Raw genomic sequence first — 115343 nt, forward strand, 5'->3', positions numbered from 1 at the left:
TAACAATGAGCAGGATCTGGCTAAAAATCTCAGCCAACTTATAAAAAATAACCAGATCGAGAAATTTGAGTATCAACTTCCTGATGAATATAGACTTGATGAGCAATTAAAGGCATTTTGTAAGGACATAGATATTCCTTCGGAAGTTTATGATACCGAACATTTTCTCACTTCGCGTAATGATCTGGAAAATTTCTATAAAGGCAAGAAACAGTTCACTATGGAATATTTTTACCGTGATATGCGGAAAAAATATGATATCCTTATGCTCAATGCAAAGGATCCCGAAGGTGGCAAATGGAATTTTGACAAAAGCAACCGCGACAAATGGAAGGGCAAACCTGAAATTCCGCATGAGCGTGGTTTTAGAAAAGACGTATCAGATACTTTAAAAGAGATTGAGGAGGCCGGTATCAAAACCTTTGGTAATATAAATACTAAATCTTTTAACTGGCCCACTTCCAGGGAAGATGCCCTTGCTGTTCTCAACTATTTTTGCAAAAATCTTTTGGTTCATTTTGGGGATTATCAAGACGCGATGGATCCTGAAGAAGCCTATTTATATCATAGCAGGTTAAGTTTTGCCATGAATAGCAAAATGCTTCACCCGCGTGAGGTGATTCATTCGGTAATAGATTATTGGCGCGATCACCAAGACAAAATAGACATTAGTCAGGTGGAAGGTTTTGTACGGCAGATTTTAGGTTGGCGGGAATATATGCGCGGCATTTACTGGATGAAAATGCCGGGGTATGCAGAAAAAAACAGTTTGGACAACCATAATCCCCTACCCGATTTTTACTGGACGGCAGAAACAAAGATGAATTGTCTGCACCACGCCATCAAGCAAAGTCTTGATCATGCCTACGCGCACCACATTCAACGTCTAATGATCACGGGTAACTATGCTCTGCTCACACAAACAGATCCCAAAGAAGTGGACGCCTGGTATCTTGGAATTTATATTGACGCCATAGAATGGGTTGAAATTACAAATACCCGTGGCATGAGCCAATATGCTGATGGGGGTCTGGTAGCGACAAAACCCTACGTTTCAAGCGGCAGCTATATTCATAAAATGAGTAACTATTGTGGGGACTGCACCTATAGCGTTACTAAAAAAGATGGGGAAAACGCTTGTCCATTCAATAGTCTATACTGGAATTTCCTGGATGACAAAAGGGAATATTTTAAAGGTAACCAGCGTATGAAACTTATGATGAGCATACTTGACAAAAAAGACAGAAACCAGTTGGAATCTCTCAAAAACAGGGCATATGATATCATAAATCATCCAGAAAAATATTAATGCTAACGTTAAACCGGTGTTAAGCAACTCTAATAAAATAAACCAATTGCTATCTTTAATAGCGTTAAATGACAATAACATGAAGTGATAAAACCCAGGGAATAAGCATCTGAACCAAAACAATTAGTTTTTAATTAATTATATATAATATTCAGAATTGCGAATTATTTTATTGAAAAATGTATACATTAGTAGTAGTAAACCTGAATCATTTAGGTTATTGTCAAAAATATTTAAAACATTAAATTTTAATTTAACTTAATCATTATGAGAAAATTATTTGTAGCCCTTTTTATGATGGGCCTAGTAAGCACGGCGTTTGTAAGCTGTAGAGAAACCACAGGAGATAAAATTGAAGACGCAGCAGATGATGCAGGAGATGCAGTAGAAGATGCTGTAGATTAGATCACCAATAAATAGTACATTTTAAAAAACCTCACGGATTTTCGTGGGGTTTTTTTATGTATTCCCTAATAAAAGTTTAGTGCAATTTAACAGGGCGAACCCGCCATTGTACCCGAAATTTATAGTGACTTCAATAAACTATTGAAGAGCTGAAAAAATTCGATTTTTAAAAGTTCGAACAGCTTAAATTTTTCAAATTAAACTTTAAAATGGAGAAGAAAATAACGGATATACAAGGAACATGGGAACTTTCAAACGGCGTAAAAATGCCCTATGTAGGATTAGGTGTCTGGCAATCTGACCAGGGTGAAGAAGTAATGAATGCAGTAAAATGGGCCTTAAAAGCAGGTTATAGACATATTGATACCGCTGCAGCCTATAAAAACGAAGAAGGTGTAGGCAAGGCTATTAAAGAAAGTGGTGTAAACCGCGAAGATATTTTTGTAACCAGTAAATTATGGAACGATGATCAGGGTTACGAAGAAACCCTTAAAGCATTTGAAACCACAATGGAGAAGCTCCAGCTGGATGTACTCGATCTTTACCTCATTCACTGGCCGGTAGAAGGTAAATACAAAGATACCTGGCGCGCCATGGAAAAACTCTACAATGATGGCCGTATACGGGCAATAGGCGTAAGTAACTTTCTTAAGCCACAGTTAGAGGATCTTTTAAAAGATGCCAAGGTAAAACCAATGGTAAACCAACTAGAATTCCACCCCTGGCTTGTACAACAGGAACTTCAGGACTTCTGTGAGAAAAATAATATTCAGTATGAAGGTTGGTCACCATTGATGCAGGGCAAGCTTTTTAGTGAAGATATTGTAAATGATATTGCTGAGAAATATGACAAATCCCCCGCACAAATCGTACTGCGATGGGATTTACAGCACGGAGTGATTACCATTCCTAAATCTGTCAATGAAAAGCATATCAAATCCAATATCGAAATATTCGATTTTGAACTTTCTGATGAAGATATGAAAACTATTGATGCGCTGGATAAAAGCGAAAGATTAGGACCAGATCCTGCCAATTTCGACTTCTAAATACAGCTAGAATCAGCTTTTAATATAATATATAATAGGCGTATTTACCAGAATAGACGGTAAGTACGCCTATTTTAATTCAAACAACAATTTATGTGGAATCTTAAAACAAAAACCGCTCTTGTAACTGGAGGAACAAAAGGGATAGGCAAAGCCACCGTACAGGAATTTCTTCAACTTGGAGCCAAAGTAATTTTTACCGCACGCAGTGAAAAGGACGTTAAGGCACTAGAAAAAGAACTTAATATAAACGGCAACGAAGTTTATGGATTTGCCGGTGACGTAGCCAGCGAAGACGATCTAAAGTCCCTTCATGCTTTTGTTACTGAAAAATTCAACAAACTGGATATTCTTGTAAATAATGCGGGAATAAATATCAGAAAACCGGCAGTTGACTATACGACGGAAGAATTTGAAAAAATCATTTCGATAAATCTTGCAGCGCCTTTTCATATTTGCAGGTTGTTTTATGAACAGCTCAAAAAATCTGGGGAAGCGTCGATCATCAATGTAGCATCCGTAGCAGGAACGCAAGATGTAAAAAGTGGCAGCCCGTATGCCATGGCAAAAGCCGGACTGTTACAACAAACGCGCAGCCTGGGATCTGAGTGGGCTCCTGACCACATTCGTGTTAATGCAGTATCGCCCTGGTATACCGAAACTCCACTTACCGCTTCGGTTTTTGAGAATGAAGAACGTTTCAACAAAATCAAGGAACGCACCCCTATGAACCGCGTTGCACAACCCGAAGAAATTGCAGATGCGATTGCATTTCTGGCCATGAACAAATCCTCTTACATTACAGGTCAAAATATTATTGCAGATGGTGGACTGAGTGCAAATGCGCTATAATTTGAACTTTAGGACATTTCCTTATTAGAATATATTTTCTGATAAAAATATAATAGTAGCATAGAAAAGATAATCCCACGGAAAACCCTAATTGTACGTATAAAAAAATTTATAAATTAAGTTATACGTACAATTACTTTATCTTTATACCCTCAAAATGAATAGAATGGATGCGAAACTCACATTAAAACTTGACAAAAAGGTTATCAGCGATCTCAAAAAATATGCAAAGGAACATGAAACCAGTATTTCTAGGCTGCTTGAAAACTATGCGAGGAAACTTACCCGTAAAAAAGAAATTGTTGTAGAAGAGCCTCTCCCGAAATGGCTAGAGGAAATTGCAGAAATCACAAGCAAATATCCTGCTGACACCAGGACCGATGAAGAAATGCAAGCAGATTATGATGCCTATAGAGACAAAAAATACGGAGGATGACTACCATTTTTATTGACACAAATATTGTTCTCAATATCTTATTGAACAGAGCGTTTAAGGCAGAATCCTTAAAAATTCTTGCTCTGGCTACAAAAGAAGGTTATAGTCTTTGCATTTCTGCTTTATCCTATATGAATATCCATTACCAACTGAAAAAGAAATATACAGAGCGCGAATGCCGAGAACTGATAGCGAAATCAAAAAAACATATAACGACTATCGATCTCCATGATCTTCATATTGATAAAGCTTTAATTTCAGAATTCAAAGATTTTGAAGATGCCGTTCAATATAATGCTGCACTTTATGCTCAGGCTGATTGTATCATTACCAGAAATAAAAAAGACTTCAAAAAGAGTGTTATAAAAGTGCTCACACCTACCGAATATCTTGCTCAATTGAGCCAATAATCGCTATAAAATGACGTTTTTCGGGTATAAATCAGATTAAAATCAGCAATTTTTCCTGAAAAATATTTATTTATATCCTTGCGCCTGTAATTCAAAGAGCTCTGCGTAAAGATTTGGGTTTTGCATCAATTGCTCGTGTGTGCCCAGTTCTAATATTTTCCCGTCCTGAAGCACCAGAATACGGTCTGCCATACGCACGGTACTAAACCGGTGCGAAATGATAATACTGGTTTTTCCTTGCGTAAGGTCAATAAAGCGTTCAAAAACCTCGTATTCTGCCCGGGCATCTAGCGCAGACGTGGGCTCATCAAGGATCATAACTTTTGCATCTTTCATATAGGCACGGGCAAGGGCAACTTTTTGCCATTGACCGCCAGAGAGTTCGCTGCCTTTTTTAAAACGTTTCCCCAGTTGGGTGTCATAGCCTTTTTTAAGATCGTTCACCACTTCACTGGCGAGGCTGAGGCTGGCAGCATTGGCAATTTTGGGATCATTGTTGATCTCCTCGATATCACCCACGGCAATATTTTCACGAAGCGTGAACTCATACCTGAAAAAATCCTGAAAAATCACCCCAAACATTTTCTGATATTCTTCCCTTCGATACCGCTGTATATTGACTCCGTCTATTAAAATGCTCCCCTGAGTAGGTTCATAAAAACGCAACAATAATTTTATCAAGGTGGTTTTACCAGCGCCATTTTGCCCTACAAAAGCCATTTTTTCACCAGCTTTGAGTTCGAAGCTAATGCCTTTAATAACTTCTTTTTCGCTCCCGGGATATCCAAAATGGAGATCCTCGATAACGATACCTTGGTGGATCTTTAATGGGATCTCGAGGTAATCGATTTCCGTATCCTCTACCTTAATATCTATAAAATCAAAATAGTCCTTGAGATAAAGCGCACTTTCGGTAATACGGGTAAAGTTTGAAAAGAATTGCTGCAAGCTATTCCGTAACCGGTTAAAAGAAGCCGATAATAATGTAAGTTCACCTATGGTAATATCACCAAAAAGCACACTGCGAATAATCACCACATACGCCCCATAATAACAAATGACACCCAGACTATTAAAAATCGCGCTATAAGTGCTCCGCTTTACGGTAAGTTTTTTATTTATATTGTAATACGTATCGCTAAGCCCCTTAAAGCGGTCAGAAACAAAGTTGGTCAGGCCGAAAAGTTTGATTTCCTTGGCCGTTTTATCATTTGCGCCTATGTACCTTAGGTAATCCAGTTCGCGCCGCTCTGCCGTCCAGCTTCTGGTAAGGGAATATTGCTGGCCGCTAAAGCGAATCTCATTGATAAAAAGCGGAATTATACTTAATGCAAGCAAAATTATCAGCAGGGGTTCAAAATAAATAAGTATCGCGATAAGGGAAATGATCGAAATTATGGCCTGTGCCTGCCCCAGTGCATTACTCATAAGCCCTACCCTGCCCTGTGTTTGCGTACGGGCACGTTCGAGCTTATCATAAAATTCTGAATCTTCCAGCTGCGCCATGCTGATACCACCGGTTTTTTTTATAATCGTAACCGAAGAGCGGTTGTTGTACAAATCACCCAGGAGACCGTCAGTCACACTTGTTAACCTGCTTATCAAGTCTGAAGCGATGGTAATAATAAACTCAAGAATGACATAGCGCCATAATTGCTCATAATCTGGAACATCCGCCGCTATCTGCGCAATAATTTCGTCAATGATCAACTTTCCAACCCAGAGGATTACCACAGGCGCAAAGGCATTGATCAATCTGGAGATCGCATTAACAAGAAACAAAGACGGACTTGTCGCCCAGATTTCCCGAAAAAAACGAGGTATATAGCGCAAAGCCTGAAAGGACGCTTTTATATCGGTTTTCTTCTTCTTGTCATTTATACTATTGAGGCGTGAAGCCATGGGCAGATTTATTGGGAAATTCAGTCAAAAATCGACTATTTAAGGGCATTTTTGAGTCAATAAAAGCAATTTTTCCGAAGAAAGCATCGCTGAATTTATTGAAAAACAAACGGATTTTAGGCATGCACCGGGGTGAATTCAGCCTTCTGCCTATAGATAATTATGAGTGCCAGGCTACAAATCGCACAGCCTACCAGTATATAAAAGAGTGGGATAATGCTTTCTGTTACAAATGTTGAAACAAGCACACTAAAAACAGAACCAAAAAACATGCTCATACTCCCTATAAGTGCCGAAGCACTCCCCGCCTGGATGGTAAATGGATCCAGCGCCAGTGCGGTAACATTGGGATTCTGAAAACCTATAAAAAACAACATAAAAAAGAGTATGGGATAAATCACCCAAAACGAAGGCGCTAAAAACGCGGCGGCCAGACCTCCTATCGTCAATACCGTCAACATGATACTGGTGGAAAAAGTTATACTGAAAAGGGAGAAATGTTTAAGAACCACCCTGTTGATCTGACTACCAAGTATAAGTCCGGCGGCATTTCCACCAAAAACCCAACCAAACTGCTGCTCATCCAGCCCAAAATATTGACTGAACAGAAATGGTGCGCTCGAAACATAAGCGAGCAAAGCACCCAGTGAAAATCCCCTTGCAGTCGCAAATATGAAAAATTCCCTGTTCCTCAAAATAGAAATATATTCCCTGACAACCGCTTTAGGATGAAGACTGGTATTGCGGTTAGGCTTAGCACTTTCCGGCAAAATATAGGTCACATTAAAAAGCATCAGAGCTGCAAAAACGGCAAGGATAAAGAATACTGCCTGCCAGTTGAACGCGGCCACAATGACCCCGCCCACCGTGGGGGCAATAATAGGCGCAACACCCATAATGAGCATAAGCGTTGAAAGTACATCAGCAACCTGATTTTTTTTGAAAAGATCACGTACAATGGCTTTTGAAGCAACCATGCCCGCACAACCACCCAGGGCAAGAAAAAAACGGGAAATGACAAGTGCATATAAATTCCAGCTAAAAGCACAAAGCAAACAAGAAACAATAAAAATACCAAGGCCGATAATAAGTGGCTTGCGACGACCAAAACGGTCCATAAGTGGACCGTAGGCCAATTGACCCAGGGAAATACCAATAAAATAACTTGTTAAGGTAAGTCCCACTCGGCTAATATCTATCCCAAAATCACTTGCCACGTTCTCAAAACCGGGCAGGTACATATCTATGGAAAATGGACCCAATGCAATGAGCGTTCCCAGGATGAGTACGATTCTATTTTTTGATTTTGTGCGCAGGCGTTCGGTCATAAATTTTACTAAGCTGCAAAATTAAATGGAGGTTTGTAGACAATGCAGTAAATAACGTTATTAAAATGATAAATTCAAGGTAACGTTATCGCGCCAAAGCCCATATCATCAGTGTTTTGTTCAATAATTACATGGGAATTTCCATTATTAAAACTTCACTGTCTTTTATAGCATTGATCTTTAAAACGTCAACATCCCAAATACCAAAACCATCCCTTTTATCAAGCGTTTGACCTTCCACTTCGAGTGTGCCTTCAAGTACAAAAATATATACGCCGTTTTGGTTGTTTTTTACCTTATACTCTAAATTCACATCCGTATCAAGGTTACCCAAATGAAACCACGCATCCTGATTGATCCATACCCCGGCATCTGTTTTTTCTGGAGAAATAATTTGCTGAAGTTTGTTTTTTCGATCAGCGGGATTTAAGGTTATTTGCTCATAGCGCGGTGTTATATCAAGATCCCTGGGAAGTACCCAGATTTGCAAAAATTCTACCTTTTCATCCTGGTTTTTATTGCGCTCGCTATGTCTTACGCCCGTACCGGCACTCATGATCTGGACATCGCCGTTCCTAATAACGGTTTTATTGCCCATACTATCTTCATGAACTAAATCCCCCTGTAGCGGTATAGAAACAATTTCCATGTTTTTATGAGGGTGCGTGCCAAAACCCATCCCGCCAGCAACCTTATCATCGTTTAGGACTCGGAGCGCTCCAAACTGCATACGTTCTGGATCATGATAATTTGCAAAACTGAAAGTATGCCTACTATGTAACCAACCGTGGTTTGCATCTCCTCGTGTTTCTGCCTTGTGTAAAATAGCCTTCATTAGAAATATTTTTGGGGTTTCAACTTTAGTGCTGTTTGAATATACTTTATAAATATTCGGAAACTGTTTTTAGGTAGTCGTAAGAACCGGGCAAAAAATACAAATGGTTTTAAAAAAGCTTCTAAACTTTATAAAACACAACTGGGAAATACTGAATAAAGCAAAATATAAACGTAATTTTTACAGTTATCCAACCCAAATAATGAAATAAAAACGTCTTTCGTTTACCATTTTTAATAAAAAAATCTTTCGGATTTTGCCATATAGAATTCCAAATTCGCCTGAGAACCAACTAATCGAAAAAAATAACACAAAAAAAATAACACCAATTGCAATTCATAATTTATCATATATTAAGCACCCAAAAAATCAACAACCAACAATCCAAAGCATGAAGAAATTCTACACGCTGTTCCTATTCTTTCTCATTTCAATAAACCTTCAGGCTCAGGAATCCTACAACCTTGCCATTCCTGTAGATAGATATCAGATAGATCCTACCAATGGAATCATAATTTGCAATATTGACATTTCACAATTTCCAGATCTATCCAGTTTTGAATCGGTTGTACTCGAACTTGAAAACACTTATAAATTTATTTCAAATCCTGGTAAGATCAGCCATCAAACGACATACACTGTAGAAAATGAGGCCAGGACCTATGTGCTTTATTTCAGTAATATACCGCTTATAGCCATTAATGCGGAATCTATAGTGGATGAACCCAAAAAAACCGCAACTTTTGTTTATGCAGATGCTGATGGGGTAAAAAAATCTATCACCGGTATTGAACTGCGGGGAGGTTCCTCACAGCGATTTCCAAAAAAAACCTATGATCTGGAATTTTGGGAGGATGAAGCTGGGGAAGATAATAAGGACATGCAATTTGATAACCTGCGTGAAGACGATGACTGGATTTTAGATGCTTTATACAATGAACCCTTGCGCATGCGCGCTTTTTCAAGTCATAAACTTTGGCTTGATATGCACACGCCCTATTATCTGGACGAAGAAGAAGATGCAAAATCTGGTGCAGATGTCATGTACGTAGATTTATTCCTGAATAATAAATACAATGGTCTTTATATGCTTTCTGAGCAGGTTGACAGTAAACAACTTGAATTAAAAAGTTTTAAAGATGAGGAAATACGAGGTGAGCTCTACAAAGCAGAACTTAAGAAAGATGCAACTTTGTTTTCAAATGCAAATGCTTATGATAATACAAAGGAAAGATGGGACGGTTTTGAACTAAAACATCCAGATGAGGATGAAAAGATAGACTGGTCAAAACTATATGATTTTGTAGATTTTACAGCAAATTCCAGTAAGACTGATTTTGATGCGGGTATAGCAGATCGTTTACATATAGAAAACGCTATAGATTATTATATTTTTCTAAACGTGGTTAGTGCTTACGACAATAGGGGCAAAAACTATTATATAGGTAAATACAATCAGGAAAATCCGTACTTTTTCGCGCCATGGGACCTGGATGGGACTTTTGGTGTTAAATGGGATGGCACTTATCAGGATGTTACCGAAGGTATTTTGACTAACACCCTTTTTTCAAGACTCTTTGGAGATGGCACTACCAAAGAAATGAAACATCAGGTTTATGATCGCTATGTGGAGCTGCGCAAAGGTGTTCTCAGCAACGAGCAATTGTTAGGCAGGCTTTCAGCCAACTACAATACGCTGAGATATAATAAAGTTTACGAGCGCGAAAACCTGATATGGAAAAACTATCCCTACAACACCGCCGCAAAAGAATACACAGATACCTGGACGGCAGAAAGACTCGCGTATCTGGATTCTTATTTTGAGGAATATAATCTGGGGATCAACACGCCAGGTAAAGAACAACAGCAAGCGATCATCTATCCCGTACCCGCCAGTAGCACATTGTACATCAAAACAAAAGTCCTACAACCTCAACCTTTTACCATTTATAACCTTCAGGGACAAACAATTGAAAGTGGTGCGATACAAACTGCGGAAACTTCTATTAATGTTAGTCTTCTTAGTAACGGGATTTACGTCTTGCACTTAGGAAACGATAACATGAAATTTATTGTTCAGCATTAATATTAGGGTTAGTACAAAATTATTTTTACCTATAAACCTCTTAAACAGACTGGTTCCTGCCCTAACTAGCAAGAATAAAGGCGTTTTACTAAAATTAAAATTGGCAATCATTTATAACATCTACAGTTTAAAACATGTATTTTTAAAGGAACCAATTAAAATTTAAAAATGAAATATAGAATTACCACAGTTGCTTTAATGCTAACCCTTATGGCGTGCAAGACCGAAAATAAACCTAACGGAGAGACTGTTCCAGAGAATGAAATGGCGCAGGAAACCAAAGAGAATCTTAGTCCGGCGGAAGAAACCGGTAAGGAGATTGCTATGGCCAGTGGTGCAGACAACTGGGATAATGTAAGCGAAATACAATTTACGTTCAATGTAGATCGTGGGGAAAGCCATATGGAACGCAGCTGGGTATGGAATCCTAAATCGCATGATGTTAAGATGATGAGCGAAAAGGACACGGTAAATTACAACCGCGACGCGGAGATGGATAGTATTGCCACAAACACTGATAAAGCTTTTATTAATGATGCTTACTGGCTTTTGCCCCAGATGCACTTAATCTGGGATAAAGATGCTACCGTAACGGTACAGGATACGGCAACCGCACCCATAAGCAGCGAGAAAATGAAAAAAATCACCTTGACCTACCCAGACCAGGGCGGTTACACACCAGGTGATGCCTATGATTTTTTCTACGGTGACGACAATATGATCAAAGAATGGATCTACCGTAAAGGCAATGCTTCAGAATATTCTATGGTAACGACCTGGGAAGATTATAAAGAGCATGGTGGAATAGACATTTCCACAATGCACAGTTCAAAAGATGGTAAAACGAAATTATTTTTTACCGATGTGGAGGTAAAAACGGAATAAATCAGGTGTTTTTTACCTTAAAAAGGGCTTTTGCATGCGTGCGAAAGCCTTTTTTTTATTTTCGTTTTAGAAAGAAACCGAGAAACGCGGCGATCAAGACGAAACACAGCAAAGCAAAAAAACTACTCTTCAGATTGAAAGATTGTGCTAAAAAACCCAGAAAAACAGGTCCCAGTAAAAGTCCCACAAAGCCAGATCCCGCAATAAAGCTTATACCTTCCGCGGCCTCTATTTCAGTAAGGTTTCCGCTATAGCGAAAAAGTTCTGGCACTACTACAGAAAGTCCCAATCCCACAAAACCAAAACCTGAAATGGCCACCCAGGTCATACCGCTGAGCACCAGTCCAAAACCCAGCGCTGCAAGGATACAACCTGCGATTATAATCTTACGTGAACCGTAATTATTACTTACCGCATCTCCAAAAAAGCGACCAAAAGCCATCATTCCATTAAAAACTGCATAACCAAAACCAAAAAGCCCGGCTGCCGCCAGCGTTACCCGTTCAAGATACAGCGCGCTCCAGTCTACGATAGCGCCTTCTGCCGCCATGACCATAAAGCTGATAATGGCGAGCCCCAGTAATGGCCTTAAATGCTTTAGTTTAAAGCCTTCTTCATTCTTGGCCTTTTCTGCACGAAGATATATGTATGTATTCATACAAATAAAGTTCACAAAAAGTAGCAGGAGGATTACAGCGATCACATGCACGAGAGCAGATGGTACAATGGGGATCAATAAAGTACCCACGCCAGCGCCCAGCATACCCCCCAGGCTAAAAAACGCGTGGGATAGTGACATAAACTGAATTTTATCTTCTTTTTCCATATGGGTGACAAGGGTATTCATAGTAACGTCGGTAAGTCCTGAAAAAGCACCTATAATATATAATGAAGCACAAAGCCAAAAATAGTTGGGAGCTGCAAAGGGACCGGCAAAACTTATGCAAAATGCGGTAATCGCAAATGCCATGACCCTCCCCAGGCCAAAACGAACTAGGAGTTTAGGTACAAACGGAATCATGCTCAAAGTACCCAAGGCCAAAAAAAATACCGCAAAGCCCAATTCCCCTTCCGAAATGTTCAAATTTTCGGTTATACGAGGAATATATATCGCCCAGGTACCAAAGAGCACATTAAGGCTTAAAAACAGGAGTACGGCAGAAAAGTAACGTTTATGGGTTAGGATAAGCTTTAGGGACTTCATGAATTGGTTGTTTTTCGGCAACTAAAAAATAACACAAAAGCTTTTAAGTCATCTATTTTATATTGATAAATTTCAATTGCGATTTGACTCACCACTGCTGTCAAAACTAATTAATAATGATAAGGCCTTAAAATGTGCAATTTAAGGCCGTAAATTGGCGGTTTTTAAACATATTTGGTAGTTTCTTAATACATTTTTCCTTTCAATAATCATTACTTTTGCATTCTATGCTAAAGAAAGAAAACGATACCTATCAAGATTCCCGAACCTATGCTAAAGATAGGGACCTCAATGATCCACTAGGACATTTCAGGGAAAAATTCATTATACCAAAGGATCCCAATGGTGATCCGCTTATTTACCTCTGCGGAAATTCGCTGGGCCTACAGCCTAAAAAAGCAAGGGAGTATATTGAGGAAGAACTTACTAACTGGGGCGAACGCGCGGTTGAAGGTCATTTTGAGGCCAAGGTACCTTGGACAGAATATCATGAAATCCTGGCCAAGCCCATGGCAGATATTCTAGGTGCAAAACCCAGCGAAGTGGTGATAATGAATACCCTTACCACAAACCTGCACCTGATGATGGTTTCGTTTTACCAGCCTACCCAAAAAAGACATAAAATACTTATAGAAAGCGATGCGTTCCCGTCAGACAACTACGCTGTAAAATCCCAGATCGAGCAACGCGGCTTTGATCCTGAAGAATCTTTAATTTTCTGGAAACCCAGAGAAAATGAAGAACTTTGCAGGCTTGAAGACCTTGAACAAATTATAGAAGAACAAGGCGACGAGATCGCACTGCTCATGATAGGGAATTCAAACTATTACACCGGCCAGCGCTATCCTATTAAAGAAATTACCGAAATGGGCCATAAAGCGGGCTGTATGGTAGGTTTTGACCTGGCGCACGGTGCCGGTAACATAGTGGCTGACCTGCATGATAATGGCCCTGACTTTGCCGTTTGGTGTACCTACAAATATTTAAACAGTGGCCCGGGAAGTCTGGGCGGTTGTTTTGTACACGAGCGACATGCAAATAACCGGGATTTACCCAGATTTACGGGCTGGTGGGGCCATAAAATGGATTCCCGTTTTAATATGCGTGTGGATTTTGATCCCATACCAGGCGCAGACGGTTGGCAATTGAGCAATCCTCCCATTCTTAGTATGGCGCCCATCCGCGCTTCGCTGGAAATTTTTGCGGAAGCAGGATTTAAAAATATCAGGAAAAAAGCGATCGCACTTACCGGTTATCTTGAATTCCTGATAGAAAATATAGGTGATGAGCGCATACATATACTTACGCCAAGAGACCCCGAACAGCGGGGCTCCCAACTTTCAATACAGGTAAAAGATGCAGACCGCAGCTTATTTGACGGTTTTATGAATGCAGGTATTATCTGTGATTGGCGCGAACCTGATGTGATACGCGTTGCCCCTGCCCCACTATACAATAGTTTTGAAGACGTTTATGAAATGAGTGTAAGGCTCAGGGAACTCCTCAAAGGATTTTAAAACGACCTGTAGCATTGTAAACAACCCACCAACCAATACAATTTGAAGAAACAAGAACATATACTTATCATAGGAGCGGGACTTTGTGGTTCGCTACTTGCACTGCGAATGGCACAGCGGGGTTATAAGGTTTCCCTTATGGAAAAACGCCCTGACCTTAGGAAAGAATCTGTAGATTCTGGACGTTCCATCAATTTGGCATTTTCAGATCGTGGCATGAAAGGGCTTCGACTGGCGGGGCTCGATAAAAAGGTACTCCCGTTATGTATCCCCATGCGAGGCCGAATGATCCATCCTGAAAACGGTGAGGAGTTTATGAGTCCGTACAGTGGTCGCGACCATGAATATATCAACTCCATCTCAAGGGAAGACCTCAACATTCTGCTTTTGGATGAATGTGATAAAATGCCTGATATTTCCATATTTTTCAATCAGAAATGTACGGGTGTAGAACTTGAGCATGCAAAGGCGAGCTTTGAAGATTACCATACAGGAAAAACCAGCACACATCAGGTAGATGTGATCATGGGGGCTGATGGTGTGGGCTCTGCTTTGCGCAAAAGCATGCTGGAACATAGAAAATTCTTGTTTAGCTACGGTCAGGACTTCCTTACCCATGGTTATAAAGAGCTTTCTTTTCCACCTGCTGAAGACGGGGGATATCTGACCGAAAAAAACGCGTTGCATATCTGGCCGCGAGGCAAAGATATGATGATCGCACTTCCCAATCTTGACGGAAGTTTTACGGTAACGCTTTTTCTCTCCTGGGATGAGGGAAAAGATAGTTTTCAAACGTTAGACAATAGAGAGGCCATTACATCATATTTCAAAAAGGAATTTCCCGATGCGCTAAAGTTGATGCCCAATCTTCAGGAAGAATTCGAGGAGAACCCTACCTCGCCATTGGGAACCATAAAATGCTCTCCCTGGCATGCTTACGGAAACGTACTATTACTGGGCGATGCCGCCCACGGAATCGTCCCCTTTTACGGTCAGGGAATGAATGCGGCCTTTGAGGATATTGTGGTACTCGACAAGGCGATGGATAAGTTTCCAGACGACTGGAATGCCGCTTTTAAAGCATTTCAAACAGAACGAAAAGAAGATACCGATGCGATTGCAGATCTTGCCGTAGATAACTTTCACGAGATGAAGGCACATACCGCAAGTGAGATTTTTCAGGAAAAAAGAAAATTGGAAATTGCCTTTGAAAAAGAATTTCCAGAGGAATATTTTTCAAAATATGCCCTGGTCACCTTTAGGGAAGATCTGCGCTATTCTGAAGCCATGCGCCGTGGAAGAGTACAGGACAAAGCAATCCTTAATCTAATTCACGATAAGAAAATCACTCCAGGGCAATCCCTGAGACAAAAATTGAGCCTTGTGCAAGAAGAGACGCGTAAAATGCTGCATGATGATGCAGTAGTGCAAGGCATGGAAAATGAATAACAGACAGCATGCATTTTATACCTGAAGAACTAGAAGACTACGCTGCAGAACATTCTGAAAAAGAACCTGAACTTCTACAGCAGCTCCGCCGGGAAACCTATCAGAAAATTTTACAACCCAGAATGCTGAGCGGTCACCTGCAAGGGCGTTTGCTAAGCATTGTTTCTAAACTCGTAAATCCTAAAAACATACTTGAAATAGGTACTTATACCGGTTATTCGGCACTTTGTTTGGCGGAAGGACTGCAGCCTGATGGCCTATTGGAAACCATAGATCACAATGAAGAGTTGGCTTATTTGCAGCACAAATATTTCAAAGCATCCTCATACGCAAGTCAAATTAAGACCTATGTAGGTGATGCATTAAAAGTGATCCCCACACTTCAAAACACGTTTGACCTGGTGTTTATTGATGCAGATAAACCGAATTATCCAGCCTATTTTGATCTTATTATCCCTAAACTAAATACTGGGGGATTATTAATTTCAGATAATGTGTTGTGGAACGGAAAGGTATTAGATCCTACAAAGAACACGGATCCCTCTACACAGGCCATCCTAAAGTACAATAGCAGTCTGGCAAATGATGACCGACTGGAAACCGTTCTCCTTCCCATACGTGACGGACTTACACTAAGCCGTAAGAAATAGCTTCAAGCTTCTGTTGAAAAAAATACAGACTATCAGTATATCTGGGCATTAAGATTTTCAGCTTTTAGATTGTATGCTGTACTTTGAAATAGTACTAAAGGAGGATAATAAATAATTTTTGAGGAACAACAAATCAGCTTTGGAATTCACATAAAAAAAGCCCTGCGAATGGCAATCGCAGGGCTTTTCACTAATAAACTAAGTTAGTAGGGTTATCGCAACCGGTCCACAGATTTTACAAGATCCTCATCCCGCTTGATTGCCCTGTTAGCCAGGGCGATAAAAACGATAGAAATGACGGGTATAAGCATCCCAATACCTTTCTCCGAGGCCGCCGCCCCTCCAGATATGATTTGCGACTGGTAAACCAATACTCCTAGTAAAATAAAGTTCAATATTATATTGAGACGGCCCAGAACAAACTGTAGCTGTCTTTTTTTAAACAGAAAAATCGTAAGCAATGATAAGATCGCACTTGATACAAAAAGACTCAAATAAAGAATATTTTCTATTGCCCATACTGTCTCTCCTTCTGGATTAACAAACAGCGGGAAAATAAAAATAAGGCCGGCAGAAACAAGTGCAGCCAGCAAAAGATAAATGGTTTGTATGCGTTGAATCATAATTTTATATGCTGCCGGCAAAAATAACAACTTCTTTTTAACTCTTGACACTAATTTGAAATTAATGTTGTATAATTGCATACATAATATATAACCTTCTCTGTGTATGATGGTTATTTACTTGCCAAAAACCCCTAAAATCTTCTCTCTAGATTTTTTACACGCATTCACACTAAATTCAAAGCAATCCTTATAATTAATGTTTGATATTTCAGAACTTAAAGCTAAAAAGCTTCCTGAACTTCAGGAAATAGCTAAAGGTCTTAGCATCCCTAAATTCAAGACCATAAAAAAATTAGATCTCGTATACAAAATACTTGATGAACAAGCTGCAGATCCCAAAGCGGTCGCAATTGCTGCTCAGGACAATCAATCTTCTTCAAAGACTGACAGCAAACCAGCCCCTAAAAAAAGAGGGCCTAAAAAAGGAAGTACGCGCAAAACCTCTTCTGACAAAGCTGAAAATAAAAGCGCCGAAACCAAAGATCCTGAAAGCAAAACAGAGAAAAAGGCCAGTGCCCCTGATGCAAATGACAATAGCAACAAGCCTGCTAATACCAATAAAGGCCAAAGTCAGAACGATAAGCAGGACAATAAACCTAAGAATAACCGCCCACGTAAGGACAGCAAGGATACTTCTACGAACAATAATAAGAACACAAATAGAAATCCTAAAAAATCCAACACGAACAAAAACAACAACAATAACAGCGGTAATTCCAACAGCAACAACAGCGGTAATTCAAATAACAACAACAACAATAACAACCGCAACAATGGCAATAAAGATAGCCGCAACCGCTATCGTGAGCCTGATTATGAATTTGACGGGATTATTGAAAGTGAGGGCGTTCTTGACATCATGCAGGACGGTTATGGTTTTCTAAGATCTTCAGATTACAATTACCTTTCCTCACCTGATGATATTTACGTATCACAGTCACAAATACGTCTGTTTGGACTAAAAACCGGAGACACTGTACTTGGCGTTATTCGACCACCTAAAGAGGGAGAGAAGTATTTTCCGCTTATAAAGGTTTCAAAAATAAATGGACTGGATCCCAATGTGGTTCGTGATCGCGTATCGTTTGAACACCTGACACCTCTTTTCCCCAAGGAAAAATTTAATTTGGCTGACCGCCAAAGCACGATTTCCACCCGGGTAATGGATATGTTTACCCCTATAGGCAAAGGACAACGGGGTATGATCGTTTCCCAGCCAAAAACGGGTAAGACGATGCTTCTTAAAGATGTAGCAAACGCAATTGCCGCAAACCATCCTGAAGTTTATCAAATGATCTTACTTATTGATGAGCGCCCGGAAGAGGTTACAGATATGCAGCGCAATGTTAAGGGAGAGGTTGTAGCTTCTACTTTTGACAAAGAGGCACATGAGCATGTACGTGTGGCGAATATTGTACTTGAAAAGGCAAAACGCCTTGTAGAGTGTGGTCATGATGTAGTGATCCTGTTGGATTCTATTACCCGCCTTGCACGTGCGTATAATACGGTACAGCCTGCTTCTGGTAAAATATTGAGTGGTGGTGTTGATGCCAATGCATTGCACAAACCCAAGCGCTTCTTTGGAGCTGCCCGAAATATTGAAAATGGAGGTTCGCTTACCATAATTGCCACAGCTCTTACGGAAACCGGCTCTAAAATGGATGAAGTAATCTTTGAGGAATTTAAAGGTACCGGTAATATGGAACTTCAACTGGATCGAAAAATTTCCAACAGAAGAATTTACCCAGCAATGGACCTTACTTCTTCAAGTACGCGTCGTGATGATTTACTGCTCAGCGAAAATGTAATCCAACGTATGTGGGTATTGCGTAAATACCTTGCTGACATGAATCCTGTAGAAGCTATGGAGTTTATAAACGATCGTATCAAGCAAACTAAAAGTAACGAAGAGTTTTTAGTTTCTATGAACGGATAATCAATTTCCTGATAGATAAGTTTAAAACAAAAAAAAGCGGAACTTCAATTGAAGCTCCGCTTTTTTTGTTTTATTAAGTTTGTGAATGAAAGTTTCTCTTTACTGCTTATCATTTTTAGGAGTATCCTTTTTCATCATTTCATATTTGTCGTACTGCACATCTGTAAGTATAGCTTTCATTGCATTATCGCGATGATCGCCGTTATCATCATTTATTTCACAGGTTTGTTTACCATCTAAACTAGATTCATACGATTGTATCTGCTCATCGCTCATTTCTAATTCAGAATAGGTCTGCGACATATCCTGATTCATAAAACCCGCTTGATCCATATCGCCCTGTGAATAGGTTACGATATTATTAGCAGCACTTTTATTTGCAGCACTGGTGACGGTGTCACTGGATGTCGTTCCATTTGCATTATCGCCAGGGGTATCACTGCTGGAGGATTCCCTGCATGCTGTAAACGCCAATAAAATCATCACAAGTACAACGTATTTTCTATTCTTCATGATCGTAAAATTTTGGTTTGAATTTTTATACCGTATCCTGCGTTTAAAGTACTTTAGTTTTAGTCATAATTATGCTTCAAAATTGTTAAAATACTGATACGGTCACTTTTTAAAGAGAATCAATACGAATATCTAGAAGAGCAATCACGCAGTGGACTCCATTTAATCCAAATGGGTTTAGGACAAAAAAAAGACCCTCACGTTACGTGAGGGTCTTAATATTAAATAAGTTTAACTACTACTTAAAGTGCAGCAACGTGTCTGGCTACTTGAGACTTTAAGTGACCTGCTTTATTATCATGAATCACGTTTTTCTTAGCGAGACGATCAATCATAGATATAACTGAAGGTAATAAAGTTTCAGCTTCTTTCTTATCTGATTCTTTCAATTTCTTTATAGCGTTACGGGTGGTACGGCTCTGGTATCTGTTTCTTAGCCTGTTTTTCTCGCTGCTACGTATTCTTTTTAAAGATGACTTATGGTTTGCCATTGTTCTAATTGTAAATTAAAAATTATGAATTCAGGATCATTAATAACTAATACAGTACTGTCTCCTGAATTCAACATTCCGTATTTTAAGTTGTAGCCCGTAGGGGAATCGAACCCCTCTTACCAGGATGAAAACCTGGCGTCCTAACCGATAGACGAACGGGCCATTATGTCAAATATGCTCCGCATTTGATAATTCAATAGGACTTCTAGTAGTCCGTAAGGGAATCGAACCCCTGTTACCAGGAAGAAAACCTGGCGTCCTAACCGCTAGACGAACGGACCAGTTTTCTCTCAAATGCGGATGCAAAAATAAACATATTATTTAATGTTGCAATAGGAATCTCAACTTTTTTTAAAAAAATTAATATGCTTTAGCAAACAAGACTCTTTTTGTGGCCTTTTTGCCACTATAAACACACACGCCTTCCTCTTCTTTCGCATCAATAGGAATACAACGAATCGTAGCTTTGGTCTCCGTTTTGATCTTTTCCTCAGTTTCTGTCGTGCCATCCCAGAAAGCGCTAATAAAACCTCCTTTGTTCTCTAATACGTCCTTAAAGCCTTCGTAATCGTTTACCTCTGTGATATGCTCCTTCTGAAAATTAGATGCCTTAGCAAACAAATCTTTTTGCATTTCCCGAAGCAGTTCACGTACGCGGTCCACTACGTTTTCTTTTGACACAATTTCTTTACTAAGCGTATCCCTACGTGCAACCTCTACCGTGCGTTTCTCTAAATCCCTCGGACCTATAGCTATACGTATGGGCACGCCCTTAAGCTCATATTCGTTAAATTTCCATCCTGGTTTAAACGTATCCCTATCGTCATATTTAACTGATACGCCATGCATTTCAAGTTCACGTTTGACCTCACCGGCAACCTGGGATATGGACTCCAGTTGTTCTTCCCCCCTGTAAATGGGAACGATCACAACCTGTATAGGTGCAAGGTTAGGAGGAAGCACAAGACCGTTATCATCACTATGCGTCATGATCAAAGCCCCCATTAAGCGCGTAGAAACCCCCCAGGATGTTGCCCATACATATTCCTGCGTACCTTCTTTAGTAGCGAATTTGACATCAAATGCCTTTGCAAAATTTTGTCCAAGAAAATGGGACGTTCCTGCCTGTAAAGCTTTACCATCCTGCATAAGCGCTTCGATACAGTAAGTTTCAAGTGCACCCGCAAAACGTTCACTTTCGGTTTTTGTTCCTTTAATCACGGGAACGGCCATAAAATGCTCAACAAAATCTGCATAGACCTTCATCATCAATTGCGCCTCTTTTATAGCCTCTCCCTTTGTTTCATGTGCAGTATGACCTTCCTGCCATAAAAATTCCGAAGTACGTAAAAAGAGACGGGTACGCATTTCCCAGCGCACTACATTTGCCCATTGATTGATAAGCAAAGGCAAATCGCGATAGGACTGAACCCATTTTCTGTAGGTGTCCCAGATTATCGTTTCTGAAGTGGGACGTACAATAAGTTCTTCCTCAAGTTTCGCGTCAGGATCTACGATAATACTTCCATCTTCATCGGTTTTGAGACGGTAATGCGTCACTACGGCGCATTCTTTTGCAAAACCATCCACATGGCTTGCTTCTTTACTGAAATAGGATTTCGGGATAAAAAGCGGGAAATACGCATTCTGATGTCCGGTTTCTTTGAACATACGATCCAATTCTGCCTGCATCTTTTCCCAAATCGCATAACCATAAGGCTTGATAACCATGCACCCTCTAACGCCGGAATTTTCGGCGAGATCTGCCTTGACAACCAGCTCATTGTACCATTTGGAATAATCTTCTTCTCGCGTGGTTAAGTTCTTTCCCATATACTGTATTTTGGCATAACTATTGCTCCTTGTGATAGTAGAATACCTAGTTATTGTTTATCTTTATTATCTAAAATATGTAAGCGGCAAAACTAATTAAATTTACTATCTACAACAATTAAATACATACGTATATGCGACATATAGAAAGAATAAAAAAAATAGGCGTAAGGCCGGGATTGCTCCTAATAGGTTTATTTACACTAGCCTCCTGCGGTTCTTTTCAATATGCATCGTACGATGATGGCATATATGGAAGCAGGAGTACAAGGATTGCTTCAGCAGAACAACCTCAGGGCGGAAGGCAACAACAAACTTCTACGGAAAGAACAGGATATTATTCCAATTATTTCAGTCAGGGGGCGGAACAGGTACAGCAGGCAAACGAAGACATAATCTTTACTGATGTTGATTCTTATACCTCAACCGGTGAGTACACGGAAGAAGATATCGTTCAGGAAGAACGTATGGGATACAATGGCCAGCCAGCCTGGGGATCCACGTACGATGAAGTTATTGTAAATGTATATCCTTCCAATATGGGATGGGGTTATGGTGGTTTTGGTTATGGCTTCAATAACTTTGGCTATGGTGGCTTTTATGGCGGATTCCCATTTAGGGGTGGTTACGGCTATGGCTACAATAATTTCGGTTATGGTGGTTTCTACGGCGGTTATCCATTCGTAGGAGGTTTTGGCTATCCTTATGGCGGGTATGGTTATGGTTACGGCTTTGCCGGAATAAACCCATACTATGGAGGTTATTATGGCTATAACAATGGATATTATAATAGAAACAGATATTATAATAACTATAACAATTATGCTTACAACAGGGGAGCACGTTCTGATGAACGCAGAAGCAGAAGAAGTTCTGATATCAACGCATCTAACAGTATACGAAGGGGAAATACGAACTACTCCAATAGAAGATCTTCAAGGAGCGCAACGGCCAGTTCTGCCGATTCCAGATCCAGTAGAAGAACGTATAGCAGGAATAATGTAGGTGTAGATACACGCCGCACTTCAAGAAGCAATACTGCATCCAGTGGCCGCAACAGCGTTTACAATTCCAACGCATCGAGCAGAAGAACTTCCTCGCAAAACAATTCATACACACCCAGCCGTTCTACCCGGAGTTCAAATTCCTATTCTAGAAGCAATAGCACCAGGACAAGTGCACCAGCACGATCTTCGTATTCTGGCAGTAGCAGTTCTAGAAGTAGTGGCGCCACAAGAAGTTCTGGATCATCTTCCAGAAGTTCAGGAGGGTCATCGCGAAGTTCAGGCGGATCTTCCAGAAGCAGCAGAGGCGGTGGAAGATAATTTGTAAAATTCAGTGGTTCTAAGTGCAGGTTTAAAAATCTCGTTTAGAACCATTTTTTTGTTCTTTTGCATAATAATGATTCAAGAACACCTCTAAATAAGGTGTTTTTCAGCTTAATAAACCAGTTTTCTTTCCATAAACGACTGTTTTTCAATGAAAAAATCAATTTTCCTACTTTTAATCGCTTATTGCTTAACCCCTTTCACATCCAGTGCCCAGACTGTAGTGGATGCGGTACGTTATACACAACAGAATATAATAGGTACTGCTCGATATAATGGGGTTAGCGGAGCTTTTGGCGCTCTTGGCGGTGATCTTTCCGCACTTAACAATAACCCTGCAAGTTCTGCAATATTTACCGTAAGTTTTGCCAGTTTTACGGGCTCACTCAATGCCTACGACAATGATGGCTATTATTTTGACGGTATAAATAGCAGGGATGATAGTGCTATTAATTTTAATCAGTTGGGCGGTGTTTTTGTACTGAACAATTCCAGAATAGAATCCCCGTGGAAAAAATTAAGCTTTGCTGTAAATTATGACCGTATCCAGAATTTTGACGACAGCTATTTCGCTTCAGGAATTAGTAATTCTTCCATTTCAGATTATTTTCTGGGGAATGCACAGGGCTTTCGGCTAGCAGATTTAAGTGTACTTTCTGGTGAAACCAGCGATGATGCTTATTTTAACATAGGTCAGGACCTGGGATTTCAAGCTCAACAAGGATTTCTAGGATATCAGGCATTTATCATAGACCCCGTGGAAGATACTGACGATAATACCGCCTATGTTTCTAATATTGCGAATGGGAATTTTAGCCAGGAATATGACTATACTTCTACCGGTTATAATGGCAAGATCAATTTTAATGTAGCTACACAATATGGCGAACGTTTGTATTTAGGTCTTAACCTGAATTCTCATTTTATAGATTTTGAGAAGCAGACGGTATTTTTTGAAGACAACGATAATAACGGCAGCAGAATCAACAGTTTGAGGTTTGGCAATAACCTGGAAGCTTTGGGTAATGGTTTTAGTTTTCAATTGGGCGGTATTTATCAACTTGCCCAAAACTGGAGACTCGGCGCCAGCTATGACTCTCCTACATGGTTTACGATTGAAGAGAAAACCACCCAGAGTTTATTCAGCAACGGTGCTGATGGCTCCAATACGCTTTCCCCCAATGTTGTCAATGTTTTTGAACGTTATGATTTAAAAACACCCGCAAAAGCCAACGCAAGTATCGCTTATATTTTTGAAAATATCGGATTTCTTAGCTTTGACTATAGTTTTCAGGATTTTTCAAAAATTGAGTATAAAAGTAATGCTGTTTCAGACTTCAATGGTCAAAATCAAAACATTTCCAACCAGCTTTCAGGTGTTTCCACATATCGCTTAGGTGGCGAATATAGAGCAGATGCCTGGAGTTTCCGTGGAGGTTATCGCTTTGAAACAAGTCCTTATGAAGATGCATTCGCCCAGAGTGATATTACCGGTTTTTCTGTAGGTTTAGGATATTCTTTCGGCGCTGCGCGTTTGGACTTTGCATATTCAAGATCTTCCCAGGAAATAAACACCCGTTTTTATGAAGGTGATTTCACGAACACTGCCCTAATTGATAAAGCGAACAATACATTCATGACAACCCTTAGTTTCCAACTATAAATCCCCTAATCCTGCAAGTTTTAGGAATAGGGAACGATACTATTATAGTGCTACGCTCAACCTAATGCCTTAAGGATATTATAGACCTTGTTTATTAGCTTAAAACCTTACCTTTGCAGGCCTTAAAAGAATCAGATATTATTAAGTCACAATGAGTACATCCACAAATAAGCGGGCACTTGAAAAAGAAGATGCCCTAGGCGACAGCCATCAAGCAACGGCAGCGCAAACACCTATGCGTGAAGATGCTTTTATACAAAGCGATAGTGAAAAGATAGAGAGCATCAAGAAAAATGTGTCTGAAATAATGCACACGTTAGGCCTTGACCTTACTGATGATAGTCTTGCCGGAACGCCTAACAGGGTAGCAAAAATGTTTGTAAATGAAATTTTTGGCGGATTGAATCCGCAAAAAAAACCCAGGGCATCCACCTTTAATAATCCCTATCAATACGGGGAAATGCTGGTTGAAAAAAACATCACGCTTTATTCCACTTGTGAACATCATCTTTTGCCCATAGTGGGTCGCGCGCATGTTGCCTACATATCTAATGGAAGTGTTGTTGGCCTTTCTAAAATGAACCGCATCGTAGATTATTATGCAAAGCGCCCACAGGTACAGGAGCGTCTTACCATGCAAATAGTTCAGGAACTGCAACACATTCTCAATACAGATGATGTGGCCTGCGTCATAGATGCAAAACACCTTTGTGTGAACAGCCGTGGTATACGCGATATAGACAGCAGCACCGTAACCAGTGAATTTGGCGGTAAATTCAAGGAAGAAGCGCTGAGACGCGATTTTCTGGATTATATCAAACTGGATACGAGGTACTAAATCTTCTTCTAAAAAACTACATTTACAGCTTACCATCTAATTTTAGCGATTATGTCCCCTTTGTATCAAAAGCAGCAGTTAAGTATTTATAATTCGCTTTCTGGCACTAAAGAGGTTTTTAAACCTATTCTGGAAGGAAACATAGGCATGTATGTTTGCGGCCCTACCGTTTACAGCAACGTGCACCTGGGCAATGTGCGCACATTCATGTCTTTTGACATGGTTTTTCGCTATTTGAAACATCTGGGCTATAAAGTACGCTACGTACGCAATATTACAGACGCAGGCCATCTGGAAGATGACGCAGATCAGGGTGAGGACAAAATTGCAAAGAAAGCCCGTCTAGAGCAGATAGAACCTATGGAAGTGGTACAGCAATACACCATTGACTTCCACAATATCCTACAAAAATTCAACTGCCTGCCCCCCAGCATAGAGCCTACGGCCACAGGTCACATTATTGAACAGATAGAGATCGTCAAGGAAATTATTGAAAATGGTTTTGCCTACGAAAAAAATGGTTCAGTATATTTTGATGTCCTCAAATTCAACGAAAGTCACGAGTACGGTCGCCTAAGCGGTAGAAAGCTGGAAGATATGATCGCCAACACGCGAGAACTGGCAGCACAGAGTGAAAAAAAGAACCCGCAGGATTTTGCCCTTTGGAAAAAAGCCGAACCCCAGCATATCATGCGCTGGCCATCGCCATGGGGCGAAGGTTTCCCGGGGTGGCATCTGGAATGCACAACGATGAGTACCAAATATCTTGGCGAACAGTTTGACATTCACGGTGGCGGTATGGACCTTAAATTTCCGCATCATGAATGTGAGATCGCGCAAAGCGAAGCTTCCTGCGGAAAAAATCCTGTAAACTACTGGCTACACGCAAATATGCTTACTTTAAACGGTAAGAAAATGTCTAAAAGTACCGGGAATTACATCAACCCCGGGCAGATTTTTACAGGGGAAAACGAATTTTTGAGCAAAGGTTATGCACCAGGTGTCGCCCGCTTTTTTATAATGCAGGCACATTACCGCAGTGTCCTTGACTTTAGCGATGATGCTTTGCAGGCGAGTGAGAAAGGATTTTACCGACTCATGGAAGGGGTAAACCTTTTAAAGTCCATTACTGCGTCTTCAACGAGCAGTATTGATATTCAAAAATGGATAGCTAGTTGCTACGCTGCGATGAACGATGATTTTAATTCACCTATTCTTATCGCCCAGTTATTTGAGGCGGTCAAATACATTCATCAACTTAAAGAGGGCAAAGAAACCTTATCGAGCGACGATCTTGAAGCATTTATTAATACGATTCACGCTTTTGTTTTTGAAGTACTTGCATTAGAAGACAGCACGACAACGGCAGATGCGAATACAGATAAACTTTCCGGCGCACTTGATTTGCTTATTAAACTGCGCAACGAAGCGCGGGCAAATAAAGATTTTGCGACAAGTGATCAGATTCGGGATACCCTGCTTGATATGGGCATTCAGCTCAAAGATGGACGGGAAGGGACAACCTATACCATAGGTCAATGACCGGCAAGCAGCTCGCAACCGCTCCATTTATATTTTTAGTGCGCATATATCAACGTGCAATTTCACCCATTTTACCCTCTTCTTGCCGCTACCAGCCCACCTGTTCTCAATACACGGTAGAAGCGCTACAAAAACATGGCCTTTTAAAAGGAAGCTGGCTCTCCATAAAACGTATTGCCAGTTGCAATCCCTGGGGTGGTTCTGGTCCAGATCCCGTTCCACCAAAAAAAAAGTAGACTAGAAAGATAATTTATCACAAGATTTATGCTCCCCTTACCTACAGTTATTTTCATACCTAAAAACTTAAAATCGCGGGGTGCTTTTATATCTTTACGCTTTATTTTAAATACGACCTATGCACGCACTTAAGATGACATGGAACCCTTCTACGGGTTTTGACCTTGGTTTTATGACCATCCACTTTTACAGCCTTATGTTTGTTGTAGCTTTTATGCTGGGCTGGTTTCTTATGAAACGCATCTATAAGTATGAGAATGTTGATGAAGAAAAACTAGATCCCCTGTTTATTTATTCCGTATTGGCCATTTTGCTTGGCGCCAGGCTAGGTCATGTTTTCTTTTACCAGACGGAGTTGTTGTGGGAAGATCCCCTCTCGGTCCTTCTCCCTTTTCGGTTTGTACCAGAAATAGAATATACAGGTTTTCAAGGACTCGCCAGTCATGGCGCCGCCATTGGGATGATCATTGCGATGTACCTCTACAACAAGAAAATATTACATAAAAGTGCATTGTGGCTCCTGGATCGAGTAATCCTTCCGGTGTGTCTTGGCGGAATATTTGTACGTATCGGGAATTTTTTCAATTCAGAAATGGTGGGAAAAGTTACCGAAACCAGCAATATTGCCATAAAATTTGTACAAGATCAATACAATAAATATGAGGTGCAGCGCATTACGGGAATCAACAATCCCAGAAAAGCCTACCAGGCCCTTACCGATGACCCACAGTTTGCAAGTTATATTGATGCCATCCCCTACCGTTATCCTGGCCAACTCATGGAATCTGCCGGTTATATTATCGTTTTTGCCATCCTTATGGCGATTTACTGGAAAACAGATCTACGGAAAAAAGAAGGATTTATTTTTGGAACGTTCCTGGTTTTACTCTGGTCTGTACGTTTTATCGTGGAGTTCTTTAAACGCGCACAAGTGGAAGGCAGGGAGAACTGGATTTTTGATCTAAATACAGGTCAGATCCTTAGTATTCCATTTATTTTACTGGGTCTGTTCTTTATCTTCCGCGGTCTTAATCAAAAAGGTGAAAAAGTCTATTAATATGAAATACTTCTTTTTATTCCTCTTTGGCAGTGTGTTGCTCTCCTGCAATAATTCAAATGGGAACGCTTCCGAAGAACTCGTTACCGAAGAAATTACTTTTACTAAGGAGGGAACATTGCAGATCCATAAAGCTGACAGCACAACAATACCGCTGGATATCGAATTTGCTGAAACGGACTATGAAACCGCCACCGGACTCATGTACCGTGATGCGATAGAAGAAAACCAGGGCATGCTTTTCCTGTTCAGCTCGCCTTCCATACATACTTTTTACATGAAAAATACCGAGTTTCCGCTTGATATTATCTACATCACCGCAGATAAAAAGATAGCCACCATCGCCGCAGATGCAAAACCCTTCAATGAAGAAAGTCTTTCTTCTGAAGTTCCTGTTCAGTATGTATTAGAAGTAAACGGAGGTCTTGCTAAAACCTGGAACGTAAAAGTGGGCGACTCCATAAGCTGGGCGCGAAATAAATAAAAATGAGAGATTGAAGCTGAAAATCGCTTTACCAGATACATTAAGTATTAAGGATTGCAGACAGAACAAAACAGAAAAACCCGCTAAAACATCAAATAATTGACTGTTTTAGCGGGTTTTTTAATGCTTTATAAGCGTTATTTTATGCCCATTAATTCAACATCAAAGATCAATGTCGCATCTGGAGGTATCACTCCGCCTGCGCCACGGGAACCGTAACCCAAATCAGATGGTATTACAAAACGCGCCTTGTCGCCTATTTGCAACATGGCCACGCCTTCATCCCACCCAGAAATCACCTGGCCAGATCCCAGTTGAAAATCTATAGGTTCGTTTCTCTTATAAGAAGAGTCAAAAACGGTCCCATCAGCCAGTTGGCCTTTATAATGCACGGAAACGGTCTTTCCTTTTTCAGCTTTTTTACCATCACCTTTCTGGATGATCTTATAGCGCAAACCGCTATCTGTTTTATCAAAACCCGCAGCTATTTTATCAAGTGCAGCTTCAGATTTTTGTTTCTCTTCTGCAAGTCGCTTTTCGCGAGAACCTTCAAAAGTCCTAAAAGCTTCTACCGCGTTAAAGTTTTCGGCTTCATCTCCCTGACGGATGATTTCCACCTGATCCATTGTGTCGCCCTGCTTGATCGCATCAACAACATCCTGACCTTCTACCACTTTACCAAAAACGGTATGCTTGTTATCTAACCATGGCGTAGCACCGTGCGTGATGAAAAACTGGCTCCCATTTGTTCCCGGGCCTGCATTTGCCATGGATAAGGTACCCGCAGTATCATGCTTTAGCTCTGGATGAAACTCATCATCAAATTTGTAACCGGGACCGCCGCTACCGCTTCCTTGAGGATCTCCCCCCTGTACCATAAAATCTGGAATCACACGGTGAAATTTGAGTCCGTCGTAATATGGATTGCCCTGATCTTTTGCTTTATTTTCCAGGTTTCCCTCAGCGAGAGCCACAAAGTTACCAACTGTACCAGGAGTTTTTTTATAGGTGAGCTGTACCAGAATTTCGCCTTTTGGCGTATGAAATTTGGCATAAATACCGTCTTGCATGTCTAAGTTTTAAAAATGAGGTACAAAGGTAATATAATTGGCCTATTCAAGCCTAAAATTGGCCGTTTATAGGTTGTTTTCCAAAGAATTTAAGGCTTTTTTAAATATTCAAATAAGATCACAGAACCAGAAAATACTTTCCCAGGATTTATTTTTATCAGTAGAAGTACTCAAATCGCGCTTTATAATTTTTCCCAACTCAAATGAAACCGGTTTTTTGAAAATGGGACCATCATGAACAAAGGTGTGAAACTCCCCGTTCTCGCCGCAGGGATCAACACCTGCTGGCAAATTGTTTAGAAAATCCTGGTCGTACGCTCTACCGCAATATTCTTTGCCCAGTGCTTTATCACTAACCGCTACCGTTACCGCTTTGAAACCCAAAGCAATAATCTGTTTTGCGAGTTTTGAAGTATCCTTTTTCCAAAGTGGATATACACCCTGCAAACCTATATTCCGTAAAGTTTTCTCGCGATATTCCCGTAAATCCTCTAAAAATATATCTCCGTAAATAGTATGGGAATAACCAGCTTTTAAAAATTTGCGGAACTCTTGTGCAATGGTTTCGGTATAGGTTTCCATGGAAATATCTTCCGGAAGTACGATTTCTTTTAAGGGCAAACCTATAGCTTCAGCTTGTTTATGGAGCAGCGCTCTACGCAGGCCATGCATAGAAACGCGGTCTGCTTGCACATTTACGGTGGTCACAAGGGAATTTATTGCGTATTCTTCTTCAGAAAGAGCAATAAATAATGCCAGCGCACTGTCTTTACCACTGCTCCAGTTTAGAAAAGCTTTAGGCTTCAAGCAGAAAAGAATGGATGGCAAGCTCATAACTTTTTAGGCCGAAGCCCAAAATTACGCCTGCCGCATGTTTTGAAATATAAGAATGGTGCCGAAATTCCTCACGTGCAAAGACATTTGAAATATGCACCTCAATTACCGGAGTTTCTATAGCGGCAATCGCATCCCCTATGCCCACGGAAGTATGGGTATATGCCGCTGCATTCAATACAATACCGTCAAAAATGGGATCAGCTTGCTGTAGTTTTGTAATCAAATCCCCCTCGCAATTGGACTGAAAATAAGAAAGTTCAGTCTCTTTGAATTTAAACTGCAGGGCAGAAAAATAATCCTCAAAAGAGCGGTTACCGTACACATCTGGTTCACGTTTGCCCAGCATGTTGAGATTGGGACCGTTCATTATGAGTATTTTAAGTTCTTTTGCCATAAATGTGTTACACGTTAGAGGTTGAACGTTTCAGGTTTTTTGATCTGTGCAGTCAAGTATTCCTTAAACTTTCAAACTATTTAAAGTTTCAAATATAATTGAATTTCAGGCGTAAAAAAAACGGCATAGAATGCCGTTTTTTTCAATGATTTGGGGATTTTTCAGTAGAACCTTTTATATTTTCAATTAAATACTTAGCTCAACTTTCTATTAATTAAATAGTGCTTTATTCATTTTTCATGAATTTTATGGTATTTCCGGTATCAAGTGAGAAAAAATAAATTCCCTTATTTAAAGACTGTAAGTCCACTTCTTTATTCTTTACTATAGAACCGTTCATAACCTGCCTGCCCAAAAGATTATATATTTTATACTGCGCTGCTTTTTCCAATCCTGAAACCTGGATTGAATTTGTGGCTGGATTGGGGAATAAGTGCAATTCAATATTCTTATTAACAGTTGGGAGGCCCAGAACTTCTTTGGTTCCATAAAAAATACCGCTATTACTTCCTGTACAGCTTGCCACCTCATCAAGGTTGTCTAAAGGTTGCGTATTGTCAAATTTGTATTGCAAAACTAATTCAGTATTATCACAATCAACCTCGATATCCTTGTTTGCAGCTATCTCAATAGCACTTTTCTCAACATCCCAAATCCTAAAGTAATCTAGCGTTAAATCATTGTACTCACCCCAAAAATCTGAGGACCCCATACTAATATTGTCGTTAACGTTCGGTTTATACGTGCCGGCAATTTCTTTGCTGCCCACTAACTCTCCGTTTACATATAATTTAAACGATTCAGTAGCTACCTCATAACTTAGAGCTGCATGGTAAAATACATCTGCAACTAACTCTTCACCTGTAATGGTTGTATAAAGTCCAGAACCCATACCAGAATGGATTTTTCCATTTTGTATTTCAATAAAAAAACCATTGGACGGAGATCTGTGTTTTGAAACAATCGTACCCTTAGGTGTACTATTGAATTTAAATTTGACCTCTATCGTAAAATCGTGCGGAGCACTAAAATCATTTAATACTCCACTTCCGTTTTTAGGTACACTGACCTTATTATCTGTCCCATTTAAGGTGATTGTTTGTGCGTTGAGATTTAATAAGCATAGCGACAACAATAGTATTAACGTGTAGATTTTTTTCATTTTCTCGATTTTTGACTTGGGGTTTATCTTCAAACTAACATGAATTTCATAACAGTATATCCATAATTCTCACTTATCTGGAAAACAAATTTAATAAATTATTATGAATAATATGCACTTAATCTACAAAATATGTATTTTAACTTATTTATTCAAGTGGTTAGCTCTTTTTAGTAAGAATGAGTAATACGATGTAGGATCAAAATAGATGCTTTAATTTTTGGTTTGAACTTAATTCATCTTATTTTCACTTTAATTGAGTTAAAACTACCTATGAACTGGACGCAAGCGGTAAAAGAATATTTTAATTATCTAAAACTTGAGCGCGGCCTTGCCGAAAACAGTTTGGCCAATTACCATTTTGACCTGAAAAAACTGCAAAACTGGTTGCTTGAGGTAGATAGTAATGCAAAACCAATTACTATTGATCAGGAAACTGTACAGCAGTTCATTTATGAAATGGCTAAAAATCTAAATGCGCGCTCCCAGGCACGGCTTATTTCTGGCCTTAAAGGTTTTTTTGGGTATTTGTTAGATGAAGATTACCGTATGGATAACCCTATGGATCTCATAGAATCGCCAAAACTGGGCAGAAAACTTCCCGATACGCTTTCCACAGGGGAAATCGACCAACTTATTGCGACCGTTGACCTTAGCAAAAATGAAGGCTCACGCAATCAGGCGATCCTGGAAACTTTATATGGCTGCGGTCTGCGTGTTTCTGAATTGCTTGATCTTAAACTTTCAGATCTTTTTTTTGAGGAAGGTTTTATTCTGGTAACCGGGAAAGGAGACAAACAACGCTTTGTCCCCATTGCCCAGGACACGATAAAATATATCAATACGTACAGGGAAGAAACACGCGATGCACAGATAGCTAAACCGAAGTTCAAGGATACCTTATTTCTTAACCGGAGGGGATCCCGACTCACACGCGCCATGATATTCACCATCGTAAAAAACGCGGCCGCCTTTGCAGGAATACAGAAAAAAATAAGTCCGCATACCTTTAGGCATTCTTTTGCGACGCATTTATTGCAAAATGGGGCAGATTTACGTGCGATACAGCAGATGCTGGGACATGAAAGTATCACCACCACAGAAATCTATATGCATGTTGATAGAACGCATTTGAGAAAAGTAATGGATGAGTTTCATCCCAGAACGAATAAAAATCAATCCGCTAAAAAGACTAAAGCTTAATACGTAGCGTCGTTCACTTCAATCCAGTAACCATCTGGATCCTGTACATAAATTTGACGCACATTGTCAGGGCGTATGCTTATGGCTTTTTCGGTAGTGGGCCAGTTTGTGTACTTTACCCCTTTTTTTTCTAAGAATGCGATGTAAGCATCCAGGTCATTGATACTTAAAGAAAAATGTGTAGCCACATCATTTTGCACCATTTTGCGGTCTTCGCGTATCAAGTGAAGTTGGTAATTACCGCCAAGGGAGAACCATTTGCGATCTGGGCCGTCCAGTGGACTTTTCATCTCGTTAAGCAATAGCACATCACGATAAAAGTCGGCACTTTTTTGCATATCAGAGACTAAAAGGGACTCATGATCAAATTTTAACTTTAAAGAATCCTGAGCATGCTGGGCCTGTAAAAACTGAAGTTGGAAAGCGCAGAAGAGTATTGCTAATATATATTTCATTGTTGTTTATTTAGTATTCAATATCGGTATTATGTTGTTCAAGGTACGTATTAATCAGGATTAAAATATATCGAAAAAAGGGAAATAAACGAAGTGAAAATTGCCTGTTTTCAGTCAATTTTCGACTAAAATCAGCGTTTTATTAGTCTACAAATGCTTTCCGGTACCATGCTACCTGCTTTTTCAGCCCTTCTTTTAAAGTGGTGTTTGGGTTATAGTTCAGTAATTTTCGGGCTTTATCTATATTCGCTTTGGTAAACATCTGGTCACCCTGGCGTTTTGGGGTCGTATTTTTTCGTATTTGAGTATCCAATAGTTCTTCGACAATAGCGATCCCCTCACCTGTTGTATGTTCGTTCTCGCTGCCCATATTGATGATCTGGCCATCTACCTTCTCCTCATTACCTATAACACTAACCACGCCATCTATGATATCGCCCACATAAGTAAAGCTGCGCACATGTTCTTCGCTACCTTTAAAAAGTGGAAACTCCTGATTGAAAAAACCGCAACCTATGAGTTTAGTATATAATTTCTCTGGTCGCTCTCTGGGACCATAAACCGAAAATAACCTCAGTGAACAGGTTTTTATTCTTTTTTCCCTTGATTTTGACAAGACAAGTTGTTCCCCGGCAAGTTTAGTCACTCCATAAAAAGATGCCGGCGCCGGTGCGGATTCTTCGCTAAGCGTGGCGTGCAAACCGTATATGGAGGATGTGGAAATATTTATAAAAAGCTTTAACTGTGTGCAGGTAAGTGCAAAATCAATAAGGTTTTTTGTCGCTACGAGATTGTTCCAGAGGTAATCCTCAAAACTTGATGTAGCGGCAATGCCCGGTTGACCGGCAAAGTGAAAGATATAATCAAAATCATCCTTTAGTTTACTAAAATCCCCTGGTTCCCGAAGATCAATACGGGTAATTGGGATGCCTGCATCTTTCAGGTCTTTGGCATTTTTATGTTTAAGGTTCTGATCGTAATAGGGTGAGAAGTTATCTGCACCCACAACTTCATGTCCCATGTGATGCAAACGTTCTGCGCAGTGCGAACCTATAAATCCGGCAGCACCGGTTACTAAAATTTTCATTCGAATGTATTTTTAAATCTCACTTCTCAAAGCAAGCCTTTTCTTCTTCCTTATTTTGTAAAAGTAGTGTTCAGTTTTAACTTGGCAGTAGCAAAACCAAAAAGCCGATAAAAAAGATATCCTATCAAACCTCCTATAACAATACCCGTGAGTACATCACCGGGATAATGTACGCCCACATAAATCCTACTATACCCAATTATAAAGGCCCAGATAATCAACACAGGCAGCAAAAAACGCAACTTTTTACGCAATACCGATCCCAAAAAAATAGCAAGACTCATAGAACTCGCGGCATGTGCTGAGAAATAACCAAAACTGCCGCAGCGGCCAGCGATAAAACGTGCGCGGTCAACAAGCAATTCTGCCCGGCAGGGGCGCAACCGTTCAAAACCGTGTTTAAAAAGATTTGCAAGTTGATCTGTACAGGTTATCAATAAAGCAACGAACAGCAGAACGAGTCCGGTTTTTTTTAAACCCAGGTTTTTGTAGACCAGGATAAGCAGCACAATATAAATAGGAATAGAATTCCATTTATAGGTTATCCCAAGCCACAGCCCGTCCCACCTTACGCTACCCAGGTTATTCAGGTATATGAATAATTCGGTATCAAGTTGTTGTAGGGTTTCCATTACTCCGTATCATAACGGGCAACTTCCCGGTCATAGAAGTCGGTCGCTTCTTTGATAAGGGATTCCACCTCTTCGGCAAGGTCTTTTTCATCATCGGCATCAAAATCTTCGAGCCATTCTACTTCGTCGTTCTGCAGGTTGATGATGAACCGTGGATATTCTGTATGTACCACAAAAATAGCATCAGAATAATCAGTGTTGTCACCAAGCAAAAATTTAGGAAATTCCATAGTTAGAGAATCAGCGCCTCACAGAAGCAGTGCAACTTAACCATGCACATGCAAGAGGCAAGAATTATATATGTTTAAAACAGCACCTCAACATGATCATGAGGGCATACATTAATCCCATTACCGGAATTAAGTAGAGGTAAAGATAAATGGAATGTGCTAAAAATACTATAGATGCAGCTAAATATGCCAAAACAGATGTTTTTTGGCTATTCAGTACTATTTTTTACTCGTGAATTACTATGATTCAAGCAATATCTTTTACATATCTTCGTGCATTATTTTTAAACTGAACTATGCAAGCGTCCCTGATCCTATCTCTAATAGCTGCCTATTTTGGCGTTCTCGTACTCATTTCGTTCCTTACTGGAGGAAAAGGAAGCAATGCAGATTTCTTTAAGGCCGGGAAAGAATCGCCATGGTACCTTGTGGCCTTTGGGATGATAGGTGCTTCCTTGTCTGGTGTAACCTTTATCTCAGTACCGGGATGGGTAGAAGCCTCAAAATTTAGTTATTTTCAAGTGATACTGGGCTATACGGTAGGTTACGCAGTAATAGGGCTGGTGCTCCTTCCACTTTATTACAGGCTCAACCTCACCTCAATTTATACGTATCTCGAGGGCCGTTTTGGAACCTACGCCTATAAAACCGGAGCTTCCTTTTTTCTGCTCAGCAGGGCCATAGGTTCCAGTTTTAGGCTTTATCTGGTGGCAAATGTGCTCCAATTGCTTGTTTTTGACAGTATGGGAATACCCTTTTGGGTTACGGTAACGCTTACTATTCTTTTGATCTGGTTGTACACATTTAGGGCGGGGATCAAAACCATTGTATGGACTGATACGCTACAGACGCTCTTTATGCTTGTTGCCGTAGGCGTTGCGATATATTATATCTCCAGTGATCTGGGATTGAACGCCGGTAACTTCTTTAATTTTCTGGCCGAAAGCGACCTTTCTAAAATGTTTTTCTTTGAAGACTGGAAGAGCAGCGACTTCTTTTTCAAACAGTTTCTTTCAGGGGCATTTATAGCTATTGTAATGACGGGTCTGGATCAGGATATGATGCAGAAAAACCTAACCTGCCGTACGCTGGGTGATGCGCAAAAAAACGTATTCTGGTTTACTATCGTACTCAGTGTAGTGAACTTTGTCTTCCTGGCACTTGGCCTCCTACTTACCGTTTATGCAGAAAAACACGGGATTTCTGCGAGCAAAGATGATCTTTTCCCATTTATCGCCACAAAGGCAAACTTAGGGATTGCCATAGGAACCTGCTTTATACTGGGCCTTATAGCAGCAGCGTACTCCAGTGCAGACAGTGCGCTGACCGCATTGACAACTTCCTTTAGTATTGATATACTTGAAATAGAGAAAAAATACGACGAAAAAAAGCAGGTACGCATGCGCAAGATTATTCATATGCTCGTATCCCTTGTTCTCGTACTTATTATAATTATTTTCAAATATGTCATTGCAAACGAGAGTGTGATCGCCCGTCTCTTTGTATTTGCGGGTTATACCTATGGACCTTTATTGGGTCTTTACGCTTTTGGTCTTTTCAGTAAATGGCAGGTAAAGGACAAATTTATTCCGGTGGTAGCTATTGCATCACCGGTGCTGGCCTTTATGATAAGTAGTCTATGCGAAACCTTTCTAAATTTTGAGTTCGGTTTTTTTATACTTATCCTCAATGGGGCACTTACTTATCTGGGACTAGTATTGCTTAGACGCAAGTAAGACTAAAGTACAGGCCGGATCTGCGATAATTCCGTTTTTCTCTAAAATAGTGTAGAATTCAGGATTTTCAGTTCCTGGATTAAAGATGATACGGGAAGGTTTTAAGCTCAGTAGGTAATCGTAGTATTCTGGTTGACGTTTCGCATTTATATACATCGTAACGGTATGCACCTCTTCAAAAGCCGGTTTTCCTATCTGAATTTCAATTCCTGATACTTCACCAGAACGCAGACCAATGGCACAAACCGGTTGCTTGTGTTCTACCAATCTTTTGATCGCAATGTTAGAATAGCGTGATACATTTGTAGATGCACCCAGCACCAAAGTCTTTTTCATATTAAAATTTTATAATATAACAATTGCTAACTAATAGATAACCTGTTGGTTTTGAATGGTAAAGCAATCCTGGATTTATTCCGTAAAAGTAAATTTTGCATACCGGCAACTTACAAATCATATCCATTAATGCGCTTTTTTACCCACTGCTGTAGGTATGCCAGCCTCCTTACCAATAACTACATTATCAAAAATAACATTTTCTGTATTGGTTATTGACAGCCCATTGTAAGCTTTAGCTATATTAATATTTTTCAATAGTACATTTTTTACCTTACTTTCAGAAAATCCCTGTATAACGATTCCGGTTCCGGTCGCTTCTTTGCATGTTACCTTATCTATTAAAATATTGGAAACATTAGAGTTGAACCCTGAACCTTCGCCATGATAATTTGAAGTAATGTAAAAGGCATCCTCGACTTTGCCCAACGCCAAATTGCTTATATAAATATCCTTTATATACCCCCCACGATCTGGATTAGTCTTGAAGTATATACCGCGTTTAAGATAACCATGCGCCTTGTTGTTTTGAACAAATACATTGCGTACACCGGCACTCATCTCACTACCTATAACAAAGGCATGAAGACCTTTCATAAAGCAGTTGCGTACAATTATATTCTCTGAAGGTGTTTTTTATTTAACCATCCCTCATGATCCCGTCCTGCTTTTATGGCTATATTATCATCACTATTGTCAAAAGTCACATTCTCAATAAGTACATCGCTGGTATACTCCAGATCTATACCATCGTTATTGCTGTTATGTGAATCATACGACAGTCCGCGCAATGTGGCACCTTTACATTTTAATAAGTGCAAGCACCAAAAAGGGGCATTTTTTATGTGGATACCTTCAATTAAAATAGTTGAAGAATTTACTAATTGAATTAATTGAGGCCGTAGAAAATTATTTTCACCAAATTTTCGGTCTTCCACAGGAATACTACCATGATTCATTTCCCTGCTTTTTTGCTTTGCGGGTCCTTCCTTTTCTTTCCAACCTTCCCAAAATTGGTCCCCAGAGCCATTTAGTGTTCCACTGCCTGTAATTGCAACGTTCTGTAAATCCTTGCCATAAATTAACGGACTGTAATTATAGAGCATCGTTCCTTCCCAGGACGTGAGCACGAGTGGGTAATCATCTGGATTAGTACCAAAAGTGAGCATGCAACCCTCCTCTAAATGTAGGTTCATGTTACTGATCAGATGCAAAGGGCCATTTACAATATATTCCCCTTTCGGGACATTCAATGTACCACCACCTTTTTTCTTTAAGTCTTGGATTGCTTTGTCAAAAGCACGTTTACTTTCCCTACCCGTATTCGGTCTTGCGCCAAAATCAATTACGGAAATACTATACTCCGGCGTTTCGGGTACTTGAATCCGCTCTATAATTTTAGCTATGTATGTGCTCTGCTCTTCAGTAGAAAGCTGTGCCAGGCAGATAAAGGGAAGAAAACAGCAAATGAAAAAACAACATTTAATTTTCATTCAAAAAGTCTTTTCTTTTCGGATTAAAAACATCAATCAAAACACCAGCTTCCAGACATTCAGCACCGTGGCTCAAATCTGGAGATACAAAAAATCCATCCCCTGCTTCTAAAATTTCATTTTTTCCATCTATGGTGATCTTAAATCTGCCCGAAGCCACATAAGATCCTTGTGTATGTACGTGATTATGCACAGTGCCAATGGCACCTTTTTCAAATTTTACCTTAACCGCCATCAACTGATCATTATACCCTATGAATTTTCGGGTAATTCCCTCTGCGGCGTATTCCCATTCACTCTCCGAATCTTTAAAAAATGCTTTGTTATCTATCATTCGTATTTTATTGAATTATTCTGATTTAAAATTATCCGGAAATTGGTATTAGTTGGTCGTCAGGTGTTTTCTTTTCCAATTGGGATAATCCTTTTCCAAAAGCTTTTCAGCATAATTGGATAAATAACTATATCCCACCCTGCGCTCATGTTCGATCTCACTTAATTCGTTTTTAACGATGCCATCACGACCTACAAACATAGGCCTGTTTGTACCTATTTCATTAAATCTTGCCCATAAAGCATTCCCGGTGGTATCGTCAACCACAATGCGATCCCTGCCTTCTGGTAATGAAGTATCCTCAATCCACATTACTTTTTTCCCGGTGATCTTATTTTCCTGAAACCATAGCACTGCGCTTTGTATCGCCATCTTTACTTCTGCATTGGGGTGGGGCAACTGCATTAAATACCTAACGATCCCCACACTTTCTGAACCGCTTAAAGAAGGGAGCTCGTAGGCTCTGGCTTTCGCCGGACTTAAATATTCCCTGTCATATTGCGCGCACCACACGGTAAGTTTACCGTCAATTCTTATTTGGGTTTTTAAAAGGATCTCGAGTCCCTTTTCAATGGCAAGTTGCGCTTTTTCCCTGCGCTCTTTTGTTACAAAACCGTAGGGAAGGTCACCTTCTGCAATTGCTTTTAACAAAAACATCACGCTTATCATGGCGTTGTCATTATAGGTTATATGCTCGTAATACCCTTCTTTTTTAGGATAAAACTGTGGCCATCCCCCGTTAGGATATTGGGCGGCAAGAAGATAATCGAGACCTTTAAAAAATGCATTTTGATATACTGGATCTGCCTGAATAGCATTTACCTTAGCAAGGAACATCATCTGGGTATGTGTGGCGCCATTATCAATTGTTGTACCGGCATCTAGCTTTTTTTCTTCAGTTAAATTCTTTACTTCAGCATCTGAAAGCTGCTTTGCCATCTTGATGTTTTTAAGCCATCCACCATTATTGTGCTGATAAAGTACTACGTTATCAGCAATGGATTTTGCCTCTTGCGAACCATACCATTCTTTATTTTGATGTTGCGCTTCTCTCCAGCTAGGTCTATTTTTTTGCCCAAACATCGTAAAATTGACGAAAATCAGTATCAAAATGGGCTTAAAAAACAGTTTTTCGAGTAATAATGCTCGCATATACGATCTATTTTAAAATGTTCTCCTGAAGCACTTTATCCTTGATAAAGGAAGCCAGCGGCAACTTATCCCTTGCAATTTGCTGCAATGCTAAACTCGCTACTAATCTTGCCCCCATGGCTGACAAATGTGTGTTGTCTTCTTTACCCTCAGGATAGTAAGAATCTTCACCCGGTTTATAGTGTAAGTGAAGTTTTTCTGATGCAATGGGACCATATTGCACTTCGAGCTGTTCTGTAAGCCATTGCATATCAATAAAGGGTACATCCAGATCGTTGGCGACCATTCTAACAGTTAGTGGATAGATGCCATGCGTGTCTTCAAGAACACCGGCCGAATTAAAATTCCTTCGTACAATGGAACTCATCAAAATAGGTGTTGCCCCGTGATCACGCGCCTCTTTTACAAATTTTTCTAAGTTGTATCTATATTCCGTTAACGGATTTGTAAACCGAGTGGAATCCTCAAATTTCTGATCATTATGACCAAACTGAATAATCAAAAAATCACCCTTTTTCAGCTTGTTTTTAATCGTTTTCCACCGGTTTTCGGCAATAAAACTCTTACTGCTCCTACCATTTACCGCGTGATTTTCAATATAAATTTCATCACTCATCAACTCAGGCAACATCTGCCCCCAGCCATGTTCCGGGTTTATTTCGGGATTTTTTTTATCAGACATTGTAGAATCGCCAATCAGGTACAAAGTTGGTTTTTCTTGTCCCATCAGCATAATACTAAAAAATAAAAGACTTCCTAAAATTATGGATTTCATAGTTATCATTTTGGATTCCAGGGATCACTTTCCGCAGAAAATATACTGTTTACGGTATATTTTTCAATTTCCGTTTCAGTGAGTTGATGAGACCACTTAACCCGTTTTTTTGGCGATGCGCCGGCTCCTTTGCTGTTGTATTCAGCATAATACGTAGTCTTTTCTTTTTCGGGAAACATTTTATCGCCTGTCCATGGATCCCATCCATCAGCAACAATATGGTTGCCCAGCGTACTGTTTATGAATACGGTTTGTGCGTAAGGTCGCCATGGTCTTCCCAGATAAACATGATCAACATTGTCTGCGGCTATCAATTCAGCATTAAAAAACACATATCCAAATTCCTGATTTTCTGGAGTTGCAGCAGCGGTAACATACGAATTGGCCAAGCTTTTTATGGTGCAATCCTCAAAAACAACCGTGGCTTCGCCAAAAATGAAATCCGTCGTGCCTTCTATATAACAGCTTTTATAGTACTGCCTACTTCCCTCCGTGGCAGTATATAAAGTGTCCTGACAGCCCAATAATCGGCAGTTTTCGGCAATAAATCGGTCGCCTTCCACATGAAGGGCCACCGCCTGGCCTTTATCGCACCAGGTGTTTTGTATGGTCAGGTTTTCTAAATGAATATCATCTCCCTGGATCAATAGCGTAAAAGAAGTGAACGTACTGAGTTCTTTTTTTGTGACCGGGTCGATCATTCCAGAATAATCGCTGTTTTGAATAATGGTTTTCTCATTGTCCTCACCTATCAACGTAAGCTGGTGCTTCCAGGACGGAATCTCGATTTTCTCCTTATAAATACCGTTTTTGATGAAAATTTCGACTTCTCCCGGTCCTAAATCCCGTGTAGAATTGATCGCTTCCTGAATGCTCGCGAAATCGCCATTCCCGTCCTGGGAAACGATCAATTTCAAATAAGGCTTCTGAGCATTTACCGAAAAGGAAAGGAGGATTATTGACAGTAAGAGGAGTATATTTTTCATTTTACTATTTTTCTGAATTCTTAAAAACCTTATCTAAAAAAGATACCGTATACTCAAGGGTTGTTTCAAACCAGGGATGCAACAACCAGAAGGAATGTGGTGAATCTTCAAGCGTGTGCACTTCGGAATAGATTCCATTTTCATTTAAAATCTTAACCATATCGTCCCGCCCGGCATGAAATCTGGGCTGCGCACTATTAATAAACAAAGTGGGCGGAGTTTCATTGTTTACATATTCTAAAGGTGAAGCTTCTTTCCAGTTTTTAGGATTTATATCTCGATTTCCGTCTAGCCAGAAACCAGCCATCTCACCTTCCGCACTGGCTTCCGGATGAATAAATGACACGATCCCATCTATATTTACAATCGCCTGTACTGCTGATGTAATCGTTTTATTTTTTTCATTATATAATTTTGAATCTGCAGTTACCCCAATCAAAGTTGCTAATTGTGCGCCTGCGGAAGTCCCTAAAATGGCAATCTTGTTTGGATTCAATTTATAGGTTTCGGCATTTTTTCGCATCCAGCGTAAAGCATCTTTTAAGTCGATTACCGCTGCCGGATATTTTGTTTCCAGACTTAATCTATAAGAAGCTGCTACCGCTACAAACCCATAATCGGCCAAATGTTGTGCCATGATGCGCTGATTTTCCTTACTGCCGGAGATCCATCCACCTCCATGAACGAGTAAGACTGCCGGACGCTTTTTCTCTGTTTTGACCGAAGGATAATACACATCTAACTTTAATACTGAAGTTTCCGTTTCTTTATATGCAATATCTTCTACCGCTAAAAAACTATCAGAGGTCAAAGGATTGATAGGTTTGATAAACGGATAGTCTTTTTTAAGTTTCTCTACTGTTGTCGCGATGGTATAGGGGCGCACTTCCACTTTTTCCTGAGCAAACGAGCTAATCCCTATCATCAAAATTGCAAGTATAACAATGATGTTTTTAATGCTTTTTTTATACATTATTTTACTCTAATTTTCTTTAATTCGTTAAAGACCAATTGTGCAACTGCTTCTGCACCTTCTGGCTGAAAATGAGTGTTATCATCCTGACCGTCAGGATAGGCTTCATATTTACCCGCAGGTAGATTCATAAAGTAATTTTTAGTTATAAAATCTTTGCCTTTTTTTGAAAAATAATCCATAGAAAGCTGATTTAGATCTATCAATTCTACCTTCATTTCTTCAGCAATATCTTTTGGCGCCTGATCATATTCTCCATGTACATTTTGTAGATGTCCATCTTCCCATGGGTAATTTCTAGCTACCGGGGTTAAGATAATGGGCATAGCTCCCTTTTCTCGAGACTGATTTACAAAAAGTCTTAAAAATTCTTTATAACCTTCAATATCTACATAGCGTTCGGTTTTGTCTTTGGCAGCATCATTATGACCAAATTGCATAATTACTATATCGTTTTCTTTTAAATCTTCAAAAACTCCACGCCATCTTCCTTCTTGAAAAAAGGTACGCGTACTTCTTCCTCCACGAGCACGATCATCTACAATAATAGAATCGGTCTGAATGATTTTCTTTACTTCAGCTAAACTATCTTCTACAAAAAACTGCTGAAAAACTTGTCCCCAGCCGGTCACTGGATACCGTGTTGCCATATAATCTTTCCCAGGTTCGTAATCATCGGCATAATTTGCCATGGTAGAGTCTCCAATTAAAAATATAGTTTGAGCGGTTTGTTGAGAAGTTTCCTCTGTTGATTCTTTAGAAGATTCCTCCTTTTTTTCTGCACAACTTTGAACTAAAAAAACTGCAGAAACAACAATTATAATTTTTTTAAACTGATTCATTTTATTTTATTTCGTGATTCTAAAATAGTCAACATCAGCATACCCTCCTCTTTTGGCACTTGCCGGACTAGTACTGAAAAGACCTACTTTAGCTCCAATCCATTTTCCTACCCGCGCTTGAAAAGGATCTCCTATTTTTTTATATTTTTTTCCGTTTTCGCTATATAAAAACTGACACCTGGCATCTGGACCAGAAACTTTAAGTTTTACATATACTGTATTGGATGTTAACTTTTTCTCTTCCAAGACTTTTTCTTTGGAACCCTTATCGGCATTTATTGCTTCGGTTTGTTGCAAATAAAATGCTCCATCTCTTTCTGTGATTGTTAATGTAAAGTAGTCTCTACCCATTACCACAAAACCTGCTTTACGTTGCATCTCTGCATCTTCCAGAATCAACGTAATTTTAGAACTTGCCGTAAATTCTGGTGCGGGGAATTTTTGAAGTAATAAGTTGGGGACATCCCATAAATTTTTAGCACCGTTAGGCTGCGCTATACAGAATAATCTTAAGTAATCATTACCTGGTAGTTTTGCGTGCCATAACACGTTTGGATTGGCATTCCATTGCCATTGAATCCCTAGACTATCGCTGGTAAATTCATCAGTTTCCTTGGGAGTGACTTTCGCAAAAGATTTTCCTACATTAGGTTTTTTATGCTGAAGAACTGGCTCCCCAATTCCGTTGCCATCTTGATCTTGACCCATTACCGGCCAGTCATTTTCCCAACGCATTGGTTGTAAATGCACAATTCTTCCGTAAGCATCTTTATCCTGAAAATGGTAAAACCAATCTTCTCCGTTTGGAGTTTCTACCCACGCGCCCTGATGTGGCCCATTAATTTCAGTTTTTCCTTGTTCTAAAGCAATTTTTTCTTCATAAGGACCGTAAATATTTTTTGATCGAAGTATCAATTGCCAACCGTTTGAAACCCCGCCAGCGGGAGCAAAAATATAATAATAGCCGTTTCTCTTATAAAACTTAGAACCTTCTACCGTGTCATGATCTTCGTGACCATCAAAAACATGTCTTCCTTCATCCAAAACTTTAGTTCCGTCGGGCGAGATTTTGTGAACGGTCAATAAACTTTTCACACCGGCACGACTTCCTGCCCAGGCGTGAACTAAATACGCTTTACCATCGTCGTCCCAAAGCGGACAGGGATCGATAGCGCCTTTGGCTTCCATGACCAGTACTGGTTCTGACCATTCGCCGGCAGGATTATCGGTTTTTACCATATAAATCCCAAAATCTGGATCTCCCCAATAAATATAAAATTCGTTATTGTGATATCTAATTGCTGGTGCCCAAACGCCATTACCGTGTTGCGGGGTATTAAAATGTTCTAACGGAATTTGTTTGGGGAGGGCATAATTAATGAGCTTCCAATTCAACATATCTTTAGAATGCAGAATAGGTAAACCTGGTGCTGCGTTAAAGCTAGAGGCCGTCATATAATAATCGTCTCCTGATCTAGTTACATCTGGATCTGAATAATCTGCGTGTAAAATAGGATTGGTATAGGTGCCATCCCCTTGATCGGCTACCCAAACTTCAGACACATAATTTTCCTGATTCTGGGCAAAAGCGAAATTTATGACCATTAAAAATAAACACAGTCTACCCTTCATAAATTTTATTATCTGTTCAATTCAAGACTTGCCATAATAAATGGTCCGGTTCCCTTGGGATCGTTAGAGCGAATCTCTTCATTTATATAATATTCATAGCTGGCATCACGATAAGGATCACCTCCCAGACCAGCAACTGCACAACACTGTGTGAGATTTACAGTGCCATCGTCTTCAACTTTGATAAGATTGTCAATAAGTCCATCGTAAGCTTTCTGAGCTACATCTTTGTATTTCTTATCTAAATATCCTTTATTGGCACCTTTTGCAAAAGCATAGGCAAACATAGACGACCCGGTAGCTTCAAGATAATTACCATCGCGGTCTCCCTGATCAAGGACTTGATACCACAGACCCGTTTCCTCATCCTGAACCTTTGTTACCGCTTCTGCATATTGATTTAAGTATTCAATCAACTTATCACGCCCAGAATGCTCTTTAGGCAAATAGTCAAGCACGTCTACGATTGCCATACCATACCAACCCATGGCCCGTGACCAGAAATTAGGGGAAGTCCCAGTTTCCTTATCTGCCCATTTTTGTTCTTTACTTGAATCCCAGCCGTGATAGAGCAAACCTGTTTTAGCATCTAAGGTATGCTCCTGAATTAAATCAAATTGATGCACAATATCATCGTAAGCTTTTCTTGCCGTATCTTCCTCATCAAACATTTTGGTATAGTGTGCATAAAAAGGTTCAGCCATATAAAGTCCATCAAGCCACATTTGCTGTGTGTAGCGTTCTTTGTGCCAGAAACCCCCATCAGCTGTGCGTGGTTGAGACTCCAGCTGACTTCTTAACGCTTTTAGCGCTGTTAGAAAACGTTCCTCCTTGGTTTTTGGGTATAGGTACAACAAAACATCACCAGATTTTATCATATCAAGGTTTTGCTTCTTTAAATCATACGTCCTTATGTCGCCCTCACTTGTGATCATAGTATCTGCATACGCATAGATGTAATCATAATACTCCTGCTTATTAGTCTGCTCATAAACGCGTTTTGCGGCAGTAAGTACCAGTCCATTAGTATAACTCCAACGTGGGGCGTCTGTAAAATCCAGTTTTGAAGCTTCGGGGAAACGCTTGATTTCTGAAAGCATCATACGCTCAGACCATTTCAAATTTTCAGAAATGGCCACTTCTTGTTTTTCCTCTACACTTTCAGCCTTATTATTCGAATTTTCAGCATTTTTACATGCATTTATGGTCAAAAAAACCATAAAAACTGCACCAAACTTTATCAAAAACTTTCCGTTTTTATAGTTCATATTATTCCAATTTTCCGTTTGTTGCAAGCGTAGCTAGATTTTCATCAATGCTTGCAATAAAATCTTCTTCTGTTTTAATACCATCATGTTCTTGTTCCCAAGCGCCAGAAAAATAATAGGTAATCGTTTCGTTGGAAGGTTTAAAAACAACTAGATGGTCATCATTGCCTTTTAGGATATTACCAACTTGAGCGGTTTTATAAAAAATCACCATGCCCAGTTTATCAGTATCATTAACTAAGGTCTGGGTTCCATAAGTTGCAATATAACCCCAGGAACCATCCTTACTCTTCTTCTGGATTGCGGGAACGTCATCAAATTTTACGATGCCCGTACAAAGACCTTCTAAGGCTGCGGATGGGATCAATGTTGCTTTAGTAAATCTCCCCGAGGGAAAAATCTCCAATTGAGCATCAAGATCTATTGATTTATCTCCGGTTTTCCATCCATCATAATTAATTTTTACCTTAGACACATTCGCATCATTCTCTACATATGCGACTGTTTTTTTTACATTTCTAAAATGTGCTACGGTATCATTCATAAACCGGCCAAAACCACCAATCCCCAAACTTTTACCAGCTTTGAGAATATCCTGCCCCCAGGGTGACTCGTGATGGTAAGCCTCGTAATCATCCTGCCCTACGTAAGGTAAAACCAGAGTATCTACTTTCTTACCATAAATATCAATGGCATTGCGCCAATCAAGATACATCCGATAGCCTACCTGCGCATTTTCCCAACCTGGGCCCTCATAGCGGATATAATAGGCGTGATCCTTATGTCCTTCCGGCAATTGCAGGGAATCCACATTCATAAATTCCCCTCCCCCAAATTTCTCGGGTTTCCAGTCATCGCCTTTCCTGATTGCCAATTCTGCGTACGTTTTAGAATTTTTATCAGGTTTTTCGGTAGTTTTTGCCTGCTTTTGAGGTGTTTTTGATTCCTTTTTTTGTTCCTGCCTGCAGCTTATTGCCGTTAAAACTGCCAGGAATAGTATGAAGTTAATTTTTTTCATTGCTTTTTATTTTTATAAAATAAGCATATTAACCCTATGGGAAAAACGGATAAAGTTTATACACTCGGGTTAATTCATTTTAGAATCAACGCTATTGATAGATAAGGTTTAAATTACTCGTAAGACACACCATTAATAGTGGTGTTTTTATAATTAATTTTATTGGCGTGTTCAATTAAAACGGGTGTTTTTGTACTTTTTATGATGACATTAGTCAGGTTTATGTTTTCAACAGGGGCTTCTGCCCTACCCTGAATTAAGAGGCCGTATTCCCCTCCATTTTCCACGGTTATATTTTCGAGATAAATATTTCTGATTTCAGGGATAAATTCCCCTTCTTGATTTTCATAAATTCCATAATGTGTATTTATTTTTAAAACCGCTTCTTTCACCTGCCCTATTTGTATATCTTTTACATAAACACCTTCAACAAAACCACCACGTAACGTATTGGTTTTTATACGAATGGCACGTTCCAAATTAGGGCTATCCATTTTGCAATTTCGTACAAAAACATTGCGAACACCAGCTGAGATTTCACTCCCCATGACAACACCGCCATGACCGTCCTTCATTTCACAATTTTGAACAACGATATTCTCGCTGGGGATCGCAACCCTTCTGCCGTCGTTATTCCTACCTGATTTAATAGCAATACAGTCGTCACCGGTGTCAAATAAGCAATCTTTAATCAAAACATTTCTAGAATACTCTGGATCGCAACCATCATTATTGGGCCCCTGGCTCCTAGCGGTCACTCCATCTACAGTAACACTTTTACATTTAATGGGGTGCATGATCCAAAAGGGAGCATTGGTAAAAGTTACACCCTGAACGAGAACGTTTTCGCATTCAAAGGGTTCAAAAAAGCTAGGTCTGAGTTGATGCCCTGCTCCAAAATTGCGCTGTTCAACAGAGGTTCCTTCTTCATTCATTTTTCTGAGACGCGGTAAATTATGTGCATCCCTTTGTTGAGGCTTACCTTCCTGATATCCGTAACGTTCTGCACCAGACCACGGCCACCAATTTTCGTTATTGGCCTGACCGTTAAAAACACCTTTTCCGGTCACCGCTATATTCTTCTGATCATAAGCATAAATCAATGGGGAGTAATTCATCAGTTCCACACCCTCATAAGAGGTATGTACCACGGGTAAATAATCTTTCTTATTCTTACTGAATAAAATTTCCGCTCCTTCCTCAGTATATAAATTCACATTACTTTTTAAATGGATGGGACCGGTGAGGAACTTCCCCTCGGGAACGATCACCTTACCACCACCCGCCTCATTGCAGGCTGAGATCGCCTCCTTAATAGCCTCGGAATTATTGGTAGTACCGTCTGCTACGGCACCATAATCAACTATATTAAACGTTTTATCCAGAAATTGCGGGACCGTGATCGCATCGATAATTTTATCGGCCTGGTTCCAAATGGAGTCATTTTTTGATAAGGCCGTATCACCCGAACTTTGCTGATTTTTGCTTTTGCAGTTCACAAACAACAGCAGCATTGCACAGGAGGATAAAATTATCAGGTTTGCAGTATACTTCATAGTTAAAAATATTTAATTGTAATCGATTGCACCAATTTATAAACCTTTTATAAAATGCCCTAATATTTTCTCTTAAAACCCGAAAAATTAACCAAAACAGCTAATATTTAATTAGATTTCTTAGCGAACATTGGTGTAAGTATAAACAATGTAAGATAAATATGACTGCCGGGTATCTTATTATATCCTGTAGATGTAGCGTATACTGGATTTACAAAAAGTATTAGTCTAGAAAAGCATTTATCGCCCGCTGAACGATTTAAAAATACGCCGAAGCATAGGCGGCCACTACATAATCTCAAATTATTCATTTACATAGGCCACTGAGATCATTTTCTACCAAGCTATTCATATAAACTTCCAGATTTGTATAATTCCTATCCAGAGAATTTTTGGCAGAATCATCTGAATTCACATCCAGTTTTTTCTTTTTTTCCCAGCTATCAGACATCCCGTCCTGATCTGAATCTTTAGGTGCCGGTTCCGAATTTAATTTTGGCCATCCGCCTACGTCATTTTGTGAATCAATAATTCCATCACCAAATTTAGGCTCGCCCGTTTTTACACTTTCTACTATCCGCCTATCTACACTATCCCTTTTTCTACTGGCACCGGCATTTGCCAATACCAGTTTATAAGCAGTTTTTGCATCTTGAGTATTAACATTCCCTTCAATAGTAAAAGCGGTATCCATTTTGGCTTCCAAAGGTTGATCACACTGTACGCCACCATCCCAGTTATTTTTGGTAACTTTTTCTGAACCCTTCATATAATTTCCTGAAATAAAGAAATTACCATAAGGTTTATAAGGCTCAACAATTCTATCACTTTTTGAATGTGAAGTAGCAGGACCCGGTTTAAAATAGTTATTCACCAGATTATAAGTTCCTTTTTCCCCGCCATAGATACTGTTATTCCCCCAATTATAGATTACATTATTTCTGAAATCCACATATTCCCCTTGAGGATTTTTGGTAGTTTGTGAGCCACTAAATCGTGGATTTCTACTTTTATTGCTGGCAATAAGATTATGGTGAAAAGATGCATTTTCGCCTCCCCAAATCCCACCATAACCATGTGCCCCTTTGTGGTGGATAGAATTATTTAAGGCTTCGGAAATGATGCACCATTGCATCGTATAATTCTTATTCCAGTAAAAAGATGCGTTTTCATCGGTTGCCCAACTGATAGAGCAGTGGTCCAAAATAATATTTTGCTGATCCCTCCCACCAAAGGCGTCATCTTCCACTCTGTCTACATCGCCCATGCGGAAGCGCATATATCGAATGATGACGTTATCAGCTTTCACCTTCATCGGATAATTTTTAATGCAGATCCCGTCGCCCGGTGCTGATTGACCAGCAATAGTTAAATTGCCACGATTAATATCAAGATTAGATTTTAGCTCAATTGTGCCCGACACTGCGAAAACAATAGTTCTGGGCCCATGCTTTAAAACGCAATCGCGTAAACTCCCATCTCCACTATCATTCAAATTTGTAACTATACAAACCTGCCCGCCACGACCTCCAGTAGTATATCTTCCAAAACCTTCAGCAGTTGGAAAAGCCAGTTGTTGAGCCTGGATTCCATAACCTGATAATAGAATGGTTAAAAAAAAAAGATATTTTATTCTGGATATTTTCATAACAGTGTTTAGGTAAAAAAGGAAAGCGATGCCTAATCACCGAACTTCCCTGTGTTTTTAATTTATTTATTAAACTACCATAAAGCCTTTATATTCATCCTAAGCAATTTAACATCATTCACTGAAGGATTACTTCCCCGAACCATTTTTACAGATCTTAATTTGAATACTAATATTCAAAGGCTCCCAAGTCTGGCGCAGAACCATTGTACGGTAAGCCCACATCCACTCCTTTGTCTATCAAATCACTATCTGACGTTAGATGGAAAAAACTGACATCCGGGAGGCTTCCATCTGCTTTTCTAGATCCTGTCAACTCAGCATAATCTATACTTTCAAAATCATCGACAGTGGTTTCAATACCATCCATCCAGCTGTTGTTTGTAATATCAAGCGTAGTTTCGTTGATACTTCCTACATCACCTAGCACGTTACTGTTTTTGATAATTAAATTTTCAAGAGGATTGGTATTGCTAAAAGCATAATTTCTACCATTATCATAAGCAGATGCGTTATAAATTGTCACCTCGCCCCTGTTACTATTATGGTCAAAACCATCAGATGCATTACCTACTGCCATACAACTTGTGTAAACCGCATTATGCTTTAAATCCTTATTATCACTTCCTCCAGTTTTAAAGCCGTTGCCATCGCCACCACTAATAGAGCCATCTTCTAAATAACCGTTTTTTATGGCCCAACAATTTTCGTACGTGGTCGTAATATTATCAGCTCCTCTTAAATACCCATCCCAGCCATCATCCAGGTTTTGCCATGCTCTACAACCAACAAATTTATTACCTGTACCTACATTTAGCTTCACTGCAAAACCATCAGCATTTTCAAGTGATGAATCGGCATTGAAATAAGAATCGCAATTCAGGACGGTATTGTTCGCAGCACCATTATCTATTTGAAGACCGGTATCTGAGCATTCAGAAAAAGTACAGAACTCAATAATATTGTTGTTCCCTTTTACCTGCATACCGTTATCTCCTGCTTTATAGATATCAATCCCTTTTACATGCCAGTAACTAGCTTCTAATTCTACCCCCCTATTAGATGAATTTTCTGTCATTGAAGAAAAATCAAATCTTGGCCTGGTATCATCATCAGGATATGCTAATAATGAGATCATATTGCTTGCACTGCCACTAGTATTGATTTCTATTGTGGAATCAAAAGTATAATCTCCGCCACGTATATAGATATTCTCACCTGGAAGGGCCGCTGCAATTGCATCTAAAACCTCCTGAGAAGTACTTACCACCTTACCTACAATAGAAGAGGTGTCATCTCCAGTCTTGAAAGAATAGGTATTACTTATGGCTGTGTTTTTTCCATCGCTGGTTTCCACATGCCAAAAGTATATGGCGTTAGGATCAACCTCAATTTCTATAGAAGTCTCTGTGAGGCCTTTCCATTCTTGCGGGGGTTCCTCGTTGCCATCTACAGTATCTGCAAACAATGTAAATGTCAATGGGTCTTCATCTGTATCAGTTAATGCTCCTTCCCATTCAAGTGTAACTTTACCATCAACGGGCGATACCGTAGCTCCTGAGGCAGGTGATACTAGCGTAGCGGGAAAAGGAACATTGTTAGCCCCAGGCTCACCCGCCACATAAAATCTGAACGATTCAGAAGCTGTAGTATCTTCCACAGCATTTTTTGAGATAACCTTCCAGGTATATGGATTCCCCCTTTCGAGCCTAACGGCGATAGAGGTAGTAGTAAGGTTTGGTCTTTGGGTTAACTCTTGAGACGCTAAATTTGTGATCACAAGATCGTACCTTTCTGCATCGGTCGCTTCATTCCATTCAAAAGCTACAGAGGCCATATTTGCAACGACATCTCCCACTTCGCATTCTGTATTGTTCTGTGGAAGAACTAAACTAGCCATATCTGGAATAGCGTCAACACCTTCAGCATCGTCGTCATTGTTGGAGCATGACAGCGTTACAACTCCCATAAGAAAAATCAGGAACAATTTGGAACAAAGTATATTTAAAAAACTTTTCATGATTTAATAACTTTTAGTGATTTACTTACCGAGGCTGATTTCAATTGAAGCAAATACGCTCCATTACTATAATTAGTAAGGTCAAGATTAATGACCCTATCTAAGGGAATATCTATCTTCTTTGATATATATTTTCTTCCCTTGATATCCATAAGCGCCATATCTATCTTGGTGTCATCTCCACTGATATATACCTTGACATCCCCATTGGTAGGGTTGGGGAATAAGACCACGTCTTCTGACATTAAAACGTCTTTATAAACTGTACCCTGACAATCTGAATCTGTAGAGATACTAAACCTGTTATTGCCCGTTTCCAGATCTAATACTAAATGTGACTGTTTTGTAGTAGTAACCTTTCCATTGTGATCTATGCTATAGTGGCTAGCTCCGGAAAGTGTAAATGTTATCGTATTGTCAGTATAATTTACAGAGGAATACGTTTCCAGAGGAGTTGGTCCTTCTATGGTTACTTTAAAACACTGCTCATACCCATCCTTTTCATCTACGGTAACACATATATCGTAAATACCTGCAGCAAGATTTTCGATATTTGCCGAAAAAGCATTAGATGGTGATAAAGTTGCAGATCCGTTACCTGTACCAGACACTAATACATTGTACGAATAATTAGTGTCTTCTGCACTGATGCTTATGAAACCGTCACCGTTTCCATTACAACTCACATCGTGAACCGTTATGTTATAATTATCTGCTGCCGTATTAAAAACCTCACAACCGTAAACATCCACGATTGCCCCCTCCGGCGAATTGGGACATCTATCCTCGCTATCCACCAGTCCATCACCATCACTGTCGTCACACACATCTCCAATACCATCTCCATCCATATCTGCCTGATCGGGATTTGATGTATAATCGCAATTATCATCTACATCGAGAATTCCATCATTATCGCTATCATCAGTAGCAATAAGATTTGGAAGCGGATCCCATCCATCATTCCCCTTGGTGAAATTGAATGTTGTAATTTCAGTTTCATCATTTAATATAGGCTCATCCAGAACCGTTGACCATTCTACACGATCATCCATATGATTTTCACCGGAAGCCTCTGTAGTTCCATATTCATACATTTTCTCTGATTCTCCTCCCAGAGTATTTTTCCATCCTTCCGGATCGATCAAAGATTTCTCTTCAAATCCTGGGTAAGTTGAAGTATTTATAGAAGTATTGTAGAATACAACTTCACTGGTGTTCGCCTGCCACGGCCTACCAAAAAAGCCTGGTTTTGCACCCTGAGTTGAAGCTGTGTTTATACCGGGCTCCGTTGAGGTTATATTGCATTCATACATTAGGAATCCTCTACCTTCGCTTTGCTGTGCAGCGGTTATGTAAGCGGCATCACCACTTACATCACTGGTATTTAATACAAGATCCGTTTTATAAAAGACGGCTGTCATTCCCCCGAAAATATAATCTACCGCACCCATCATGGCTCCTTTATACGCTACAAGCCGGGCGTCCGAACCTCCATAAAAAGAATCCTGCCTGCCCACTATTCGGCATTTATCCAGAAGGACTTTATCTGATCCATTGGCAATTCCAATAGCTGCGGCACGTTCTACAAAGCTACGGTCCTGCACACTCGTGTTACCATAATCTGTAGGACGCTCACCCTTGTTACCACTCCCCAGCACCACGGTATCTTCAGATTCCTTCTTGGATATATACTGGTTGTAAGAGTTCTCGATAATCAGGTCTTCAGCAACAAAACCGTTTGCAGAAACCACCAGGGTAGCATTCCAATAAGATGCATTCGTAGTACCGGATACATTGGTATAAGGTTGGGTTCCATTGGCCTTATTGACTTCAAGCACGTCTTCATGCCATTTATTATCGGTGCCCTGACTAAAATAATTGTAACCATACCCGTAGTACGAAGTAATACGAACCGCATTAGACGCTATATCCACTCCTTGATTTGTCAATTCTATACTTGGTATGGGAGCTGCGTTTTTCAGAGTAATATTATTTTCATTGATCACAACCATTTCCTCATAATTTCCGGGATCAATCAGAACCGTAACACGCTCATCATTTGGCCTGTCCATACTTGAAATCGCGTAAAGTGCATCATTAATCGTTTGATGATCTTTATCCTCACCCACTGTTATTTCCGCTGAATACAAAACGACATCAATAATTTCAATATTGGTAATATAAGTAGTTGCATTTACCGTAATTACCGCAATTCCAGCTTCTGTACCCGGATATTTATACGTGTAATATTCCAGTTGTGAAGTACTAGCACTATTAGTAGTTATAGCATCTCCACCGTCAATACTGAAATCTGCAGCATAGTAATAGGTTACTACTATTTTTTGTCCAGGCTCTAGCGGTACGGCAATAGTCGCCCCATTATCTCCAACCAGATGGCCTTTGGCCTTTTCGTTCTTTATGTTTCCATTAAATACTAACCCTTTATAAAATTCTGTATCGGCGGTGATATCTGCATCATCAAAGGCCCAGTTTGTAACATTCTCAAAATCTAACGTTTTAGAGACCGCCTCCCCTTCGACTTTCAAGTTTGAAGTAAAAGCAAGTTCTAAGGGGTATTGATCAAGACCGCTTGCGCTTAATTCATAAATTCCATCTCTCAATGCAATAGCATCGACACCTGTAAACGTATAGGAATATCCAGGCTCATTAATATTAGAAAACGAAAGCGTTAAATCATCTTTTTGAGCATCGGATAATCCATCCGCTATAATCGTGATATCCTGAACCGGTTTAGGTTCAAAAACTATATCGTTTGCGGTATCAGCAGTTATTTCCAGCGAATTTTCCGGAATATAGAAATCATTCACACCTTCTGCTTCGATAGTATATTCTATATTTGGCTCCAATTGAACCGAATACGTAGCCGCGTCAGTATCCAATACCGGATTTGGCACATAAATACTATTAGCATCAGGATCTGGAGTAAATGTTAAGGTTAAATTCCCAATATTTTCTCCAAGACCGGTAACTGAGCCACCTATGGCAAAAATCTCCACTTTTTTAATAATGATATCATAACTCGTCGTACTTGCTGTAACCTCGAGAGTAGTTCCATTTGAAATGATATATCCATTTGCTCCTTCCAGCGAAATGCTGTATTGATATCCTGTTGGCAAGTCTAGCTGATAAGAGCCATCTCTTACTACGGAGCTCCATGTTTTTCCAGCTTCATTCTCAAATACAATGGAAAAATCATCGGGTATCCCTACTGTTTCGGTTAGGTCTGCAGTTCCATTTAGCGAAGCATAAATAGCATTTTTACGTACAATTCTAAAATAGCTAGGTTTATCAGTATCGTCATAGATGTGATAGGTACCCGCAGCTTTAGCAACAAAATTTAATTCGCTAAGTTCTCCTCCTAAGGCTACAACATCGTTCTGCACTTCCGTATCGGCTACATTTTCAAAATGAATATTACCGCCACCATTCTGTGTAAGCCCCAAAACAGTTACCTCATCGTCCTCATTTAATTCAAGGCTCATATATCTATCTGTAGCTCCTCCAGCATTCACATAAATCTTACCTTTAAAATTTTCATATTCTGAAATGTTTTCATCGTAACGGGTCAGATTTGTATTTGAAGTCCGTAAACGGTCATTTCCACCACCTGTCCAACTCAAATCACCTACCGAAAAATTGGGCAGCAAATTTCCTGCGCTTCCCGGGGCAATAGATTCTTCATAAAAGGAATTGATAATTTCTTCGGTTAGTTTATTATTAAATTGAGATGCATCCAATTGTGCTGCTCCAAAGTCCCAAACATCAGCAAGACCATTACTTCCACCGCCTCCTACTTTATCAATTGTTATGTCATAAGATGAAGTGTCCTCATCCACGTTTAATGTAGCACCGTTAGATATTACATAGCCATCAGCCCCTTGCAGGGAAATAGTATACTGAAATCCCGCAGGTAAATCGACCTGATACGTATCATTATTGACGCCTGAACTCCATATTTTGCCGGCTTCATTGGTAAATACTATAGAATAATTATCAGATAATTCCGACGCATCTGAAACCTCTACATTTCCTGATAGCGAAGCGTAAGTCGTACTTTTACGTGCAATTCTAAAATAACTTGGTTTCCCGGTATCGTCATAAACATGATAAATACCACTTTCTTTTGCGGTAAAATTCAATTCAGCAGGCTCTTCTCCTAAAGCAATCGTATCATCCTGTAATGTTGGATCGGCTACATATTCAAAATGAAGGTTACCGTCAGCATCCTGAGAAAGAGCCCATATAGTTAACACGTCATCTTCCTGAAGATTCAGGCTAAAATAACGATCTATAGCACCTCCTGAATTCACATAAACCTTACCCTTGAATTCTGGGTAATCAGAAATATTTTCATCCCATCGTGTGAGGTTTGCATTTGAAGTACGTAAGCGGTCATTTCCACCGCCAGTCCAACTCAAATCACCTACCGTAAAATCGGGCAATACATTATCTGCGCTACCCGGGGTGATAGTCTCGTCGTACCAGGAATTAATAACATCTTCCGTTAATTGATTATTGTATTGCGAATTGTCAAGCTGCGTTGCACCGAAATCCCAAACATCTTCAATGCCATTTGAGGGTTCTTGTGAATAAGCCTGTAGAATTCCCATCAAGAGTAATAGACCTAAGAAATGTAATTTTTTCATCATTCCATAAAGATTTAATTTGATTAAAAAATATATTAATACGAAGATTCATAATCCCCTATTTAGCTTTCAAATGACTTTGATTCAATAAATTATTAAAATCTTAATCAGATTGCTTCTACCGATTCTACAGATAATAATCTGGCAATATACCTTCATAAATGCCCTATTTTGGTATGCTTTCAAGCCATTTATTACCACAATTGAAAACTCTGATAATCAGAATCTTCAATTAATCTTAAATATCTACACTACATCTGCGAACAATAAAATCAATAACTGTTGTGCATAACAATACATTCCCTTTATCTATTTCGGTATCAAAATCATATTATCTCCAACGGGGATCGCCTATCTGTTTATCTATTAAAGTTTGATTTTTAATTGTAAAATCGCCCGAGGATGGGTCACCAAATTCTGGATCGAGTGTAAAGTAAGTGCTAGAATCATCATAGATAGTCTCGGCTGCATCATAGAACCTCAGAGCATTGAAATAATTATTATTGTTAAAATCTGGATTAGGATCTGTCCTACTTTGATCTGAATAATAACCCCCAGTCTCAGCAATGATCGTATTGTTGACGGTTATCTCATTAGCCTGAAACCTTACATATAAAATCCTTTTGTCGTCATCTGAACAGGCATAAAGAGTACAACTGTCAATCGTAATATTAGATGTTAAACCTGTTTGTGTTGATGTTCCTGCATCGTCAATTCTTAAAAAGTCTCGAGCAGGAGCACAATTATAAAAAGTACTCGTATTAATATTAATATTAAATACATCAGAATTTCTAAAATCTATAAAATCCCCTCCACCAGTAAAAATATTGTACACCACAGAATTCTCTATCGTAAGACTTTGCAAAATCGCGTCAGTTTCATTACCGGCCACAAATGAACGGGCGTATTCATGAATATTACATCCACTGATCAATAGGGAGTTATAATTTCCAGGTCCTGTGTACCTTACAAAATCTGTAAGTGTTTCTGACCCCACGCCATCTCCTTGTAAATCAAGGTCTATCAATTCAACATCCTCTGCACCTGCGACAAGTTCAAAATTCAACTTTACCAAAGGTTTGTCAAAACTTCTCAACCCTCTTATGGTAATCGATTTATCCAGGGTTATACTTCCAGTTTGATCTGTATAATCACCCGCTTCAAGAACAAGGATATCACCTGCATTGGCATCACCGATCACTTGTAATAAGTCATCGTCAACCGTTACCAATATTCCTGCACCTATATCGATTCCGGTGGTAAATTGTTTAACACCCCTTATTTGGTTGCCATTAAGTAATGTTGCGGTGTAATCTGTTTCTGGAGTGAGATCGGTCACGGTTGCCATACCACTGGTTTCTTCCTCTGGAGTTATTGTGTGCGAAATATCACCCGGGCTTATATTTATTTCAGTGACATCGCTATCAGGCACCCATCTAAAAAGAGCCTCTCTAGCTTTGATGTCACTAGGGTCGCCCTCCAGAAAAAGCTGCTCAGTCAATGTTTGCGCTCTTGCATTGGCCCAAGAGGAATCATCAAGGCCTCTGTCACTTATAGCTTTTACTCTTATAGAATAAAAAGTTTCACTTTCTAGAGGTACCAGAACCGGCACTTCATCTGGATTAACCTCAACTGTTTTTACAATATTGTCGAAGCTTATTGAATCATTGGCAAACTCAACGATATAGCTATTAGCATTTTCATTAATCGTCCAGTTTAGCTCTACATTAACCTGATTTCTAACGAAAGCCGTTAAGTTTACAGGAGCAAATTCTCTGTTTACGGGAAGCTCTTCAATAAGTTCCTTATCATAATCGCAACCTGTAACCGTAGCCGCAAGTACAATAGCTATCAGTAAACCTTTAAAGATGTATCGTGCTTTCATAATATTATAAATTAATTCTGTTTTTTATTTCTAGTATCCATAATCATTTACCAACTGTCCATTACTTGCATCAATAAAAACTTGCCAAATTGGCCAATACTGTCTGTTATCTGGATCGGCTCCCGGTTTATAAATTGTGGTTATTGTTTCATCAAGTGGCTGATTCCAATCGAATGTAGAATATTCAGGTCCCGGATTTGAGGTTTCACCCTTATTGAGACCATAAATGTCTAAAGTAAAACCGTCTTCTTCATATTTAAAATAAAGGGTGGAGGGTACATTAGCATATTCACCGGCTCTATTCTCCAGATTAGCCAACTTTTCCTTTTCTTCATTAAGATTGGTGCTTAGGAGATTCCAGCGAATAAGATCTTGCTTGCGATCCATTTCCCCGGTATATTCATACTTATATTCATCTACAATGGCATTGAACATAGCTTCTTTTGAAGTGAGTGCATCTACATAAGTCTCTACTTTTTGCGCTTGTTGATCTGACGGAAACGCCCTACTCCTGATTTCTTTAAGATAGGCTGCTGCTGCGCCAGGCCCTTCCAGTTCATTCGCTGCTTCAGCAGCAGTTAGCAGGATTTCAGCATATCGCATGACAATAAGATTAACGCCATCATCATTTGTTGAGGTTACATAACGATCCATCCATTCGTAACGGTATTTACCGAAATACCAAGTGTCAATACCCACAAGTTCTTGCTGGGCAATATCATCTATTGCAGTGCCCCATTGGTAAGGTACACAGGTTACATCCCTTCGTGTATCCTCTTCATCGTAATCATAGAAAACAGTGGGTGTAGGACCAGCAGTCCCCCCTCTCGGCTGTCCGGTAAATTGATCTACACTGCGATGACGTACGGCAAAAGAGAACAATACCCTTCCTCGGCCATCAGCAAAGGGAATTTCCCACAAAGACTCACCGCCGGCTGCCAGGTTTTCTTCGTTATACTCCCTCCAAAAAGTTTCGAAGGTAGGTGTTAGGGAAGCATAACCGCTATTGATTATATCTTCACATTCATCCAGAGCCAATTGATACATATTTTGAACAGAAAGATCAGGATCATTACTTCTCCTCACCCCATCAGGATATTGCTGAAAGCCGCTTGCGGCCATTGCCAATCTGGCCCTTAGACCTTTAACAAATGCTTTATTGATACGTTCCACTGTAGCCGTAGCAGCAGTTTCATTGGGCCAGGCAACCAATGTGGATGCCTCTCCCAGATCATTGATGAGTCTTTTGTATATAGTATCGCGGCTCGTTTTTGGTAAATAGAGTGTTTCTGATGTAATGGGTTCAAAACGGGCGGGAACATCACCCCAAGTTTTAATAAGATCACCATAATAAAAGGCCCTATAAGTTAACGCGGCACCTAAAAGTTGACCAAATTCGCTTCTTGGTTCAGGGTTACCATAAGTACGCAGACCACGAATGGCCACATTAGCACGCTCTATACCCTGATAGATCAATGCCCAAGCATTATTATCGGTATTCATCCTTGAGTTGTTGGGTTTAGCGTCGTAATACACCAAGTCGGCATCGCTTCCTTCATCCCCAGCACTGTAATTGTATTCAACATCCGTATTAAAACCATAATAGGGAATAAAACGCCCTCTATACGAATTTGTTTGCCCTATAGGCTCCAGAATACCATCCACGGCACCCCTGGCCAATCCAACCGTTGAAAAAATAGTGGACTCATCCAACGTTGACTTAGCCGGGGCATCTAAAAATTCCCCATCCAAATCCTCGTCACAGGAAACCAATAGCCCTGTAATAAATACTATTGAAAAGAATTTTATAAAATTTTTCATTTTCATTTTTTAAAAATTAAGGTTTAGACCAAATACCACTTGTCTATTTCTGGGAAACGGCGAATAATCAACCCCAGGGGTAAGCGGTGTGTTCCTTCTGGTGGAAACTTCAGGATCAAGACCTGAATAATTGGTAAGGACAAATACATTATTTGCAGTTGCATAAAACCGCAGTTGTGAAATGCCGGTCTTAGACATTATTGAATCAGGCAGCGTATAGCCCAGAGTGAGTGTATTCAACCTAAGAAACGAACCATCTTCTACCGCCCAGTCACTAAATACGTAATTCTGCATATAAGGGGACCATAAGGTGGTATTCTCATTTGCCGCCGCAAGCGCATCTGGATCGGTGATCAACTGACCGGTAACCGGATCAAGATTTGTCCAACGGTCACCATCCCCCACGATTGCGCTTAAATTTCTATATTGACTATTTTCATTAGCCGTGGTGTACTGAATCTTGTTTGCATTATAAATATCATTCCCTATACTCCAGTTGAATGCGGCAGAAAGATCAAAACCGTGAGCCCTACCATTGATTGTAAAACCTCCCGTGTTCTTTGCATTTGAATCACCGATGATCGTATTATCATTTACATCCACCACACCATCACCATTAACATCCCTCAACTTTAAAGTACCTGGCCTTACTTCACCAACTATTTCACTGTTATTTACTACACCTTCCTTTAATGTATAAGTGCTTGTTGTGGGATCATAATCAAAATCTGATACTTCGTAGCGTCCATCATTTTGAAAACCATACATAGAACCTAAAGATTCGCCAACCGCAATGGCATAATCACCAACTATTTGCGAAGAAGCCCATCCCGAAGGTTCATAATAATCTTCTAATGATCCCAGTGAATTAATTTTGTTTCTGTTTGCTGAAATATTGAACGAAAAACTTAAACTATAATCCGGTGTGGTTATCGCATTGTAGTTCAATGAAAATTCCAAACCTTTGTTCTCGATCTCACCCAAATTTCTATATTGAAATTCAAATCCAGAGCCCGGTGTACGAAAGGCAAGCAATAAGTCTGTAGTAAGATTTTTGTAAGCCTCTACACTACCGCTTAAACGACCATTAAAAAGCCCAAAATCTAAACCTATATTATTGGTAACTGTAGTTTCCCATTTTAAATCTGGATTTGCCAATACATTAGAAGCGGCCCAGTAGGACGGGATGTCATTCAAATACGTTGTCGTGCTGGACTGAAAGCTTTGAACGGTTTGCCCAGGAGGGATATTATTATTACCTGCTTTACCATAACTCAATCTCAACTTAAATGCATCAAGCCAATCTTTATCATTTAGAAATTCCTCTTCATTTATTTTCCAGGCTACTGCTGCAGACGGAAAATATCCCCAGCGATTGTCTCCCAGAAATTTACTGGAGCCGTCAGCACGAAAAGTGGCCGTTAATAAATAACGGTTTTTAAAGTCATAATTGGCACGTCCAAAAAACGATAGTAGCTTATCATCAGGACTATAGAAATTATCCACGCTCTGCGGAGTTCCCTGAGTCGTTAGCTTTCTGCTCGTCTCAAAATCGAAATCTTTGGGAAAGCCCTGTATTTCGGTAGTTTCTTCATTATTCTGGATTATGATCAATTCTTCGCCTAAAAGTAATTTCAGGTTATGGTCTTCATCAAGAAATTTATTGAAGTCGTAGTTAAGGGTATTGGCATTTCTGAAACTTTCCCGCTTTCGGTCACTATAAACCAATGAAGGTAATCCCTGATTTTCTGCAGCAGGCTGGTTACTTGAATAATAGGTGGAGCGCCCATAATAGCGATAGTCCAGACTGGTACTGTTATCCAGTCCAAAATCAGATCGGAATGTAAGATTTTCTACAATGTTCCATGAAAAGCTGCCCAGCATATTAAGATTTTTTCTTAATTGCTGTCTTTGATTATCAGCGTTAGCCACAAAAGGGTTCACTAAATAACCAGTCAAAGCGGCATCTGTATTTGTTGTTGTTAAGCCCGATATGGGAATTGGAGAATATTGAACGCTATATTTTAATCTTGAATCAGCAGAAGATACCTCATTTTGCTCATTTGCACCCCCACCGTTGACTTCTGTATCAGCATACCGAACGGTAAATGATAAATCCACTTTGTCACCAGCCTTACTATTAACAGCCAAGGATAAATTGTCCCTTTTAAAATCAGAACCCAGCGCTATCGTACTTACATCAAAATGCGAATAATTAAAATTAAAATTGATCTTTTCAGACCCTCCCCTTACAGATAAATCCTCTCGCTGCACTTCGCCCATGTTTCCATAAATCTGTTTTTGCCAGTTATTTCCTTCCTGACCGCTATATTGATCGTAGTCTTGCCACAATCCAAAATATCTTTCGTAAGAATCCAGATTATCAGGGTCACTGAGCAATGCATATTCATACTGCCATTTAACATAATCTTCCGATGGAAGGACATCTAATGTATTTGCAATTTTTTGAAATCCGAAAAAAGTATTGAAATTTACCGTTAGTTTACCATCCTTTCCGCTCTTAGTTGTAATTATAATAACCCCGTTTGCACCTCTTGAACCGTAAATAGCGGTAGATGAAGCATCTTTTAATACCGAAATGCTTTCAATATTAGTAGGGCTAATGTCGCTCATCCTATCTACAGGAAAACCATCCACGATGATCAGCGGGGAACTATCTTGAGTCAATGAACCACCACCGCGAACTCTAATATTTATTTCAGCATCGGGAGAACCTTCTGTAGAAGTCACTTGAACCCCGGGGAGTCTTCCTGTCAAGGTTTCAGCCACACTCGATTTAGCCTGTTCTGCCAGATCATTACCAGAAATAGAAACCACGGAGCCTGTCAAATCAGATTTTTTTGTGGTTCCGTACCCTACAACAACTACCTCATCCAGCGCATTGGAGTCTGTTTCAAGCGAAGCATCAACAGTACTCCTTCCGTTTACATTAACTTCAAGAGTCTTAAACCCGACATAGCTGATTACCAGTACTGCATCAGCACTTGAAACCTGCAGGGAATACTCACCATCAAAGTTGGTTACCGTACCATTTGAAGTTCCTTGCTCTATCACATTTACACCAGGCAGGGGGCTGTTATCATCACCACTAATAATTGTACCCAAAACGGTAATAGTTTCCTGAGCCCATACTTTATCGGAGATCATGAAACTAAAAACCAACAACATCCAGAGGAACATTGATCTTCTTCGTAGTATTACTTTATCATTCATGGTTCAATTAAAAAGTTAGTTAATATTTATTTTCTAATTCAAATGCCGCTTCATCGAGTTGTATATCATCATAAACCCTGTGGGATTTTTCGAAATTTCGAAAACAAGCGTCAGATTGAAAAGCTGTATATTTATAATTAACGAAATCGTATTCGTATAAAGATAAAATTTCAGTCCCCTGTCCGTTTGGCAATGTATTTATAGTTCCCTTCACAATTAGTAACAATTATATTATAATTACCGAAAACTGCTGATAATTTCAACCATTTGCGCAAAGGCAAAATTTATTGAAATAAAAAACCAATCCAGAAACGTTATTAATAAAGCACTCTCCATATTCTAAATATTTCATTAACAACGCAATCGTTTAAGTACAATTTTTGTATTTAAATAATCCTTGTTGTTTTAAAAAGACACTTCTAATTAAATTATCAGCCTATTCATGATTAAATCAAAGCTATATTTCGACGTTTCACTTCTTCTATATTACTCTAAACTCTTAAAACCAATACTTTACATTAACAGCTAAAACTTATGACACTTTGTAATCGATTGCACTAAAGTATATATAAATTATTAAATCACAAAAAAAAACTTAATTATTTTATAGTAAAGTTAATTTACTACTAATAAAATCTCTCTTCTTCTAATTCAAACCCATCTTTTTAGAAATTAATAATAGGAATATGCGAATAATCATTATTATTGTAATAAAATCAATAAAAGTACAATCGATTGCATTAAAATTATATTTTAACTTTGTTTTATGAACGAAAACGATAAGGTCACTATTTATGACATTTCTGAGCGACTGAATATTAGTGCAGCTACTGTATCCAGAGCTTTAAACAATAATCCTAAAATAAGTCTAAAAACTAAGGAATTGGTAATTAAGACCGCCAAGGAAATGAATTATATTCAAAACCGCTTGGCGCAATCTTTAAAAAGTGGAAAAACTTTTAATGTTGGGGTCATCGTACCTTATATCAATCGCAACTTTTTTTCCTCTGTAATTCGCGGTATTGAAGAAGAGCTTTCCCCCCGAGGTTATCATGTCATTATCTGTCAAACACATGAGAAATTTGAAAATGAAGTCAGAAATATCGATGCTTTATTGAACACCCAAATAGACGGTATTTTTATTTCTATTTCCAAAACCACTAAAGATAATGGGCATATACAGAAAGTGCTTAACTCAAAAACACCGCTTATATTTTTTGATCGCAAACAGGATTCCCCGGTATTCAGTTCTGTTACCATAGATGATTTTCAGGGAGCCTACCTAGCAACTGAGCACCTTATCAACCAAGGTTGCAGAAAAATAGTTCACTTTAAGGGAGATTCAAACCTTGAAATCTACACCAAGCGCTATGAAGGATATGAAGCCGCTTTAAAAAAATACAACCTCCCAATTAAAAAGAAATTTGTCATACCCGTAGATAGTACTGTAGAAGCTGGTCAGTACGCGGTCTCCCAACTTTGGAAACTAAAGGAAAAACCAGATGCCATTTTTTCCGCTGGAGACTATTCAGCTTTGGGTGCCATACAAGAACTTAAAAAATTAGGTGTTAAAATCCCCAGCGAAGTCTGTGTTATTGGATTTAGCAATGAACCTTTTACCCAACATATGGAACTAGGAATCTCATCGGTAGATCAAACTCCTCTAGAAATGGGTAAAATCGCAGCAAAGGTTTTTTTAGAACAACTACTGGAAGACAAAAAATTGACTATCCAGAAAAAGGTAATATTAGCTCCAGAACTCTATATTCGGGATTCCTCTAATAAAAGTCAGGCTGAAAACAGTAAAAGAAAAGTTAGAATTTAAAAATTGTAAAAAGTCTATAAATCGATGGGAACTTCCTCTCCTTTACAGGATGCTGAAAGATAGGCTGAATAAATAGTTACAATCACATCTGCAGCAAGAAGACTATTACTCTCTGCTGATATCCTTGAAATATGACACTTATAAAATGCATCCAGTTCGTGTTGATAACCATTAAACCAACTTTCATCCGGAGATATATTGAACCATCCCTGTTTAGTACCTAATTTTTCAGAAACATAAATATCTGTAAAATTAGTATCTACTGGATTATAAGTCTGCATAGCATTGTTAGGGGTAAGATTGCAAATGGTTCTATGATTATTTGCATGAACTTCCAGGTAATTCTTTACTCCGCCATGCACCAGCTCACTTGCAACAATGTCTGCGATAGTACCATCTTCAAAAACCAGGTGCAATGATGCATAATCTTCTACATCTGTATAAGAATCTTTTAAATGTCCCTGATTCTTAAAACCAGGAAGGCGGGTAATTGAATGCGTTTTGCATGAAACCGTTTTAGGACGTATGGGCTTCCCATTTAAAACTTTACCTTCAACACCTTTTAAATAAATAGCAGCCGAAAGCGGGTGGCATCCCTTCCCCATTAAAGAACCTCCACCAGAAAATTTCCACTTTCCGTAATCTAAAGAATGAGAACCCGAATGACCTTGCTGCGCCTGAATCCAAAGTATCTGAGCGTTTGTTTTTTCAACAACCTCCCTTTCTTTCTGTATAGCGGGGGCGTAAATCCAGTTTTCGGCATACATAATCATGCCTTTGCTGCTGTTTTCTGCTTCCAACATTCGCTTTACACTGGCAACAGCGTAATCTAGACCTGTTTTTCTCGAAAAAGTGTCTCCGTTAAAATTTTTACCCGAGCCAAAATATCCAGTTAAAGGCTTTTCTATAATGACATCTTTATCTTTTTTCAAAACCTGTATGGTAATTTCTTCATGTGAGACCGGAGAAGTACAAACATGGAGAACATCACAGCTATCAATGAGTTCTTCTAAGGAATAAAAAGAAGTTAAACCATTTTTTAATGCAAAATTTTCTGCGTTTTGAGGGTTTCTCGAATAAACGCCTACTACATGAATTAAAGCGACGCTTACCTGTTGAAGTGCCTCCAAATGAAACTGGGCAGCAAAACCTGATCCTATAATTCCTGCACGAACAGTCTTTTTCATCACCTTTTGTCTTTTATAGGGAAACGCCCCTTTTCCAGGGTATAAAATCTTCTTGCCCCAGAGCATCTGCTTTCGCTATGATCTCACCGCTTGCGACTTTGATAACATATTCTAAGATTTCCTCGCCCATTTCAGCAATACTTTTTTCCCCATTAACAACACCACCACTGTCAATATCTATAATATCAGGCATTCTCCGGGCTAGTATCGTATTTGTTGCAACCTTTATTATAGGTGTAATGGGATTTCCGGTAGGAGTTCCAAGACCGGTTGTAAAAACAACCACATTTGCGCCAGCCCCCACCATTGCTGTGGTACTTTCTACGTCATTCCCGGGAGTGCATAAAAGGTTCAGGCCTGGTTTTGTAACATATTCCCCATAGTCAAGTACGTCAACAATAGGGGATGTACCTCCTTTTTTTGCAGCGCCAGCTGATTTTATGGCATCCGTAATCAATCCATCCTTAATGTTTCCGGGAGATGGGTTCATATCAAAACCTGATCCTGAAGCCTGGGCTGCACTTTCGTAGGCTGACATAAGTTGGATAAATTTTTCTGAAATTTCACTATCAACACAGCGGTTCACAAGTTCTTGTTCCACACCGCAAAGCTCTGGAAATTCTGATAATATGGGAGAACCACCCAACGCCGCCAGAAGATCTGAGGCGTAACCAAGGGCAGGGTTTGCAGAAATACCAGAAAACCCGTCAGATCCACCACACTCCAGTCCTAATTTCAGTTTAGATAGCGGCGCGGGCCTTCGCTTGATCGTATCGGCTTTTTTTATTTGCGCAAAAGTTTCCCTTATAATCTTATTTAACATCTCGTCAATGGTGCCTTCTTGCTGCTGCTCATAGATAAGCACAGGCTTTTTGATATCCTTGTTCAGATTGTTTAGCGCGTTTGTCAGAATATCAACTTGCAGGTTCTGGCAACCCAGACTCAATACAGTCGCCCCCGCAACATTAGGGTTGTTTATATAACCTGCCAAGAGGCGCGACAAGGCTACTGAATCGTGCCGTGTACCACCGCAACCGCCCTGGTGGGTAAGAAAACGCACTTTAATGTTCTTAAAAACCTGATCTTCTTGTGCTACATCCTCCAGAAGTGTTTCTTCTGGTTTATTGTTTATAAGATTGCGCAACAACTGGCGCTGTTTACTACCCTGTTGTACTGAAAGTTCTTTTTCAAAAATATCTTTGAGCAGTTCAACATTTCTATTCTCACAGAAAACCAGTGGAAAAAACAACCAGACATTTGCTGTTCCTACCTGACCGTCCTCCCTGTGATATCCTGCAAAAGTCTTTTTCTGCCATTTTGAGATATCCGGTTTTTCCCAAGAAAATTCTTTAGTTTTTCCTGTTGTCGTAGCTGCCTGATGCTTTACATTTTCTACGGTAAGCACGCCACCCCTATCTACATCAACTACTACTTTGCCTACGAGAACACCATACATATAAATGGGCGCACCGGCTTTTAGATTCACTAAGGTAATCTTGTGCTTTGCACGAACATCGTTAATGATTATAACTTCAGCGCCCTCAAAACTGATGCGATCTCCTTGCCAGAGATCTACTAGTGCAATAGCTACATTGTCTTCAGGATGTACTTTTATTAATTTGGTACTCATATCTTTTTTAATTATTCCGTAGGAAATTCAGCAGTGAATTTTTTAAATCCATTTTCAATCCCTTCCGTTTCTATTAATTGCAATGCCAGAGCAATTTTTAATGCTAATTGATCAATTTTAGTAAGGTCCTGACCCCAAAAGCCCATGTTTTGCAAAGCTTGCTGTGCCACCTCTTGAAGCTGTTCTGCTTGCCAAATTTCGTTCATTTTTTTGATAATATTTTCCTCATCGTTCAAGGGTAAGTCTGTGCCTTTCCATTCTCCTTTATAAAACCGAATCAAACAAGCCAGACCAAAAGTAAGGTGCACGGGCAACCTATTAAATTTCTGCTGATACTCCACTAAACTGGGCAACACCCTTACTTTAAATTTTGAAATTGAATTTAAGGCGATGCTTGACAGTTTATGTTTAATAAATGGATTGATAAAACGATCAAATACAGCATCTGCAAATTCATCCAGTTCTTTTTTTGGAAGATCCAGCGATCCATTAATCTCATCGTAAACTGCCTTTTTTATAAATGTACCGGTAAAATCATTATCAATGGTTCCTTTAACGGTTTCATTCCCATAGAGTAAGGAAAAAGGCACCATTGTGGTATGCGCCCCATTTAAAATCCTAACCTTACGCGTTCTGAAAGGTTGAAGATCTGTAACGATCTGAATGTTTTCTTCCAGCTTATGAAAAGGGATTTTCTCCATTAACTTCTTGTCCCCTTCAATGGCCCAAAGCAGAAATTTTTCAGCGGAAACGATCAATTTATCTTCAAATTCCAGCTTTTGCTGATAAGCATCTATTGAATCCTGCGGGAACCCGGGCACGATACGGTCTACGAGTGTATTGTGAAAACTGTTGCTTTCCTGGAGCCACTTTTTAAAATCTTCCCCAAGTGACCATAAATCCGTATATTTAAGGATTATTTCCTTTAATTCCCCTGCATTATTGTTGATCAATTCACAGGGAATAATAGTGAGCCCTTTATCTTCACCGCCTTTAAAATGCGTAAATCGCTTATACAAAAGTGCAGTTACCTTAGCCGGAAAACTTTTATGGGGATGCTTATTTGATGCATCATTTTCATCAAAGGCAATACCAGCTTCGGTAGTATTTGAGATTAAGAACTCTAAAGTATCTATTTTTGCCAAATCCAAATAAGCATCATAATCACTATGTGGAACTACACATTTCTGAATACAGGAAATCAATTGGTTTTGATCTACAATATGCCCTTTTTCAACACCCCGAGTAAATAAGTTATATAAGCCATCTTGCTTTTCAAGTTGGTCTAAATTACCCTTGCGTGGTTTTACAACCACCACACCCGCGTTCAAATTGGCCTTCTTGTTAAGCTCTTCAATAATATAATCGGCAAACCCACGTAAAAAATTCCCCTCACCATATTGTATGATCTTGAGCGGTAATTGATCTGTAAGTCCTGTGTTTATTCTATTTAGTAATTTCATTTAGGGAAGTAGTAATTTTTATAAAGTTATTCAAACAAGCTGGGCAGCCAGAGGCTTATTGCCGGGATAAAAGTCACCAGTAATAGTACAATGGCCATTACAACATAAAGTGGAAGCAAAGGCTTCATTATTTTTTGAATACTGGTTTTTGCCACACTCACCCCTATAAACAGCACAGCACCCACTGGTGGCGTACAAAGTCCCACGCATAAGTTCATTACCATCATAATCCCAAACTGCACCGGCTCTATCCCCAGATTCACCACAACCGGTAAAAAAATAGGAGTAAATATGAGCACTGCAGGGGTCATATCCATGAATGTACCCACAAAGAGCAATAAAAGGTTTATGATAAGGAGAATAACAAATTTATTATCGCTCAGCCCCAGAAGCGCCTCACTGATCGTCTGTGGCAAACTTTCATAAGACATAACCCATGACATGCTCATGGATGTTGCGATGAGCAACATAACTATTGCTGTTGTCCCTACGGAATTTAAAAAAACGCTGTACAGTTTTGGCATGTCAAGTTCTCTATAAATAAAGGAGAGGATCAATGTATAAAGTACCGCAATACCTGAAGCTTCGGTAGCGGTAAAAATACCGGAAACAATACCGCCTATTACAACTACTAACAACAATAAACTGGGAAGGGCATCCAGAAATGTTTTAGCGATTTTCTTAAGTCCGCTGCGTTCTCCCGGCGGATATTTTTTCTTTTTGATCCAGAATGCAGCGGTAAGCATAAGGGCTAATCCCATCAAAATCCCTGGAATATATCCTGCCAAAAACAAGGAGGCGATTGAAACACCCCCGCTCGCCAGGGAATACACGATAAGTACGTTAGACGGTGGTATGATCAAACCGGTAGTTGATGAGGTTATATTGATTGCCGCACCAAATTCTTTTGAATAATTATCCTTTTCCATATAAGGGCCCAGTATACCTCCTATTGCAGAAGTCGCAGCTACCGCAGAACCTGAAATGGCACCAAAGAGCATTGCTGCAATTACATTGACATAAATAAGGCCACCGGGCAATGCTCCCATGAGGGATTTTGCCAAAGCGATAAGCCGGTGGGCAATCCCACCCTGATTCATAATCTGGCCTGCCAAGATAAATAAGGGTATGGCCAACAAGGAAAAACTGTCAAGGCCGGTAGCCATTCGCTGCGCGATAGTGGTAAAAGAGGCCAGGGAATCTATAGAAACCATGATAGTACTTAAACATGCAATACCAATAGACCAGGCGACGGGTACCCCAATGGCCAGCAATACAAAAAAAACGATCACCAATATTAAAACCTCTACAATCATATCAGGTATTTTTTAGGATTGCGTAATTCAATGAGCTTGTAGGTCACTATCAACAAACCGCTTAAGGGCACTACCGCATATACAAAACCCAGTGGTATATTGAGTGATGCAGAATATTGTCCCAATAAATAATTTACATATACCAGGTTTCCACCGCCTATGATAAGTACGACGATGCTAAAAAGGATAATGAGGATATTTATTACGATACGTAGGCGCATCTTATTTTGATCTCTAAGATAACCCTGCAGGATATCTATAGAAAGGTGAGCCTGTTGACCCACGGCATAAGCCGCTCCCAGAATGCCTATCCATATAAGAAGATATCTCGCCACTTCTTCTGTAAATGAACTTGGGGCATTAAGGGCATATCTGGAAAATACCTGCCAGAGTACCGAGCATACCATGAGCGCCATGAGAAAAACGAGAAATCCTCCCAGAATTTTGTCTAGTTTTAATTTCATATTATTTAGTTAACCGCTTGAATCTGTTCTATTAATTTTTTCATTTCGGGAACCTGCTTATATTCTTCATATAAAGGCTGCACACGTTCCCTGAAAATTTCTTTATTTGGGATGATAACCTGTACTCCGGCTTCCTTTATTTTTTCCAGCGCTTCCATTTCAGCTTCATGCCAAATTTCTTTTTCGTAAACACGAGACTCTACCGCAGCTTCCTTTACCCACTTTTGTTCGTTCTCACTTAGTTTATCCCATAGTAAAGAACTGATCAATAATTCATCTGGGACTGCCGTGTGCTCGTCCATCGTATAGTATTTACAGACTTCATAATGACGTGATAAATAGAAGCTTGGAAGGTTATTTTCTGCACCATCCACTATTCCCTGTTGCAGTGCCGTATACAATTCCCCCCAGGCGATAGGTGTGGGCGAACCACCAAATACCTTCACCATATTGATAGCGGTCTGGCTTTCCATCACTCGCATTTTCTCACCGTCCAGGTCATCTGGGGTATTAATAGGGGTTTTACTGTAAAAACTGCGACTTCCAGCATCATAAAAGGTTAGTCCTTTCAGCCTTTTGGGAAGGCTTGCATTGAGCAATTCTTCACCAACCTCACCTTCTAAAACGTTGTAGCGATGCTGACTATCGCGGAATAAAAAAGGCAAACCCATAACTTTTAATTCCGGGACAAAATTCTCCAGTACCCCGGTAGATACTTTAGTCATTCCCAGGCTGCCTATCTGTAATAACTCCAGGCATTCCCGCTCTGAACCTAATTGTTGATTGGGATAAATATCAAGCACTAAGGTACCGTTTGATTTTTCTTCTAGACGTTCAGCCATAAAGACCATGGCTTTGTGAACGGGATGGGTCATATCAAGACCGTGACCCAGTTTAATTGTACGAACATCATTATCTGCCTGACAGCTACTAAAAATCATCGAAAACGACCCAAAAATGGCTAAAATCAGTAAAAATTTACTCGTTTTTAGCCTCATGACCTCAATTCTTTTACCACTGCGAGCGCTTCTTTCAGGTTTTGGGTTATTGCTTCATAATCATAAGCGCCATTTTCTTTTTTTATAAAAAGTTTAGAGCCTATACCTACACAATGTACCTCTGCTTCAAACCAGGTTTGAAGATTTTCCCTTGTGGGTGATACACCGCCGGTAGGCATAATGCTGCTCCACGGTTGCGGGCCTTTGACCGCTTTTACAAAAGGTGGGCCGCCCACCTGCATACCGGGAAATATCTTGACCACTTCTGCTCCCAGCTCTTCAGCATAATTAATTTCTGATACGGTACCACAACCCGGCATCCAACCCACTTTACGGCGGTTACAGGTTTTAGCCATTTCTGCATTGATCAAAGGAGAAACGATAAAATTTGCACCTAGCTGAAGATATAACGATGTCGTCCCAGGATCTATGACAGAGCCTATACCTAAAATCATCCCCTCGAGGTTTTGGGATACATATTTATTGAGTTCACCAAAAACTTCATGTGCAAAATCACCGCGATTGGTAAATTCAAAAACCCTGGCGCCAGCTTCATAGCAAGCTTTAACTATTTGCTTGCAGACTTGGATATCCTTGTGATAAAAAACAGGAACGATTCCTGTTTCTTTCATCATTTGTACAGCTTCAATGCGCGTGTATTTTGCCATTTATTTGTATTTTTTGGTTTCTTATTTTGCTATTGACACTATGGAATAAATATACATTCCCTATGGCTATTCTTAAAAAATAAAAGGTTTTTATAAATTTAGATCATAGATCCTAAACTACCTTTTAATTCGCCCACCTGTATTGCCCTGCATAATTTCCAGAACCTCATCTACACTTACTAAATTAGCATCACCTAAAACGGTATGCTTTAATGCACATGCCGCATTGGCAAATTCAAGTGCGTTCTTATCATCATAGCGTTTTAAGCCATAGATCAAACCTGCTGCATATGCATCACCGGTACCTATACGATCTATTACATCTGTAATTTCCAGTTCACTGGTTTCAAGATAAGTTGTTCCCGTCCATACACGGCCATACACCCGTTGCCAAGATGCGCTGAGTCCTGTGCGCACCTTATCAAACACTTTTTTGATTGAAGGGCATTCTTCCATTAATTTTTTACTGGCCTCCACAAATCCTTCTTTAGAAAAATCAAATTCGGTTTTCAAAATCTCATTAATCTCATTTACCCCACCTATGAATATTGTTGAAAGCCCCACAAGTTCCAGTAAAATTTCGTGTCCATCCTTTCCATACTTCCAGAGATTACTGCGGTATGCGGGATCAGAAGTAACGGTAACACCCAATTTCTGTGCTACTTTAAGTCCATTTTTTAAAGAGATATAGGCATTCTCTGAAATTGCAGGAGTGATCCCCGTCCAGTGAAAGAAATCTGCTCCTTTTAAAATATTTTCCCAATCTACCTGGTTTGGTTCAATATGAGCAAAAGCACCATGCAAACGGTTATAGGCAATTTTACTTGCCCTTAGGCCAGCGCCCACTTCCAGAAAATAAAGCCCCATAGGGTGGTCTACTTTATTAATCGCAGAAACATCAATATTCAATTTTCGCATCGCTGCCAGCGCGGCATCACCTACTAAATCATTTGACACGTTAGTGATATGTTGCGTTTTTTCACCAAAGGCGGCAAGTGATGCCGCTACATTCATCTCTGTACCCCCAAAATAAAATTCCAAACTATTGGCCTGGGTCATTTTCAAGCTTCCGTGGGGTGATAAGCGCAGGATTACCTCTCCAAAAGTGACAATTTTCATAGGTTTTTCATCTTTTTCCATTAGAAATTGAAGTATTGCTTAGCATTTGAATAGCAAATATTGCTAATGGTCTGACCTACCAGTTCCATATCACCTGGCAACTCTCCGCTAGCCATATCCCTACCAAATAAATTACAAAGAACCCTACGGAAATATTCATGCCTTGGGAAAGAAAGAAAACTTCTGGAATCTGTGAGCATACCTACAAAACAGCTTATGATCCCCATACTTGAAAGCGTATTAAGTTGGTTTTCCATACCATTTTTCTGATCTAAAAACCACCATCCAGAACCCCACTGTACTTTACCTTTTATGCTACCATCATTAAAATTACCTATCATGGTCGCGAAGATGGCATTATCTGCCGGGTTTAAGTTGTATAATATGGTTTTGGGGAGTTTATCTTTTACGTCTAATGCGTTTAAGAATGCAGATAATGATTCTGCCTGCGGGTAATCTGCGATAGAATCCCAGCCTGTATCTGGGCCTATTTTAGCAAGCATTCTCTTGTTATTGTTACGCAAAGCACCGAGATGAAACTGCTGCACCCACTCTCTTTTATGGTAGTTTTCTCCTAAAAATAACAATATAGCCGTTTTGAATTGGTCAATCTCTTTTATGGAAAGGGGATTATTGTTCCTCCTTTTTTCAAAAATTGCATTTATATCAGCATCATTGAATTCTTCAAAAGAAATAGAATTTAGACCATGATCACACAATTTACAGCCATTGTCATCAAAGTAATCGATACGTTTTACCAAAGCGTCCTTGAGCCGTTGAAAAGAATCGATACTTAGTCCTGCTGCATCTCCCAACGCATTCAGGTAATCCAAATAGTTTTCAGCTTCAATCAAAATCGCTTTATCTGGTCTAAACGCCGTACTTACTTTTACACCAAAATCCATTGAACTCATTTGCTTGTGATATTTGAGCGCATCAGTAGGATCTTCCGTTGTGCAGAGTGTCTTGACGTTCATTTTGGTCAATAAGCCCCGGCATGAATTTTCTGGTTGCTGTAGCTGTGCGTTCACATTCTCATAGATACCAGGTGCGGACTTCTCCGTCAACAACTCATCAATACCAAAATAACGTTTGAGCTCCAGGTGGGTCCAGTGGAATAGCGGGTTGCGCAACGTATGGGGTACCGTTTTTGCCCAGGCCTCAAATTTTTCTTTGTCACTTGCGTCTCCAGTTATAAACTTTTCATTTACACCCATTGTGCGCATGGCGCGCCATTTGTAATGATCTCCCGCAATCCAAACCTGTGAAATATTATCAAAAACGCGGTCTTCCGCTATTTCCTTAGGGGGTAAATGATTGTGATAGTCAATTATAGGCTGTTCTTTTGCATAGGTATGATACAATTCTTCCGCGAAATTATTCTGCAGTAAAAAGTTATCAGTTATAAAACTCGTCTTACTCATTCTGTATTTTTTTCGTTTAAGGTTGCTGATCTTCTCCTTAGAGGTACATATAACATTTCATGAAAAATACCGATAATTACTATCAGTGCAAAGTGCATTATAATATTTACATATATTATCTGCCCATCCAGCCACCGTCCACAGTCATAACCGTACCGCTCATATAGTCACTTGCCGCGGAAGCTAAAAAGACAATAGGCCCTTTAAAATCATTCGGCTCACCCCATCTACCAGCTGGGATGCGTTCTAAAATAGCCTCGCTGCGCTCCGGATTATCCTGTAACGCCTGCGTATTATCTGTTGCAATATAACCGGGAGCAATGGCATTAACCTGAACTCCCTTAGCGGCCCATTCATTAGAAAGCGCCATTGTCAACTGGCCTATGGCACCTTTTGATGCGGCATAACCAGGTACGGTGACACCTCCTTGGAAAGTAAGTAAAGATGCGGTAAAAATCACCTTACCACTGCCACGTTTAAGCATCTCTTTACCAAATTCCCTACTTAGGATGAACTGCGCATTTTGATTGACCTCAATAACTTTGTCCCAATATTCATCAGAATGTTCTGCCGCAGGTTGGCGTAAGATAGTGCCTGCATTATTAACCAGGATATCAATCCTTGGGTTTTCTTCCTTCACCTTTTTTATAAAGGCATAAAGCCCTTTACGGTCTGAGAAATCACAAGAATACCCTTTAAATTTCCCCCCTGCCTTTTGAACACTTTTTTCTATATCGGACCCCTCTGATTCTAAGGTAGCCGAAACGCCTATAATATTAGCACCAGCCTCTGCCAGCGCCTCTGCCATTGCAAAGCCTATACCTCGCTTACAACCAGAAACCAATGCTGTTTTTCCTTGTAAACTAAATAAATTACCTGACATAATACTTTATTTAAGTTCGTGAGGTTGTACGCCATCCATATCTCCATAATCAAGATTTTCACCCGCCATACCCCAAATAAAGGTGTAATTAGAAGTCCCGGCACCTGAGTGTATTGACCATTCCGGTGAGATTACCGCCTGATGATTTTGCATAAAAATATGTCGCGTTTCATCGGGCTGTCCCATAAAATGGCTAATAGTTTGCCCATCTTCAAGATCAAAGTAGAAGTATACTTCCATACGGCGGCTGTGTGTGTGCGGGGGCATTGTGTTCCATACATTGCCATCTTTTAATTCAGTCATGCCCATTTGCAATTGACATGTATCAATAACGCTGTTGACCAGTAATTTATTAATGGTACGTTTGTTTGAAAACTTACTATCACCAAGCTCAACAACCTCAGCCTCATTCTTGGTTACTTTTTTCGTATCATACTCTTTATGGGCCGGGGCAGAGTTTATATAAAAATATGGTTGCTCCCCATCTGTCGCTTCAAAGAACACTTCTCTTTTGCCCCTGCCTACATACAATGCCTCTTTGCGACCCAATTCATACGTTTCTCCATCTACGGTAACCTTGCCTCTACCTCCTACATTGATAATGCCCAATTCACGACGCTGAAGAAAGTAGTCTGCTTTAAAAGCATCAATAGGCTCCAACTTCAATTTTTTATCTACCGGAAAAGCACCACCAGCAATGTACCTATCATACATTGTATAAGTAAAGTTGATTTCGTCTTTTTTAAATAGTTCCGGTATCAAGAAATGATCACGCAATTCCTGTGTATTATAACTCTTGACATCGTTAGGATGGTGTGCATATCTAAATTCTGAATGTGTCATATTAAATTAAAATTTACGGTTTTGATCGATTGAGTGTAATCGATTACACGAATATAGTGGAATTTGTCTAAAAAGCCAATATTTAGGTATGAAATTGGCTTTTTGAAGAAATAAAAAATAGAAATTAATATGCTGTTTTATAACATCATTGTTCAATAGTCTTATATAGCAAGAACTATTGAAGCACTACCCGCCCATCTAATGAATGGCTTTGATTTAAATAAATGTAAAAGCACTGAGATAACAGAAAAGAAGTGTTATTGATCGTTGTTTTCTTTTTTCACTGGAACTATCAGTAGTGGAATTTTTGTATGTTTCACAATGTTTACCGCAGTATTTCCCATTAACATATTTTCTAAAAAACCACGACCATGCGTTCCCAGCACCAGTAGATCAGCCCCCCATGCTTCCGCATATTCAAGTATCGCTTCAGAAACTTCGCCTTCAATCACGCTACTTTCCACATTTGGATCCCCCAGATCTGAAACCACTGTATCAAGATATTTTTGAGATGTTTCCCTTAGATCCTCTAAAACATTCACATTCGTGATCGTATTAAAACCATCATAGCCCATCATAGAATCGTGAGCATCCATATAATAAACCGCATCAGATACTACATGTATAATAGACACTTTAGCTCCAAGAGCCAGAGAATACTCGTAACCTGTTTTTAAAACCTGTTCTGAAGTGGGACTGTAATCTAACGCAATACATATTTTTCTCATAATTGAATTATTAGGATTTGGAAATGCATTAATAATATCATTCCTATTAATACAGTTTTTAAAAATTTGAACTTAATAGCGATAATTAAAACCATTGCTAAAATCAATACATTGAAGTTTCTAAATTACTAAAGGAAACCCATAAAAAAATCGGAATTAGATAAAAATCATCCAATCCCGACTATAGTTTATAGTTAATACTCTTTTGTATTAATTGCCTTTAAAGTTAATGGCTAATACGGCATAAGAAGGTGATTTTACAGCTTCCGTTGTAGGAAGATAAGTGAAATACAATTTATGAAACTCTTCTCCATCAATTTTTTCTAAAGGAATATCAATACTACCGTTGGTCTGAGCTGTTCCTGGTTTTTTCATCGTTCCCATTCCTATAACTTTTCCATTCTCTGAATCCAAATGCACCTCGTAACGCAAAGAGGAGTTCATTTCCTCTCGCCAGGAGACGTTCAATGAAACATTGCGCACACCGGTTAAATCTATATCGGGCAATGCAAACCACCCCTGCTTTTGTGGTGCAATAAGCATTTTATTCCCGTTATATTCTATTTGTGAAAAACCATCCTTCTCCATATCTTCATTGATCTTTAACATGCTACCAGGCAGAACCTTCTGCGCGGTACCAGTCAAAGGTCTACTTGAGGATGAGCCCTTATCTGTATAGCTGGCAACTAAGACCATTGTTTTACCTGCATCAGCATCCTTGGGAGTTATTGTTCCTGTACGCGGTAAAGACTTTTTCTTTACTGTATTATCTGACAATGAAACTATATAAGAAACAATCTGTTTAGTTTCAGCATCTGTAAGGGTAGGATGTGCAGGCATCATAACTTCGCCCCAGGCACCGGCGCCACCAGCCATAATCTTTTTGGTCAAATAGCTAAATACATTTTCATCGTTCTTGTATCTTTCTGCAACCTGATTGTAAGAAGGTCCTATAGATTTCTCACCAACCTTATGACAGCTACGGCAATCTAATGTTTCTGTAAGCGTTTTGCCCATGATTGAGGCATCTCCTTCTTGGTGGCCGCGCGCTATGGAAGCACCATCCATTCCCTCCATGTAATCTACAGATACAAATATATTTTCTTCATTTATCGCTGTACCGTCTTCTACATCCTCGACCAATATTTCATAGTCTAATGGTACGCCTGGCATAAAGAAAGCCTTGTTGCCCCTATTGATTTTAATAGATACTTCAGGACGTGTATTGCCAGCAACCACTGAAACCGTTTCGCTGATGGCATTAGCTTTTTTATCATCCCTAACCTCTACGGAAACAGTATAGCTACCAGCATCTTTGAAAGTATATTCAATCTGAGGTTCTGTTGTTTCCTTTGTTTCATTTTCACCTAAATGCCAAACATACGTAAGAGCATCTTTCTCCCTATCCCTTGCTGTCACACTGGCTTTGATTTGAAGGGGAAGACCACCTGAGGTCTTATCAACTTTAAGATCACTTACCAATGGAGGTCTGTTACCCCCGTTATATTCTATGCGCGCAAGACCAGAATCATCATTTTTTGAAAACCATCCGCTACCATATTCGAGAAGATAAATCCTTCCATCTGGCGCTACTTCCATATCTATTAGAGAATTCAGTTTTACATTCGCCGCAAATGGCTCCATCTTATTAAAATCGCCATTAGGGAAAAAGCTTGCCGCCATCATCCAACCCCGCATCCAATCGTAAATGATAACCTTACCATCAAAATAGGACGGAAGTGCGTTTTCCTTTGGAAACATATCAGAATAATACACAGGTCCTGCCATGGCATTTCTTCCTCCCTGTCCTACCTGTGGAAATTCGCCTGTCGCATCATAGGGATAAAATACATAAGCAGGCTGAGCAGGTGGTAATTCCGTTAACCCTGTATTGTTCTTGGAATTGTTCATGGGATGCTCTGGATCATAAAGTTCACCGCTTTCACCAGTAGCATAATCATATTCGCGATAAGGCTTGTTATCTGCAATCACCAGTGGCCATCCAAAATTACCGGCTTTTTGCGCCTGGTTCATCTCATCATAACCTTTGGGACCACGTGTAGCCAAACTATCTTCATTAGCATCTGGTCCTACTTCCCCCCAGTATAAATTGCTATTCTTCTGATCTACAGAAATACGGTATGGATTACGGTGTCCCATTGTGTAAATTTCGGGCCTTGTTTTCTCAGTACCTTTCTTGAAGAGGTTACCCTCTGGAATATCGTAACTGCCATCTTCATTAATTTTTAACCTAAGGATTTTACCGCGCAAATCATTTGTATTTGCAGAAGACCTTCTGGCATCAAATTGCTTGTGATCTGGTGTATCATTCAGTGGCGCAAAACCATTGTTAACGTAATCTGCTTCTTTTTCATTAAAAGGAGTGGAGTTATCACCTGTTGATAGATACAATAGCCCATCTGGTCCAAAAGCTATAGAGCCTCCGGTATGGCAACAAATTTCACGCTGCGTATCAATTTCAATAATTATCTGTTCTGTTTCTTTCTTGAGTTCATCATTTTCAAATTTAAAACGGGAAAGCCTATTGATCCATTGATCACCAGTAGGCGCATAATACATGTATATCCAGTGGTTTTTTTCAAAATCAGGGTCTTTTTGAAGCCCCATGATCCCCTCTTCAGCATTTACACCTGGAGTATTTAGCGTTTTATGGTAAACATCAAGAAAACCTACCTGGCTGATCTTTTTTGTCTCATCTTTATACAACATCAACTCTCCCCTACGCTGCGCTACAAGCACATCATAATTAGGAAGTATAGTCATTTCAGTTGGTTCAAAGAATTCACCTTGCGAAAGTTGATTCTTAGTAAATCGATCTGCATCTGGCGGGATTTGAGTTACAGCCTTATCATAATTAAGCTTTTCATTATCGCCCATTGCATATTTTATACCACCCATAAGGTGCTTGAGGTAATTGGGATCTACAAAACTCTCATCAGTATGACCTAGTTCTGTATAAAAGGACCTTCCACCGTCATATTCATGATACCAGCTCATGGGATGATAAGCACCATTTGTACCTCCATCATAGGATTTCTCATCAATTTCCAACAAAACATTAATATCTGGATTGATTTTTTTAAAATTATAGAGTTCATCTGTTCTTTGCCAGATAGAATCCTTGAGAAATTCCGTTGCGGGGAAATCAGTGTTTTTTACTTTGAAATCAGCCTTTTGTATTGCAGGATGACTCGTGAAATATGCCCCCACTAGTTTACCATACCAGTTCCAGTCATATTCTGTATCTGTAGCTGCATGAACACCTACAAAACCACCACCAGCTTGAATATAACGTTCAAAACCAGCTTCTTCGCTGGCATCCAGTACATTTCCAGTAGTGCTTAAGAAAATGATCGCAGCATACTTATTAAGGCTATCTGATGAAAAAACAGCTGCATTTTCTGTTGCATCTACCTTAAAATTATTTTCTGCACCTAATTTCTGAATGGCTGCAATACCTTTAGGGATCGAAGCGTGACGAAAACCTGCAGTTTTAGAGAATACTAATACCTGGGGATCGCCCTCCCTTTTATCACTTCCGCACCCGAAAAAAACGAGCAGGGAAATAAGGGTAATAAGTAAAAAACTTCTTTTCATATGATGTTACTAAAAATTAACTATTTCGTTATAAGTGTCGAAAATACGATTTATTTAAAAATCGATTCCTCTTTTAACCAGTATATTTATTTAATATGGACTTTTATTAACAAATATCAACAAATGAGTCAGACTGAATAACAATTTCTTAATTATACTTATTTATGAGAACGAAACGGTCTAACAAAAACTACACTAAATTCAGTTGTAGTTTAAAGATTCGAGCAATTATTGCTGTAAGGTCTTTATATAATTCATTAATTCCTGTTCTGTAAATTCCCTTCCGCCATTTGGCTGCAGCTTCCGAAGCTTTTCAATTTCAACGGGCGCTACATATTTTGAATTTTTCGTAAATGCATTGGTCACATAAGAGATCACGTCAGATATATCTCCATTGGATAAAGATTCATTCCCTGCCATTCCAGGCATAACCTGATTTAATTCGTAACGCTTTCCATTGATATGTACCGGTCCCTGTAGACCATGGAGAATAATGAGCCCCACCCGTTCTGGCGGACCTGTAAGATATTCAGAATTTAAAAAGGGGGGCGCAATTCCCTCTATCCCCGTACCATCAATACCGTGACAAGCTGCACAGATCTGCCGAAAAAGTTTTGCCCCATTGGTACGGTTATCCATTTTACGCTCATTATTAACGTAAATAGGGTTTAAATTGTTCTCTTTTTGGCGTTTTAAGTTTTCGTTTAAATGGCTCGCTAACTGACTGTTCGCGAAACCGGGATACTTCTGCAGATAAGGCATCAACACTTTAACAGATTCGCCACTACCACTTACAAAAGCTTCTGTAAATCGTTTATTATCTTTATATCTGACAGACAAATCATATATGAGCGCTGCAAAAGTTTCAGGAGCTTCCTTTGCCCACGTTCCTAATGTGGTGGCAAGGTAGAAATCTGTTGCCGTATCTTGTTTTTCCATTAGTTCCTTGAACAAAGGCAGGACCAGTGGTAGGTTTTCTGAAGAAACAAATGCTTCCATCAGGACGACAGCATGCGAAGTTACCTCAGCGTTACTATTTTGTGCAACTTCTGTTAATACGTTTAAAGATAAAGCATCTAATCCTTCTAAGGTGTACAATGCATGTGCCTGAGCAATAGGGTTAGTGGTATTTACCGCGAGTTTTTTCAAGTCTGCCAAAACCTCTTTATCGTTTTTCAGAATCAAATACTGCTGCGCATGATCGCGAATCCAGCCGTTTTTATCGCTTAGCAGCCGAACCATATCCCCTGGAGAAGCTTGAGCAACATCAGGAATTTCCTCAATTTTAGCGTCTTTGTTCTGAATTTTTAAAATTCTCCCGAATCCAACTAAAGTATCCAATTGCTCCCTTTTTGACTTGTTTTTTAGATATGGACTCAAAAATGCATAATGCTGAATCACACCACGATGCATATCTGCTACATACATAGCGCCATCAGGACCATTAGCCAGGGTTACCGGCCGAAAACCTTCATCTATAGATGCTAAAAATTCCTTTCCCTGCCAGGCCTGTTCTGCGCTGATGCTATCCCCATGAAAGGAAAGGATATTACGTTTAATCAGATTTGCTTCTGGAATACACACAAATGCATTCTGGTCATAACCCGATGGAAAACTTCCTCCCCGGTAAATCACAGGACCACAAGCAGCAGTTACATTTATGAGGAGACTGTCTTTGTCAAGAACACCATCTGCATAACCCCTGTTGACCGCCGTAGGATGCAGAGGATATACTCGCTGATCTTCCGTCAGGAGTCGGTTTGTACCATATTGAGGGATATAAAACCGGTTGCGTATAAGGCGGTTTGGCACTACATAATCCCCTAAAAGTTGTTGTGAATTGTGATTAAAATACAACCTACCGAAGTTATCATGAGAAATACCCCACTGCCCCCTGTTAACAGCAGGCTCTTTTAACCACTTACCGTTTTTGCGCTGATACCTAAAATTAGTTTTCGCACTATAGATCCAGTTGTCAATATTAAGTTCCAGGCCATTGGGCTGATATTCTGGATTGCCTTCTGGTGCATACAAAGAGTCAACCAGGGTACTTTTACCCGGAGAATCCCCATCTATTTCCACAAACCATAAATTTGGCGGTTCAACATATAACAACCCACCATATAGTAATTTGAGCGCACGCGGCATCACGAGACTATCCAGGAAAATATGCGCCTGATCTGTGGCACCGTCACCGTCCAGATCTTCCAGTATTTTTATACTTCCTGTTGGTTCCTCCTGACCCTGACCCTGAAGGTTTTCCATAAAGCCAGGCATTTCCGCAACCCATATTCTTCCTTTGGTATCAAAATCTATAGCCACCGGTGCGTCCAGAAATGGCTCCGAAGCGATTACTTCAAGATCAAAACCTTTTTCAATTTTATAACCTTCAAGGGAGATTTGAGGTGTTTTTAGTGGAGATTCGCAAGCCGCTGCTAAAATACAAATAAGCAGAAAACCGATTATTATTCTCATTTATTGGTGTTTTCGAGTATAAAACGGCTTAAAACTATCCATTTTTGATCAAAAGAGCGGCCTTTTCTTTCTGGAACGCCTGTGCAATATTTTACATCCTTTTTAAACTTCAAATCATTTATACATTAAAGCTTAGGTTCCCACCCATTTTCGTACTTACGCCCCCAAAATTTCATAGCGTCACGATCATAGACTTTGCCCGTTTTCTGATCAATATCAAAACCTTTTCCAGAACGGTAGGCCATATTGGTATAGTGCACCATAGCCATACTCACCGCGGCATCATCAATTGGCGCCTGTAACTCTTCTGTACCCCTTATGGTGTTGAAAAAATTGACTACGTGGGCCGTAGAAGTATCGCCACCACCGCCCAGTGCGGTACCTGCTTCGTTACTTTCTGCCTTAACTTCTTTGACAACTTTACCGCTTAGGTCTGTAAGTTCATAACGACCACGATCAACAAATACCGAGCCTTCGCTACCATAAATTATTGTTCCCCTTCCCGCTCCATAGGTATTATACCCATTCCTGCTTTTACCATCCCACTCAATGATCTTATTATCGTCAAAATTAAAAGTGGCTTCCATACTATCGTACATTTCCCATCCATCATTTTCAAACTGCCTCTTGCCAGCTTCTACCTGCGCATGATTGGGATAATCCACTTGTAAAGCCCAGCGTGCCACATCAAGTTCATGAGTGGCATTATTTCCCGCCTCGGCGGTGCCATAATCCCAACCATACCAGTGCCAGTTGTAGTCCCACGTATTGTCAGTATATTCTCGACGAGGTGCAGGACCCTGAAAAAGTTCCCAATCCAGTCCCTGAGGTGGCGCAGCTTTCTTCTGTACGGGAACTTCGCCCCTGGAATTTACATAAAAGGCGACTGCTTTGTAGGGCTTGCCAATAGCACCGTCATGAATGGCTTTTATTATTTCAATGGTATGATTTGACGATCGCTGCTGATTGCCCATCTGTACCACCTTATCATATTTTTTTGCAGCCGCAACCAGCATTTCATTTTCATTCATATCATGGCTGCAAGGTTTTTCGACATATACATTTTTACCGGCTTTAAGAGCCATAATGGAACCCGGGGTGTGCCAGTGGTCTGGAGTTGCATTAAGCAAAACATCGAGGTCTTTATCTTCAAGCACTTTGCGAATGTCGTTTGCCAGTTTGGGGGAATAGTCTATATGCTGACTAAAATTTTTAAGAGCACTTGTACGCTGGCTTTCCATCACATCACAGAGGTACAAAAGCTGCACGTTACTTTCTTTTCTTGCAATAGGATCAACGTAGGCTCCATAGCGTCTTCCCAAACCGGCAATGGCTACATTTAAGCGCTCATTAGAGCCTATAATACGCCGGTAACTACTTGCCGGCATCCCCATTGCAGAATTAGCTATTACAATACCCGCACCGCCTAATGTTGCTTTTCTTATAAATCCTCTTCGTGTAGTCATGTCTTTAGTTTAAGGGTTTAATTTTTATGTTTTTAAAAGAAACGCGATCTCCGTGATCCTGAAGCAGGATGGGACCTTCTTCCCATTCGCCAAAATTTGGCCATTTTTCATACTTACTTTCTGCAACCAGTTTACGATACTCCGGACTTTTCCGTTCATATTCCAGTACTTTAACTCCATTTAGCCAATGCTCTAGGTGGTTGTTTTTGGAAACGATTCTGGCGGTATTCCATTCTCCCACAGGATTTATGGGTTTATCGGCATCAGCTTTAATAAGGTCGTAAAGCGATGCTACCGTTCGACTTCCTTCATGATTACCCAATTTTGCGTCAGGATGATTCTCATCATCCAGAATCTGATATTCCAGACCTATGGCAGAACCTGCTCCTTTGTTAAGGTCTGGATCAACATAATACTTGATTCCACTATTGCCGCCTTTGGTTAATTTGAAGTCGGTTTTCAGTTCAAAATCCCCATAATTTTCTGTTGTTACAATATCACCACCGGCAGCAGATTCTTCCCCGCCTGTAGATTTTACCGTTAGCACACCATCTTCAATGACCCAACCTTTATCGGGAAATTCATCAAGCTTAGCGCCGCGCCAGCCTTCTGTAGTTTTTCCGTCCCAGAGCAATTTCCAGCCCTCTTCTTTTTCTGCTTCTGTAAGTTGGTTTTTGGTATTAAATACCGGTGCGTCACTCTTTTTATTATACTGGTCGAGGCTGTCCGTTATAATCCGTACATTTTTCCAGATAATCTGTTTACCCGGTTGCTCATCGCCCCCAATGGCATGCACCTGAAGGGCAATAAAACCTTCTTTGGTTTTATCATCCACAAGATTAGCGGCTGCAACACCATTTACCCAGGTCTGTAACGTATCGCCAATGGCCTCTACCCGATAATGATTCCAATCATCTTTTCTATAGGCACTTTGCGCAGCGGGGTTATTCGTTAATGGATATAACCACCCCCGGCGGGCTTCATCATAAATACCGCCACTCCAGGCGCGGTCTGAAGGATCTATCTCGATCTGATACCCATGTACGCGGCTATTTTGATAATTGGGCTTGCTTTCACTGCGTATCTGAATGCCGGAATTCATACTGGGATCTGCTTTAAAATCCAGCTCCATTATAAAATCCTCGTATTTTTTATCTGTGGTAAGGAAGGAATTCGGCGTTCCGGCAACAGTGGTACCTACAATAGTTTCATCATTCACCTCGTATGTTGCCTTACCGTTTTTTTGAGTCCAGCCAGAAAGATCCTTGCCATTAAAGAGCGCCTCCCCTACTTCTTTATCATCAGACTTCTGGGCACAGCTGGCCAAACTGATAAAAAGGGAAAATAGCATACATTTATGTACGCCGTTTTTAAATCGTGTTTTCATATTTTAGAGAATTGGGTTATCGCATTATATTTCAGTAAATTATAGTCTAATAGCGTATTGTAATATTATAATTTTAAGTCTTGAGATGGAGATCCCGTCAGGGTACTTAGCAATATAACATCCGTTTTATTAAAAATTTAATTATTGTGGCAAAAAAAGTTCACAAGCACATTTTATTGGGTTTTAATTAATTGCTTTCTCAGTCAACAGTGATAATTATTAAAAACCAAGAAGTCGCTCTCTATAATCATCTGTACCTTAATAACCGGGATTTTGAGCAAATTCGGTCGAGGTTCTGTCTATTTGAGTCAATGGGATTGGCCTTAATTTATGGAATTCCTGTACATTAGATGCTGCCTGGGGATTATGCTCCCGAACGCGCTGTACAAAGGTATCGGTGCGCACCAGATCAAACCATCGTTTTCCTTCCTGAGCTAATTCTTTGGCACGTTCCTCAAGAATGACACTAAGGTCTACCTGAGTAATGACTGGAAGTTCTGAAACATCATCCACACCGTAAGCTCGCATTCGTACCTCATTTAAATATTGCAGTGCTTTATCCTGTTCTGGCGCAGCTTTTAAGGCATTAGCCTCTGCCGCGATTAAATAAATTTCCGCCAGGCGATATGTTACAAAATCCTTGTCACCAGACTCCTGATTAACTGAAATCCTCTCGGGTTGTAGCCATTTTATAGTTGATGGATAGATCTTTTCGGTATATTCATCCCGATTAAAGATATTGACCGCATAGGGTTTACTGCTTTTTTCTTCCGGGGTCATGGGCACTCGGGGTAGATAAACTGCCGTATCACCAACCTTAACACCTTCTGGCGCCGAATCTGGATTGTTAGCATACCAGACGGTCTTAAAAGTCCCATCAAAGCGTGTATCCTGCATATCGTAAAGGTTTAAAAGATAATCTGTGGGACGAAACCGCTTCCAGGGCCTTCCATTTTCGATATCTCGCTGCATTCCGGGAAGTACATCATACTGCATCAGGAAAAACATATGAGCAGCATTGCCACCATTGTCGTATTGAAGGTCGTCTGCAAATTGTATAGACCAGATAACTTCGTTGTTTTGCTCATTTTCTGTATCCCACAAAGCTGCAAATGGGCGAACCAGTTCAAAAGGACCATTATCAATGATATCTTCTGCGTAAGTTGCAGCTTCCGTATAGTTTTTCCGAAATAGATGCACATCGGCCAAAACGGCTTTTGCTGCCCAGGAAGTAGCTTTTCCGTACTCGTCCTGCACAGGTGGCAAATGCTCTTCGGCAAATTGCAGATCTTCTATTATTTTAGGGTACAATTCATCCAGCGGCATTCTATACGCTTCTGTCTGTGGCCCCTGCGTTTCCTGATCTGTATAATGTACCGGACCCCAAACCCTTGAAAGCCAGAAATACATATAAGCCCTTAAAAATCGAGCCTGCGCAACCACATTTTCCAACTTTTCAGGATTATTGTTCAGTACTTCCGGAGCTCTGTTCAGTACCGTATTGGCAGAATTGATCCCCAGGTAAAAAGCATCCCAGGATTCAGTTACCACAGTAGAACTGGCGTTAAGATCTGAATTATAGGTGTTGAAGTATTTAAAACCTCCGTCTGATCCATTGGTATATGTATCTGTACCAAAAGCTATTAAATTCCATCCAGTCTCAATATTGCCATTAGCTCCTATAAATGTACCCAGCGATGCGTAGGTACCATTAAGGGCAAAATCTATTCCTTCTTCATCTATAAATACACCATCGCCGGTGAGGTCACCGGTTAGTTCTTCTTCCAGAAATTCGCTACAGGAAAAAGAAGAGGTTAACAGGCTTACTATAAATAGGATCTTTATTGACTTTATTAATTTCATAATTCTAAATTTTTAAAATGTTACATCAAGACCCAGCATCAATGTTCTGGGCGCAGAAATAAAGTCATCACCCACACCCAGTTCGGGATCAAAGCCTTCAATATCTGTAGCGGTAAATAAAAATGCATTTTGCGCACTCGCGTACAAACGTAGTTTTTGAATTCCTAAAACATCGGTAACTTCTTTCTCCAGATTGTACCCCAGGGTAATATTTCGAATTCTTACAAAAGAACCATCTCTGTAATTTAAAGTAGCATTATCTAAAGGCCGCTCCCTATTTTCGTTCGGCCTGGGAAATGCGTTAGTGGGGTTCTCCGGCGTCCAGTAATCAAGGTCTAAATCATTAAAGCGACCAAATAATGTGGTTATATCAATAGGCTCTGCATTTACAAGAAAATCCTGATGGGTGTAGGCAGAAACTGTAAAATCAAAACCTTTATAGGTCATTCTGCTGGTTAACCCCCCAATCCATTTGGGGTCCTGCTGCCCCAGTATTCTTCGGTCAGAATCATTGAGCACCCTATCATTATTTATATCTGCCAATTTGATATCGCCGGGTCTTCTGCCATAACTATTTGCAACTTCAGCTTCATCGATCTGCCAGATGCCAGAAAACACACGGTCGTAATAAACGCTTAGGGGCTGACCAATAAACCAGCCATTACCTACATCATCATTTTCACTATCCAGCAATTTGACAATTTCGTTCCTATTTCTCGAGAAATTGAAATCTGTGCTCCAGGTGAAATTTTCAGATTTTATATTTAACGTTGACAGCACCACTTCAAAACCTTCATTTTCGGTAATCCCTACATTTTGCAGAATCGAATTAAACCCGGAAGTGGACGGAAGAACCCGATTTAACAATAAATCTTCTGTACGCCCGCGGTAATAATCTACTGAACCACTGATTCTATTATCTAAAACAGCAAAATCAATCCCTGCGTTAAAGGTTTTGGTAGTTTCCCATTTAAGATCTGGATTGGCAATATCTTGGGGCCTGAAACCAAATGCAGGGTTATTCCCAAAGCTATTTTCTACGCGTGCAATACCACCAAAAGTGGAGTAAGGCGCTATAGGATTACGCCCCACTTCACCGTACCCGGCCCGTACTTTTAAATCACCAAAGAGGTGTTGCTTTTTCATAAAACCTTCTTCTATAACCCTCCAGGCTACCGAAGCCGAAGGGAAAAAACCATATTTATGATCCTGTGAGAGTTTAGACGACCCGTCGTATCTTCCGGTTAAGGTGAGGAGGTATCGGTCTTTAAAACCGTAATTAAATCGCGCCATATAGGAAACCCAGGATTCTGTCTCCAGACTGCTGTCTCTGGCATCAATTTGAGAGGCATCACCTAGGTTATTAAAGGTCTGACTGTCTGCCGCCGGCCCCAGCACACTCAGCTGCAAAAAATCCCGCTTTGTTTTTTGAAAACTATAGAGCAAGGTCGCATCCAGAGTGTGAATATCCTTAAAAGCGGTAGAATAATTCACGATATTTTCAATAGTATAAGCGGTTATGATGCGTTGCTCTTTACTGGCCTGAGAGAGGCCGCCGGTTTGACTGTCAGACTGAGAAGCCCTAAAGTCGTTATCTGTGATCGCTTCAAACTGCGGCTGAACATTCAAGGTGTATTTTAAATCATCGCTAAAACGATAGCTCCCAAAAAAATTGGCGAAGTAATTGTAGTTGATGGTTTCATTTATGTAATTTCCGGGAGCTTCATTGCTTAAAGGGTTCCAAACAAGCCCATCAGCCAGCGGATCTAAAGTTGGCGTGCCGTCTGCATTAAAGGGCCTCACCAGCGGCGGCTGCCTGATCAGATCGAGAAGAGGGTTGTAATTATTGGCTTTGCCATAATTGGCTTGCTGGGAGAGACCGATTTTAATTTTGTCTGTCGCATTAATATCCAGATTCACCCGCGAACTGATCCGTTCATAATCTGCCAGATTAAAAACACCTTCCTGACTAAAATAATTGAGGGACACATTATACCTGATGCGTTCTGAACCTCCGGAAATACCAAAACTGTGGTTGAGCTGATTACCCACACGTGTTCCCAAATCCAGAAAATCGGTATTAACCCCATCTCTGTAAGCAGCTAACTGAAGCGGGGTGAGCACATCTTCAACCGCAGGAATGGACAGGCTGCCCGGCAGTAACCCTTGCTCTTCTTCCGCACCGGCCCGTGTTGCTTCCTGGCGAAGCCTTACATATTCATCTGCATTTAAAAGATCAAAATTATTTACAACTTTTGAATTTCCGTAATACGTCTCATACGTTATAGTGGCTTTACCCAGTTTACCCCGTTTGGTGGTAACCAGGATCACACCATTAGCTCCCCTGGCGCCATAAATTGCTGCCGAAGAGGCGTCTTTTAGCACTTCAATAGATGCGATATCACTAGAGTTGATGTCATTGAGATCCCCTTCTATGGGAATACCATCAACAACCAGCAAGGGCTCATTAGAAAAATTTAATGAACTTCTGCCCCGCACCAATACGCTGGGGGATGACCCCGGCGAACTACTAACACCCACATCAAGACCGGCGACTTTTCCCGAAAGTGCGTTTATAGGATTGCTCTCTTTTGTTATATTTATATCTTCGTCTGAAATTGAACTAATAGCACCGGTTACATCCCGTTTGCGCTGAGTACCATAACCCACTACCACAACTTCACTCAGTGCGGCAGCATCTTCTTCGAGGGTAATTTCAATAGTAGAACGGCCGCCTACACTTACCTCCTGCTGGGCAAAACCCACATAAGAAACAAGCAATACCGCATCTTCACCACTTACATTGAGGGAGAAATTTCCATCAAAATCAGACTGTACGCCATTACTGGTCCCCTTTTCTAAAATATTGGCGCCTGGCAAAGGCATACCTTCACTATCTAAAATTTTCCCTTCAACCGGAAAACCCTGGAAACCGAAATAATTTATGCCTGTTGTCGATCTTCCTTTTTCCCAACTAAAGATTAAGAATAAAGCGATAAGAATCTTAACCGAATTTAAGGAACATGTTGTAAAGTAGTTTTTAATCATATTGTCAGGTTTTAAACAAAACAACAATGTGCACGTACACATTATTGAAATAAATTTATTAAGAAATAACTATTTTTTATCACTACAACGATTTATTAATTTTAATTAGGGATGCTAAGTTATGATATTTTAATACTTATTAAAATATTTTATGTTAAAATTACCTACGTGCACATTTTTTGAAAAAATCTAATTGTAATTCATTAAAGTATCATCATAATAATCCAGGTTTTCCTGGGCCACAATATCTAGGGGAAGATATCTTTCCTTCTGAATCATCTGCTTTAGAACTAATGCTTTATAAAAATCATCTAAAGCTATATACCCCTGTTTTTCAGGTTGTTGGCAAATAAGGCTATTAATAATACCTTTTTTAAGGTACATTCTGTTTTTCTCAATTAGATCATAACCTACCAGCCTTATATCTAATTTCAGGTCTTTAAGTACTTCAGCCACATAATGCACTTTAGAGCTGGGAACAAATATACCGTCTGTGCCCTGCAGCTTACAGGCTTCTACTAATATTTCTTTCCAGTCCTTATTACGCTGATGAATGTCAAATTCACGCAAACTGATTTTATTTAAAACATCACTACCAAGAAAGTAATCTTTAAATCCCTCAATTCTTTTTTGAAGGGTTTTATTATGATTTTCATTATTTTTTAAAGATATGATAGAAATTGCACCACTTCCCATTATTTCGAGTTTGAGTAATTTTGCTGCAAGTTTTCCGCTCTGGTAAGCATCCTGCCCTATAAATGAAAGCGCCCCGCTGTTTGCAATGTTAGAGTCTATAAGTGTAAACGGGATTTTTAAATCTTTTAATTTCAGGGTGAATTTAACCGCTTCAAAATTGATCACCGGCGCCAGTATGACCCCATCTGGCCTCAACTCCAACACCTTGCTGGCCTGATCAATAAATGATTCCGGGGAATTCTGGTCAAATTCAAAAATTTTTACCTGCATGCCAAATTGCTGCAGATCCTCTGTTCCTTTTCTTATACCCTGCTGGGGTATTTCCCAATACTCCCCCGGTTCAAAAGCGGGAACAAGCGCAGCAATAGTAAATGATTTATTCAGTACAAGTCCGCGTGCATAAATATTGGGGCGGTAATTAACCCGTTCCAGAATTTCTAGAACTCTCTTTTTAGTGTTGGGTGCAACCTTTCCGCGATTATGAATAACCCGGTCTACCGTACCTAAGGATACATTAGCGAGTTTTGCTATTTCTTTTGTCGTCATGGGGCAAATTTTTCTTTACAAAATCGAAAATACAAAAAACCTTCGGTAAAAGCCCCAATTGGCATAAAGCGCAGAACAATCTCCTTTAAGATTTTGTAACAATCCTGTATCTATTTTTGTTAGTATATTGCGCATTGATTTAATAGTGAAAAGTCAGATTTCCGTTTTTAAAATTCTCCAAATAACCTCTCCAATGAACGGAAAATTTATTTATAAAAAATAGCATAAGTTATTAGGTCTTTTAACAACGTAAACTAAGTATGGTACTTTACTCCCTGACCAGGGGTAATGTACTACATCGCAATAAGCCTTCTTGTTTTGATATCTCTGCATAAGAAACCTCTTCCACTTTAATACCCTGAGTGCGCAGCCATGTATTTAACCGAGTAAATCTTTTTTCTGAAATAACCACTTCCGGAGATATAGAAAATACATTTGAGTTCATATGATACATTTCTTCCGCAGTAATTTCAAAAATATTTTCAGGCCCGAAAAAATTTACCAGCCACTCGTATTCTTCAACCTCAAGAAAACCATTTTTATGCAGGATAGCTTTATCATTACCAATGGGTTGAAAACAACAATCCAAATGGAGAGCGTTCGCATACGCGTCAGTATTCGACTTTCTAAGATTAAAAGAAACGACTTTCTTTTCAGGAAAGGCTTCTTCTAAACATTTGACAGCTTTCATGTTAGTCCGTGCGATCACATAATCTGGATAATCGGTTTCCCTATATGTTCCCACAAATAGATAATCACCGTATGGCATTACATCGCCACCCTCAATATGCGCATCTTCCGGAAACCGGATAACCTTATCAATCGCCATCTGATCTAGTACATGCTGTATCGCATCTATCTCCCGCTCACGATCTGGTAAAATATTTGCCTTTATGAAATAATCATCTATCACAAAACCTATGTCCCGGGCAAAAATCTGGTTATAAGCATGAAGCAACTTAGGTCTAAAAACCTGTATGGCATACTTGTCAAAAACTGCAGCTACAGCATCCATTTCCTGAATCATATCTTCTTCCATTGGGTATGTTCCCGCAGCTATATGCAATCGCGATTTGGGATCGTATGCCTCTTCAAGCGGAGGAGTCCCTCCCATTTCTAATGCGGTTCCCAGCACTACAGAACGCAGTCTGGAAGTTTCATCTTTTACATTTAATTTTATCATATACGATTACTTGCTTTTTATCTAACTATTTGATTCTTGTGGGATTTTTATAAATTTTCAAATTAGATAACCTAACATCTCTAATTGAAGAGCCAAAGCTCATTGCATTCCGCTTTAGTCAAAGACTGATAGCGTAAAAGCCAAACCAATAAGAATCCCTTTAAATTTAAATATTTCCCCATTACAACATAGAAAAATTTATCCTCGTCAGAAAAAAAACGGGCCTTCAAATAATTTGAAGGCCCGTTAACAATAAATTCAAATTGGTTTACCTCTCCTTGATTTCTTTAAATTCACGATGTGTCTCCCCTATATATACCTGACGAGGTCTGCCTATAGGCTCTTTGCGCTGACGCATCTCGCGCCATTGTGCGATCCAACCAGGCACACGGCCCATTGCAAACATTACGGTAAACATTTCAACGGGTATACCTAATGCACGATAAATTATACCTGAGTAGAAATCAACGTTAGGATATAACTTCCGGTCAACGAAATAACTATCTTCCAGAGCTTCTTTCTCTAAGCCTTTTGCAATATCCAGCACCTCATCCTCAACACCCATCAATTCAAGCACATCATCTGCTGCTTTCTTGATAATCTTAGCGCGAGGGTCAAAATTCTTATAAACACGGTGACCAAAGCCCATTAAACGGAAAGGATCTTCTTTATCCTTCGCTTTGGCCATATATTTTTTAGTATCACCACCATCAGTCTTGATAGCCTCAAGCATGTCAATTACGGCTTGATTGGCACCACCATGCAAAGGCCCCCAAAGTGCAGAGATACCTGCGGAAATGGAAGCAAAAAGTCCGGCTTGTGAAGAACCCACCATTCGTACGGTAGATGTTGAACAGTTTTGCTCGTGGTCTGCATGTAAAATAAGCAATTTATCAAGTGCTTCTATTACCTGTGGATCTACATTGTAATCTTTATTGGGACGGGAGAACATCATTTTATGAAGATTTTCCACATATCCCAGATTGTTACTTCCATAGTCCAATGGTTGACTCATCTTGGTACGCATAGTCCATGCTACCAGAACTGGGAATTTACCCAGAAGCTTAATTATAGCATTATACATATCTTCTTCAGAATCCACATTTACAGCAGTAGGATTAAATGCGGTCAATGCCGAAGTGAGTGAAGAAAGAACGCCCATGGGATGTGCCGATTTTGGAAAACCTCCAAGAATCTTTTTTACGTCTTCATCTACATGGCTCTCATCTTTAATATCACTGTGGAACTTATCCAACTCATCTACTGTAGGTAGTTCTCCAAAGATTAGCAAATAAACAACTTCCAGAAAACTTGCTTTATCCGCTAAATCTTCAATAGCATAACCACGGTATCTTAAAATACCTTCTTCCCCATCCAGAAATGTTATAGCACTTTCACAGCTCGCTGTGTTTTTAAATCCAGGATCTAAAGTCGTGACCCCTTTGGTAACACCACGCAAAGAGCCTATATCGATTGCAATTTCTTTTTCAGTTCCAGTTATTAATGGAAACTCATAATCAGCTCCATCTATCTTAAGTTTAGCATCCTCTGCCATCAGTTATTGTTTTATACTGTTTAAAATCGTTATTGTTAAAAATACAAAAAAGCCTGCAATTTATTGACCTGACTAGGTAAAGCACAGGTTAAATAAACCTTAAAAGAAAAAAAGGGGCAGCGACTTAAAGTCACATGCCCCTTACCCAACTTCAAACCTAGTCTTGAATATCTTGGGGATTTTAAGAAGAACGGATTTTACTCTCTTTCGATTTCAAATCCATTCTTTCACCCAACTTAAAATTTTCAAAATTTTCGATAAAGCTGGGTGCTTTAATATCCTTGACTAGATTACAGATGCTAAACTAAAAAAAATCTTACAAAACAAAAAATAATTTTTTATTTTTATTTGTAAGATTAATACTACCTTCGTTTAAGTATTTGATTTTAAATTTATTAAATCTAAGATTTTAATAAAAATGAACCTAGATTTTTTAAATAAGTTTCGAAATAAGAGATTTTATATAGATTACACACGTCAAAATGCAATAAAAACCCTACCAAATATAAATTTTACAATCATTAGAACATAGAAAAACACCCGTACAGGGTGTTTTTTAGCGTTAAAATGCTATTTATTTCAGTTTAAAAGCATTTTCTTGTGGAAAATAGGCAGTATCCCCCAGTTCCTCTTCAATGCGCAATAGTTGGTTGTATTTAGCCATCCTATCGCTTCGAGAAGCAGAACCTGTTTTTATTTGACCTGTGTTCAATGCTACAGCAAGGTCAGCAATGGTATTATCCTCCGTTTCTCCAGAGCGATGTGACATCACACAAGTATAACCTGCATTATGGGCCATATTTACAGCTGCGATGGTTTCGGTAAGAGTTCCTATTTGATTTACTTTAATAAGGATAGAGTTGGCAATTTTCTCATTGATACCTCTGCTAAGTCGTTCCACATTGGTAACAAAAAGATCATCCCCTACTAACTGAACTTTGTCTCCAATTTTATCTGTAAGTGATTTCCAGCCTTCCCAATCATTTTCATCCATACCATCTTCAATAGATATAATAGGATATTTACCTGCAAGTTCAGCAAGATATTCCGCTTGTTCTTCACTAGAGCGTACAATACCTTTATCCCCTTCAAATTTTGTATAATCGTATTTACCATCTACATAAAATTCAGCAGCGGCGCAATCCAATGCTACCATTACATCATCACCCAGCTTGTAACCAGCTTTATCAACAGCAGTTTTAATACTTTCAAGCGCATCCTCGGTACCTTCAAGCGTGGGTGCGAAACCTCCTTCATCCCCTACTGAAGTGGTAAGGCCGCGATCATGCAATACCTTTTTCAGATTGTGAAATATTTCTGTTCCCATTTGCATAGCATGTGTAAAGCTCTTCGCTTTTACAGGCATGATCATAAACTCCTGAAATGCAATAGGGGCATCACTGTGGGAACCTCCATTGATAATATTCATCATAGGTACTGGCAACGTATTTGCACTTACCCCGCCAATGTAGCGATAAAGGGGCATATTCAATTCGTTTGCGGCCGCTTTGGCACATGCCAGGGAAACGCCTAAAATGGCGTTAGCGCCCAGTTTTGATTTATTTTTGGTGCCGTCCAGGTCAAGCATCAGTTGATCAATCTCATTCTGCTCAAATACCGAAGTACCTATAAGCTCCTGTGCAATCACATTATTCACGTTATCCACAGCTTTCTGTACACCTTTGCCCATGTAGTCTTTACCACCATCGCGAAGTTCTACCGCTTCATGTTCTCCAGTAGATGCTCCTGAAGGAACAGCAGCGCGTCCCATGGCTCCAAATTCTGTGATAACATCAACTTCTACAGTAGGATTACCCCGAGAATCGAAAATCTGACGGGCGTGGATATTAATTATAATGCTCATTTTATTTTTGGTTTAGATTAATTTTATAATATTAACAATATAAGGATTATGGTCGAGTTTTGCCCATATAGTAGGCGCTTTAAACAATATTTAATACAGGCTTAAACTTGAATTTATATTATACTTTGAATACCAAAAACCAAGGTTTAAGACTGTATACGATTAAGCCCCAATTTTTCCTTCAGGTCTCATTCTTTTAATAAATTCATCAAAAAGATAGGTAGCGTCATTAGGCCCGGGACCTGCTTCTGGATGATATTGAACTGAGAAACAATTTTTATCTTTCATTTCCAGACCCATTACGGTCTTATCATTGAGATGAAAATGTGTCACGGAAATATCTTTATTAGTTATCGCCTGATCATAGTCTACTGAAAAACCATGGTTTTGTGAAGTTATTTCACCTTTGCCGGTAACTTTATTGATTACGGGATGGTTGATTCCCCTGTGGCCATGGTGCATTTTGAATGTACCTATGCCATTAGCCAAAGCAATGATCTGATGACCGAGACATATTCCAAATAGCGGCAGGTTTTCATTGATTATTTCTTTGGCCACTTCAATTACCCCATGCAAAGGTTCCGGATCTCCGGGACCATTGGAGAGAAAAAAGCCATCAGGCTCAAATTCCTTCATTACCTCTAATGAAGTATCGTAGGGAAATACCTTGACATACATATCCCGCTTGGCCATATTTCTTAGGATGTTCTTCTTAATCCCCAGGTCTAGTGCCGCAACCTTAATGGGTGCATTTTCATCTCCAAAGGTATAGGCTTCTTTAGTAGAGACTTTACTTGCAAGTTCAAGTCCGTTCATATTTGGAACGGCTTCCAGCTGCTTCTGTAAATCAGGGATATTATCAACATCTGTTGAGATAATCGCATTCATTGCACCCTGATCACGTATATAGGCCACGAGTGCACGCGTATCAACATCTGAAATTGCGAAGAGGTTGTTGTTTTTAAGGAAAGCTTCCAGGGATTCATCCACACGCGTTCGTGAGTATGTGTAGCTGAAATTTTTACAGATAAGCCCTGATATTTTAACGGTATCAGATTCTGTTTCCCCATTATTTCCACCATAATTACCTATATGGGCATTAGTGGTAACCATAAGCTGACCGTAGTACGACGGGTCTGTAAATATTTCCTGATAACCGGTCATTCCCGTGTTAAAACATACTTCTCCTATTGCTGTACCTTCCTGATCACCCACGGCTTTTCCATAAAATATGGTGCCGTCAGCCAATAAAATAAGTGCTTTTCTTTTGGTTTGATATTTCATAATAAGCTTTTTCTTTTCCGTTGGAGTTATAAAAAACTGTTTAATTGGGTAAAAAAACCTCTTTTAACAGCTAAAATTTGACAAAAATAATCATAAAAAAAGGGATAAACCCAGTGGGTTATCCCTTTTCTAAATTATTAGAATTGAATTTTATTCTTTTGAATCATTCTCTTCTTTTCCTTCAGATTTATCTTCCTTTTTTTCTTCCGCTTTAGCTCCCTCTTTAGGTGCTTCAGCTTTAGTTTTTGTATCTTCAGAAGTTACTGTTTTCGTATCCTGTGCATTTTCTTCTTCACTAGTTCCGGTTTTCTTACCAGCTCTACGTGTAGACTTCTTTTTGGCACTCTTCGCAGTATTGTAAACTTCATTATAGTCTACTAGCTCGATCATAGCCATATCTGCATTATCACCTAGACGGCTGCCTAATTTGATGATACGCGTATAACCACCGGGACGATCCCCTACTTTAACAGCAACATCTCTAAAAAGCTCGGTTACCGCTTCTTTTTGACGCAATTTACTCATAACAAGACGACGGTTATGTGTTGTATCTTCCTTAGATTTTGTGATCACAGGTTCAACGAAAACACGCAGCGCTTTAGCCTTCGCTATGGTGGTATTGATTCGTTTATGCTCAATTAGGGAACAAGCCATATTGGCAAGCATAGACTTTCTATGTGCAGTCTTTCTTCCTAAATGATTAAATTTCTTACGATGTCTCATGAAATTTTATTTTAGCGGTCATCTTGCTCAACCCGTTCTGAGGAGCAAAATATGACAGCGTTACTAGTCTTTATCTAATTTATATTTTGTTAGGTCCATTCCGAAGTTAAGGCCCTTAACATTTACAAGCTCTTCAAGCTCAGTCAATGATTTTTTACCGAAATTTCTAAATTTCATCAAATCATTCTTATTATAGGAAACAAGGTCACCCAACGTTTCGACTTCAGCAGCTTTAAGACAATTCAATGCACGTACGGAAAGATCCATATCTACAAGTTTTGTTTTCAAAAGCTGGCGCATATGTAAGGATTCCTCATCATAGGTCTCCGTCTGTGCGATCTCATCAGCCTCAAGGGTAATGCGCTCGTCAGAAAAGAGCATGAAATGGTGAATCAGGGTTTTTGCAGCTTCGGTCAATGCATCTTTGGGATGAATAGAACCATCAGTCATGATTTCAAAAACCAGCTTTTCATAATCTGTCTTTTGCTCAACACGATAATTTTCTATACTGTACTTCACATTTTTAATGGGAGTATAGATAGAATCTGTGAAAATGGTACCAATAGGTGCATTCTGCTTTTTATTATCTTCGGCAGGAACATAACCACGGCCCTTTTCAATAGTGATCTCCATATTGAAGTTCACACTTTTTTCCATATTGGCAAGAACAAGATCAGGATTTAAAACCTGAAAGCCTGAAATAAATTTCTGAAAATCGCCAGCAACTAATTGTTCCTTGTCAGTTAATGAAACGGTAACGGTTTCATTATCAATTTCATCAATTTGTCTCTTGAATCGTACTTGTTTAAGGTTGAGGATAATTTCGGTAACATCTTCAACAACTCCTGCAATGGTTGAAAACTCGTGGTCTACCCCTTCAATACGTATAGAAGTGATAGCAAAACCTTCAAGGGAAGAAAGAAGCACCCTACGTAGCGCATTGCCCACGGTCAATCCGTAGCCAGGCTCCAAAGGTCTGAATTCAAACTTACCTTCAAAGTCAGTAGAATCAATCATTATGACTTTATCGGGCTTCTGGAAATTAAGTAATGCCATATTTAGTTTTCTAAGAGTTGTTATTATTATTTAGAGTACAATTCAACGATGAATTGCTCATTGATGTTCTCAGGAATTTGAATCCTTGTAGGAACAGCAACAAAAGTGCCTTCCCTGCTATCGTTATTCCACGTGATCCACTCATAAACGTGATTAGCATTCGCTAAAGCGTTCTGAATAGCATCAAGAGATTTCGATTTTTGGCGCACGGCGATTTTATCACCAGGCTGCACATTATAGGAAGGAATATTAACAAGCTCTCCATTAACAGTGATATGTCTGTGACCTACCAGTTGACGTGCAGATCGTCTAGAAGGGGCAATGCCCATTCTGAAAACCACGTTATCTAAACGAGATTCACATAGTTGTAAAAGAACTTCACCGGTGATCCCAGTGGATCGTGTAGCCTTTTCAAACATATTACGGAATTGACGCTCTAATACACCATAGGTATATTTTGCTTTTTGTTTTTCCTGCAACTGGATAGCGTACTCTGACTTTTTGCCACGACGTCTAGTATTTCCATGTTGTCCTGGAGGATAATTTCTTTTTTCAAAAGATTTATCATCTCCAAATATCGCCTCACCAAATTTACGGGCGATTTTTGTCTTGGGACCGGTATATCTTGCCATTCTTAGTTGTTATTAGTGGGGTGGTTAAGGAATTAAGGTCTAGTCCTTCGCAAAACCAATAGCTCCCCTATTGATATATAATTAAAATTTACGTTAATAGCCCGGCCCTAGAATATAGGACCGGGTATAATTTGTAGGATTATACCAGCGAAAAATCGCAAAGTATTATACGCGACGTCTTTTAGGTGCGCGACATCCATTGTGAGGTAAAGGAGTAACGTCTATGATTTCTGAAACCTCAATACCACTATTGTGGATAGAACGTATAGCAGACTCACGACCATTTCCAGGTCCTTTTACATAAACCTTTACTTTGCGAAGACCAGCATCATGTGCAACTTTACTTGCATCTTCTGAAGCTAATTGTGCTGCATAAGGTGTATTTTTCTTAGAACCTCTAAAACCCATTTTTCCAGCTGAAGACCATGAGATTACATCACCCTTCTTGTTCGTTAAAGAAACTAATATATTGTTGAAAGAAGCTGAAATGTGTGCTTCTCCCACAGATTCAACAACAACTTTACGTTTTTTGGTACCCTTATTACTTTTAGAGCCTTTCGCTCCTTTAGCAGCACCTTTTGTATTTTGCTTTGCCATTGGTTACTTATTATTTGGTTACTTTCTTCTTATTAGCAACCGTTTTACGCTTACCTTTTCTCGTTCTAGAGTTGTTTTTAGTTCGCTGACCACGTAAGGGTAGTCCAGATCTATGACGAATACCTCTATAGCAACCTATATCCATCAAACGCTTGATGCTGGTGGATACTTCGCTTCTTAACTCTCCTTCAATTTTATAAGATCCTACAGCCTCACGAATACGACCTATCTGGTCATCATCCCACTCAGAAACTTTAGTATCTTCGCTCACTTCTGCCTGAGCTAATATTTTTTGTGCTCTGCTTTTACCTATTCCAAAAATATAGGTCAATGCAATTACACCTCTTTTTTGTTTTGGGATATCTATCCCTGCAATTCTAGCCATAATTTAACCTTGTCTTTGTTTGAACTTAGGGTTCTTTTTATTAATCACATACAGTCTGCCCTTTCTTCTAACAATCTTGCAGTCTGCACTTCTTTTCTTTACTGATGCTTTTACTTTCATCTTTTTAGTATCTGTAGGTTATGCGAGCCTTACTTAAATCATACGGGCTCATTTCCAATTTCACTTTATCACCAGGCAATAATTTTATGTAATGCATACGCATTTTGCCTGAAATATGCGCTGTAACGATATGTCCATTTTCAAGTTCTACCCTAAACATAGCATTTGATAATGCTTCTATAATAGAACCGTCTTGTTCAATTGCTTGCTGTTTTGCCATTATGCTACTGCTTTTCTATTTTTACCTGTTTTCATAAGTCCATCATAATGTTTGTTCAATAAATATGAATTGACTTGTTGCATTGTGTCTATCGCCACACCCACCATAATAAGTAGCGATGTACCTCCATAAAACAATGCCCAACCCTGTTGCATACCAAGAACACTTACGGCCACAGCTGGAAAAATAGCAATCAAAGCTAAAAATATTGATCCAGGCAATGTGATTTGAGACATAATACGATCTAAATATTCACCTGTTTCTGTACCCGGTCTAATGCCCGCAATAAATCCACCACTTCTTTTTAGATCATCAGCCATCTTATTCGTAGGAACTGTTATCGCCGTATAGAAATAAGTAAAGACTATGATTAATAAAGCGAATACCAAATTATACCAAAATCCAAAAATATTATTGAATTCACCAGCAATGCTTTTTGCAGTTGAAGATTCTGATAAACCAATGACCGCAGCAGGAATAAACATGATAGCCTGAGCAAATATTATAGGCATTACCCCAGAGGCATTTAACTTTAAGGGAATATATTGACGGTTACCAAAAACATTCCTTTCATAACTACCGCTGGCTGTTCTTCTAGCATACTGTACTGGTATTTGACGTACAGCCATTACTAACATTACACACAATAATATAATTACAAACCATATCACCAATTCAATTAAGATCATGATAAGACCTCCGTTGGATTCTGTTACGCGAGAAACCCATTCTTGAATGAACGATAATGGTAAACGAGCGATAATACCTACCATAATTAGTAGGGATATACCGTTACCAATTCCTTTATCCGTAATCTTTTCACCTAGCCACATTGCAAAAATACAGCCCGTTGTCAAAATGATCACAGAAGATATTATAAAGGTCAAATGACTTTCCATTACAAAAGCTTCGGCAGGTAATATACTATATAGACTAGTAATATAACCAGGACCCTGGACCAATGTAATAGCAATAGTGAGCCATCTTGTAATTTGATTGATCTTGCGTCTTCCACTTTCCCCTTCTTTTTGAAGTTTCTGGAGATAAGGAACTGCTATACCCATAAGCTGGACAACGATGGAAGCAGAAATGTAAGGCATTATACCTAATGCAAAAACTGAAGCATTAGAAAGCGCCCCACCTGTGAATGCATTTAGCAGACCCAAAAGTCCACCGTCAAGCTTTTCTGACAAACTACCTAATTGAGAAGCGTCTATACCAGGAAGAACGATCTGAGCGCCAAAACGGTAAACGAGTAATAACCCTAATGTAAGTAGGATTCTATTTTTTAACTCGTCGATCTTCCAGATATTCTTTATTGTGTCTATAGCACCCATGCTCGCTTAGTTTTATAGTGTTACCGCTTCACCACCGGCCGCTTCAATAGCTTCTTTAGCAGAAGCTGTGAATTTATGTGCAGTTACTTTAAGTTTTGCCTTAAGCTCTCCACGTCCAAGGATCTTAACGAGATCATTTTTAGTGGTCAGCCTATTTTCAATAAGAGATTCCAATGTGATCTCATCACCAAAACGGCCTGCATCAACATATTCCTGAATAGTATCAATATTGATTCCGGCATATTCCTTACGGTTGATATTTGTAAAACCGAATTTAGGGACACGACGCTGCAATGGCATCTGACCCCCTTCAAATCCTACTTTCTTAGAATAACCAGAACGTGACTTCGCACCTTTGTGCCCACGGCCTGCGGTACCACCATTTCCTGTAGCTTCACCGCGACCTCGCCTACTATCGTTCTTTCTTACCGAGCCTGCTGCCGGTTTTAGATTGTTTAAACCCATTTTATATATTATTTAAGCTTCTTCTACAGAAACCAAATGATTCACTTTACTTACCATTCCTAATATGCTGGAACTGTCGTCGTGTTCGACAACTTGGTTCATTTTCTTAAGACCTAAGGACTCAAGAATTCTTTTTTGGTTTTTAGAACGTTTGATCGCACTTTTAACCTTTGTGATTTTAATTCTTGCCATGGTTGTATATTATTATCCGTTGAAGACTTTATCAATGGAAATTCCACGCTGTTTTGCAATGGTTTCCGCATTACGTAATTGCAATAGGGCGTCAAAGGTAGCCTTTACAACGTTATGAGGGTTAGAAGAACCTTGATTTTTTGATAATACATCATGAACTCCTACCGCCTCTAATACAGAACGGATCGCACCACCGGCAATAACACCGGTACCAGCAGCTGCAGGCATTAACAATACCCTTGCACCACCATACTTTCCTTTCTGCTCGTGTGGTATACTACCTTTTTGAAGTGGAATACGTACTAGGTTCTTTTTAGCATCGTCCACCGCCTTGGCGATAGCACTTGCAACGTCCTTAGATTTCCCAAGTCCCTGTCCTACAACGCCTTGCTCATCACCTACAACAACAATAGCAGAAAAACCGAAAGCTCTACCACCTTTTGTTACTTTAGTAACACGCTGCACACCAACTAGACGATCTTTTAGATCCAATCCACCTGGCTTAACTAGTTCTACATTTTTATAATCTTGATACATAACTTTCTAGAATTTTAGTCCGCCTTCTCGGGCTCCTTCTGCTAATTGTTTTACTCTACCGTGATATAGATAACCTCCTCTATCAAAAGAGACAAGTTCAATACCAGCTTGAACCGCCTTTTCTGCGACAGACTTACCTACAAGTTTAGCCACATCAGCTTTGTTTTCCGCCTTCGCGGAAGCTATTGATTCGTCTCTGGATGATGCTGCACTGATTGTTTTACCAGTTACATCATCTATAATCTGAGCGTAGATCTCCTTATTGCTTCTATATACAGAAAGTCTTGGACGTTGTGCGGTACCAGACAAAGTCTTGCGTATCCTTCCACGAATTTTCTTTCTGCGTGCTTCTTTTGAAAATGCCATACTATTCTATAATTATGCAGATTTACCTGCTTTTCTTCTAATTTGTTCACCAACAAAACGTATACCTTTTCCTTTGTAAGGCTCTGGCTTGCGGAAAGCTCTAATTTTTGCGGCTACTTGACCTACAAGCTGCTTATCAGAGGAAGTAAGTATAATTTGAGGGTTTTTACCTTTTTCGGCAACCGCCTCAACCTTCACTTCTGAAGCAATTTCCATAACTATATTATGTGAAAAGCCTAAAGCCAATTCTAATTTTTGACCTTGATTGCTGGCACGATAACCTACACCAACTAATTCAAGTTTCTTTGTATAACCGTTGGAAACTCCATCTATCATATTTGCAACTAAAGCTCGGTATAAACCGTGCTTTGCTCTATCTTCCTTACGATCTGTGGGCCTATCAAACTTAATTTTACCATCTTCAATATCAATAGTTATTGAAGAAAATTGTTGTTTAAGTTCGCCCAGTTTTCCTTTCACAGTTACTATATCATCGCTAACATCTACTGTGACACCTTCAGGTATTGTAATGGGATTTTTACCTATTCTTGACATGGTTTTACTTTTTATATGTTAGTAAACGTAGCAAAGTACTTCACCACCTACATTTTCGTTCTGAGCCTGCTTTCCGGTCATTACACCTTTAGAAGTTGAAACAATTGAAATTCCAAGTCCATTAAGGATTCTTGGCACCTCATTAGCCCCTACATACTTACGTAAACCAGGAGTACTGATACGTTGAATCTTTTTAATAACAGATTCTTTAGTATCCTTATCATATTTTAGGGCTATTTTAATAGTTCCCTGTGCCGTTTCATCTTCAAACTTGTAGCTGAGGATATAACCCTGATCAAAAAGAATCTTAGTAATTTCTTTTTTAAGGTTAGAGGCTGGTATTTCTACCACCCTGTGATTTGCAGCAGCTGCATTTCTAACTCGCGTTAAAAAGTCTGCTATAGTATCTGTATACATATATAATTGGTTTTGGTTTTGGTTTTCGAAATATCAATAGATAATCAAACCTTAAACCAGTTAATTGTTGTTACCAGCTAGCTTTCTTAACGCCTGGGATCAATCCCTGGTTAGCCAATTCACGGAACATAACACGAGAAACTCCAAAAGTTCTCATATATCCCCGAGGTCTACCTGTTAATTTGCATCTGTTGTGTTGACGAACGGGAGAAGAGTTTTTAGGAAGTTTTTGCAAACCTTCATAATCTCCAGCTTCTTTAAGAGCTTTTCGTTTATCAGCGTATTTGGCCACCATTCTCTCGCGCTTTCGCTCGCGGGCCTTCATTGATTCTTTAGCCATATCTTAGTTCTTTTTAAAAGGCAAACCTAATTCGGTAAGCAAAGATTTTGCTTCTTTATCAGTTTCTGCCGAAGTTTCAAAGGTAATATTCATGCCCTCAATTTTACGTACTTTGTCGATATTGATTTCAGGAAATATAATCTGCTCGGTTATACCAAGGCTATAGTTCCCACGACCATCAAAACCTGTCGCTTTAATACCGTTAAAGTCACGTACCCGGGGCAATGCTGATGTAATGAGTCTATCTAAAAACTCATACATACGCTCACCACGCAAGGTAACCATTGCACCGATGGGCATTCCCTTTCTTAGTTTAAATGCAGCAACATCCTTTTTTGAAACCGTTGCCACAGCACGTTGACCAGCTATAGTAGAAAGTTCTTCCACAGAATAGTCAATTAGTTTCTTATCAGCAACTGCAGCACCTACCCCTCTAGAGATAACTATCTTAAGTAGTTTAGGAACCTGCATCTTGTTCTCGTAACCAAACTCTTCTGTAAGAGATGGAAGTACGCGTTCCTTATATTCTTGCTTTAATCTTGAAGTGTATTCCATAATTATAGAACTTCATTGTTTTTTTTACCAAAACGCACTTTTTTTCCTTCTTCCATACGATAACCTACCCTGGTAGTGTCACCATTTTTATCAACAAGTGATAAATTTGAAATATGCAAAGCCGCTTCTTTTTCTACAATACCACCTTGAGGGTTTGAAGCACTCGGCTTCTCATGTTTTGAAATCATGTTTACCCCTTCTACTATGGCTTTGTTTTTTACTTTGATAACTGTTTTAACTTTACCCTCCTGACCTTTATGGTCACCAGCGTTTACCCTAACAGTATCCCCTACTTTTATATTAAGCTTAGTCATTTTAATTTATATTACAGCACCTCAGGCGCTAATGATACAATCTTCATAAACTGCTTATCACGAAGTTCTCTGGCAACCGGTCCAAAAACACGGGTTCCCCTCATCTCACCTTGTGGACCTAATAGAACACAAGCGTTGTCGTCAAATCGAATATAAGAACCATCAGGGCGTCTTACTTCTTTCTTGGTTCGAACAACAACAGCTGTAGAAACAGAACCTTTTTTAACCTGGCCATTAGGTGTTGCATCTTTAACAGAAACAACAATTTTATCACCTACGGAAGCATATCTACGCTTAGTTCCACCTAGGACACGGATAGTCAAAACTTCCTTTGCCCCAGTATTATCCGCTACTCTTAATCTTGATTCTTGTTGTACCATTTTTACTTAGCTCTTTCAATAATTTCTACAAGCCTCCAACATTTTGATTTACTCAAAGGACGAGTTTCCATAATCCTAACAGTATCCCCTTCGTTGCAGTCGTTTTGTTCATCATGAGCCACGTACTTTTTCGTTTTTAAAACGAACTTACCATACATGGGGTGTTTTACTTTTTTCACCTCGGCCACAACGATAGACTTTTGCATCTTGTTGCTGGTTACGACTCCTATACGTTCTTTTCTTAAATTTCTTTTTTCCATCTTAAGCAGCATTATTGTAATTCGCGTTTTGTAAGCTCCGTGGCTATTCTTGCCACTGTCTTTCTTTGACCTCTAAGCTGAATAGGATTTTCTAAGGGAGAAATCGCGTGGGCCATCTTGAGATCTGTATAAGATCTTTGCGCTTTTATAAGTTCCTCCTGCAATTCTGCTACAGATTTTTCTTTTACTTCAGATTGTTTCATTTTCTTTAGAATTTAGTCTGCTTGATAATCTCTAGCGACAATATATTTTGTCCTTACCGGAAGTTTTTGAGCAGCTAGTCTAAGTGCTTCTTTAGCCAAAGGCTCATCAACACCACCTATTTCAAAAAGCATTCTGCCCGGTTTAACGACCGCAGCCCAATACTCTACCGCTCCTTTTCCTTTACCCATACGAACCTCTAATGGTTTTTTGGTAATCGGTTTATCTGGAAAGATCCTGATCCATAAAGAACCCTCTCTTTTCATATATCTAGTAGCCGCAATACGGGCAGCTTCTATTTGTCTGGCAGTAATAAAGGCAGAATCCATTGATTTTATACCAAAGGCTCCATTCGCAAGAAGGTATCCCCTTCCAGCATTGCCCTTCATACGCCCCTTTTGCTGCTTACGAAATTTTGTTTTTTTAGGCTGTAACATTTTTTCTTTACTTTAAAAATTACTTTCTACGACGTGGTTTTGCACCGCCTCTACTGCCTTTTCCACCTTGATTCTTAGCCATACCGACTAATGGTGAAAGTTCTCTTTTACCGTAGACCTCTCCTTTCATTATCCATACTTTGATACCCAACCTACCATAAGTAGTATGAGCTTCAACCAAAGCATAATCTATATCTGCCCTGAATGTTGAAAGAGGAATACGACCTTCTTTATAAGATTCGTTACGCGCCATTTCAGCACCGTTCAACCTACCAGATATCTGTATTTTAATACCCTCTGCGTTCATACGCATAGCGGCCTGGATAGCCATCTTAATAGCCCTACGGTAAGAAATACGGTTCTCTACTTGTCGAGCCACAGAAGAACCTACAAGAAATGCATCAAGTTCAGGTCTTTTTATCTCAAAAATATTAATCTGTACTTCCTTATCAGTAATTTGCTTAAGTTCCTCTTTAAGTTTATCTACTTCCTGACCGCCTTTTCCAATAATGATACCTGGACGGGCAGTTGTTATAGTTACAGTAACAAGCTTAAGTGTACGTTCTATAATAATTCTAGAAACACTGGCTTTTGATAAACGAGCATGTATATACTTTCTTATTTTATCATCTTCGGCAAGCTTATCGCCATAATCATTACCACCATACCAGTTGGATTCCCATCCTCTGATTATACCTAAGCGATTCCCGATTGGATTTGTTTTTTGTCCCATTTACTAAGCGCTTTGTGTGTTATCTTTTGCGGCAAGCACAACTGTTACATGATTGCTACGTTTTCTAATTCTATGTGCACGACCTTGTGGCGCCGGGCGTAGTCTTTTTAACATACTACCTCCATCAACCTTGATCTCCTGAACAAATAAGTCAGCATCTTCAATACTTGCATCCTCATTCTTTTCTTGCCAGTTTGCTATAGCAGACAATAATAGTTTCTCCAGTTTACGTGAAGACTCCTTACTACTGAACTTGCATACCTGAAGTGCCTTCTCCACTTTCTGACCTCGAATTAAATCCGCCATAAGACGCATTTTTCTTGGCGAAGTGGGGCAGTTGTTCAGTTTGGCAAAAGCCACATTTTTTCTGGCTTCTTTAAGCTGTTCTGCTCTTTCTCTTTTACGAACTCCCATAACTTCAGTTATTTTTTACCTTTATTTTTTGCACCCATGTGACCTCTAAAGGAACGTGTGGGTGAAAATTCTCCTAACTTATGACCTACCATATTTTCAGTAACATAAACAGGGACAAATTGTCTACCGTTATGAACTGCAATAGTCTGACCAACGAAATCTGGAGTAATCATTGATGCCCGTGACCAGGTCTTGATTACCGTTTTCTTATTGGCCTCAACATTTGAAGCAACTTTTTGCTCCAATTTATAATGAACGAAAGGTCCTTTTTTTAATGAACGTGCCATATCTTATTTCTTTCTAGTCTTTCTACGTTCTACAATATATTTATTACTTGCCTTAGTCCTGCTACGGGTTCTAAATCCTTTCGCTGGAATTCCATTTCTAGAACGTGGATGACCTCCAGAAGCACGGCCTTCACCACCACCCATTGGGTGATCAACAGGGTTCATAACTACCGGTCTTGTACGTGGTCTTCTACCCAACCATCTACTTCTACCTGCTTTACCAGAAACCTGAAGCTGATGATCACTATTTGAAACCGCACCTATAGTGGCAAGGCATTTTACAAGTATCAATCTAGTTTCACCTGAAGGCAATTTTATACTTGCAAATTTACCATCACGCGCCATAAGCTGTGCAAAAGAGCCTGCACTTCTAGCCATTACGGCACCTTGTCCTGGTCGCAATTCCAAACAGGAAATGATAGTACCCAGAGGTATTTCGGAAAGCATCATCGCATTACCGATCTCAGGAGTCGCACCTGAACCGGAAACAACGTTCTGACCCACTTGCAACCCACTAGGGGCAACCATGTAGCGTTTTTCGCCATCTTGATAATTAAGAAGAGCAATAAAAGCAGTCCTGTTAGGATCATACTCTATAGTAGCTACCGTTGCCGGCACACCATCTTTATTTCTCTTAAAATCAATTATACGATATCTTCTCTTATGACCACCACCCTTATAGCGCATGGTCATTTTTCCTTGACTGTTTCTACCTCCAGATTTTTTTATCGGAGCCAATAGGCTTTTTTCCGGCTTATCAGCAGTAATGGCGTCGTATCCATTAACTACTCTAAATCGCTGTCCTGGAGTGATAGGTTTTAACTTTCTTACTGACATAATTTGTCTTAAATGTTACTGTAAAAATCTATTGTATCACCTTCCGCCACCTGTACAATTGCTTTTTTATAAGCTTTTGTTTTACCAGTGATCATACCAGATTTAGTGAATCTGGATTTACGATCTGCGCGAACGTTCATTGTTCTAACTGCTAGTACTGAAACTCCATAAGCAGCTTCAACAGCACCTTTTATCTCAACTTTATTTGAACCGGAATTCACTTCGAAAGTATATCGGTTATTTACCTCACTTTCCATAGTGGCTTTTTCGGTAATTATAGGTTTAATTAAAATACTCATAGTGCTTATTTGCTTAGGTTTTCCTCAATTCCTTCTAGCGAGCTCTCTAAAAGTATTACATTATTAGCATGTAATATTTTGTAAGTGTTTAACTCTGAAGAGCTTACGACCTGAGCGGCCTTAAAATTGCGTGAGGACAAATATACATTTTTATTCGTGTCTCCCAACACAATCAGGGATTTTTTATCACCAATACCCAAAGCGCTCAGCACTTTAAGGAATTCTTTTGTCTTTGGTACATCAAAATCAAAATCCTCAACAACCATAATAGCATTCTCTTGCGCTTTCATAGTTAAGGCAGATCGACGAGCCAGTTTCTTAAGGTTTTTATTCAATTTAAATGAATAATCCCTTGGTCTAGGACCAAAAACACGTCCACCACCTTTAAAAATAGGCGATTTGATACTACCTGCTCTCGCGGTACCGGTACCTTTTTGTTTTTTGATCTTGCGGGTACTTCCCGTAATTTCAGCACGCTCTTTAGCTTTGTGCGTTCCTTGACGCCTGTTGGCTAAATGTTGTTTAACATCCAAGTAAACTGCATGCTCGCTAGGTTCTATTGCGAAGATCGTGTCAGAAAGCTCTGCTTCCCTACCTACTTCTTTTCCTTTAATATCTACTACTGCTACTTTCATTACCTTTCAATAATTACATAAGAGTTCTTGTGCCCAGGTACTGCTCCTTTTACAACGAGTAGATTTTTCTCTGCAACAACTTTAAGAACTTTTAAATTTTGAACTTTAACTCTCTCACCTCCCATTCTACCAGCCATGCGCATTCCTTTGAATACACGTGAGGGATACGAGGCCGCACCTATTGAACCAGGAGCTCGTAAACGGTTGTGCTGACCGTGAGTGGACTGACCAACTCCGCCAAAACCGTGTCGTTTAACCACACCCTGAAAACCTTTACCTTTAGAAGTACCTGCCACGTCGACAAATTGACCTTCTTTAAAGATTTCCACAGTGACAGCATCACCTAATTTGTAATCCCCGTCATATTCCTGGAACTCGACAACTTTACGCTTTGCAACTGTTCCTGCTTTTTTAGAGTGACCTCCAGCAGATTTGTTAGCAGTCTTTGCGTCATCGAAACCCAGTTGAAGGGCTTCATACCCGTCAACCTCTTTGGTTCTGACTTGGGTAACAATGCAGGGACCTGCTTCAATAACGGTACATGGTAAATTTTTACCATTCTCGTCGAAGATGCTGGTCATACCTACTTTTCTTCCAATTAACCCAGACATAATTATTATTATTTGTTATTACTCATATTTCCCCGATGTTTTACGGGATTCTTTTAAAAAAAAACAGGGTCAAATACCTTCAACCCTGAATGCATTTTTACCGTTTTTCCCTCGCACGCAGCTTAGGACATTTTTGCAAGCTTAAACCCATATCGAATGGATTCATGCAAACTATACTTTAATCTCCACTTCAACACCACTGGGCAATTCAAGCTTCATCAACGCATCAATCGTTTTTGAAGAAGAACTATAAATGTCGAGAAGACGCTTATAGGAACTTAACTCAAACTGCTCCCTCGCTTTTTTATTAACGTGAGGTGAGCGAAGAACGGTAAATATTTTTTTGTGTGTAGGTAAAGGTATTGGCCCTGTTACAACAGCTCCGGTACTCTTTACCGTTTTTACGATTTTCTCAGCAGACTTATCTACTAGATTGTAATCGTAAGACTTTAATTTGATTCTTATTTTCTGACTCATTTCTAGTAAATTATTCGTTAGCTAAACCTTTTGCGGCAGCGATTACATCTGTTGAAATATTAGAAGGTGTTTCAGCATAATGCGAAAACTCCATTGTAGAAGTAGCGCGAC

The 115343-nt window shown here is 39.6% G+C and carries 109 protein-coding genes and 2 tRNA genes (2 of these 111 running past the window's edge); 21 read left to right on the forward strand and 90 right to left on the reverse strand.

From position 1 onward, the window contains the following. The 5 genes from P162_RS05020 to P162_RS05040 all read left to right on the forward strand — a co-directional run. Positions 1–1309: the 3' portion of a cryptochrome/photolyase family protein gene (locus P162_RS05020; RefSeq protein ID WP_031426145.1), read on the forward strand. It extends 227 nt beyond the left edge of the window; only the last 1309 of its 1536 coding nucleotides appear in the window; its start codon lies off the left edge, out of view; the stop codon is at positions 1307–1309. 614 nt (positions 1310–1923) lie between these two features. Beyond that, complete coding sequence (locus tag P162_RS05025; protein ID WP_031426146.1) at positions 1924–2763, forward strand: aldo/keto reductase; 840 nt, start codon at positions 1924–1926, stop codon at positions 2761–2763. Between the two features lie 93 nt (positions 2764–2856). Further along, on the forward strand, positions 2857–3615 hold the full coding sequence (locus tag P162_RS05030; protein ID WP_031426147.1) for an SDR family oxidoreductase: 759 nt from the start codon (positions 2857–2859) through the stop codon (positions 3613–3615). A gap of 166 nt (positions 3616–3781) precedes the next feature. Further along, the gene (locus P162_RS05035; RefSeq protein WP_035916854.1) at positions 3782–4051 is read left to right on the forward strand and encodes a DUF6364 family protein; all 270 of its coding nucleotides are present in this window, start codon (positions 3782–3784) and stop codon (positions 4049–4051) included. Continuing rightward, entirely contained in the window at positions 4048–4461 is a 414-nt protein-coding gene (locus P162_RS05040; protein ID WP_031426148.1) for a PIN domain-containing protein, read from the forward strand. The genes P162_RS05035 and P162_RS05040 overlap by 4 nt, the downstream gene beginning before the upstream one ends. 66 nt (positions 4462–4527) lie before the next feature. Here the strand turns inward: P162_RS05040 and P162_RS05045 are convergent, their stop codons facing one another. The 3 genes from P162_RS05045 to P162_RS05055 all read right to left on the reverse strand — a co-directional run bounded on the left by P162_RS05045 (position 4528) and on the right by P162_RS05055 (position 8526). Next, a complete protein-coding gene (locus tag P162_RS05045; RefSeq protein WP_031426149.1) occupies positions 4528–6363 on the reverse strand; it encodes an ABC transporter ATP-binding protein in 1836 nt (611 codons plus the stop codon). A 116-nt stretch (positions 6364–6479) separates the two neighbouring features. Next, entirely contained in the window at positions 6480–7691 is a 1212-nt protein-coding gene (locus P162_RS05050; protein ID WP_031426150.1) for a multidrug effflux MFS transporter, read from the reverse strand. Between the two features lie 127 nt (positions 7692–7818). After that, positions 7819–8526 (reverse strand): pirin family protein, encoded by a 708-nt coding sequence (locus P162_RS05055; RefSeq protein ID WP_031426151.1) that lies wholly within the window; start codon positions 8524–8526, stop codon positions 7819–7821. A 391-nt stretch (positions 8527–8917) separates the two neighbouring features. Between P162_RS05055 and P162_RS05060 the strand changes: the two genes are divergently transcribed. Then, positions 8918–10612 (forward strand): CotH kinase family protein, encoded by a 1695-nt coding sequence (locus P162_RS05060; protein WP_031426152.1) that lies wholly within the window; start codon positions 8918–8920, stop codon positions 10610–10612. Between the two features lie 168 nt (positions 10613–10780). Beyond that, positions 10781–11497: a hypothetical protein gene (locus P162_RS05065; RefSeq protein WP_031426153.1), complete on the forward strand. Its 717-nt coding sequence runs from the start codon at positions 10781–10783 to the stop codon at positions 11495–11497. Between the two features lie 55 nt (positions 11498–11552). Here P162_RS05065 and P162_RS05070 read toward each other — a convergent pair whose 3' ends face one another. Continuing rightward, positions 11553–12701: an MFS transporter gene (locus P162_RS05070; protein WP_031426154.1), complete on the reverse strand. Its 1149-nt coding sequence runs from the start codon at positions 12699–12701 to the stop codon at positions 11553–11555. 227 nt (positions 12702–12928) lie between these two features. Between P162_RS05070 and kynU the strand changes: the two genes are divergently transcribed. From kynU to P162_RS05085, 3 genes are read left to right on the forward strand one after another with little or no spacing between them, the layout of a single operon-like run. Then, positions 12929–14218 carry a kynureninase gene (gene kynU, locus P162_RS05075; RefSeq protein WP_031426155.1) on the forward strand — a complete coding sequence of 430 codons (1290 nt, stop codon included), beginning with the start codon at positions 12929–12931 and terminating at the stop codon, positions 14216–14218. Positions 14219–14260: 42 nt separating this feature from the next. Continuing rightward, positions 14261–15667 carry an FAD-dependent oxidoreductase gene (locus tag P162_RS05080; protein WP_031426156.1) on the forward strand — a complete coding sequence of 469 codons (1407 nt, stop codon included), beginning with the start codon at positions 14261–14263 and terminating at the stop codon, positions 15665–15667. Positions 15668–15675: 8 nt separating this feature from the next. Then, a complete protein-coding gene (locus P162_RS05085) occupies positions 15676–16317 on the forward strand; it encodes an O-methyltransferase (RefSeq protein ID WP_031426157.1) in 642 nt (213 codons plus the stop codon). Between the two features lie 212 nt (positions 16318–16529). Here the strand turns inward: P162_RS05085 and P162_RS05090 are convergent, their stop codons facing one another. Further along, a complete protein-coding gene (locus tag P162_RS05090) occupies positions 16530–16940 on the reverse strand; it encodes a DUF4293 domain-containing protein (RefSeq protein WP_031426158.1) in 411 nt (136 codons plus the stop codon). Between the two features lie 199 nt (positions 16941–17139). Here P162_RS05090 and rho point away from each other — a divergent pair, with 199 nt between their 5' ends. Then, entirely contained in the window at positions 17140–18879 is a 1740-nt protein-coding gene (rho, locus tag P162_RS05095; protein WP_031426159.1) for a transcription termination factor Rho, read from the forward strand. A gap of 99 nt (positions 18880–18978) precedes the next feature. Here rho and P162_RS05100 read toward each other — a convergent pair whose 3' ends face one another. The 5 genes from P162_RS05100 to proS form a co-directional block, all read right to left on the reverse strand. Continuing rightward, positions 18979–19392: a hypothetical protein gene (locus P162_RS05100; RefSeq protein WP_031426160.1), complete on the reverse strand. Its 414-nt coding sequence runs from the start codon at positions 19390–19392 to the stop codon at positions 18979–18981. A 242-nt stretch (positions 19393–19634) separates the two neighbouring features. Then, on the reverse strand, positions 19635–19883 hold the full coding sequence (rpsT, locus tag P162_RS05105) for a 30S ribosomal protein S20 (RefSeq protein WP_031426161.1): 249 nt from the start codon (positions 19881–19883) through the stop codon (positions 19635–19637). A 93-nt stretch (positions 19884–19976) separates the two neighbouring features. Next, positions 19977–20048 (reverse strand) — tRNA-Glu (locus tag P162_RS05110). 47 nt (positions 20049–20095) lie between these two features. Then, positions 20096–20167 (reverse strand) — tRNA-Glu (locus P162_RS05115). 79 nt (positions 20168–20246) lie between these two features. Further along, positions 20247–21719 carry a proline--tRNA ligase gene (gene proS, locus P162_RS05120; protein WP_031426162.1) on the reverse strand — a complete coding sequence of 491 codons (1473 nt, stop codon included), beginning with the start codon at positions 21717–21719 and terminating at the stop codon, positions 20247–20249. A gap of 134 nt (positions 21720–21853) precedes the next feature. Here proS and P162_RS05125 point away from each other — a divergent pair, with 134 nt between their 5' ends. The 7 genes from P162_RS05125 (at position 21854) to P162_RS05155 (ending at position 28868) form a co-directional block, all read left to right on the forward strand. After that, a complete protein-coding gene (locus P162_RS05125; protein ID WP_051907782.1) occupies positions 21854–23044 on the forward strand; it encodes a hypothetical protein in 1191 nt (396 codons plus the stop codon). A gap of 154 nt (positions 23045–23198) precedes the next feature. Beyond that, positions 23199–24710, forward strand: a complete 1512-nt coding sequence (locus P162_RS05130; RefSeq protein WP_031426164.1) for an OmpP1/FadL family transporter — start codon at positions 23199–23201, stop codon at positions 24708–24710. A 151-nt stretch (positions 24711–24861) separates the two neighbouring features. Continuing rightward, positions 24862–25548: a GTP cyclohydrolase I FolE gene (folE, locus tag P162_RS05135; RefSeq protein WP_031426165.1), complete on the forward strand. Its 687-nt coding sequence runs from the start codon at positions 24862–24864 to the stop codon at positions 25546–25548. Positions 25549–25599: 51 nt separating this feature from the next. Beyond that, on the forward strand, positions 25600–27090 hold the full coding sequence (gene cysS, locus P162_RS05140; protein WP_031426166.1) for a cysteine--tRNA ligase: 1491 nt from the start codon (positions 25600–25602) through the stop codon (positions 27088–27090). Continuing rightward, positions 27087–27326, forward strand: coding sequence for a membrane protein insertion efficiency factor YidD (gene yidD, locus P162_RS05145; protein ID WP_031426167.1), 240 nt, complete (start codon positions 27087–27089; stop codon positions 27324–27326). The genes cysS and yidD overlap by 4 nt, the downstream gene beginning before the upstream one ends. 119 nt (positions 27327–27445) lie before the next feature. Further along, a complete protein-coding gene (gene lgt / locus P162_RS05150) occupies positions 27446–28384 on the forward strand; it encodes a prolipoprotein diacylglyceryl transferase (RefSeq protein ID WP_031426168.1) in 939 nt (312 codons plus the stop codon). A gap of 1 nt (position 28385) precedes the next feature. Beyond that, complete coding sequence (locus P162_RS05155) at positions 28386–28868, forward strand: DUF192 domain-containing protein (RefSeq protein ID WP_035916859.1); 483 nt, start codon at positions 28386–28388, stop codon at positions 28866–28868. A 137-nt stretch (positions 28869–29005) separates the two neighbouring features. Here the strand turns inward: P162_RS05155 and P162_RS05160 are convergent, their stop codons facing one another. The 4 genes from P162_RS05160 to P162_RS05175 all read right to left on the reverse strand — a co-directional run bounded on the left by P162_RS05160 (position 29006) and on the right by P162_RS05175 (position 32331). Beyond that, a complete protein-coding gene (locus tag P162_RS05160; RefSeq protein WP_031426170.1) occupies positions 29006–29938 on the reverse strand; it encodes a peptidylprolyl isomerase in 933 nt (310 codons plus the stop codon). Between the two features lie 108 nt (positions 29939–30046). Beyond that, positions 30047–30766, reverse strand: coding sequence for a diphthine--ammonia ligase (locus tag P162_RS05165; RefSeq protein WP_241077731.1), 720 nt, complete (start codon positions 30764–30766; stop codon positions 30047–30049). Further along, positions 30735–31169 carry a type II 3-dehydroquinate dehydratase gene (gene aroQ, locus P162_RS05170; protein WP_031426172.1) on the reverse strand — a complete coding sequence of 145 codons (435 nt, stop codon included), beginning with the start codon at positions 31167–31169 and terminating at the stop codon, positions 30735–30737. The genes P162_RS05165 and aroQ overlap by 32 nt, the downstream gene beginning before the upstream one ends. A 226-nt stretch (positions 31170–31395) precedes the next feature. Then, positions 31396–32331 carry a LamG-like jellyroll fold domain-containing protein gene (locus P162_RS05175; protein WP_051907784.1) on the reverse strand — a complete coding sequence of 312 codons (936 nt, stop codon included), beginning with the start codon at positions 32329–32331 and terminating at the stop codon, positions 31396–31398. 273 nt (positions 32332–32604) lie between these two features. Between P162_RS05175 and xerD the strand changes: the two genes are divergently transcribed. Beyond that, entirely contained in the window at positions 32605–33534 is a 930-nt protein-coding gene (xerD, locus tag P162_RS05180) for a site-specific tyrosine recombinase XerD (RefSeq protein WP_035916862.1), read from the forward strand. Here the strand turns inward: xerD and P162_RS05185 are convergent. The 4 genes from P162_RS05185 to P162_RS05200 form a co-directional block, all read right to left on the reverse strand. Further along, positions 33531–33989 carry a VOC family protein gene (locus tag P162_RS05185; protein ID WP_035916865.1) on the reverse strand — a complete coding sequence of 153 codons (459 nt, stop codon included), beginning with the start codon at positions 33987–33989 and terminating at the stop codon, positions 33531–33533. The genes xerD and P162_RS05185 overlap by 4 nt on opposite strands. A 142-nt stretch (positions 33990–34131) precedes the next feature. After that, the gene (locus P162_RS05190; RefSeq protein WP_031426176.1) at positions 34132–35076 is read right to left on the reverse strand and encodes an NAD-dependent epimerase/dehydratase family protein; all 945 of its coding nucleotides are present in this window, start codon (positions 35074–35076) and stop codon (positions 34132–34134) included. Positions 35077–35126: 50 nt separating this feature from the next. Continuing rightward, positions 35127–35708 (reverse strand): phosphatase PAP2 family protein, encoded by a 582-nt coding sequence (locus tag P162_RS05195; protein ID WP_031426177.1) that lies wholly within the window; start codon positions 35706–35708, stop codon positions 35127–35129. Beyond that, positions 35708–35938 carry a hypothetical protein gene (locus P162_RS05200; protein WP_031426178.1) on the reverse strand — a complete coding sequence of 77 codons (231 nt, stop codon included), beginning with the start codon at positions 35936–35938 and terminating at the stop codon, positions 35708–35710. Before P162_RS05200 ends, P162_RS05195 begins: the two co-directional genes overlap by 1 nt. Before the next feature lie 296 nt (positions 35939–36234). Between P162_RS05200 and P162_RS05205 the strand changes: the two genes are divergently transcribed. Beyond that, on the forward strand, positions 36235–37674 hold the full coding sequence (locus P162_RS05205) for a sodium:solute symporter (RefSeq protein ID WP_031426179.1): 1440 nt from the start codon (positions 36235–36237) through the stop codon (positions 37672–37674). Here the strand turns inward: P162_RS05205 and P162_RS05210 are convergent. The 19 genes from P162_RS05210 to P162_RS05295 form a co-directional block, all read right to left on the reverse strand. After that, the gene (locus P162_RS05210; RefSeq protein ID WP_031426180.1) at positions 37651–38010 is read right to left on the reverse strand and encodes a CoA-binding protein; all 360 of its coding nucleotides are present in this window, start codon (positions 38008–38010) and stop codon (positions 37651–37653) included. The two genes, P162_RS05205 and P162_RS05210, sit on opposite strands and share 24 nt — an antisense overlap. Positions 38011–38136: 126 nt before the next feature. Continuing rightward, on the reverse strand, positions 38137–38607 hold the full coding sequence (locus P162_RS17930; RefSeq protein WP_262493908.1) for a glycosyl hydrolase family 28 protein: 471 nt from the start codon (positions 38605–38607) through the stop codon (positions 38137–38139). A gap of 17 nt (positions 38608–38624) precedes the next feature. Then, positions 38625–39503 (reverse strand): glycoside hydrolase family 28 protein, encoded by an 879-nt coding sequence (locus P162_RS17935; protein ID WP_262493909.1) that lies wholly within the window; start codon positions 39501–39503, stop codon positions 38625–38627. Further along, positions 39493–39837 (reverse strand): cupin domain-containing protein, encoded by a 345-nt coding sequence (locus P162_RS05220; RefSeq protein WP_031426181.1) that lies wholly within the window; start codon positions 39835–39837, stop codon positions 39493–39495. Before P162_RS05220 ends, P162_RS17935 begins: the two co-directional genes overlap by 11 nt. A 48-nt stretch (positions 39838–39885) precedes the next feature. Further along, entirely contained in the window at positions 39886–40989 is a 1104-nt protein-coding gene (pelA, locus tag P162_RS05225; RefSeq protein ID WP_035916867.1) for a pectate lyase, read from the reverse strand. Between the two features lie 7 nt (positions 40990–40996). Further along, positions 40997–41764 (reverse strand): rhamnogalacturonan acetylesterase, encoded by a 768-nt coding sequence (locus P162_RS05230; protein WP_031426183.1) that lies wholly within the window; start codon positions 41762–41764, stop codon positions 40997–40999. 5 nt (positions 41765–41769) lie between these two features. Further along, the gene (locus P162_RS05235; protein WP_031426184.1) at positions 41770–42750 is read right to left on the reverse strand and encodes a pectinesterase family protein; all 981 of its coding nucleotides are present in this window, start codon (positions 42748–42750) and stop codon (positions 41770–41772) included. A gap of 4 nt (positions 42751–42754) precedes the next feature. After that, entirely contained in the window at positions 42755–43723 is a 969-nt protein-coding gene (locus P162_RS05240; protein ID WP_241077732.1) for an alpha/beta hydrolase, read from the reverse strand. Beyond that, on the reverse strand, positions 43723–44565 hold the full coding sequence (locus P162_RS05245) for a rhamnogalacturonan acetylesterase (RefSeq protein WP_035916869.1): 843 nt from the start codon (positions 44563–44565) through the stop codon (positions 43723–43725). The genes P162_RS05240 and P162_RS05245 overlap by 1 nt, the downstream gene beginning before the upstream one ends. A gap of 6 nt (positions 44566–44571) precedes the next feature. Next, entirely contained in the window at positions 44572–46197 is a 1626-nt protein-coding gene (locus P162_RS05250; RefSeq protein WP_031426187.1) for a glycoside hydrolase 43 family protein, read from the reverse strand. A gap of 8 nt (positions 46198–46205) precedes the next feature. Next, positions 46206–47465, reverse strand: a complete 1260-nt coding sequence (locus P162_RS05255; protein WP_031426188.1) for a glycoside hydrolase family 105 protein — start codon at positions 47463–47465, stop codon at positions 46206–46208. A gap of 1 nt (position 47466) precedes the next feature. Next, entirely contained in the window at positions 47467–48483 is a 1017-nt protein-coding gene (locus tag P162_RS05260; RefSeq protein ID WP_031426189.1) for a DUF4861 family protein, read from the reverse strand. Positions 48484–48596: 113 nt separating this feature from the next. After that, entirely contained in the window at positions 48597–50039 is a 1443-nt protein-coding gene (locus tag P162_RS05265) for a glycoside hydrolase family 28 protein (RefSeq protein WP_031426190.1), read from the reverse strand. A 307-nt stretch (positions 50040–50346) separates the two neighbouring features. Beyond that, complete coding sequence (locus P162_RS05270; RefSeq protein WP_031426191.1) at positions 50347–51687, reverse strand: polysaccharide lyase family 1 protein; 1341 nt, start codon at positions 51685–51687, stop codon at positions 50347–50349. A 169-nt stretch (positions 51688–51856) separates the two neighbouring features. Further along, positions 51857–53707, reverse strand: coding sequence for a right-handed parallel beta-helix repeat-containing protein (locus P162_RS05275; protein ID WP_051907785.1), 1851 nt, complete (start codon positions 53705–53707; stop codon positions 51857–51859). Further along, the gene (locus P162_RS05280) at positions 53704–58380 is read right to left on the reverse strand and encodes a pectinesterase family protein (protein ID WP_081868382.1); all 4677 of its coding nucleotides are present in this window, start codon (positions 58378–58380) and stop codon (positions 53704–53706) included. Before P162_RS05280 ends, P162_RS05275 begins: the two co-directional genes overlap by 4 nt. A gap of 328 nt (positions 58381–58708) precedes the next feature. Continuing rightward, positions 58709–60262, reverse strand: a complete 1554-nt coding sequence (locus P162_RS05285) for a DUF5123 domain-containing protein (RefSeq protein ID WP_031426194.1) — start codon at positions 60260–60262, stop codon at positions 58709–58711. Between the two features lie 30 nt (positions 60263–60292). Continuing rightward, complete coding sequence (locus P162_RS05290; RefSeq protein ID WP_031426195.1) at positions 60293–62083, reverse strand: RagB/SusD family nutrient uptake outer membrane protein; 1791 nt, start codon at positions 62081–62083, stop codon at positions 60293–60295. Positions 62084–62092: 9 nt separating this feature from the next. Next, on the reverse strand, positions 62093–65251 hold the full coding sequence (locus P162_RS05295; RefSeq protein WP_241077733.1) for a SusC/RagA family TonB-linked outer membrane protein: 3159 nt from the start codon (positions 65249–65251) through the stop codon (positions 62093–62095). A gap of 832 nt (positions 65252–66083) precedes the next feature. Here P162_RS05295 and P162_RS05305 point away from each other — a divergent pair. Continuing rightward, positions 66084–67142 (forward strand): LacI family DNA-binding transcriptional regulator, encoded by a 1059-nt coding sequence (locus tag P162_RS05305; protein ID WP_051907787.1) that lies wholly within the window; start codon positions 66084–66086, stop codon positions 67140–67142. A gap of 14 nt (positions 67143–67156) precedes the next feature. On the opposite strand, the gene P162_RS05310 is transcribed toward P162_RS05305, so the two are convergent. The 53 genes from P162_RS05310 to fusA form a co-directional block, all read right to left on the reverse strand. Beyond that, positions 67157–68329 (reverse strand): Gfo/Idh/MocA family protein, encoded by a 1173-nt coding sequence (locus tag P162_RS05310; RefSeq protein ID WP_206340677.1) that lies wholly within the window; start codon positions 68327–68329, stop codon positions 67157–67159. A 13-nt stretch (positions 68330–68342) separates the two neighbouring features. After that, positions 68343–69959: a UxaA family hydrolase gene (locus P162_RS05315; RefSeq protein WP_031426200.1), complete on the reverse strand. Its 1617-nt coding sequence runs from the start codon at positions 69957–69959 to the stop codon at positions 68343–68345. Between the two features lie 11 nt (positions 69960–69970). Beyond that, positions 69971–71422 carry a tagaturonate reductase gene (locus tag P162_RS05320; protein ID WP_031426201.1) on the reverse strand — a complete coding sequence of 484 codons (1452 nt, stop codon included), beginning with the start codon at positions 71420–71422 and terminating at the stop codon, positions 69971–69973. 26 nt (positions 71423–71448) lie between these two features. Next, complete coding sequence (locus P162_RS05325; protein WP_031426202.1) at positions 71449–72738, reverse strand: TRAP transporter large permease; 1290 nt, start codon at positions 72736–72738, stop codon at positions 71449–71451. Further along, positions 72735–73202 (reverse strand): TRAP transporter small permease, encoded by a 468-nt coding sequence (locus P162_RS05330; protein WP_031426203.1) that lies wholly within the window; start codon positions 73200–73202, stop codon positions 72735–72737. Before P162_RS05330 ends, P162_RS05325 begins: the two co-directional genes overlap by 4 nt. Positions 73203–73207: 5 nt before the next feature. After that, entirely contained in the window at positions 73208–74200 is a 993-nt protein-coding gene (locus tag P162_RS05335) for a TRAP transporter substrate-binding protein (protein ID WP_031426204.1), read from the reverse strand. Beyond that, the gene (locus P162_RS05340) at positions 74197–74868 is read right to left on the reverse strand and encodes a bifunctional 4-hydroxy-2-oxoglutarate aldolase/2-dehydro-3-deoxy-phosphogluconate aldolase (RefSeq protein WP_031426205.1); all 672 of its coding nucleotides are present in this window, start codon (positions 74866–74868) and stop codon (positions 74197–74199) included. Before P162_RS05340 ends, P162_RS05335 begins: the two co-directional genes overlap by 4 nt. 117 nt (positions 74869–74985) lie before the next feature. After that, on the reverse strand, positions 74986–75987 hold the full coding sequence (locus P162_RS05345) for a sugar kinase (RefSeq protein WP_241077734.1): 1002 nt from the start codon (positions 75985–75987) through the stop codon (positions 74986–74988). A 20-nt stretch (positions 75988–76007) separates the two neighbouring features. Then, positions 76008–77411 (reverse strand): glucuronate isomerase, encoded by a 1404-nt coding sequence (gene uxaC, locus P162_RS05350; RefSeq protein ID WP_031426207.1) that lies wholly within the window; start codon positions 77409–77411, stop codon positions 76008–76010. A 115-nt stretch (positions 77412–77526) separates the two neighbouring features. After that, on the reverse strand, positions 77527–78294 hold the full coding sequence (locus P162_RS05355; protein ID WP_031426208.1) for an SDR family oxidoreductase: 768 nt from the start codon (positions 78292–78294) through the stop codon (positions 77527–77529). A 6-nt stretch (positions 78295–78300) separates the two neighbouring features. Continuing rightward, positions 78301–79137 carry a 5-dehydro-4-deoxy-D-glucuronate isomerase gene (kduI, locus tag P162_RS05360; RefSeq protein WP_031426209.1) on the reverse strand — a complete coding sequence of 279 codons (837 nt, stop codon included), beginning with the start codon at positions 79135–79137 and terminating at the stop codon, positions 78301–78303. 257 nt (positions 79138–79394) lie between these two features. Then, positions 79395–79865: a universal stress protein gene (locus P162_RS05365; RefSeq protein WP_031426210.1), complete on the reverse strand. Its 471-nt coding sequence runs from the start codon at positions 79863–79865 to the stop codon at positions 79395–79397. Positions 79866–80075: 210 nt separating this feature from the next. After that, positions 80076–83483, reverse strand: a complete 3408-nt coding sequence (locus P162_RS05370; RefSeq protein WP_031426211.1) for a ThuA domain-containing protein — start codon at positions 83481–83483, stop codon at positions 80076–80078. A 228-nt stretch (positions 83484–83711) separates the two neighbouring features. Then, entirely contained in the window at positions 83712–85958 is a 2247-nt protein-coding gene (locus P162_RS05375; RefSeq protein WP_035916876.1) for a c-type cytochrome, read from the reverse strand. 125 nt (positions 85959–86083) lie between these two features. Next, positions 86084–87424 carry a Gfo/Idh/MocA family protein gene (locus P162_RS05380; protein WP_031426213.1) on the reverse strand — a complete coding sequence of 447 codons (1341 nt, stop codon included), beginning with the start codon at positions 87422–87424 and terminating at the stop codon, positions 86084–86086. Positions 87425–87428: 4 nt separating this feature from the next. Further along, the gene (locus P162_RS05385; protein ID WP_031426214.1) at positions 87429–88811 is read right to left on the reverse strand and encodes a DUF1080 domain-containing protein; all 1383 of its coding nucleotides are present in this window, start codon (positions 88809–88811) and stop codon (positions 87429–87431) included. A 258-nt stretch (positions 88812–89069) separates the two neighbouring features. After that, positions 89070–90674 (reverse strand): RagB/SusD family nutrient uptake outer membrane protein, encoded by a 1605-nt coding sequence (locus tag P162_RS05390; protein WP_051907788.1) that lies wholly within the window; start codon positions 90672–90674, stop codon positions 89070–89072. 12 nt (positions 90675–90686) lie between these two features. Beyond that, on the reverse strand, positions 90687–93722 hold the full coding sequence (locus P162_RS05395; protein ID WP_051907789.1) for a SusC/RagA family TonB-linked outer membrane protein: 3036 nt from the start codon (positions 93720–93722) through the stop codon (positions 90687–90689). Positions 93723–93911: 189 nt separating this feature from the next. Next, positions 93912–94964, reverse strand: a complete 1053-nt coding sequence (locus P162_RS05400; RefSeq protein ID WP_031426217.1) for a LacI family DNA-binding transcriptional regulator — start codon at positions 94962–94964, stop codon at positions 93912–93914. 268 nt (positions 94965–95232) lie between these two features. Beyond that, entirely contained in the window at positions 95233–96147 is a 915-nt protein-coding gene (locus tag P162_RS05405) for a dimethylarginine dimethylaminohydrolase family protein (protein WP_031426218.1), read from the reverse strand. Between the two features lie 268 nt (positions 96148–96415). Then, complete coding sequence (locus P162_RS05410; protein WP_031426219.1) at positions 96416–97702, reverse strand: citrate synthase; 1287 nt, start codon at positions 97700–97702, stop codon at positions 96416–96418. Positions 97703–98276: 574 nt separating this feature from the next. Then, positions 98277–99566, reverse strand: coding sequence for a phosphopyruvate hydratase (eno, locus tag P162_RS05415; protein ID WP_031426220.1), 1290 nt, complete (start codon positions 99564–99566; stop codon positions 98277–98279). 162 nt (positions 99567–99728) lie between these two features. Then, positions 99729–100850 carry a glutamine-hydrolyzing carbamoyl-phosphate synthase small subunit gene (carA, locus tag P162_RS05420; RefSeq protein WP_031426221.1) on the reverse strand — a complete coding sequence of 374 codons (1122 nt, stop codon included), beginning with the start codon at positions 100848–100850 and terminating at the stop codon, positions 99729–99731. A 150-nt stretch (positions 100851–101000) separates the two neighbouring features. After that, complete coding sequence (rplQ, locus tag P162_RS05425) at positions 101001–101573, reverse strand: 50S ribosomal protein L17 (protein WP_031426223.1); 573 nt, start codon at positions 101571–101573, stop codon at positions 101001–101003. Between the two features lie 63 nt (positions 101574–101636). Beyond that, a complete protein-coding gene (locus P162_RS05430) occupies positions 101637–102629 on the reverse strand; it encodes a DNA-directed RNA polymerase subunit alpha (protein WP_031426224.1) in 993 nt (330 codons plus the stop codon). 26 nt (positions 102630–102655) lie between these two features. Continuing rightward, positions 102656–103261: a 30S ribosomal protein S4 gene (rpsD, locus tag P162_RS05435; protein ID WP_031426225.1), complete on the reverse strand. Its 606-nt coding sequence runs from the start codon at positions 103259–103261 to the stop codon at positions 102656–102658. 165 nt (positions 103262–103426) lie between these two features. Further along, complete coding sequence (gene rpsK / locus P162_RS05440; RefSeq protein ID WP_031426226.1) at positions 103427–103858, reverse strand: 30S ribosomal protein S11; 432 nt, start codon at positions 103856–103858, stop codon at positions 103427–103429. Between the two features lie 10 nt (positions 103859–103868). After that, positions 103869–104243, reverse strand: a complete 375-nt coding sequence (gene rpsM, locus P162_RS05445) for a 30S ribosomal protein S13 (protein WP_031426227.1) — start codon at positions 104241–104243, stop codon at positions 103869–103871. A gap of 3 nt (positions 104244–104246) precedes the next feature. Further along, the gene (gene ykgO / locus P162_RS05450) at positions 104247–104363 is read right to left on the reverse strand and encodes a type B 50S ribosomal protein L36 (protein ID WP_031426228.1); all 117 of its coding nucleotides are present in this window, start codon (positions 104361–104363) and stop codon (positions 104247–104249) included. A 4-nt stretch (positions 104364–104367) separates the two neighbouring features. Continuing rightward, complete coding sequence (gene infA, locus P162_RS05455) at positions 104368–104583, reverse strand: translation initiation factor IF-1 (RefSeq protein WP_028376332.1); 216 nt, start codon at positions 104581–104583, stop codon at positions 104368–104370. Beyond that, positions 104583–105920: a preprotein translocase subunit SecY gene (gene secY, locus P162_RS05460; protein WP_031426230.1), complete on the reverse strand. Its 1338-nt coding sequence runs from the start codon at positions 105918–105920 to the stop codon at positions 104583–104585. The genes infA and secY overlap by 1 nt, the downstream gene beginning before the upstream one ends. Before the next feature lie 12 nt (positions 105921–105932). Then, positions 105933–106385, reverse strand: a complete 453-nt coding sequence (gene rplO / locus P162_RS05465; RefSeq protein WP_031426231.1) for a 50S ribosomal protein L15 — start codon at positions 106383–106385, stop codon at positions 105933–105935. 12 nt (positions 106386–106397) lie between these two features. Beyond that, positions 106398–106577, reverse strand: a complete 180-nt coding sequence (gene rpmD, locus P162_RS05470; RefSeq protein WP_031426232.1) for a 50S ribosomal protein L30 — start codon at positions 106575–106577, stop codon at positions 106398–106400. Positions 106578–106589: 12 nt separating this feature from the next. Then, positions 106590–107114, reverse strand: coding sequence for a 30S ribosomal protein S5 (gene rpsE / locus P162_RS05475; protein WP_031426233.1), 525 nt, complete (start codon positions 107112–107114; stop codon positions 106590–106592). 6 nt (positions 107115–107120) lie between these two features. Further along, positions 107121–107480, reverse strand: a complete 360-nt coding sequence (gene rplR, locus P162_RS05480) for a 50S ribosomal protein L18 (protein ID WP_031426234.1) — start codon at positions 107478–107480, stop codon at positions 107121–107123. A gap of 12 nt (positions 107481–107492) precedes the next feature. After that, positions 107493–108035 carry a 50S ribosomal protein L6 gene (gene rplF / locus P162_RS05485; protein ID WP_031426235.1) on the reverse strand — a complete coding sequence of 181 codons (543 nt, stop codon included), beginning with the start codon at positions 108033–108035 and terminating at the stop codon, positions 107493–107495. 18 nt (positions 108036–108053) lie between these two features. Then, positions 108054–108452 (reverse strand): 30S ribosomal protein S8, encoded by a 399-nt coding sequence (rpsH, locus tag P162_RS05490; protein WP_031426236.1) that lies wholly within the window; start codon positions 108450–108452, stop codon positions 108054–108056. Positions 108453–108522: 70 nt separating this feature from the next. Next, positions 108523–108792 carry a 30S ribosomal protein S14 gene (gene rpsN / locus P162_RS05495; protein ID WP_031426237.1) on the reverse strand — a complete coding sequence of 90 codons (270 nt, stop codon included), beginning with the start codon at positions 108790–108792 and terminating at the stop codon, positions 108523–108525. Between the two features lie 3 nt (positions 108793–108795). Then, positions 108796–109347 (reverse strand): 50S ribosomal protein L5, encoded by a 552-nt coding sequence (gene rplE / locus P162_RS05500; RefSeq protein ID WP_031426238.1) that lies wholly within the window; start codon positions 109345–109347, stop codon positions 108796–108798. Between the two features lie 2 nt (positions 109348–109349). Further along, positions 109350–109661 carry a 50S ribosomal protein L24 gene (gene rplX, locus P162_RS05505; RefSeq protein WP_031426239.1) on the reverse strand — a complete coding sequence of 104 codons (312 nt, stop codon included), beginning with the start codon at positions 109659–109661 and terminating at the stop codon, positions 109350–109352. Between the two features lie 11 nt (positions 109662–109672). After that, entirely contained in the window at positions 109673–110041 is a 369-nt protein-coding gene (gene rplN, locus P162_RS05510; protein WP_031426240.1) for a 50S ribosomal protein L14, read from the reverse strand. A 2-nt stretch (positions 110042–110043) separates the two neighbouring features. Next, positions 110044–110301 carry a 30S ribosomal protein S17 gene (gene rpsQ / locus P162_RS05515; protein WP_031426241.1) on the reverse strand — a complete coding sequence of 86 codons (258 nt, stop codon included), beginning with the start codon at positions 110299–110301 and terminating at the stop codon, positions 110044–110046. Between the two features lie 11 nt (positions 110302–110312). Continuing rightward, on the reverse strand, positions 110313–110504 hold the full coding sequence (gene rpmC / locus P162_RS05520; RefSeq protein WP_031426242.1) for a 50S ribosomal protein L29: 192 nt from the start codon (positions 110502–110504) through the stop codon (positions 110313–110315). Between the two features lie 12 nt (positions 110505–110516). Next, entirely contained in the window at positions 110517–110939 is a 423-nt protein-coding gene (gene rplP / locus P162_RS05525) for a 50S ribosomal protein L16 (protein ID WP_031426243.1), read from the reverse strand. 19 nt (positions 110940–110958) lie between these two features. Then, on the reverse strand, positions 110959–111672 hold the full coding sequence (gene rpsC, locus P162_RS05530; protein ID WP_031426244.1) for a 30S ribosomal protein S3: 714 nt from the start codon (positions 111670–111672) through the stop codon (positions 110959–110961). Between the two features lie 3 nt (positions 111673–111675). Further along, positions 111676–112086, reverse strand: coding sequence for a 50S ribosomal protein L22 (gene rplV, locus P162_RS05535; RefSeq protein ID WP_031426245.1), 411 nt, complete (start codon positions 112084–112086; stop codon positions 111676–111678). Between the two features lie 8 nt (positions 112087–112094). After that, positions 112095–112373, reverse strand: coding sequence for a 30S ribosomal protein S19 (rpsS, locus tag P162_RS05540; protein WP_031426246.1), 279 nt, complete (start codon positions 112371–112373; stop codon positions 112095–112097). Positions 112374–112376: 3 nt separating this feature from the next. Then, on the reverse strand, positions 112377–113210 hold the full coding sequence (rplB, locus tag P162_RS05545; protein ID WP_031426247.1) for a 50S ribosomal protein L2: 834 nt from the start codon (positions 113208–113210) through the stop codon (positions 112377–112379). An 8-nt stretch (positions 113211–113218) separates the two neighbouring features. Then, the gene (gene rplW / locus P162_RS05550; RefSeq protein ID WP_031426249.1) at positions 113219–113509 is read right to left on the reverse strand and encodes a 50S ribosomal protein L23; all 291 of its coding nucleotides are present in this window, start codon (positions 113507–113509) and stop codon (positions 113219–113221) included. Between the two features lie 5 nt (positions 113510–113514). Continuing rightward, positions 113515–114144: a 50S ribosomal protein L4 gene (gene rplD / locus P162_RS05555; protein WP_031426250.1), complete on the reverse strand. Its 630-nt coding sequence runs from the start codon at positions 114142–114144 to the stop codon at positions 113515–113517. Further along, the gene (gene rplC / locus P162_RS05560) at positions 114144–114755 is read right to left on the reverse strand and encodes a 50S ribosomal protein L3 (RefSeq protein WP_031426251.1); all 612 of its coding nucleotides are present in this window, start codon (positions 114753–114755) and stop codon (positions 114144–114146) included. The genes rplD and rplC overlap by 1 nt, the downstream gene beginning before the upstream one ends. A gap of 171 nt (positions 114756–114926) precedes the next feature. Beyond that, complete coding sequence (gene rpsJ / locus P162_RS05565) at positions 114927–115232, reverse strand: 30S ribosomal protein S10 (protein ID WP_031426252.1); 306 nt, start codon at positions 115230–115232, stop codon at positions 114927–114929. 10 nt (positions 115233–115242) lie between these two features. Next, a protein-coding gene (fusA, locus tag P162_RS05570; protein WP_031426253.1) for an elongation factor G crosses the window boundary here: on the reverse strand, positions 115243–115343 show its 3' end. 2035 nt of this gene lie beyond the right edge of the window; only the last 101 of its 2136 coding nucleotides appear in the window; the start codon falls outside the window, past its right edge; the stop codon is at positions 115243–115245.

Origin of the sequence: Flavimarina sp. Hel_I_48 (assembly GCF_000733945.1) — a bacterium.
In the GTDB taxonomy this organism is placed as follows: domain Bacteria; phylum Bacteroidota; class Bacteroidia; order Flavobacteriales; family Flavobacteriaceae; genus Leeuwenhoekiella.

Coding starts and splice junctions, on each gene's coding strand:
- P162_RS05220 (WP_031426181.1), bottom strand. CDS start 39,837: ATGATAGATAACAAAGCATTTTTTAAAGATTCGGAGAGTGAATGGGAA.
- P162_RS05265 (WP_031426190.1), bottom strand. CDS start 50,039: ATGAAGTATACTGCAAACCTGATAATTTTATCCTCCTGTGCAATGCTG.
- rho (WP_031426159.1), top strand. CDS start 17,140: ATGTTTGATATTTCAGAACTTAAAGCTAAAAAGCTTCCTGAACTTCAG.
- infA (WP_028376332.1), bottom strand. CDS start 104,583: ATGGCAAAACAGCAAGCAATTGAACAAGACGGTTCTATTATAGAAGCA.
- rplF (WP_031426235.1), bottom strand. CDS start 108,035: ATGTCAAGAATAGGTAAAAATCCCATTACAATACCTGAAGGTGTCACA.
- rplC (WP_031426251.1), bottom strand. CDS start 114,755: ATGTCTGGGTTAATTGGAAGAAAAGTAGGTATGACCAGCATCTTCGAC.
- rplP (WP_031426243.1), bottom strand. CDS start 110,939: ATGTTACAGCCTAAAAAAACAAAATTTCGTAAGCAGCAAAAGGGGCGT.
- P162_RS05275 (WP_051907785.1), bottom strand. CDS start 53,707: ATGAAAAGTTTTTTAAATATACTTTGTTCCAAATTGTTCCTGATTTTT.
- P162_RS05285 (WP_031426194.1), bottom strand. CDS start 60,262: ATGAAAGCACGATACATCTTTAAAGGTTTACTGATAGCTATTGTACTT.
- P162_RS05410 (WP_031426219.1), bottom strand. CDS start 97,702: ATGGCAGAGGATGCTAAACTTAAGATAGATGGAGCTGATTATGAGTTT.
- P162_RS05345 (WP_241077734.1), bottom strand. CDS start 75,987: ATGAAAATTGTCACTTTTGGAGAGGTAATCCTGCGCTTATCACCCCAC.
- kduI (WP_031426209.1), bottom strand. CDS start 79,137: ATGACACATTCAGAATTTAGATATGCACACCATCCTAACGATGTCAAG.
- rpsK (WP_031426226.1), bottom strand. CDS start 103,858: ATGGCAAAGCAAAATACAAAAGGTGCTGCTAAAGGAGCGAAAGGCTCT.
- P162_RS05155 (WP_035916859.1), top strand. CDS start 28,386: ATGAAATACTTCTTTTTATTCCTCTTTGGCAGTGTGTTGCTCTCCTGC.
- rpsS (WP_031426246.1), bottom strand. CDS start 112,373: ATGGCACGTTCATTAAAAAAAGGACCTTTCGTTCATTATAAATTGGAG.
- P162_RS05315 (WP_031426200.1), bottom strand. CDS start 69,959: ATGAGTACCAAATTAATAAAAGTACATCCTGAAGACAATGTAGCTATT.
- rplB (WP_031426247.1), bottom strand. CDS start 113,210: ATGTCAGTAAGAAAGTTAAAACCTATCACTCCAGGACAGCGATTTAGA.
- rplR (WP_031426234.1), bottom strand. CDS start 107,480: ATGGCATTTTCAAAAGAAGCACGCAGAAAGAAAATTCGTGGAAGGATA.
- P162_RS05205 (WP_031426179.1), top strand. CDS start 36,235: ATGCAAGCGTCCCTGATCCTATCTCTAATAGCTGCCTATTTTGGCGTT.
- P162_RS05385 (WP_031426214.1), bottom strand. CDS start 88,811: ATGAAAACACGATTTAAAAACGGCGTACATAAATGTATGCTATTTTCC.
- yidD (WP_031426167.1), top strand. CDS start 27,087: ATGACCGGCAAGCAGCTCGCAACCGCTCCATTTATATTTTTAGTGCGC.
- P162_RS17930 (WP_262493908.1), bottom strand. CDS start 38,607: ATGAAAGGTCTTCATGCCTTTGTTATAGGTAGTGAGATGAGTGCCGGT.
- P162_RS05185 (WP_035916865.1), bottom strand. CDS start 33,989: ATGAAATATATATTAGCAATACTCTTCTGCGCTTTCCAACTTCAGTTT.
- P162_RS05200 (WP_031426178.1), bottom strand. CDS start 35,938: ATGGAATTTCCTAAATTTTTGCTTGGTGACAACACTGATTATTCTGAT.
- P162_RS05130 (WP_031426164.1), top strand. CDS start 23,199: ATGAAAAAATCAATTTTCCTACTTTTAATCGCTTATTGCTTAACCCCT.
- P162_RS05325 (WP_031426202.1), bottom strand. CDS start 72,738: ATGATTGTAGAGGTTTTAATATTGGTGATCGTTTTTTTTGTATTGCTG.
- P162_RS05250 (WP_031426187.1), bottom strand. CDS start 46,197: ATGAAGGGTAGACTGTGTTTATTTTTAATGGTCATAAATTTCGCTTTT.
- rplD (WP_031426250.1), bottom strand. CDS start 114,144: ATGAAAGTAGCAGTAGTAGATATTAAAGGAAAAGAAGTAGGTAGGGAA.
- P162_RS05090 (WP_031426158.1), bottom strand. CDS start 16,940: ATGATTCAACGCATACAAACCATTTATCTTTTGCTGGCTGCACTTGTT.
- P162_RS17935 (WP_262493909.1), bottom strand. CDS start 39,503: ATGAAAATTAAATGTTGTTTTTTCATTTGCTGTTTTCTTCCCTTTATC.
- rplX (WP_031426239.1), bottom strand. CDS start 109,661: ATGACTAAGCTTAATATAAAAGTAGGGGATACTGTTAGGGTAAACGCT.
- P162_RS05070 (WP_031426154.1), bottom strand. CDS start 12,701: ATGAAGTCCCTAAAGCTTATCCTAACCCATAAACGTTACTTTTCTGCC.
- P162_RS05390 (WP_051907788.1), bottom strand. CDS start 90,674: ATGAAATTAATAAAGTCAATAAAGATCCTATTTATAGTAAGCCTGTTA.
- rpsM (WP_031426227.1), bottom strand. CDS start 104,243: ATGGCTAGAATTGCAGGGATAGATATCCCAAAACAAAAAAGAGGTGTA.
- P162_RS05340 (WP_031426205.1), bottom strand. CDS start 74,868: ATGGCAAAATACACGCGCATTGAAGCTGTACAAATGATGAAAGAAACA.
- rpsC (WP_031426244.1), bottom strand. CDS start 111,672: ATGGGACAAAAAACAAATCCAATCGGGAATCGCTTAGGTATAATCAGA.
- folE (WP_031426165.1), top strand. CDS start 24,862: ATGAGTACATCCACAAATAAGCGGGCACTTGAAAAAGAAGATGCCCTA.
- P162_RS05195 (WP_031426177.1), bottom strand. CDS start 35,708: ATGGAAACCCTACAACAACTTGATACCGAATTATTCATATACCTGAAT.
- P162_RS05160 (WP_031426170.1), bottom strand. CDS start 29,938: ATGCAAGACGGTATTTATGCCAAATTTCATACGCCAAAAGGCGAAATT.
- uxaC (WP_031426207.1), bottom strand. CDS start 77,411: ATGAGTAAGACGAGTTTTATAACTGATAACTTTTTACTGCAGAATAAT.
- P162_RS05030 (WP_031426147.1), top strand. CDS start 2,857: ATGTGGAATCTTAAAACAAAAACCGCTCTTGTAACTGGAGGAACAAAA.
- rplE (WP_031426238.1), bottom strand. CDS start 109,347: ATGGAATACACTTCAAGATTAAAGCAAGAATATAAGGAACGCGTACTT.
- secY (WP_031426230.1), bottom strand. CDS start 105,920: ATGGGTGCTATAGACACAATAAAGAATATCTGGAAGATCGACGAGTTA.
- ykgO (WP_031426228.1), bottom strand. CDS start 104,363: ATGAAAGTAAAAGCATCAGTAAAGAAAAGAAGTGCAGACTGCAAGATT.
- P162_RS05255 (WP_031426188.1), bottom strand. CDS start 47,465: ATGAACTATAAAAACGGAAAGTTTTTGATAAAGTTTGGTGCAGTTTTT.
- rpsE (WP_031426233.1), bottom strand. CDS start 107,114: ATGTATCAAGATTATAAAAATGTAGAACTAGTTAAGCCAGGTGGATTG.
- P162_RS05330 (WP_031426203.1), bottom strand. CDS start 73,202: ATGAAATTAAAACTAGACAAAATTCTGGGAGGATTTCTCGTTTTTCTC.
- rpsN (WP_031426237.1), bottom strand. CDS start 108,792: ATGGCTAAAGAATCAATGAAGGCCCGCGAGCGAAAGCGCGAGAGAATG.
- lgt (WP_031426168.1), top strand. CDS start 27,446: ATGCACGCACTTAAGATGACATGGAACCCTTCTACGGGTTTTGACCTT.
- rpsQ (WP_031426241.1), bottom strand. CDS start 110,301: ATGGAAAAAAGAAATTTAAGAAAAGAACGTATAGGAGTCGTAACCAGC.
- rplQ (WP_031426223.1), bottom strand. CDS start 101,573: ATGAGACATCGTAAGAAATTTAATCATTTAGGAAGAAAGACTGCACAT.
- P162_RS05240 (WP_241077732.1), bottom strand. CDS start 43,723: ATGTATAAAAAAAGCATTAAAAACATCATTGTTATACTTGCAATTTTG.
- P162_RS05430 (WP_031426224.1), bottom strand. CDS start 102,629: ATGGCATTACTTAATTTCCAGAAGCCCGATAAAGTCATAATGATTGAT.
- P162_RS05035 (WP_035916854.1), top strand. CDS start 3,782: ATGGATGCGAAACTCACATTAAAACTTGACAAAAAGGTTATCAGCGAT.
- P162_RS05260 (WP_031426189.1), bottom strand. CDS start 48,483: ATGAAAAAAATTAACTTCATACTATTCCTGGCAGTTTTAACGGCAATA.
- P162_RS05060 (WP_031426152.1), top strand. CDS start 8,918: ATGAAGAAATTCTACACGCTGTTCCTATTCTTTCTCATTTCAATAAAC.
- pelA (WP_035916867.1), bottom strand. CDS start 40,989: ATGCGAGCATTATTACTCGAAAAACTGTTTTTTAAGCCCATTTTGATA.
- rplW (WP_031426249.1), bottom strand. CDS start 113,509: ATGAGTATTTTAATTAAACCTATAATTACCGAAAAAGCCACTATGGAA.
- kynU (WP_031426155.1), top strand. CDS start 12,929: ATGCTAAAGAAAGAAAACGATACCTATCAAGATTCCCGAACCTATGCT.
- P162_RS05210 (WP_031426180.1), bottom strand. CDS start 38,010: ATGAAAAAGACTTTGGTGCTGGGTGCATCTACAAATGTATCACGCTAT.
- P162_RS05100 (WP_031426160.1), bottom strand. CDS start 19,392: ATGAAGAATAGAAAATACGTTGTACTTGTGATGATTTTATTGGCGTTT.
- P162_RS05305 (WP_051907787.1), top strand. CDS start 66,084: ATGAACGAAAACGATAAGGTCACTATTTATGACATTTCTGAGCGACTG.
- P162_RS05065 (WP_031426153.1), top strand. CDS start 10,781: ATGAAATATAGAATTACCACAGTTGCTTTAATGCTAACCCTTATGGCG.
- P162_RS05380 (WP_031426213.1), bottom strand. CDS start 87,424: ATGACTACACGAAGAGGATTTATAAGAAAAGCAACATTAGGCGGTGCG.
- P162_RS05050 (WP_031426150.1), bottom strand. CDS start 7,691: ATGACCGAACGCCTGCGCACAAAATCAAAAAATAGAATCGTACTCATC.
- rplN (WP_031426240.1), bottom strand. CDS start 110,041: ATGGTACAACAAGAATCAAGATTAAGAGTAGCGGATAATACTGGGGCA.
- P162_RS05320 (WP_031426201.1), bottom strand. CDS start 71,422: ATGAAATTACTAAATAGAATAAACACAGGACTTACAGATCAATTACCG.
- P162_RS05040 (WP_031426148.1), top strand. CDS start 4,048: ATGACTACCATTTTTATTGACACAAATATTGTTCTCAATATCTTATTG.
- rpsD (WP_031426225.1), bottom strand. CDS start 103,261: ATGGCAAGATATACCGGTCCCAAGACAAAAATCGCCCGTAAATTTGGT.
- P162_RS05280 (WP_081868382.1), bottom strand. CDS start 58,380: ATGATGAAAAAATTACATTTCTTAGGTCTATTACTCTTGATGGGAATT.
- rpmC (WP_031426242.1), bottom strand. CDS start 110,504: ATGAAACAATCTGAAGTAAAAGAAAAATCTGTAGCAGAATTGCAGGAG.
- P162_RS05370 (WP_031426211.1), bottom strand. CDS start 83,483: ATGAAAAGAAGTTTTTTACTTATTACCCTTATTTCCCTGCTCGTTTTT.
- cysS (WP_031426166.1), top strand. CDS start 25,600: ATGTCCCCTTTGTATCAAAAGCAGCAGTTAAGTATTTATAATTCGCTT.
- P162_RS05365 (WP_031426210.1), bottom strand. CDS start 79,865: ATGAGAAAAATATGTATTGCGTTAGATTACAGTCCCACTTCAGAACAG.
- rplO (WP_031426231.1), bottom strand. CDS start 106,385: ATGGGTTTAAACAATCTAAAACCGGCAGCAGGCTCGGTAAGAAAGAAC.
- P162_RS05190 (WP_031426176.1), bottom strand. CDS start 35,076: ATGAAAATTTTAGTAACCGGTGCTGCCGGATTTATAGGTTCGCACTGC.
- rpsT (WP_031426161.1), bottom strand. CDS start 19,883: ATGGCAAACCATAAGTCATCTTTAAAAAGAATACGTAGCAGCGAGAAA.
- rplV (WP_031426245.1), bottom strand. CDS start 112,086: ATGGGAGTTCGTAAAAGAGAAAGAGCAGAACAGCTTAAAGAAGCCAGA.
- P162_RS05310 (WP_206340677.1), bottom strand. CDS start 68,329: ATGAAAAAGACTGTTCGTGCAGGAATTATAGGATCAGGTTTTGCTGCC.
- carA (WP_031426221.1), bottom strand. CDS start 100,850: ATGAAATATCAAACCAAAAGAAAAGCACTTATTTTATTGGCTGACGGC.
- P162_RS05295 (WP_241077733.1), bottom strand. CDS start 65,251: ATGATCTCCGATAAAGTATGGGCTCAGGAAACTATTACCGTTTTGGGT.
- P162_RS05230 (WP_031426183.1), bottom strand. CDS start 41,764: ATGAAATCCATAATTTTAGGAAGTCTTTTATTTTTTAGTATTATGCTG.
- P162_RS05025 (WP_031426146.1), top strand. CDS start 1,924: ATGGAGAAGAAAATAACGGATATACAAGGAACATGGGAACTTTCAAAC.
- P162_RS05125 (WP_051907782.1), top strand. CDS start 21,854: ATGCGACATATAGAAAGAATAAAAAAAATAGGCGTAAGGCCGGGATTG.
- P162_RS05235 (WP_031426184.1), bottom strand. CDS start 42,750: ATGAAAAATATACTCCTCTTACTGTCAATAATCCTCCTTTCCTTTTCG.
- P162_RS05085 (WP_031426157.1), top strand. CDS start 15,676: ATGCATTTTATACCTGAAGAACTAGAAGACTACGCTGCAGAACATTCT.
- rpmD (WP_031426232.1), bottom strand. CDS start 106,577: ATGGCAAGAATTAAAATCACAAAGGTTAAAAGTGCGATCAAACGTTCT.
- P162_RS05045 (WP_031426149.1), bottom strand. CDS start 6,363: ATGGCTTCACGCCTCAATAGTATAAATGACAAGAAGAAGAAAACCGAT.
- P162_RS05245 (WP_035916869.1), bottom strand. CDS start 44,565: ATGAATCAGTTTAAAAAAATTATAATTGTTGTTTCTGCAGTTTTTTTA.
- P162_RS05335 (WP_031426204.1), bottom strand. CDS start 74,200: ATGAGGCTAAAAACGAGTAAATTTTTACTGATTTTAGCCATTTTTGGG.
- P162_RS05055 (WP_031426151.1), bottom strand. CDS start 8,526: ATGAAGGCTATTTTACACAAGGCAGAAACACGAGGAGATGCAAACCAC.
- proS (WP_031426162.1), bottom strand. CDS start 21,719: ATGGGAAAGAACTTAACCACGCGAGAAGAAGATTATTCCAAATGGTAC.
- P162_RS05290 (WP_031426195.1), bottom strand. CDS start 62,083: ATGAAAAATTTTATAAAATTCTTTTCAATAGTATTTATTACAGGGCTA.
- aroQ (WP_031426172.1), bottom strand. CDS start 31,169: ATGGCAAAAGAACTTAAAATACTCATAATGAACGGTCCCAATCTCAAC.
- P162_RS05270 (WP_031426191.1), bottom strand. CDS start 51,687: ATGAAAATATCCAGAATAAAATATCTTTTTTTTTTAACCATTCTATTA.
- P162_RS05375 (WP_035916876.1), bottom strand. CDS start 85,958: ATGAGAATAATAATCGGTTTTCTGCTTATTTGTATTTTAGCAGCGGCT.
- xerD (WP_035916862.1), top strand. CDS start 32,605: ATGAACTGGACGCAAGCGGTAAAAGAATATTTTAATTATCTAAAACTT.
- P162_RS05405 (WP_031426218.1), bottom strand. CDS start 96,147: ATGATAAAATTAAATGTAAAAGATGAAACTTCCAGACTGCGTTCTGTA.
- eno (WP_031426220.1), bottom strand. CDS start 99,566: ATGAGCATTATAATTAATATCCACGCCCGTCAGATTTTCGATTCTCGG.
- P162_RS05355 (WP_031426208.1), bottom strand. CDS start 78,294: ATGTCAGGTAATTTATTTAGTTTACAAGGAAAAACAGCATTGGTTTCT.
- P162_RS05400 (WP_031426217.1), bottom strand. CDS start 94,964: ATGACGACAAAAGAAATAGCAAAACTCGCTAATGTATCCTTAGGTACG.
- rpsJ (WP_031426252.1), bottom strand. CDS start 115,232: ATGAGTCAGAAAATAAGAATCAAATTAAAGTCTTACGATTACAATCTA.
- rpsH (WP_031426236.1), bottom strand. CDS start 108,452: ATGTATACAGATACTATAGCAGACTTTTTAACGCGAGTTAGAAATGCA.
- P162_RS05395 (WP_051907789.1), bottom strand. CDS start 93,722: ATGATTAAAAACTACTTTACAACATGTTCCTTAAATTCGGTTAAGATT.
- P162_RS05175 (WP_051907784.1), bottom strand. CDS start 32,331: ATGAAAAAAATCTACACGTTAATACTATTGTTGTCGCTATGCTTATTA.